General features: G+C 61.7%; 111 protein-coding genes (2 of these 111 cut by a window edge). 56 read left to right on the plus strand and 55 right to left on the minus strand.

What is annotated here, in order from left to right; all coding sequences use genetic code 11:
- The 5 genes from KIO76_RS21870 to KIO76_RS21890 all read right to left on the minus strand — a co-directional run.
- Positions 1-230, minus strand: the 5' portion of a protein-coding gene (locus KIO76_RS21870; RefSeq protein WP_213325708.1) for a carbohydrate ABC transporter permease. Its footprint begins 622 nt before the window's first position; 230 of the gene's 852 nt are visible here — the first part of the coding sequence; it begins with the start codon at positions 228-230; its stop codon lies beyond the left edge, outside the window.
- An 8-nt stretch (positions 231-238) separates the two neighbouring features.
- Positions 239-1,141 carry a carbohydrate ABC transporter permease gene (locus tag KIO76_RS21875; protein ID WP_249729999.1) on the minus strand — a complete coding sequence of 301 codons (903 nt, stop codon included), beginning with the start codon at positions 1,139-1,141 and terminating at the stop codon, positions 239-241.
- 3 nt (positions 1,142-1,144) lie between these two features.
- Positions 1,145-2,479: an ABC transporter substrate-binding protein gene (locus KIO76_RS21880; RefSeq protein ID WP_213325709.1), complete on the minus strand. Its 1,335-nt coding sequence runs from the start codon at positions 2,477-2,479 to the stop codon at positions 1,145-1,147.
- Between the two features lie 628 nt (positions 2,480-3,107).
- Complete coding sequence (locus KIO76_RS21885; protein ID WP_213325710.1) at positions 3,108-3,311, minus strand: CsbD family protein; 204 nt, start codon at positions 3,309-3,311, stop codon at positions 3,108-3,110.
- 72 nt (positions 3,312-3,383) lie between these two features.
- Entirely contained in the window at positions 3,384-3,638 is a 255-nt protein-coding gene (locus KIO76_RS21890) for a GlsB/YeaQ/YmgE family stress response membrane protein (protein WP_213325711.1), read from the minus strand.
- Positions 3,639-4,128: 490 nt separating this feature from the next.
- Between KIO76_RS21890 and KIO76_RS21895 the strand changes: the two genes are divergently transcribed.
- The 9 genes from KIO76_RS21895 (at position 4,129) to KIO76_RS21935 (ending at position 8,151) form a co-directional block, all read left to right on the plus strand.
- Entirely contained in the window at positions 4,129-4,638 is a 510-nt protein-coding gene (locus tag KIO76_RS21895) for a ferritin-like domain-containing protein (RefSeq protein WP_213325712.1), read from the plus strand.
- Positions 4,639-4,820: 182 nt separating this feature from the next.
- The gene (locus KIO76_RS21900; RefSeq protein ID WP_213325713.1) at positions 4,821-5,147 is read left to right on the plus strand and encodes a hypothetical protein; all 327 of its coding nucleotides are present in this window, start codon (positions 4,821-4,823) and stop codon (positions 5,145-5,147) included.
- Between the two features lie 100 nt (positions 5,148-5,247).
- Positions 5,248-5,466 (plus strand): con-10 family general stress protein, encoded by a 219-nt coding sequence (locus tag KIO76_RS31450; RefSeq protein WP_213325714.1) that lies wholly within the window; start codon positions 5,248-5,250, stop codon positions 5,464-5,466.
- 157 nt (positions 5,467-5,623) lie between these two features.
- Positions 5,624-5,956, plus strand: a complete 333-nt coding sequence (locus KIO76_RS21910) for a hypothetical protein (RefSeq protein WP_213325715.1) — start codon at positions 5,624-5,626, stop codon at positions 5,954-5,956.
- A 290-nt stretch (positions 5,957-6,246) separates the two neighbouring features.
- Positions 6,247-6,456 carry a hypothetical protein gene (locus KIO76_RS21915; RefSeq protein WP_213325716.1) on the plus strand — a complete coding sequence of 70 codons (210 nt, stop codon included), beginning with the start codon at positions 6,247-6,249 and terminating at the stop codon, positions 6,454-6,456.
- Positions 6,457-6,615: 159 nt separating this feature from the next.
- Complete coding sequence (locus KIO76_RS31790; RefSeq protein ID WP_363316870.1) at positions 6,616-6,861, plus strand: DUF982 domain-containing protein; 246 nt, start codon at positions 6,616-6,618, stop codon at positions 6,859-6,861.
- Positions 6,862-7,048: 187 nt separating this feature from the next.
- Positions 7,049-7,213, plus strand: coding sequence for a hypothetical protein (locus KIO76_RS21925; RefSeq protein ID WP_213325718.1), 165 nt, complete (start codon positions 7,049-7,051; stop codon positions 7,211-7,213).
- Between the two features lie 473 nt (positions 7,214-7,686).
- Complete coding sequence (locus KIO76_RS21930) at positions 7,687-7,902, plus strand: hypothetical protein (protein WP_213325719.1); 216 nt, start codon at positions 7,687-7,689, stop codon at positions 7,900-7,902.
- 48 nt (positions 7,903-7,950) lie between these two features.
- Positions 7,951-8,151, plus strand: a complete 201-nt coding sequence (locus tag KIO76_RS21935) for a hypothetical protein (protein WP_213325720.1) — start codon at positions 7,951-7,953, stop codon at positions 8,149-8,151.
- Positions 8,152-8,235: 84 nt separating this feature from the next.
- On the opposite strand, the gene KIO76_RS21940 is transcribed toward KIO76_RS21935, so the two are convergent.
- Positions 8,236-10,029 carry a thiamine pyrophosphate-requiring protein gene (locus KIO76_RS21940; protein WP_213325721.1) on the minus strand — a complete coding sequence of 598 codons (1,794 nt, stop codon included), beginning with the start codon at positions 10,027-10,029 and terminating at the stop codon, positions 8,236-8,238.
- A 394-nt stretch (positions 10,030-10,423) separates the two neighbouring features.
- Here KIO76_RS21940 and KIO76_RS21945 point away from each other — a divergent pair, with 394 nt between their 5' ends.
- Positions 10,424-10,612 carry a DUF3008 family protein gene (locus KIO76_RS21945; protein ID WP_213325722.1) on the plus strand — a complete coding sequence of 63 codons (189 nt, stop codon included), beginning with the start codon at positions 10,424-10,426 and terminating at the stop codon, positions 10,610-10,612.
- A gap of 18 nt (positions 10,613-10,630) precedes the next feature.
- A complete protein-coding gene (locus KIO76_RS21950) occupies positions 10,631-11,488 on the plus strand; it encodes an SDR family oxidoreductase (protein ID WP_213325723.1) in 858 nt (285 codons plus the stop codon).
- Positions 11,489-11,610: 122 nt separating this feature from the next.
- Here the strand turns inward: KIO76_RS21950 and KIO76_RS21955 are convergent, their stop codons facing one another.
- From KIO76_RS21955 to KIO76_RS21975, 5 genes are read right to left on the minus strand one after another with little or no spacing between them, the layout of a single operon-like run.
- The gene (locus KIO76_RS21955; RefSeq protein ID WP_213325724.1) at positions 11,611-11,913 is read right to left on the minus strand and encodes a hypothetical protein; all 303 of its coding nucleotides are present in this window, start codon (positions 11,911-11,913) and stop codon (positions 11,611-11,613) included.
- Positions 11,914-11,927: 14 nt separating this feature from the next.
- On the minus strand, positions 11,928-14,474 hold the full coding sequence (ctaD, locus tag KIO76_RS21960; protein ID WP_213325725.1) for a cytochrome c oxidase subunit I: 2,547 nt from the start codon (positions 14,472-14,474) through the stop codon (positions 11,928-11,930).
- On the minus strand, positions 14,471-15,451 hold the full coding sequence (gene coxB / locus KIO76_RS21965) for a cytochrome c oxidase subunit II (protein ID WP_213325726.1): 981 nt from the start codon (positions 15,449-15,451) through the stop codon (positions 14,471-14,473). Before coxB (KIO76_RS21965) ends, ctaD (KIO76_RS21960) begins: the two co-directional genes overlap by 4 nt.
- Complete coding sequence (locus KIO76_RS21970) at positions 15,448-16,596, minus strand: c-type cytochrome (protein WP_213325727.1); 1,149 nt, start codon at positions 16,594-16,596, stop codon at positions 15,448-15,450. The genes coxB (KIO76_RS21965) and KIO76_RS21970 overlap by 4 nt, the downstream gene beginning before the upstream one ends.
- On the minus strand, positions 16,574-17,239 hold the full coding sequence (locus KIO76_RS21975; protein ID WP_213325728.1) for a cytochrome c oxidase assembly protein: 666 nt from the start codon (positions 17,237-17,239) through the stop codon (positions 16,574-16,576). Before KIO76_RS21975 ends, KIO76_RS21970 begins: the two co-directional genes overlap by 23 nt.
- Before the next feature lie 134 nt (positions 17,240-17,373).
- On the opposite strand from KIO76_RS21975, the gene KIO76_RS21980 reads away from it, so the two are divergent.
- Together KIO76_RS21980 and KIO76_RS31795 are read left to right on the plus strand one after the other, a co-directional pair.
- The gene (locus KIO76_RS21980) at positions 17,374-18,699 is read left to right on the plus strand and encodes a PQQ-dependent sugar dehydrogenase (protein ID WP_213325729.1); all 1,326 of its coding nucleotides are present in this window, start codon (positions 17,374-17,376) and stop codon (positions 18,697-18,699) included.
- A 235-nt stretch (positions 18,700-18,934) separates the two neighbouring features.
- Entirely contained in the window at positions 18,935-19,081 is a 147-nt protein-coding gene (locus KIO76_RS31795; RefSeq protein WP_502761901.1) for a glycine zipper domain-containing protein, read from the plus strand.
- Positions 19,082-19,415: 334 nt separating this feature from the next.
- Here KIO76_RS31795 and KIO76_RS21985 read toward each other — a convergent pair whose 3' ends face one another.
- From KIO76_RS21985 to KIO76_RS21995, 3 genes are all read right to left on the minus strand, one after another.
- On the minus strand, positions 19,416-20,594 hold the full coding sequence (locus KIO76_RS21985) for a GGDEF domain-containing protein (RefSeq protein ID WP_213325730.1): 1,179 nt from the start codon (positions 20,592-20,594) through the stop codon (positions 19,416-19,418).
- 627 nt (positions 20,595-21,221) lie between these two features.
- The gene (locus KIO76_RS21990) at positions 21,222-22,175 is read right to left on the minus strand and encodes an SDR family NAD(P)-dependent oxidoreductase (RefSeq protein ID WP_213325731.1); all 954 of its coding nucleotides are present in this window, start codon (positions 22,173-22,175) and stop codon (positions 21,222-21,224) included.
- Positions 22,176-22,253: 78 nt separating this feature from the next.
- Positions 22,254-23,264: an aminopeptidase gene (locus tag KIO76_RS21995; protein WP_213325732.1), complete on the minus strand. Its 1,011-nt coding sequence runs from the start codon at positions 23,262-23,264 to the stop codon at positions 22,254-22,256.
- A 195-nt stretch (positions 23,265-23,459) separates the two neighbouring features.
- On the opposite strand from KIO76_RS21995, the gene KIO76_RS22000 reads away from it, so the two are divergent.
- Positions 23,460-24,275, plus strand: coding sequence for a cyclase family protein (locus KIO76_RS22000; RefSeq protein WP_213325733.1), 816 nt, complete (start codon positions 23,460-23,462; stop codon positions 24,273-24,275).
- A 148-nt stretch (positions 24,276-24,423) separates the two neighbouring features.
- Here KIO76_RS22000 and KIO76_RS22005 read toward each other — a convergent pair whose 3' ends face one another.
- The 16 genes from KIO76_RS22005 to KIO76_RS22080 form a co-directional block, all read right to left on the minus strand.
- Positions 24,424-25,989 carry a long-chain-fatty-acid--CoA ligase gene (locus tag KIO76_RS22005; RefSeq protein ID WP_213325734.1) on the minus strand — a complete coding sequence of 522 codons (1,566 nt, stop codon included), beginning with the start codon at positions 25,987-25,989 and terminating at the stop codon, positions 24,424-24,426.
- 88 nt (positions 25,990-26,077) lie between these two features.
- Positions 26,078-28,546 carry a CaiB/BaiF CoA transferase family protein gene (locus KIO76_RS22010; protein WP_213325735.1) on the minus strand — a complete coding sequence of 823 codons (2,469 nt, stop codon included), beginning with the start codon at positions 28,544-28,546 and terminating at the stop codon, positions 26,078-26,080.
- Positions 28,547-28,565: 19 nt separating this feature from the next.
- On the minus strand, positions 28,566-29,705 hold the full coding sequence (locus KIO76_RS22015) for an acyl-CoA dehydrogenase family protein (protein ID WP_249730000.1): 1,140 nt from the start codon (positions 29,703-29,705) through the stop codon (positions 28,566-28,568).
- A gap of 28 nt (positions 29,706-29,733) precedes the next feature.
- A complete protein-coding gene (locus KIO76_RS22020) occupies positions 29,734-30,663 on the minus strand; it encodes an SDR family NAD(P)-dependent oxidoreductase (RefSeq protein ID WP_213325736.1) in 930 nt (309 codons plus the stop codon).
- A 31-nt stretch (positions 30,664-30,694) separates the two neighbouring features.
- Positions 30,695-32,143: an NAD-dependent succinate-semialdehyde dehydrogenase gene (locus tag KIO76_RS22025; protein WP_213325737.1), complete on the minus strand. Its 1,449-nt coding sequence runs from the start codon at positions 32,141-32,143 to the stop codon at positions 30,695-30,697.
- Positions 32,136-33,317, minus strand: coding sequence for a thiolase C-terminal domain-containing protein (locus tag KIO76_RS22030; RefSeq protein WP_213325738.1), 1,182 nt, complete (start codon positions 33,315-33,317; stop codon positions 32,136-32,138). The genes KIO76_RS22025 and KIO76_RS22030 overlap by 8 nt, the downstream gene beginning before the upstream one ends.
- Complete coding sequence (locus KIO76_RS22035; protein WP_213325739.1) at positions 33,314-33,739, minus strand: Zn-ribbon domain-containing OB-fold protein; 426 nt, start codon at positions 33,737-33,739, stop codon at positions 33,314-33,316. Before KIO76_RS22035 ends, KIO76_RS22030 begins: the two co-directional genes overlap by 4 nt.
- Complete coding sequence (locus tag KIO76_RS22040) at positions 33,736-34,596, minus strand: MaoC/PaaZ C-terminal domain-containing protein (protein WP_249730001.1); 861 nt, start codon at positions 34,594-34,596, stop codon at positions 33,736-33,738. The genes KIO76_RS22035 and KIO76_RS22040 overlap by 4 nt, the downstream gene beginning before the upstream one ends.
- A 438-nt stretch (positions 34,597-35,034) precedes the next feature.
- The gene (locus KIO76_RS22045) at positions 35,035-36,225 is read right to left on the minus strand and encodes a CaiB/BaiF CoA transferase family protein (protein ID WP_213325740.1); all 1,191 of its coding nucleotides are present in this window, start codon (positions 36,223-36,225) and stop codon (positions 35,035-35,037) included.
- Positions 36,226-36,480: 255 nt separating this feature from the next.
- On the minus strand, positions 36,481-37,284 hold the full coding sequence (locus KIO76_RS22050; RefSeq protein WP_349629420.1) for an IclR family transcriptional regulator: 804 nt from the start codon (positions 37,282-37,284) through the stop codon (positions 36,481-36,483).
- Positions 37,285-37,508: 224 nt separating this feature from the next.
- Positions 37,509-39,011 (minus strand): tripartite tricarboxylate transporter permease, encoded by a 1,503-nt coding sequence (locus KIO76_RS22055; RefSeq protein WP_213325742.1) that lies wholly within the window; start codon positions 39,009-39,011, stop codon positions 37,509-37,511.
- The gene (locus tag KIO76_RS22060; RefSeq protein ID WP_213325743.1) at positions 39,011-39,454 is read right to left on the minus strand and encodes a tripartite tricarboxylate transporter TctB family protein; all 444 of its coding nucleotides are present in this window, start codon (positions 39,452-39,454) and stop codon (positions 39,011-39,013) included. The genes KIO76_RS22055 and KIO76_RS22060 overlap by 1 nt, the downstream gene beginning before the upstream one ends.
- Before the next feature lie 141 nt (positions 39,455-39,595).
- Positions 39,596-40,951, minus strand: coding sequence for an MmgE/PrpD family protein (locus tag KIO76_RS22065; RefSeq protein ID WP_213325744.1), 1,356 nt, complete (start codon positions 40,949-40,951; stop codon positions 39,596-39,598).
- A 122-nt stretch (positions 40,952-41,073) separates the two neighbouring features.
- Positions 41,074-42,075, minus strand: a complete 1,002-nt coding sequence (locus KIO76_RS22070) for an NADPH:quinone oxidoreductase family protein (RefSeq protein ID WP_502761902.1) — start codon at positions 42,073-42,075, stop codon at positions 41,074-41,076.
- Between the two features lie 5 nt (positions 42,076-42,080).
- Entirely contained in the window at positions 42,081-43,064 is a 984-nt protein-coding gene (locus KIO76_RS22075; RefSeq protein ID WP_213325746.1) for a Bug family tripartite tricarboxylate transporter substrate binding protein, read from the minus strand.
- Positions 43,065-43,248: 184 nt separating this feature from the next.
- Positions 43,249-44,226 (minus strand): Bug family tripartite tricarboxylate transporter substrate binding protein, encoded by a 978-nt coding sequence (locus tag KIO76_RS22080; protein WP_213325747.1) that lies wholly within the window; start codon positions 44,224-44,226, stop codon positions 43,249-43,251.
- 186 nt (positions 44,227-44,412) lie between these two features.
- On the opposite strand from KIO76_RS22080, the gene KIO76_RS22085 reads away from it, so the two are divergent.
- Both KIO76_RS22085 and KIO76_RS22090 read left to right on the plus strand, forming a co-directional pair.
- Positions 44,413-45,822 (plus strand): CoA-binding protein, encoded by a 1,410-nt coding sequence (locus tag KIO76_RS22085; protein WP_213325748.1) that lies wholly within the window; start codon positions 44,413-44,415, stop codon positions 45,820-45,822.
- A 41-nt stretch (positions 45,823-45,863) separates the two neighbouring features.
- Entirely contained in the window at positions 45,864-46,493 is a 630-nt protein-coding gene (locus KIO76_RS22090) for a TetR/AcrR family transcriptional regulator (protein ID WP_213325749.1), read from the plus strand.
- 90 nt (positions 46,494-46,583) lie between these two features.
- Here KIO76_RS22090 and KIO76_RS22095 read toward each other — a convergent pair whose 3' ends face one another.
- From KIO76_RS22095 to KIO76_RS22105, 3 genes are all read right to left on the minus strand, one after another.
- Positions 46,584-47,888, minus strand: a complete 1,305-nt coding sequence (locus KIO76_RS22095; RefSeq protein WP_213325750.1) for a DUF4214 domain-containing protein — start codon at positions 47,886-47,888, stop codon at positions 46,584-46,586.
- A gap of 270 nt (positions 47,889-48,158) precedes the next feature.
- Complete coding sequence (locus tag KIO76_RS22100; protein ID WP_213325751.1) at positions 48,159-48,941, minus strand: SDR family oxidoreductase; 783 nt, start codon at positions 48,939-48,941, stop codon at positions 48,159-48,161.
- Complete coding sequence (locus KIO76_RS22105; RefSeq protein ID WP_213325752.1) at positions 48,938-49,264, minus strand: nuclear transport factor 2-like protein; 327 nt, start codon at positions 49,262-49,264, stop codon at positions 48,938-48,940. The genes KIO76_RS22100 and KIO76_RS22105 overlap by 4 nt, the downstream gene beginning before the upstream one ends.
- Before the next feature lie 57 nt (positions 49,265-49,321).
- On the opposite strand from KIO76_RS22105, the gene KIO76_RS22110 reads away from it, so the two are divergent.
- On the plus strand, positions 49,322-49,717 hold the full coding sequence (locus tag KIO76_RS22110; RefSeq protein ID WP_213325753.1) for a winged helix-turn-helix transcriptional regulator: 396 nt from the start codon (positions 49,322-49,324) through the stop codon (positions 49,715-49,717).
- Between the two features lie 107 nt (positions 49,718-49,824).
- On the opposite strand, the gene KIO76_RS22115 is transcribed toward KIO76_RS22110, so the two are convergent.
- Complete coding sequence (locus KIO76_RS22115) at positions 49,825-50,268, minus strand: cupin domain-containing protein (protein ID WP_213325754.1); 444 nt, start codon at positions 50,266-50,268, stop codon at positions 49,825-49,827.
- Between the two features lie 44 nt (positions 50,269-50,312).
- Between KIO76_RS22115 and KIO76_RS22120 the strand changes: the two genes are divergently transcribed.
- Entirely contained in the window at positions 50,313-50,933 is a 621-nt protein-coding gene (locus KIO76_RS22120; RefSeq protein WP_213325755.1) for a TetR/AcrR family transcriptional regulator, read from the plus strand.
- Between the two features lie 439 nt (positions 50,934-51,372).
- A complete protein-coding gene (locus KIO76_RS22125) occupies positions 51,373-53,223 on the plus strand; it encodes an ABC transporter ATP-binding protein (RefSeq protein WP_213325756.1) in 1,851 nt (616 codons plus the stop codon).
- Between the two features lie 143 nt (positions 53,224-53,366).
- Here the strand turns inward: KIO76_RS22125 and KIO76_RS22130 are convergent, their stop codons facing one another.
- Both KIO76_RS22130 and KIO76_RS22135 read right to left on the minus strand, forming a co-directional pair.
- Positions 53,367-53,693: an antibiotic biosynthesis monooxygenase family protein gene (locus KIO76_RS22130; protein WP_213325757.1), complete on the minus strand. Its 327-nt coding sequence runs from the start codon at positions 53,691-53,693 to the stop codon at positions 53,367-53,369.
- 23 nt (positions 53,694-53,716) lie between these two features.
- Entirely contained in the window at positions 53,717-54,595 is an 879-nt protein-coding gene (locus tag KIO76_RS22135) for an alpha/beta fold hydrolase (RefSeq protein WP_213325758.1), read from the minus strand.
- 401 nt (positions 54,596-54,996) lie between these two features.
- On the opposite strand from KIO76_RS22135, the gene KIO76_RS22140 reads away from it, so the two are divergent.
- The 14 genes from KIO76_RS22140 to KIO76_RS22205 all read left to right on the plus strand — a co-directional run bounded on the left by KIO76_RS22140 (position 54,997) and on the right by KIO76_RS22205 (position 72,612).
- The gene (locus KIO76_RS22140) at positions 54,997-55,602 is read left to right on the plus strand and encodes an ANTAR domain-containing response regulator (protein WP_213325759.1); all 606 of its coding nucleotides are present in this window, start codon (positions 54,997-54,999) and stop codon (positions 55,600-55,602) included.
- A complete protein-coding gene (locus tag KIO76_RS22145; RefSeq protein ID WP_213325760.1) occupies positions 55,599-56,828 on the plus strand; it encodes a CmpA/NrtA family ABC transporter substrate-binding protein in 1,230 nt (409 codons plus the stop codon). The genes KIO76_RS22140 and KIO76_RS22145 overlap by 4 nt, the downstream gene beginning before the upstream one ends.
- A 308-nt stretch (positions 56,829-57,136) precedes the next feature.
- Positions 57,137-58,450, plus strand: a complete 1,314-nt coding sequence (locus tag KIO76_RS22150; RefSeq protein ID WP_502761903.1) for an MFS transporter — start codon at positions 57,137-57,139, stop codon at positions 58,448-58,450.
- Between the two features lie 17 nt (positions 58,451-58,467).
- Positions 58,468-60,918: a nitrite reductase large subunit NirB gene (gene nirB / locus KIO76_RS22155; RefSeq protein WP_213325762.1), complete on the plus strand. Its 2,451-nt coding sequence runs from the start codon at positions 58,468-58,470 to the stop codon at positions 60,916-60,918.
- A gap of 4 nt (positions 60,919-60,922) precedes the next feature.
- Complete coding sequence (gene nirD, locus KIO76_RS22160) at positions 60,923-61,252, plus strand: nitrite reductase small subunit NirD (protein ID WP_213325763.1); 330 nt, start codon at positions 60,923-60,925, stop codon at positions 61,250-61,252.
- 3 nt (positions 61,253-61,255) lie between these two features.
- Positions 61,256-63,928 carry a nitrate reductase gene (locus KIO76_RS22165; protein WP_213325764.1) on the plus strand — a complete coding sequence of 891 codons (2,673 nt, stop codon included), beginning with the start codon at positions 61,256-61,258 and terminating at the stop codon, positions 63,926-63,928.
- Positions 63,900-65,360 (plus strand): siroheme synthase CysG, encoded by a 1,461-nt coding sequence (gene cysG, locus KIO76_RS22170; protein WP_213325765.1) that lies wholly within the window; start codon positions 63,900-63,902, stop codon positions 65,358-65,360. Before KIO76_RS22165 ends, cysG begins: the two co-directional genes overlap by 29 nt.
- 378 nt (positions 65,361-65,738) lie before the next feature.
- On the plus strand, positions 65,739-66,542 hold the full coding sequence (locus KIO76_RS22175; RefSeq protein ID WP_213325766.1) for an IclR family transcriptional regulator: 804 nt from the start codon (positions 65,739-65,741) through the stop codon (positions 66,540-66,542).
- 24 nt (positions 66,543-66,566) lie between these two features.
- On the plus strand, positions 66,567-67,538 hold the full coding sequence (locus KIO76_RS22180; protein ID WP_213325767.1) for a dihydrodipicolinate synthase family protein: 972 nt from the start codon (positions 66,567-66,569) through the stop codon (positions 67,536-67,538).
- 44 nt (positions 67,539-67,582) lie between these two features.
- Positions 67,583-68,911: an ABC transporter substrate-binding protein gene (locus KIO76_RS22185; RefSeq protein WP_213325768.1), complete on the plus strand. Its 1,329-nt coding sequence runs from the start codon at positions 67,583-67,585 to the stop codon at positions 68,909-68,911.
- A gap of 6 nt (positions 68,912-68,917) precedes the next feature.
- Positions 68,918-69,862: a carbohydrate ABC transporter permease gene (locus KIO76_RS22190; RefSeq protein ID WP_213325769.1), complete on the plus strand. Its 945-nt coding sequence runs from the start codon at positions 68,918-68,920 to the stop codon at positions 69,860-69,862.
- Complete coding sequence (locus KIO76_RS22195) at positions 69,859-70,692, plus strand: carbohydrate ABC transporter permease (RefSeq protein ID WP_213325770.1); 834 nt, start codon at positions 69,859-69,861, stop codon at positions 70,690-70,692. Before KIO76_RS22190 ends, KIO76_RS22195 begins: the two co-directional genes overlap by 4 nt.
- Positions 70,693-70,695: 3 nt before the next feature.
- Complete coding sequence (locus KIO76_RS22200; protein ID WP_213325771.1) at positions 70,696-71,709, plus strand: hydroxyacid dehydrogenase; 1,014 nt, start codon at positions 70,696-70,698, stop codon at positions 71,707-71,709.
- Positions 71,710-71,712: 3 nt separating this feature from the next.
- A complete protein-coding gene (locus KIO76_RS22205; protein ID WP_213325772.1) occupies positions 71,713-72,612 on the plus strand; it encodes a sugar phosphate isomerase/epimerase family protein in 900 nt (299 codons plus the stop codon).
- Positions 72,613-72,666: 54 nt separating this feature from the next.
- Here KIO76_RS22205 and KIO76_RS22210 read toward each other — a convergent pair whose 3' ends face one another.
- The 9 genes from KIO76_RS22210 to KIO76_RS22250 form a co-directional block, all read right to left on the minus strand.
- Positions 72,667-74,490 carry a DEAD/DEAH box helicase gene (locus KIO76_RS22210; protein ID WP_213327068.1) on the minus strand — a complete coding sequence of 608 codons (1,824 nt, stop codon included), beginning with the start codon at positions 74,488-74,490 and terminating at the stop codon, positions 72,667-72,669.
- Positions 74,491-74,714: 224 nt separating this feature from the next.
- A complete protein-coding gene (locus KIO76_RS22215) occupies positions 74,715-75,503 on the minus strand; it encodes a phytanoyl-CoA dioxygenase family protein (RefSeq protein WP_213325773.1) in 789 nt (262 codons plus the stop codon).
- Between the two features lie 532 nt (positions 75,504-76,035).
- A complete protein-coding gene (locus tag KIO76_RS22220) occupies positions 76,036-77,541 on the minus strand; it encodes a tripartite tricarboxylate transporter permease (RefSeq protein ID WP_213325774.1) in 1,506 nt (501 codons plus the stop codon).
- Positions 77,542-77,647: 106 nt separating this feature from the next.
- Positions 77,648-78,106 carry a tripartite tricarboxylate transporter TctB family protein gene (locus tag KIO76_RS22225; protein ID WP_213325775.1) on the minus strand — a complete coding sequence of 153 codons (459 nt, stop codon included), beginning with the start codon at positions 78,104-78,106 and terminating at the stop codon, positions 77,648-77,650.
- Positions 78,107-78,127: 21 nt separating this feature from the next.
- Entirely contained in the window at positions 78,128-79,021 is an 894-nt protein-coding gene (locus tag KIO76_RS22230; protein ID WP_213325776.1) for an NAD(P)-dependent oxidoreductase, read from the minus strand.
- A gap of 31 nt (positions 79,022-79,052) precedes the next feature.
- The gene (locus KIO76_RS22235) at positions 79,053-79,862 is read right to left on the minus strand and encodes an N-acyl homoserine lactonase family protein (RefSeq protein WP_213325777.1); all 810 of its coding nucleotides are present in this window, start codon (positions 79,860-79,862) and stop codon (positions 79,053-79,055) included.
- A gap of 20 nt (positions 79,863-79,882) precedes the next feature.
- On the minus strand, positions 79,883-80,266 hold the full coding sequence (locus KIO76_RS22240) for a carboxymuconolactone decarboxylase family protein (RefSeq protein WP_213325778.1): 384 nt from the start codon (positions 80,264-80,266) through the stop codon (positions 79,883-79,885).
- 12 nt (positions 80,267-80,278) lie between these two features.
- Entirely contained in the window at positions 80,279-81,646 is a 1,368-nt protein-coding gene (locus KIO76_RS22245) for an MmgE/PrpD family protein (protein WP_213325779.1), read from the minus strand.
- The gene (locus tag KIO76_RS22250) at positions 81,643-82,383 is read right to left on the minus strand and encodes an SDR family NAD(P)-dependent oxidoreductase (protein ID WP_213325780.1); all 741 of its coding nucleotides are present in this window, start codon (positions 82,381-82,383) and stop codon (positions 81,643-81,645) included. Before KIO76_RS22250 ends, KIO76_RS22245 begins: the two co-directional genes overlap by 4 nt.
- Before the next feature lie 170 nt (positions 82,384-82,553).
- On the opposite strand from KIO76_RS22250, the gene KIO76_RS22255 reads away from it, so the two are divergent.
- The 4 genes from KIO76_RS22255 to KIO76_RS22270 all read left to right on the plus strand — a co-directional run bounded on the left by KIO76_RS22255 (position 82,554) and on the right by KIO76_RS22270 (position 86,270).
- Positions 82,554-83,330 carry an HpcH/HpaI aldolase family protein gene (locus KIO76_RS22255; RefSeq protein WP_213325781.1) on the plus strand — a complete coding sequence of 259 codons (777 nt, stop codon included), beginning with the start codon at positions 82,554-82,556 and terminating at the stop codon, positions 83,328-83,330.
- A 27-nt stretch (positions 83,331-83,357) separates the two neighbouring features.
- Positions 83,358-84,254 carry a cupin domain-containing protein gene (locus tag KIO76_RS22260; protein WP_213325782.1) on the plus strand — a complete coding sequence of 299 codons (897 nt, stop codon included), beginning with the start codon at positions 83,358-83,360 and terminating at the stop codon, positions 84,252-84,254.
- 21 nt (positions 84,255-84,275) lie between these two features.
- The gene (locus tag KIO76_RS22265) at positions 84,276-85,220 is read left to right on the plus strand and encodes a DUF6282 family protein (protein ID WP_213325783.1); all 945 of its coding nucleotides are present in this window, start codon (positions 84,276-84,278) and stop codon (positions 85,218-85,220) included.
- A 72-nt stretch (positions 85,221-85,292) separates the two neighbouring features.
- Positions 85,293-86,270: a Bug family tripartite tricarboxylate transporter substrate binding protein gene (locus KIO76_RS22270; RefSeq protein WP_213325784.1), complete on the plus strand. Its 978-nt coding sequence runs from the start codon at positions 85,293-85,295 to the stop codon at positions 86,268-86,270.
- 68 nt (positions 86,271-86,338) lie between these two features.
- On the opposite strand, the gene KIO76_RS22275 is transcribed toward KIO76_RS22270, so the two are convergent.
- On the minus strand, positions 86,339-87,286 hold the full coding sequence (locus KIO76_RS22275; protein WP_213325785.1) for a DUF6282 family protein: 948 nt from the start codon (positions 87,284-87,286) through the stop codon (positions 86,339-86,341).
- Positions 87,287-87,448: 162 nt separating this feature from the next.
- On the opposite strand from KIO76_RS22275, the gene KIO76_RS22280 reads away from it, so the two are divergent.
- The 6 genes from KIO76_RS22280 to KIO76_RS22305 all read left to right on the plus strand — a co-directional run bounded on the left by KIO76_RS22280 (position 87,449) and on the right by KIO76_RS22305 (position 93,719).
- The gene (locus KIO76_RS22280) at positions 87,449-89,386 is read left to right on the plus strand and encodes a flavin-containing monooxygenase (RefSeq protein ID WP_213325786.1); all 1,938 of its coding nucleotides are present in this window, start codon (positions 87,449-87,451) and stop codon (positions 89,384-89,386) included.
- Complete coding sequence (locus KIO76_RS22285) at positions 89,379-89,774, plus strand: lipocalin-like domain-containing protein (RefSeq protein WP_213325787.1); 396 nt, start codon at positions 89,379-89,381, stop codon at positions 89,772-89,774. The genes KIO76_RS22280 and KIO76_RS22285 overlap by 8 nt, the downstream gene beginning before the upstream one ends.
- A gap of 69 nt (positions 89,775-89,843) precedes the next feature.
- Entirely contained in the window at positions 89,844-90,656 is an 813-nt protein-coding gene (locus KIO76_RS22290; RefSeq protein WP_213325788.1) for a DNA-binding transcriptional regulator, read from the plus strand.
- Between the two features lie 246 nt (positions 90,657-90,902).
- Complete coding sequence (locus KIO76_RS22295) at positions 90,903-91,895, plus strand: alpha/beta hydrolase (RefSeq protein WP_213325789.1); 993 nt, start codon at positions 90,903-90,905, stop codon at positions 91,893-91,895.
- A gap of 100 nt (positions 91,896-91,995) precedes the next feature.
- Positions 91,996-92,916 carry a DUF6282 family protein gene (locus KIO76_RS22300; RefSeq protein ID WP_213325790.1) on the plus strand — a complete coding sequence of 307 codons (921 nt, stop codon included), beginning with the start codon at positions 91,996-91,998 and terminating at the stop codon, positions 92,914-92,916.
- Positions 92,913-93,719 carry an amidohydrolase family protein gene (locus tag KIO76_RS22305; protein WP_213325791.1) on the plus strand — a complete coding sequence of 269 codons (807 nt, stop codon included), beginning with the start codon at positions 92,913-92,915 and terminating at the stop codon, positions 93,717-93,719. Before KIO76_RS22300 ends, KIO76_RS22305 begins: the two co-directional genes overlap by 4 nt.
- A gap of 69 nt (positions 93,720-93,788) precedes the next feature.
- Here KIO76_RS22305 and KIO76_RS22310 read toward each other — a convergent pair whose 3' ends face one another.
- Positions 93,789-95,294, minus strand: a complete 1,506-nt coding sequence (locus KIO76_RS22310; RefSeq protein WP_213325792.1) for a tripartite tricarboxylate transporter permease — start codon at positions 95,292-95,294, stop codon at positions 93,789-93,791.
- 3 nt (positions 95,295-95,297) lie between these two features.
- Complete coding sequence (locus tag KIO76_RS22315) at positions 95,298-95,792, minus strand: tripartite tricarboxylate transporter TctB family protein (RefSeq protein ID WP_213325793.1); 495 nt, start codon at positions 95,790-95,792, stop codon at positions 95,298-95,300.
- A 273-nt stretch (positions 95,793-96,065) separates the two neighbouring features.
- On the opposite strand from KIO76_RS22315, the gene KIO76_RS22320 reads away from it, so the two are divergent.
- A complete protein-coding gene (locus tag KIO76_RS22320; protein ID WP_213325794.1) occupies positions 96,066-97,040 on the plus strand; it encodes a tripartite tricarboxylate transporter substrate binding protein in 975 nt (324 codons plus the stop codon).
- A gap of 57 nt (positions 97,041-97,097) precedes the next feature.
- Here KIO76_RS22320 and KIO76_RS22325 read toward each other — a convergent pair whose 3' ends face one another.
- The 3 genes from KIO76_RS22325 to KIO76_RS22335 form a co-directional block, all read right to left on the minus strand.
- Complete coding sequence (locus tag KIO76_RS22325) at positions 97,098-97,826, minus strand: SDR family NAD(P)-dependent oxidoreductase (RefSeq protein ID WP_213325795.1); 729 nt, start codon at positions 97,824-97,826, stop codon at positions 97,098-97,100.
- A 112-nt stretch (positions 97,827-97,938) separates the two neighbouring features.
- Positions 97,939-98,454 carry a YybH family protein gene (locus KIO76_RS22330; protein WP_213325796.1) on the minus strand — a complete coding sequence of 172 codons (516 nt, stop codon included), beginning with the start codon at positions 98,452-98,454 and terminating at the stop codon, positions 97,939-97,941.
- Positions 98,451-99,272, minus strand: a complete 822-nt coding sequence (locus KIO76_RS22335) for a sugar phosphate isomerase/epimerase family protein (RefSeq protein ID WP_213325797.1) — start codon at positions 99,270-99,272, stop codon at positions 98,451-98,453. Before KIO76_RS22335 ends, KIO76_RS22330 begins: the two co-directional genes overlap by 4 nt.
- A gap of 20 nt (positions 99,273-99,292) precedes the next feature.
- Between KIO76_RS22335 and KIO76_RS22340 the strand changes: the two genes are divergently transcribed.
- Positions 99,293-99,460, plus strand: a complete 168-nt coding sequence (locus KIO76_RS22340) for a hypothetical protein (protein ID WP_213325798.1) — start codon at positions 99,293-99,295, stop codon at positions 99,458-99,460.
- Positions 99,433-100,299: an MBL fold metallo-hydrolase gene (locus tag KIO76_RS22345; protein WP_213325799.1), complete on the plus strand. Its 867-nt coding sequence runs from the start codon at positions 99,433-99,435 to the stop codon at positions 100,297-100,299. The genes KIO76_RS22340 and KIO76_RS22345 overlap by 28 nt, the downstream gene beginning before the upstream one ends.
- A 49-nt stretch (positions 100,300-100,348) precedes the next feature.
- On the opposite strand, the gene KIO76_RS22350 is transcribed toward KIO76_RS22345, so the two are convergent.
- On the minus strand, positions 100,349-101,086 hold the full coding sequence (locus KIO76_RS22350) for an NAD-dependent epimerase/dehydratase family protein (protein WP_213325800.1): 738 nt from the start codon (positions 101,084-101,086) through the stop codon (positions 100,349-100,351).
- Between the two features lie 63 nt (positions 101,087-101,149).
- Between KIO76_RS22350 and KIO76_RS22355 the strand changes: the two genes are divergently transcribed.
- Positions 101,150-101,632, plus strand: a complete 483-nt coding sequence (locus tag KIO76_RS22355) for a MarR family winged helix-turn-helix transcriptional regulator (RefSeq protein WP_213325801.1) — start codon at positions 101,150-101,152, stop codon at positions 101,630-101,632.
- Positions 101,633-101,768: 136 nt separating this feature from the next.
- Here the strand turns inward: KIO76_RS22355 and KIO76_RS22360 are convergent, their stop codons facing one another.
- The 3 genes from KIO76_RS22360 to KIO76_RS31465 all read right to left on the minus strand — a co-directional run bounded on the left by KIO76_RS22360 (position 101,769) and on the right by KIO76_RS31465 (position 102,955).
- The gene (locus tag KIO76_RS22360; RefSeq protein ID WP_213325802.1) at positions 101,769-102,017 is read right to left on the minus strand and encodes a DUF982 domain-containing protein; all 249 of its coding nucleotides are present in this window, start codon (positions 102,015-102,017) and stop codon (positions 101,769-101,771) included.
- Positions 102,018-102,273: 256 nt separating this feature from the next.
- Positions 102,274-102,579 (minus strand): hypothetical protein, encoded by a 306-nt coding sequence (locus KIO76_RS22365; RefSeq protein WP_213325803.1) that lies wholly within the window; start codon positions 102,577-102,579, stop codon positions 102,274-102,276.
- 157 nt (positions 102,580-102,736) lie between these two features.
- Complete coding sequence (locus tag KIO76_RS31465; RefSeq protein WP_213325714.1) at positions 102,737-102,955, minus strand: con-10 family general stress protein; 219 nt, start codon at positions 102,953-102,955, stop codon at positions 102,737-102,739.
- Positions 102,956-103,619: 664 nt separating this feature from the next.
- On the opposite strand from KIO76_RS31465, the gene KIO76_RS22375 reads away from it, so the two are divergent.
- The 9 genes in view from KIO76_RS22375 to KIO76_RS22415 are tightly spaced (at most 46 nt apart) and all read left to right on the plus strand, a layout consistent with a single transcriptional unit that may run on beyond the window.
- The gene (locus KIO76_RS22375; RefSeq protein WP_349629422.1) at positions 103,620-104,276 is read left to right on the plus strand and encodes a heme-binding protein; all 657 of its coding nucleotides are present in this window, start codon (positions 103,620-103,622) and stop codon (positions 104,274-104,276) included.
- Complete coding sequence (locus KIO76_RS22380; RefSeq protein ID WP_213325805.1) at positions 104,273-106,135, plus strand: methanol/ethanol family PQQ-dependent dehydrogenase; 1,863 nt, start codon at positions 104,273-104,275, stop codon at positions 106,133-106,135. The genes KIO76_RS22375 and KIO76_RS22380 overlap by 4 nt, the downstream gene beginning before the upstream one ends.
- Positions 106,136-106,181: 46 nt before the next feature.
- On the plus strand, positions 106,182-106,988 hold the full coding sequence (locus KIO76_RS22385; RefSeq protein ID WP_213325806.1) for a substrate-binding domain-containing protein: 807 nt from the start codon (positions 106,182-106,184) through the stop codon (positions 106,986-106,988).
- Positions 106,985-107,518: a c-type cytochrome gene (locus tag KIO76_RS22390; protein WP_213325807.1), complete on the plus strand. Its 534-nt coding sequence runs from the start codon at positions 106,985-106,987 to the stop codon at positions 107,516-107,518. Before KIO76_RS22385 ends, KIO76_RS22390 begins: the two co-directional genes overlap by 4 nt.
- Positions 107,515-108,522 (plus strand): cytochrome c oxidase subunit II, encoded by a 1,008-nt coding sequence (gene coxB / locus KIO76_RS22395; RefSeq protein ID WP_213325808.1) that lies wholly within the window; start codon positions 107,515-107,517, stop codon positions 108,520-108,522. Before KIO76_RS22390 ends, coxB (KIO76_RS22395) begins: the two co-directional genes overlap by 4 nt.
- A complete protein-coding gene (gene ctaD / locus KIO76_RS22400; protein WP_213325809.1) occupies positions 108,519-110,444 on the plus strand; it encodes a cytochrome c oxidase subunit I in 1,926 nt (641 codons plus the stop codon). The genes coxB (KIO76_RS22395) and ctaD (KIO76_RS22400) overlap by 4 nt, the downstream gene beginning before the upstream one ends.
- A complete protein-coding gene (locus KIO76_RS22405) occupies positions 110,441-111,043 on the plus strand; it encodes a cytochrome c oxidase subunit 3 (RefSeq protein WP_213325810.1) in 603 nt (200 codons plus the stop codon). Before ctaD (KIO76_RS22400) ends, KIO76_RS22405 begins: the two co-directional genes overlap by 4 nt.
- 1 nt (position 111,044) lies before the next feature.
- Entirely contained in the window at positions 111,045-111,386 is a 342-nt protein-coding gene (locus KIO76_RS22410; RefSeq protein ID WP_213325811.1) for a hypothetical protein, read from the plus strand.
- On the plus strand, positions 111,383-112,186 hold the 5' portion of the coding sequence (locus tag KIO76_RS22415) for a cytochrome c oxidase assembly protein (protein WP_213325812.1). 105 nt of this gene lie beyond the right edge of the window; the window shows 804 of its 909 coding nt (coding positions 1-804); the start codon lies at positions 111,383-111,385; the stop codon falls past the right edge of the window. The genes KIO76_RS22410 and KIO76_RS22415 overlap by 4 nt, the downstream gene beginning before the upstream one ends.

Raw genomic sequence — 112,186 nt, forward strand, 5'->3', positions numbered from 1 at the left:
AGTTGCAGCCAGAAACGTGACAGGTAGTAATTATCCTGGGTCAGCACGATGCGATAGTTGTCGAGCGTCGGCGCGTCGGGCCAAAGCTTGCCAGCAAACCCCTCCCCTACCGGCGTCAGTGACAGGATGAGCATGTGGTAGAGCGGCAGCAGTGTCCACAGCAGGACGAGCGCGCCGAGGACAATCAAGCCGGCCCTTCGGAGAAGCGGTTTGAAGGTGAGTTCATGCATGGGCGATCTCACGCATCGGCGTTCCTGCGCAGGCGGCGCGTCAGCACGATCACCAGCGGCACGAGGATCGGCAATGCCGACATCAGCGTGACAATGCCCGCTTGGAAATCGGCATGGCGGAAAGCATAGCGGATGCCCATGGTGGCGAGCGTATTGGTACGCTCCATGGGCCCGCCCCCGGTCAGGAGATAGATGCTGTTGAAGTCGCCCAGTGACCAGATCGTGGTCAGCATCGTGCTGGTCAGGAAGACATTGGCGATGGCCGGAAAGGTGACGTAACGAAACTGCTGCATGCTTCCCGCGCCATCGATACGGGCGGATTCATACAGTTCCTTCGGGATCCCGAGCCGTGCCGCGACCAGGATCATGGTCCAGAAGGGCAAATACTTCCAGATATGGACCGTAATGATCGAGGCCATCCCGAAGCTCGGGTTGGTCAGCCAGGCAGGACCATCCACGCCGAACATCTGAAACAGGAGATTGTTGATCATCCCCCATTCGGAGTTCAGCATCCAGCGGATGGACAAGATCGAGGGGATATGCGGCACCGCCCAGGGCAGGATAAACAGAGCGGCGATGACACGAATAGCGCGGCCCGGCAACACGAAGAAGCTGGATAGGCCAAGCGCCAGCACCATTTTCAGCATCACGCCGATAACGATGAAAATGAAGGTATTCCAAAGCGTGCGTACATAGATCGGGTCAGCGATGACGCGAGAATAGGCTGAACTGTCTGTTGCGAGAAACAGCGCGTAGAGAATGGGGTAGCTGACGAAAGCCACGAACATCGCGGCGAAGGGCATCAGGAAGAAAAGGGCCCACTTCTCCTTGAAGCTGAGAAGTGGTCGCCCGCTTCCCAGCCATTGGTGCGATGGATTGGCTCGCGGCAAGGCCGCACCACTCAATGTCATCGTTCAGCTCCCGAGCAGAACCTTCATGCGCTCGCTGAGCTCATCTACCGCCTTGTCGGTCGTCCAGCCGTCGATGACGATACGACCGATCGCCTTTTGCCACAGTTGCTCCTGCATGACCTTCGCATAGAGCCGGTTGTAGGCCTGGGGATAAGGGACGTTCTGCGCCTGGGTGAACTGGCGCACCATGGCAGCACGGTGGGGATCATCCGTCTGCATATAGAACGGGTCCTCGATCAGCTTCGGCATGACCGGCATCCAGCGCCCGCCGGTCGCCTTGAGCATGGGACCGATGTTTTCCGGCTGCAGCAGAAGCTTGAGGAAGGACTTCGCATTGTCGATATGCGGAGAATCCCGGAAGACCAGTACCTGCTTCACGGAGATCATCGCCGGCGTCGGCTTGCCATCCGGACCATCCGGCCACGGCACGGTGCGGATGTCATTACGATAGACGTCGGGGCTTTTGGCCTGCAGCGACAAGGGTATAGACAGCGTCGGGTTCATGACGACGACGTTCTTCTTGTTCAGGAAGGACACGTTGTCGTCAACGCCGTTCCAATTCACGGCATCTGGCGGCGAACACTTGGATAAAATCGGCTTGGCGTAGCTGTCGAGCGCCGCGATCACCCGCTTGCGCACCTCCGGATCGCTGATCTGCAACTGCCCGTCGGGATTGACCACCTGTGCGCCAAACGCGTTCAAAGCCAGGTGAATATTGAAGAACGGGTCGTTGGAACTGGTCGAGGATCCCTGCCCAACGCCATAGATGCGATCACCCTTGGTCCTCAGAGCCGGTTGAACCTTTTCGCACCAGAAGTCGAAGAACGGCTGCCACTGCTTGGGCACATCGGCCTCAGTATATCCCGCCTTTTCCAGAAGATCCTTCCAGTAATGGACATGGGGCGTCATCTGTACCCAGGGCACAGCATAATAAGCACGCTTGTTGGTCTTGCCATTCAGGAGGTAGGCAGATTGCAACGGCCCCTTCTGGAACTGGTCCGCGATCGGCTCCAGCACGTCGCTCATGTCGGCCAGCATGCCATCATAGGCCCAGGTCGGCGTGTAGGCGAGGTCATAGCCGAAATCGAAAGTCAGATCAGGCGGGCTTCCGGCCTTGAGCGCGGTTACCACCTTCGCTTCCGTATCTCCCGTTGTATAGAAACTGACCTCGGCGGTTTTGCCGGTTTGCTTCTCCCACAAGGCAACCACGCTTTTCAGCGCGTCGTCTTCCTGCGGATTTGTGCCTTTCGTCCACCAGATGGTCAAATCGGCCGCAGCGACGGCGCTTGTCGTCGCGACGAACGCGGCCACAGCCAGCCAAGCCCTGAAACGACGCATGTCAATGATCCCCTCATTCCAATTATGAGCGCGACGAGACATTGCGGACGATCTCGTCACGGTGCTGCCATTCTGCTGGGCAGCGCGGATATGCTAGAACCACTTGTCTATTTGTCAAACAAAAAGGCGGCGCAAATATCATGCTTTGAAGCCTTCGATGGCACACTCAGTGCTCCGGTTTGCACGGCCTATCAGACAAGTCGACAACCGAGCCCGAGAGGATCTTTTGCCTTGTCCCCGGGCAATGACAGGCTCGGCCCAGCTTATGTTCCGCGGGCGCCCAATGGTATGATCCGCGGTCGTGTCATTCCGACCAGCCGTCGACATTCGATCCGCTCAATCAGGGTAATCACGGCGCGGCGATCGTGGGGCCAGGTCTTCGAGATCTCGTCGAGGTCGACGTGGACGGTAACCTGTGCCGATGCTGGCTAAGGCTTTGCCCGGATATCTCAGCCGACAGGATGACCTACGACGACCTCACGTTCAGGACGGCGGAAGTTCGCGGCCGCCAACGTCAAATACAGCAACTCGGCGGCATCCCTACCGAAGAGAATCCAAAAAAATTGAACCCTGCCTCCTAGGAGACAGGGTTCCAAATCACTCAGGCCTTAACGCCAGACCCTAAAACTCACCATTTCCGGCTGTTATACCAAGTGTCGATATCCGACTTGGCCTTATCTTTCTCGATGCCGTAGCGTTCCTGGATCTTACCTTCGAGTTGATCACGCTTTCCGGCGATGACATCGAGATCATCGTCAGTGAGCTTTCCCCACTGCTCTTTCACCTGACCCTTGACCTGCTTCCAGTTACCTTCAACGCGATTCCAGTCCATTAAGACTTCTCCTTTTTTATGCTTTCGGAAAACCTTGCCCAACCGAAAAGGTTCCGCTCGGAACCGCCGAGCTTATCGTCGGATAGCGCGAGCAATCGCAATCAGAATACAGGCACCGATAAAGCCAGCGATCAGGTAGCCAATCCATCCACCGAAGCTGATGCCGATGATTCCGAACAGAAAGCTGGCGACAGCGGCGCCGATGATGCCCAGGATAATATTCGCGAACAGACCGGTGTCGCTTTTCATAAAGTTCGATGCGATCCAACCAGCGAGGCCACCGATGATAATCGCTGCGATCCATCCTACCGTAGCATCGTTTTCCATGAGCGTGCTCCTTCCATCCGAAGCTTGGCGGTGTCGACGAATGTGGAACGCGCTGTTTCGCTCATGGTTCCGAAAACCGGATCACAACCACCTTCCGCCGCGACCGCTCACCCGCCCGATGCGGTTTCGCCAAATTTAGCCATGGCGACAAGGCATGCCTCACGACTTGGATAGGGACCGTGTATCGGGGTCTCAATGCGATCGGTGATCCACCAACCCGGCGCAACGCCCTTCTGGGAGGCCTGCTCTTCTCGCCAGTGCGCCACGCAGTACTCCGGCTCTTCAGGCTGTCGTATCTTCGCTTCTCGATCTCTTTCCATCGCTCTCTCTCCCGGAACCTTAAGGAAAAATCAGACAGTCCTCTCTTCGTTCCGATGGCTTGGGAGCTCTGGCGCTTTCTTTTCGCCTCCATCAATGTTCCTGCGGCTCAGCTTGGAACTCTGGTGTGGCCCGCTTGTTGGCCTAGGACCCAGACATCCGGAGCACAACGATGGCTACAGCCGAGGAACGCCTCATGGAATGGTTGCGAGATGCGCACGCCATGGAGCAGCAAGCCGAGACCATGCTGAGCGGGCTTTCGAGCCGGATCGAGAATTACCCCGAGGTCAAGGCCCGCATTGACGCTCACCTTAAAGAAACCCGCGTGCAAGCGCAGCTGTTGAACGAGTGCATTGAGCGGCGGGGTGGCGACACATCCTCTCTCAAAGATCTCGCCGGCAAATTCATGGCAATGGGACAGAGCTTGAGTGGTGTCTTCGTCGGTGACGAGATCATCAAGGGTGCGATGGCGGGTTACACCTTCGAGCACATGGAAATTGCGGCCTATGAAGTCCTCATAGCAGCCGCAGAGGCAGTCGGTGATACGCAGACGGCTCAAGTTTGCACACGCATCCTCCAGGAGGAGGAAGCCATGGCCGAGTGGGCCCGTAATAATTTCAACCACCTCACGATCACGTATCTCCGCCGCGAAGAATCCCCGGGCATCGTCGCCAAACATTGAAGCTGACATGATGTACTATCAGCGTATAGCCCGTATACCCAAGCGCGGGCTCTGTAGACCTGATCAAGTGCTTGCGCGCGGTATTGCACGCGCCTTGGCAATCCAGTACGCGCCACTCCCCGAACGCGACGCGGCGTTACGTGAGGTGCTGAGCGTGACCATCCTTGAAACGGGAGGCGAAGATGAAAACGACCGCCCAACTGCGCGAGGGCATCGACAGGGGCCGCGCTAAGGACAAGGTCGACTTTCCCGATCCGGCAGCCGCGCCATTGGGCACCGACGACGAGGCTGCCGGGACCCCTCCTACCCAGGCGGAAATAGAGCTCGCGGCAACGGGGGAGCTTGATCGCTCCGGTGGAAGCTCACCGCACGATACCCGAGAGCGCATGCGCGGACCGTCTGGAACCAGCAACGTGGAGCGAGGCTGGACTGTTACCGCGAAGATTTTGACGGTGATCGCGATCGTCGCCCTCGCCGCCACGGTTCTCGTTGTCCGATTAAGCCTCTAGCGTATGCTTATCATTCACAGTAATGCCACAATGGAATTCGGAACATCATATCACCGGGACTGTTTCTCTTATGTCCGAAACGATGTGAGGAGAATGATCAATGGCCAACCAGACATCGAACCGCGGTTTTGGTGCTATGGACAACGACAAGCAGCGCGAGATCGCGGCGAAGGGCGGACACGCCTCCGGCGGCAACTTCAAGAATGATCCCGAGCGTGCGTCCGAAGCCGGAAAGAAGGGTGGACAGCAATCGGGCGGCAATTTCGCTCATGATCGGGAGAAGGCCTCCGAGGCCGGCCGCAAAGGTGGCCAGCACTGACCCGATGATCCATGTCGTGGCGAGGGACCGTCCTCAGGGCGGTCCCTTTGCTTTTGGGGCGGAGGAACGCATCTTCAGCCGAGATCCCTGTTAAGACGAGTCAATTTGGAACGGCTCGGCCCGCGCTCGCACGAGAGAAAGAAACACCGTACTATCCATGATCGCTGGCAAAGTGTTCGGCAGTTGGCGCTGGAAGAAAAAGATTCTTTCGCCCGACCGGGAACAAAAGATGACTGAGATCGATAAGACAGCTCACTCAGCAGAACTCGCGGCGATGATACGTGAGCGGATCAACACCTGCCTTTCGGCTAATCGACCGCTGCAGGTTCTTCCCCTTGAAAACGATCTGCTGCGAACCTTCCCTGACTTCCGGGATCGCCGGGTGATCCGCGACAAGATCACCGCCCTCGCCATCGCCCGAGGCGTGCCGCTGCTCATGGAAGATTCGTATGAAAAAGGCAGGCGCAAGACGATGATCCGCTCCTCCTGACAGAACACAGCGACACGCCTCGCCACCGCGCGCCACCCTGCTCGCGCGCCAGGCCACGGCGCGGAAGAGTGGCGCCCATTCTAACACCGGCTGGGGCTGCTGCCCGGATACAGCGCCCTTCGCTGTGGAAGAGGCAGCATTGTAAGGAGCAATCCAGCACCCTCTCTGGCGGGCGACAGGCAGAGAATGGCTTGCCGAGAGTTGGAACAGGCGTGCTGGTCGGCTTGTTACCCACTTGAGGTCTGAGGCGCATTTCGATCCGGAGCCTCGATGCAATCGGAGAGCTGAACATGTCGACATCGACGAAAACGCCTGCCAGCATTCGCCACGGCGGCCCCGGCGCCTCTCACGAGAATGCGAAGGACAAGCCTGCCGTGCGAAAAACGCCCGCCGATAACGAACGCGACCATCAAAGCCGCGTCTCAGGCGGTGGTGGAGAGGCTGACAGGCATCACACCCACGACCCGGAAATGAAGGGTGGAGGCAGCCATAAGGTTTGAGGCGGTGCGATTTAATGCAGCGTGGCGGCTCTTCCGCCCCCGGCGACCCGGCCTTAGCCCCCCGGGCCGGCGTGCGGTCTTGCGCGGTTTTGAAGCGCGCGGCATAGCGACGTGCTTATAAATGCGGTCAAGAGCGCAATATTTGTGCTATTCTACAGCATGCCTCGTCTGTGGTTTGATCCGGTTGAAGTCTGGATAACCGATAGCACGCGACGAACAGTCACGAGCGTGGAGGAAGCAGCGCGGCTCCTCATTGATGAATGGCCCGATCCCGATGACACCTGCGACGCCCGGCTGTTCGCTATGGAAACCTGTCACGCGGCACTCAAAGCCAGGACACCTAAAACGATAGATATCGCCCGCTCCGCTTTCATCGAAGCGGCAAGGGAAGCACGAATGATCTAAGCCTCGTCTCCGCATCATCTGGATATCGTGCAGGTACTGCCCGGCGGTCTCGGTGCCTTGGACAACGCGCGCACCTGCCTCGGAGGCATGGCGGAACGCGCTCTCCATTGGAGCAAGCAGGACTCTGTGGTCCGTCGCCCGCTTGTCGCCGCAGTCCTTCCGGGTGAAGCCAAAGGATGATGTCTTCGTGGTCGACCGCACCGCCGCCGCTCCACTCGATCCCTCAACCGATGGCGGCCTCTCTTCCTCCGTTGGCATTGATGCCACGCGGCCCTTCGGCGTCGAGTTCCCCGAGGTCTCGGAAGTACTCGGGTGGCGCGATTTCGATTTATCGGAAATCATCAAGAGGTAACCGGATGTTTCGAGCCACGACGATGTAAGCGAACTTCGTTTCGTTGCCGGCTAAGGAGATTGGCCGATCTCGCGGTCATGATGTCTCCGCAGCACCGGACATGACGCCGGCTCGGCTCATCATGAGACAACCCAGAGGGCATCACCCCGGCCCACAGCGGCGCTTGCCCGGACGGGGTGTGCAAAGTTGCCAAACATTCGGGTTTAAGCAAAAAAGAACCCCGGCCAAAGAGTGGCCGGGGTACTGCGTCCCAGGATCTACACACAAGCACTGGGCTGATCAGCGCCTCTGCCTCCAGTCTGAGCATCCACCAGCGAACGGCAAATGCGTCGTTCACGAAAAAGTTCCGCAGATCCGCTTTTTTTTCGGTGCGGACGAACTTTCTCGACTGCCAAGCAAATCAGCGTGAACCATCGTCGATCAACTGCGTTCAATGGATCACTACAGCAACTCCGCAACCTGAGGAGCGCCCCATGAACGTAGGAACAATCATCGGCATCGGCGTGGTACTGGTAAGCTTGGGAGCTTGTACCACCAACGAGCAACGCGCCTCCGGTGCCGGAGTCGGGGCGGTGGCGGGCGCGGCTGTGGGCGGCCCGGTCGGTGCAGTGGCAGGTGGTGTGGGCGGAGCCGTAGCAGGCCCGACAGTATCCCGCGCCACCGGCGTGCCGCAGAGCCGCCGGCGCTAATCGTCTCGCCCCCAAGCGGGGAACCATTACGGAAGCCAGGATACTTTAATGAAGCTCTCCAAAGAGGACCATGCTCAAATGGAAGCTTTCCTGGAGACGATCCTGAACGGCGTAAGAGACCGAACGTGTAGCGTCGCTACTGCCAAGACCCACCTCATGGAAGCTATTCACGCGATCGATGAAGGCCGGTCCCAGGATTTCATGTCCTGGGCAAAGATGGCCATGAAAGACTGGAGCAGCCGACATTGAGGTGATGCCTCTTCCGCAAGGCCCGCCCCTCAGGGGAGCGCCGGATCCGGGTACTACGGTCCAGTCTCAGATGTCGGGGTCCTATTAGCTATCGCGACGGGTGGGCAGCAGGGTACTGAGGAGAGAGCGCGCCGTGCTCGCAACGATGCTCCCCGACTCCGGATCGCCTCCTGCCAAGGCGCCCACGAACCCGCGTGCTTGTTCAAACGTGATATGCGGCGGAAGCGGCGGCACGTTGGGGTCGGTCACCATGTCGAGGATAAAGGGCCGGTCGGCCGCCAGCGCCTCTTCCCAAGCCGGACCGACCTCATCGGGGTCTTCGACCCGCCGTCCGCCCAACCCCATCAGTTTCGCAATATCAGCATAAGGTAGATCCGGCAGATCCTGACTTGCCGGCCATTTAGGATCGCCAGCCTGGATCCGCTCTTCCCAGGTAACATAGGCGAGCTCACGATTGTTCAACACCATGATGACGAGCCGTGGATCGTCCCACCGCTTCCAATACTTTGCGATTGTGACGAGTTCGGTGATGCCGTTCATCTGCATGGCGCCATCGCCCACAAGGGCGATCGCCGGCCGATCCGGATGCGCGAACTTCGCAGCAATCGCATAGGGAACAGCGCAGCCCATGGTGGCCAGCGTGCCGGAGACCGATCCCATCATTCGGCGGCGGAACCGAAGATGCCGCGCGTACCAGACCGTTGTGGTGCCGCTATCGGCCGTAATGATGCTACGGTCCGGCAGACGATCCGACAGTTCGGAGGCCACCCGCTGCGGATTGATCGGAGACGCTTCGATCAACGCGCTGTCACGGACCTCCTGCCAAGTCTCCCGGACATTCGCCTCGATCGTCATCCGCCACTCGTCGCCTGCCTTGGGCTCCAAGAGGGGGAGGAGCGCCTCAAGTGTGGCGGCGGCGTCGCCGATGAGATTGACCTCCATCGGATATCTCAGGCCGAGCATTCCTGGGTCGATATCGATCTGCACGCCGCGCGCTTGCCCTGGCTTCGGTAGAAACTCAGTATAGGGGAAACCCGATCCGATCATCAGGAGCGTGTCACAGCCCTGCATCATCTCCCAGCTCGCCTTGGTGCCGAGCAGCCCGATTGAGCCGGTGCAGAACGATACGTCGTCAGGCACCGCTGCCTTGCCGAGCAACGCCTTCGCCACCCCCGCCTTCAGCTTCTCCGCAGTCGCGAGCACGGCATCGGTCGCGTTCACAGCGCCCGCTCCGACCAAGATTGCAACCTTCTCACCTGCGTTGATCACATCGGCCGCGCGCTGGAGTGCCGCTGTCGCCGGTACGACGGGCGACAGCTCGACGCCCACGCCCGAATGCGTCATGCCGTGCTCCCGGGACGGCTCCGCCATGGGCTCAAGCTGGAGGTCGTTGGGCAAGATCACGCAAGTGACGCGCCGCTCGGCGATGGCGATCCGGAACGCGCGATCGATTAGATGAGACACCTGCGCGGGTACCGACGCCGTCTCGATATAAGCACCGGCTACATCTTTGAAGAGCGATTGAAGGTCGAGATCTTGCTGGTAATGCGATCCCATAGCGGAGCGTGCCTGCTGTCCTACAAGGGCGACCACCGGTCGGTGATCAAGCCTTGCGTCGTAGAGGCCGTTGAGAAGGTGAACCGCTCCCGGTCCGGACGTCGCAATGCACATCCCGACCTGTCCGGTGAAGCGCGTTTCGCCGGAGGCCATCAGGCTCGCGGCCTCCTCATGTCGGACCTGCACAAATTCAATGTCGCCCTCCCGCGTCTGTAAAGCGGCGATGAGGCCTCCTATGCCATCACCGGGATAGCCATAAACCCGTCTCACGCCCCACTCATGAACACGGGTCCAGATGTAGTCCGAGACGGTGCTAGCCATGATGATCTCCAGAAACAATAGCGGCAGGCAAGTCGCCGAGGTGCGTCGCCCGTCCGGCCCCGATCAGCGATCGTGCCAATGCGTCCTCGATATCAGCGCGCAATTGAGAAGGGATGAGGGCCGATGCGAACCGGTCTTCTTTAGGTTCAGAAGATCGCGTGAAGTCAGGCGTCAGATGGCCCTGCCGGAGGCGCGCAAAGCATTTCCGCGGTCTCGACCTCGAATACGTCACTCCATTCTCTCGTGTTCTCCGCCGGTATCGAGGGGGCAACGGCTGCTTCCTGGATATGTTCCGCCCAAAGCCCTTGAGGGCGCTCTGGCGAAAATTCCCTTGGGAAGGGAACGCGGCCCCCTTTCGGCCGTTGGCTCTGTGTCCATCAGCGGAGTTATCGTCATGCCGGCGAAGTCCAAAGCCCAGCAGAAAGCGGCTGGAGCCGCTCTCGCAGCGAAGCGCGGGGAGAAGGGCGCAAGCAAGTTGAAAGGCGCCTCGAAGGAAATGGCGAAATCCATGACCGAAAAGGAGCTCAGCGAGATGGCGTCGACGAAGCGCAAGGGCAAGCCTGAACACGCTTCCAAATCCTGACCGCTCCCGGAGCCCGATATGACCGAGTATCCCAAGCCTCCATTTCCGCAGCAGCAGCAGCCTATGCCCGGTTCGACCGAGAAAATGACTCCGCGGCCGGACCACGGTGAGGACTCCTACCGCGGCTCTGGTCGTCTCGCAGGCAAGCGCGCGATCATCACGGGCGGGGACAGCGGCATCGGGCGGGCCGTCGCGATTGCCTTCGCCAGAGAAGGGGCTGATCTCCTCATCTCATATCTCGATGAAGACGAGGATGCGGCAGAGACAAAGCGGTGGGTGGAAAAGGAAGGCCGCAAAGCCGTGCTGATGCCGGGCGATATCCAATCGCCAGCCCATTGCCGGGAGATCGTCGCGAGAGCAAAGGCTGAGCTCGGCGGGATCGATATTCTCGTCAACAACGCCGCCCACCAGGCGTCGTTCACGAATATGGACGAGATTTCGGACGAGGAATGGGAACTTACCTTCAAGGTCAACATACATGCGATGTTTTACCTGACGAAGGCGGCCGTTCCTCTCATGCCGCCGGGCAGTGCGATCATCAACACCGCATCCGTGAACGCAGACATGCCGAACCCGACGTTGCTCGCTTACGCGACTACAAAGGGTGCTATTCAGAATTTCACGGCCGGCCTCGCACAACTTCTTGCAGAGAAGAACATCCGGGCAAATGCGGTCGCTCCCGGACCCATTTGGACGCCGCTCATTCCCTCGACCATGGATGCGGAGAAAGTCGCCAGTTTCGGCAAACAGGTGCCCATGAAGCGTCCCGGACAGCCGGCTGAGCTGGCAACCGCTTACGTCATGCTCGCCGACCCGCTTTCCAGCTACGTCTCCGGTGCGACTGTCGCAGTCACGGGCGGCAAGCCGATCCTTTAGGACCTGCGGGCGCATGACCTGTGTCATCTGCCGACGTTCTGAGCCCCCGAGGCGGTCTGGATCGCACCTGCGTCTCCCTATGGCTCCCGCGCTCGCGGCTACATGGTCTCCGCGGGCGGATGCTAACTGCAGGCAGGCAAAGCCGCCGCCATCGCTGCAAAGACGATTGCCAGCGCCGAGAGCGCATCGAGGCCGATTGCTATGGGGGCAAGGCCCCTTTGGACGTCGTGGCTCGTGCGCCATCGCCGCAGAGCTACGCCATGCCAGGCGAGGACCAGAAGCGCCGCGAACGTCGCCGCCGTGACCAGGGCATCGTGGGCGCCCGGGAGACCGGCTCGGCAAAGCAATGATTCCGACGTGTAAATGGCAAGGAAATGGCAGGCCCACAGCGCGGGGCCAGCCAAGACATGACCTACGGAGCTCAAAGGAAGAGCGCTCTTCATCCTGCCACCAGCCGCGGAAAGCCGTGGGTCAGCACGAGACCAAAAGTGGCTTGGCCAAGCGAATAAGCCCAGAGTAGAGCGAGGTTGTCGAAAACAACGCGGCGGATCCGGTCAACCCGCCCGGCGAGCAACCGCGCCGCCGCGAAGCCGGCAATGAGCAGAACCGCGCCTGCGATCTGCGCCTGCAACGCCGCGTTAGCGTAGACCATAGCGGCGTATCCGCTCGCCTGAGGCCGCAAGCCCGCTTGCCAATGCTGCAGGATGTCCGCGCCGATGGCACCTGCCAGGGCGATCGCTCCGAAAAGAAGAAGGACTGCGACAATGCCATTGCGTCGACGCGTCTCGCCGAGCAGACGTCTTGCGATCTCCAACAACCCGCCGCTTAGGACTACGAGCGCAAGTGGGCCCAGGAGGGCAAAGGCCTCGGGCAGTTGCTCGACTCCGGGCCAGAACTGCGGCGCCACGGTCCAGAGATAAACATAACCGAAAAGGTAGGAGAGATAGAGAGCAGCAGCGACAAGCAGCAGAACCACCATCGCCCACCAGCTGTGAGAAAGCGCCCCCGAAGCATAACTCGGCAGCGTGATACCCCCGCCGATATCGATGTCTCCCGCCCGTGCCGGATCGCACTCCCACATCCAGACCATGATTGCAACGATCGCTCCGAGCCCGCAAATTCCCGCAAGCACCACGGCCTTGACCGTCAACAGAAGGAAAAATCCAGCGGTGAACACCGCAGCCGCGAAATGCGAATAGCTAGGTCCGGTCAAGCGCATGACATATTGAGGCTCCGCTTCAATCGGTGAGGTCACGATTGTCTCACGGGCCCCAGTTGCGCTGCGCGGCAGGTAGTGCTCTCCCGCCTCGACCTCGCGGGCGAGATCAGGATGATCCCAAAGCGGCTCCCGGCCTTCGACCCGCGGAATGCTGCGCGTGCCGAACTCCTGGTTAGGCAGCCATTCCAATGTGCCCCCCAACCAGAGGTCACCAGCTGGCTCGGACTTCGTCAGCCGAATATTGCGGGCTCCATCGCAAAGGAAGATCAGGATGCCCATGGCAAGCATGAGGGCGCCGAACGTCGAGATCAGGTTAGGCGTCTCCCAGCCCAGTCCGGCAGGATAGGTATAGACGCGTCGCGGCATGCCGATCAAGCCAGTCACATGCATCGGCAGGAAGGCGACGTTGAAGCCGAGGAAGATCAGAGCAAAGGCCCAACGGCCGAGCCGCTCCGAGAGCGGCCGCCTGCTGAAAGCCGGCGCCCAGTAGTAAATTGCCGCAAAGAGCGGGAAGACCATACCGCCGAACAGCACGTAATGCAGATGAGCCACGACGAAGTAGCTGTCATGCGCCTGCCGGTCGAACGGTACCATCGCCACCATCACGCCCGTGAGACCACCGAGGGTGAAGATGACCAGAAAGCCGATCACGAAGAGCGACGGCACGGTCAGTCTCAGCCGGCCCGCTGCGATGGTTGCGATCCAGGCAAAGACCTGGATTCCGCTCGGGATCGCCACCGCCATGCTCGCGGCCGAGAAGAAGCCGAGCGAACGCGACGGGATGCCGGTGGTGAACATGTGGTGGACCCACAGTCCAAAGGAGAAGAAGCCGACTGCGATCAGCGCAACGACGATCAGGTGATAACCGACGAGCGGCACCCGCGCCATGGTCGGGACAATCATTGAGACCATTCCGGCGGCCGGGAGGAAGATGATGTAGACCTCGGGATGGCCGAAGAACCAGAACAGGTGCTGCCAGAGCAGCGGATCGCCTCCCTTTTCGGCGATGAAGAAGGGCCAGCCGAAGGCGCGCTCCAGTTCCAGTAGAATTGTCGCAAGGATCACCGCTGGGAAGGCGAAAACGATCATCCCTGCGAAGATCAGGAGCGTCCAGGCAAAAATCGGCATCCTGGTCAGCGTCATGCCCGGCGCCCGGGTGCGCAAGACGCCGACGATGATCTCGATTGCGCCTGCTATCGCCGAGATCTCAATGAAGCCGATACCGAGCAGCCACCAGTCCGCCCCGATGCCGGGTGAGAAACGCTCTCCTGTCAATGGTGGATACATGAACCAGCCGCCATCCGGAGCGGTGCCGAAAAACAGGGTGCAAAAGAACACCAGCCCGCCGACGAAATAGGCCCAGAAAGCAAAGGCGCCGAGACGCGGGAAAGGCAGATCGCGGGCACCAAGCATCTGCGGCAGCAGCAAGATGCCTGCCGCCTCGACCGCTGGCACTGCAAAGAGGAACATCATCACCGTGCCGTGCATGGTGAAGATCTGGTTATAGGTGTCCGGCGAGAGGAAGTCGTTGCCTGGCACCGCAAGTTGCAACCGGATGAGGAGCGCCAGTATTCCGGCGAGAAGGAAGAACAGGAACGCCGTTGCGATGTAAAAGTAGCCGATGACGGTGTTATTGACTTCGGTAATCACGCGCCAGCCGCGGGGGGAGCGCCAAATCGCCTCGAGGCGCTGACGCTCAACTTCAAGCGGCTCGGCCTCGGAGAGCGAACGCGCGCGATCATGCGTGCGAGGTGCAGCGGCAGTCATTTCAGGCTCCCAAGGTAGGCGGTGAGGGCCTGCTGCTCGTCAGCGGAAAAAATCGCGAAGGGCGGCATCCGACTGCCCGGCTTGACCATTCCCGGGTTAGCGATGAAGCGGATACGGTTCTCGGCGGTGTTCGGGAGGGTTGCGGCTGCGAGAGAGCGCCGTTCGCCGATACGGGAGAGATCCGGCGCAATGGTCCCGGCCGCACTGGTGCCGCGTACCGCATGGCAGGCACCGCAGCCGGAAGCAATGAAGAGGGCAGCGCCCCGCCGTGCCAGATCACCGGCGGGCGCGGGTGGAGCATCCGCGGCAGCGAGCCAGGCGTCGAACTCAGCCTGGGATACCGCTACGATCTCCAGTGACATCTGCGCATGGGCGGTGCCGCAATACTCCGCACACTGCCCCCGATAGATCCCAGGCCGTTCCGCCCTGAGCCGGAGCCTGTTGGTTCGGCCCGGAACCATGTCCAGCTTGCCGCCGAGGCTCGGCACCCAATAAGAATGGATGACATCAGCGGTACGCAGCACAAACTCGATGTCGACGCCGACCGGCACCCGAATCTCGTTGGCTTCCGCGACTTTGCTGCCGCCCTCGCCTTCATAGGCGATGCGCCACCAGAACTGCTCTCCTGTGATCTCAATTCTCACCATGGAGGCGCTTGGCGAAGCGATCGTCTCGCGCATCAGCCAAACGCCGTATCCCAGGAGAACAGCTAGCGTGACCGAGGGAAAGACGATGCCCCAGATCCGGATCGAGCCCTCGGTTCGCAGAAGGCGCCGGACTCGTTCTGGCCCTGCGATTGCGAGCACGAGCGCGACAAGCACGATCAGGAGAACCAACGCCGCCCCCACGAAGAGGATCCAGCTGAGCAAAGCGACGCGCACCGCTTCCTCGCCCGCAGGCGCCATCGCCGACTGTCGCTGACACGCCGGTAGCGCGAGCAGGCCAACGCCGAGAGCGGGGAAGCGGAAGTCCTTCATCGATGGACCTGCCCCGCTGGCGTCTGGCCGGCAAAATAGGCGGCGAGGTCTTTGGCCTGTTCGGCGGTGAGGCGACGTCCAATCGGCGCCATGATACGGCCGGTTGGGCTGCGCGCGTTAAGACCCGCCCGCCACGCGGCGAGTTGGCCTTCGAGATAGCGCGAGGACTGGCCCGCCAGGCGCGGAAAGGTCGGGGAGGCGTCCTCATTGTGGCAGCTCACACAAGCCGGCACGCCATGGGAGGGATCACCTTCCCGCGCCAGCTTTTCGCCCCGCGCGACGGCCTGTGGGTCGAGCCGCTCGGGCGAGGTTACGGGCCGGGGCATGCCTGCGTAATGAGACGCCAACGCCCTGATCGCCGCGTCGCTGAGATCGGCAGCGATCGTCTGCATCACGCCACTATCCCGTCGACCGGCGGCATATTCTCGCAACGCGTTTTCGAGCATTTCGCGGGGCTGGCCATGCAGGATGGGAACCAGCCCGCTGGCCGGCGCCCTGACGTTACCGTGGCAGCGCGCGCAGGCGCCGATCGCCTCCCGGTCACCACCGGTCGCCGCGATCTCCGCGCCGCTCGGCGGCGCCAGATCAACCTCACCCAACGCCAGCTTCCGATACGCGGTGCGATCGAGTTCGGGGAAACGCCGGAGAAAGGCGACCACGGCCCAGATCTCGTCGTCACGCTCGACGGAGGGAAAGGCAGGCATTCCAGCATATTTCAGCCCGTGCTTGACGATCCAGAACAGCTCACCGTCTGTCCAGGTGCCCACTTTGTCCTCAAGCGCCGGCGGCGGCGGTAGCATCTGCGCGGCTACCAGCGGGACTGAACTACCCGGAGTGCCATGGCAATAGGCGCAACCCGCGTGGAAATGTCCGGCGCCAAGTCGAACGCGATCTGCATCGAAACCAGGCGGCAGTTCTCCATCGGGAGCGCGCGCCTTCACGGAATTCTCCATGCCAAAGCGCAGCAGCCATTCGGTTATCGCGAGGTGGCCGCGACTGGCAGCGATGTTATAGGCACCCGTCCAGGCGAAGAACAGCCCCGCCATGGCGGCGGCAACAACGGCCGCGGCGATGGTCAGGCCCAGTCGGCCAGGCGTCGCCAGCGCCCAGGCCGCCGTTCGCCTAGCTCGAGCGAGCGGCGACATGGGAACGCGTCTGGGCTCCATCGAGCCAGGACAGCATGCGGGCCGCCAGCGCGACGCCAACGACGAGATAGCTCAGCGGACAAGCCGTCACCATCAGGAGACCGGCGAGTTGCTGGTCTTCGAGGCTGGAGGGCCCAGTCGTGCATAGTGCGAGCGCTAAGCCGGGCAAGGAAAAGAGGTCGCGCGGGGCGAAGATCAGCAGAGCGCCGAGCAGGCAAGCAAGCTTGCCCGTGACGAGCAGCGCCGCCAGTGCACTCCAGTTGCCCCAGCGCGCCGCTCCGATCACTCCCTGCCAGAACCAGAGTGCGGCTACGCCCAACAGCCCCATGAGACCGACCTGTGCAAGCGCCGAACTCGCCGCAAGCTGCTGAAAGAAAGGCGTATGCCATGCCCATAGAAGGAGGAGCTGACACGAAGCGGGAACAGCAAGCGCCGATATCCTCAAGGTCGTCAGAGGCAGGGCAAGCGCAAGCGCGGGTGCCAGAATATTCATCAGCACAAGATGCTGCAGCATCTGAACCGAGAGTGGACCGAACTCCATCAACGGGACAACGGCAGCACCTGCAAGGGCCAGCACGCCGACGCCCGCCAACACGGGCCCGGTCACAGACAGCGACCTTTCGGTGATCTGCAGCTGCTGCAAACGCTTGCTCCCCTCCAGCAATAACCGGATATCCCCGCAGGGGTTCCCTCAAAAAATCCAAGCCATCGCCGAACCTCGGAGCGCCCGTCACGTTCACCCTCCAACACCCGCCCGATACGCACCAGGAGGCCGCAATGGCGCGCTCCCGCAAGCTTCTCCTCCATGCCAGCGCTGCGGCTGCAGTCCTCGCCCTCGCTGCTTGCAGCGAACAGCCGCTGCCGGAGGAGGCCGGATATGGCCCGAACCCGACATTGCCGGAGCCGAAATCCTCATGGCTACCAACCATCAAGGTTGCGAAGGCCATTGGCTGGAAGGGCGATGAAAAGCCCACACCGCTCGCTGGCGGACAGGTGACCGCCTTCGCCACGGGACTCCAACATCCCCGCTGGCTCTATGCACTGCCCAATGGCGATATCCTGGTCGCCGAGAGCGATGCCCCACCAAAGCCCGATGACAAGCGGGGCGGCCTTCGCGCCTGGGTGCAGGGCCTGTTCATGGAGCGGGCCGGATCTCGGACACCGAGCGCAAACCGTATCAGCCTGCTGCGCGACGCGGACGGCGATGGGGTCGCCGAGACGAAGAGCATCTATCTCGACAACCTGAACTCACCTTTCGGAATGGCGTTGATTAAGGATCAGCTCTACGTCGCCAACGCGGACTCGGTGGTGCGCGTGCCTTATGTCGCGGGCGAGACAAAGAATGCTGAGAAGCCGGTCAAGGTTGCGGACCTCCCAGCGGGGCGGAACCATCACTGGACAAAGAGCCTGGTTGCCAGTGCCGACGGCTCGCGCCTCTACGTCGGGGTCGGCTCTAATTCCAATGTGGCCGAAAATGGCATGGCTGAAGAGGAAAACCGCGCCGCTGTCCTGGAGATCGAGCCGCAGAACGGGACCACCCGGGTCTTTGCAAGCGGTTTGCGCAACCCCGTTGGCATCGACTGGAATCCGACAACCGGCGAGTTGTGGGTCGCTGTCAACGAGCGCGACGAGATCGGCGACGACTTGGTGCCTGACTACATGACGTCGGTAAAGCGCGACGGCTTCTATGGCTGGCCTTACAGCTATTATGGCCAGATCGTCGACGAGCGCGTGGAGCCGCAGCGACCCGACCTTGTCGCGAAGGCGATCAAGCCGGACTACGCCCTCGGTTCCCATACGGCTTCGTTGGGACTGACCTTCGTCAAGGAAGGTCAGATCAGTCCAAGCTATGCTGGCGGCGCCTTCATCGGCCAGCATGGCTCCTGGAACAGGGCGAGCCCGGTCGGCTACCGCGTGATATTCGTGCCTTTCGTTGAGGGCAAGCCATCTGGCCCGCCGCGCCCAGTTCTTACAGGGTTCCTGAACAACGACGGGGAGGCGCGCGGTCGCCCCGTTGGCGTGCTGGTTGACGGACGGAATGGGCTATTGGTCGCCGACGACGTTGGTAATGCTGTCTGGCGCGTGGTTCTGCCTCCGAGCTGACGTCGGGATCGCTGGCTAGCCTCGAGAAGGCGGGTCGAGTCGACCCATCGCGGGCGCCTCCTCATAGGTCGTCCCTCCAATATGATCACCCCAGAGCGGGCCGGCGACGTTCCGGGGGTGAGCCACGGCCCAGTACTCATAGGGAGCCGAGGCCCTGATCATGTGCAGCTGACATCACGTCTTTTCGTACATCAGCCAAGCTCGAACCAACCGCATCCATGGGCGTTCTTCCCGTATGGGAACGTGGATTTCAGCTGGCGTCGGAATAGGGGCAGTCCTCGGCACCCTCCTCGATAATTTGGCAGTCGGCATCGCGTTGGGCATAGCAGTTGGAGCTGCGGCGGGCCATGCGCTGAAGGAGCGGGGGCCACCATCGAATTGAGCCCACCGCCAACCTTCAGATCAGTGGCCTCATCCGGTCATTCGAAGTATACTCAGCGATAAATCGACAGTTTTCGATATCCACGCCGGTGGATTTCATGATCTGGAAACAGGGTCACGCTGATTCGCACCTGACCTTGCAGCCCGATCACAAGGGAGCTCCGTTCAACATCGGCCACATGCTCGCCCGCAATGTTTATGCTTTGGACGACGGGCTGAGGCAAGGGCCGGGTCATATCGCACGGTCATTCTGCTCCTTGCGGACAGCTTGCGTCACCAGCCGGAACTCCTCGCCAGCCCGGAATAGCCACGGCGATCCGCCACCGCGCTCGGCACTAGGGCGCTGACGATGTCGAACCTTGGGCAAATTCTCGCGGGCGTGCCATGCCCACGCGGTTTCTTCCATCTTGCTTGGCCATATAGAGGGCGAGGTCGGCGCGATTGACGGTGTCGTCCAGGTCCTCGCTAGGTTCGGCCTGCGCAACACCAAAACTTGCGGTCAGCTGCCATGAACGCGGGAGCGACACGAAGTGCGTGCTGCGAACAGCCTCTCTGATCCGCTCTGCGTACTGGCTGGCGGCTAGGAAATCCGTGGCCGGCAAGAGGACGAGGAATTCTTCTCCTCCTAGACGTACACACAGATTGTGCGCACCCGACTCTTTCATCAAGAGCCGCCCAAACTCGCGAAGCAGACGGTCACCGGTGGCGTGACCCAGCGTATCATTGACACTCTTGAAATGATCGATGTCGCCTATGACAACGCTCAGGGGTGCGGATCGGTCCTTGCGTACTCTGGCATGCGCTTCCTCGAGGCCACGTCTGTTAAAAAGGCCTGTCAAGGGATCGGTGACACGTTCTCGGCGGAGGTCTTCGACAACGTCGCTGACCGCAACGGCCAGCAGTGACAATGCCAGAATCACCCCCAGCGCCGCGAGGGAAAATTGCAACGCCAGCCAGAAAGTCGAACTCGCAAATTCACGGGCCGCCGGCATCTGTGGCTGTACGGTCAAGATGGTCCGCGGGAAGAAATGGAAGCCAAAAGCCACCAGAACCCAAAGAAGCACACGCTCCGGTAGCCGGCCGGAACGTAGATGTCTGATCTTCCATGCCGTTGCTAAAAAGATAAGTCCAAATCCGTAATTCAGGATGTAGATTCGAATGACAACATTCCGGTCCACATAGAAAAAATATGCAATCCCCGTAACAATAGATATGAGAAGAATGAGATGAGTACGCCATCCGACCCCAGCACCCGAGCGTATGAGGAGGCCCTGACACGCAAGTAAGACGCTACTGGTGTAGATGAATGCCGAAACGACGGCATTGAATCCTACGTTGCGTGGAACAGCCAAAATTTGCGAAAGCGATCCGAGGCAAAAGAAAAGCGCAGATACACCAAAATATAAAAGGTAATTCCGATGCTGGTCGATTCTCCAGGTCAAAGTGAACGCAACAGCAAAGATCAGAAGGATCGTCGGGCCAATCAGGACGAGAGGGTTTGCCGGCATGATCATGATTGACTATCGCTGGGCACAAATCACTGTCTTCGCCATCGATAACCGGAGTTCACATATTCATCAAGCATCGCCGGACCATCCGTCTAGCGGGCAGACGAGCTGACAAGACCAGCCAACCCGCGCCCGTGCTCGCTCGCTATGCGGCGGCGACCTCGGAGCCGAGCGGAAGAGCGCGCCCGAGCCGCCCCGAAAGGAAACAACGAGAGGTCCCTAAGCGGTGGGAACTGCTCCGCCGCGGATGAGCGTTGAGGCGCAGCAACAAGCCCTCCTGGAGAGGCTCGCACAGCATGCGGGACGCGCTCATATCGGTACGAGGGAGCGATCCGGCTTGCCAATATTGTGTCGGGCGGATCCGACACGCCGGGCTAAGGTCGGCTCTCTCGCGGAAGGAAGATGTCACGCATCTTCACGCCGCAACGTGAAAGGTGATGCAACCCAGGCAATTTCGTCAGCCTCTTCTCTGAATCCCTGTCGTTGCGACGTCATGGTGAAGATCCAGGTGAGGCGCGCAGGATGCTTCCGAGGATCCACGCGCCGCCAAATCGCGCTCCCTGCGACACTGCGTCGATCTAGAAGAGCGATATCGGGTGGGGTTCTTGTCACAACTGGACAAGAGCGACGCGCTCAGCCGACCAACTGCTCGGCAAGCCGCCACAAACGCCGGGCGCTGTCGATGGAGAGCGCATACGGCTTCACGCCGACATTGGGGTTATCTTCCGACCATGGTCCGGATTCGTTGCAGAATTCGAAGTAGCGGCCGCCTCTACCCTCGACCTCCGGCGCGGTGGCAAGCCAGACGGGAGTTGCAGCGCACTGCTGAGGGCTGCGCCAGCGCGAGAGTACGTTGCCGTCCTCGTCGATCCAGCCGAGTTCCTGCATTTCCTCCCGGGTCAGGTGACGCTGCAGGCCCGTCATCGAGCCGCCGGGATTCATCGTGTTGACTGTCACGCCGTACGGGGAAAGCCGCTCGTTCAACGCCACGGCGAGCAGCGCGCAGGCCGTCTTGGATTGACCGTAAGCCTTCCAGCGATCATAGGAGGTCGTCTTGAAGTCCGGGTCCTCGAAATCAACATCCGCCCGCCGGTGCCCGATCGAGCTGACGCAGACCACACGGGCCTTTCCCGAATTTATCAATGCGGGCTCCAGGCAGCGCGCCAGCTCGAAATGGCCTAGAAAATTGATCCCGAACTGAAGTTCGTGGCCTTCCTTGGTCCGGCCGAGCGGCGGCGCCATGACACCGGCGTTCTCGATGAGAATATCGAGCGGCAGATTACGCGCGAGGAGCCCATCCGCGGTCTCGCGAACAGAGGCGATCGAGCCGAGGTCCAGGCGCACGGTCTCAACGCCGGAACCGGGGTGGGACGCTCCTATCGAACGGACTGCGTCCAACGATTTCGCATCGTCGACATCGGCGATAATGACCGTGGCGCCGGCTGCCGCCAGCGCACGCGAGATCTCGAGGCCAATGCCGGACGCGCCACCGGTGACCATGGCGACACGTCCCTTGAGATCGATTCCCTTGACGACTTCGAGCGCCGTTGTTTCCGAATTGAATCGCGAGATAATGCGGTCAGTCATGGCTTGCTGCACTTCGATCCTGGCTAAGAACTGCACGGTCACGCGCGCCTTGTACGCAATGAGCGGGCGCGCGAAACGTTAGTCCCGTTCATCTTGAGTGGACACACCGTCCCTGACGATGACCTTTCCATCGATCTCGACGGTTGGCTTGTGCATCACCAGATCAATGTGAATATTGGAATTGACATCCTGATTGTAGACAAGCCCGTTGCCGACGGCGATATGCAAGCGCCCGAGCCCCTTCTTGTAAGTGTTGCAGCTGTGGTCATTGGCTTTCGCGTTGATGCCAAGCGCGATCTCGGCAATGTTGGCGCCGTTCTCATTCTCCGTAATCAATTTCCACAACGCCTTCGAGGTCTCGGGATCCCCGGTGACGCCAGTCGCAAGTCCATTCTCGATCGTCACCACAACCGGCTCCTTCGGCCAGTCAAAGCCGAGCACCGGCCCGTCGCAGACAAAGCGGCCGTTGGTCGAGCCGACGACCGGCCCTTGGTAGACCTCGCCCCAGTTGCAGGGCGACATCTTGCCGGGTACATGGGCGAAGTCGGAGCGATGGGAAGGCTGCCCCTTGATGCTGGCCGTCAGGTCGGTGCCCGCAGCCGAGGTGACGCGCACAGTATCTCCGCGCTGGAAGGCGGCTTGCCAGAAGTTCGCAACCTTCGCCATGGCCGCATAGTCCGCTTCCATGACCGATTCATGGAATAGGTCCCGTCGGCTCCGCTTCACCATAAACACACCGCGCAGCTTGTTTGCGCGCAAAAGGCCAATCGGCACCTGATGGTGCGGAAGCGGTGCCGACGTGGTGCGCGTCAAGCTGATGATGATGTCCTGTCCGGGCATCATCGCCTGGACCGCTGCCGGCAGGTATTCGCCCCCGGCCATCGGGTTGTCATTCATCTCTATGAGGAGCGTTTCGGCGCCGATCGCGCGGCTGAGCTCGGTAATGGCGTTCACCACGTCGCCATTTTCCTTCATGCCCGCCACGTCGGTCACGATCAGAACCTTCTCGCTCGGCCTGGTTGCCAGAAGGGTATTGACGACGATATCGGCCAGTCGCGCGACCTTATCGGCCTCGTTGTCAACGCTCATCGCTCTCTCCCAACTGAGACACGCCCTTGAAATATACCGATCGGTAGGATTGTGCAATTGAAAATGAAACTTGTTTCATATACTCAATTTGGTCGAGGCGCGTGGCACGCAGCTAGCTCCATGGCATGCCGTTCCAGGAGACGCTTAGCGAGCCAGACGGCTTCGGTAGCGCGGCGCTTGTATCGAGGGAAAACCATGGTGGATCCGAACGACCTGACCCTCGAAGCCTGGAGTGCAGGCGCCGCGACGGTCACGCAGGGCAGGATCGTTGAGCTGGGGCGCGTCTTCTATGCCGGAATGCCCCATTACCCCACGCATCCGGACTTCGATATCTCCTTGTTTCGCAGACACGGAGACCGGGTTCGTGGCGACGGCGCGAGTTCGGCGAGTTGCCTTTGGTCATTCGGCGGACACACCGGCACCCATATCGATGCGCTTTGCCATGTCTCGCATTGCGGATTGATGTACGACGGATCGGCGGTCGACAACAACGCCATCGAGCGCGGTGACGGACCGGGTGACGCCGCCGCTTTCCCCTCCTATGTCCGACGCGGCGTTCTGTTCGACATAGCTGGGCTGGACGGTGTCGATCGCCTGCAGGGCGAGCGGGTAATCACCGCGGACGACTTTGAGAATGCCTGCCGGGCCAACAGCTTTGATCTGCAAAAGGGCGATGTCGCTCTCGTCCGTACGGGATGGGCGCAGCACTGGGGCACCGACGACTATATCGGGCACGAAACCCCGGGGCCGGATCTCGAGGGGGCCCGATGGCTCGCTGGCAAAGGCGTCACCCTCGTCGGCAGCGATACTGCCGTATTCGAGAAGGGCCCGATCGCGGAAGCCGCGCCCGTGCATCATCTCCTGCTGATGGAGCACAGGATTCACATCATGGAGAACCTGGACCTCGAGGCGCTGGCTGCTGCGAGAATCTACACGTTCTTCTTTCTGGCACTGCCATTGCGGGTCAGGGGTGGAACGGCCTCCCCGCTTCGTCCCATAGCCATTTACTGACGTTGCGGCCGCATCGCATTCGGCCGCGTGGCCCCTCCGCCGTATGTTCGCGCGCCGGTTGGGCAGCAAGAGTTAAACCCGGGTTGACGCAATAGCACCGACTTGCCGCAAGCCACCCGCTGCCCGGATGGCCCCTTACCGCCGACGCTCAAGCAATCGCGCGCGATTGGTCCTTCCAATAGGGCTCACGCAGCACGCGCTTCAGCACTTTACCGCTCGCATTACGCGGAAGTTCTTCGATGAAGTCGTAATAACGCGGGATCTTGTAGCCGCCGAGCTTGTCGCGGCAAAATTCGATGAGGGTTTCAGCCGGAATGCGGTTGCCCGAGCGCGTGACGCAGATGGCAAGTGCCGCCTCTCCCCACTTCTCGTCGGGAATGGCAATCACGGCGACATCGCGGATGTCGTCGTGCTCCATCAGCGCGCTCTCGATCTCATTTGGATAGATGTTCGTGCCGCCCGAGACGATCATGTCCTTGATGCGATCCTGCAGGAAGACATAGCCTTCCTCGTCCATATAGGCAGCATCACCGGAATAGAGCCAGCCGTCCCGGATTGTCTCGGCCGTTTTTTCAGGATTGCGCCAATAGCCTTTCATGACATTCGGGCCGCGGATGGCGATTTCGCCGACCGTGCCCGGCGGCACCGGATTTCCCTCGCCGTCGACCACCCTGACCTCCGCCAGAACAACCGAGCGCCCGGTCGAGCGCAACAGCTCCGGCCGTCCGTTCAAGGCTTTCAGGTGATCAACTTCATTGAGATATGCAATGCCGCCGCAGGATTCGGTGAGACCATATCCCTGGATCAAGGGGCATTTGAACGTGGCTAGCGCCCGCCGCAACACGGACTCGCTGATCGGCGCGGCGCCATAATGGATAACCTGAAGGTGACTGAAATCCATCTCGCTGATCTGCGGCATATCGAGCAAAGTCTGGATGATCGCTGGAACCATATTGGCGGTTGCAATGCGCTGCTCGGTCAGCGTCCGCAAGAAGAGGTCCGGATCGAAATGCTCCATCAGCACCACGGTGCCGCCGTTGATGGCCACCGTCATGATGCGCAGCACGCCCGCAGCGTGATAGAGCGGAGTGACCACGAGGTGGCGCTCCCCGGGTGAGCGGGACAGGACCGAGGCGGACATGACCTGCTCGACATGAGCGATCACGTTCTGATGGCTGATCATGATGCCCTTGGGGTGCCCGGTGGTCCCGCTCGTATAGATCAGGTAGAGCATGTCGTCCTTCGTCAGCTCCAGCCGAGGCGCGTCGGGCGGGGCGCTGCCGATGAAGTCCTCCAGTCTTTGCCAATTGTCGAAAGCGGCCGGACCCACACTGACAAATGCGACCGAAGGATCGATATCAGCGCGAATGCTGTCGATCGCGGCGACATAATCCTCCCCGCGTACGAAACACATGCTGACATCCGCATCCTTGAGGATCCAGAGCCATTCGCGCGGGACAAGACGGTAGTTGAGCATGACAGGTGCCACGCCAGCCTTTGCGCAGGCCATAAACATCACGCCCATGTCGAGATCGTTTGTCGATAGATAAGCGATGCGGTCGCCACGCCCGAGCCCTGCCGCGATCATGGCATTCGCCCATCTATTGGCGCGAATTTCCGCATCCCGATAGCTGACGACAACCCCGTCCTGGATCAGAAACGGTGTGTCCGGCCGCGCCTTCGCATGGTATTCGAACCAGTCGTGCACTCTCATTGTCGTCGCTTTCCCCGTCGTTCTCGAAGCCCCGTGCGCTCGGGCCGATGGTTTCTGTGCCCTGATCGATCTGGGCACCTCCTCCCCTTTAGACCACACTTGGCCGGTCATAGCGGGGTCCTTCGTCGGACCACCATATCGCTTTGCTCTCGCGCAACGGCTTCAGATCGCCTGGAGCGATTCCGACGATCTGAGTGAGCAACTCCACCGTGTCCTCCCCCAGCGCCGGTGCGTGGCGAAAGCCGCGGAATTCATGAGCCGAAAGCTTTAAAGGCGATCCGGCTACTTTCAGTCGGCCTCCCAAGGGATGGTCAAAGCTGACGAGCATTTTGCGCAGCTCGACATGCGGATGCGCATAGGCCTCCTTGATCGTGTTCACCGTGGCGCCGGGGATTCCAAGCTCCACGAAGCGGCGCTGCCATACGTCCGCACTTTCCCTCGCCATGACGGCTGCAACGAGATCGTTCAGCTCGCCCTCGTTGTCCTGCCGTAACTGTTCCGTGGCAAAGCGCGAATCGTCGATCCACTCGGCATGGCCGAACAATCGCGCAGCCGCCGGCCAGAACTGACCGGTGATGCCGAGCACGAACCATTTCCCGTCAGCACATTGGAACGGCCCGTAGGGTACTGCGCCGCTGCCACCCCGTCGCTGCAGCGCGGGATATTCGCGGCCCGAAAGCGCAGGGGCGACCCGGTAGGCGTGCATGGCGAGTTGCGTATCGAGCAGGGCAATATCGATCATTGCACCAGAGCCGCTGGCTCGCCTGCGGCGAAGCGCAGACAGAACCGCGATAACGGCGTAGAACGCGCCCGCGATGCCGCCGATCGGGTTGCCGCAACGCACCGGCATAGGGCCGGGTTCGCCGGTGCCGGTAATGCTCATACCACCGCCGAGCGCCTGAATGGTCGCATCATAGGCCGGAAGGTGCGACCAAGGACCTGTCTTGCCAAACCCCGAAACCGAGCAGGTAATGATGTCGGGCTTGACCGCCTTCAAAGCATCGGGATCGAGCCCGAGGCGATCCATGACCCCGCCCTTGTAGTTGTCGTATACAACATCCGCGTGACGCGCGAGTTTCAGGAAGATCTCGCGACCCGAGGCGGACTTCAGGTCGAGGCAAATCGATCTTTTATTGCGATTGAGCCCGAAATAATACGCGATTTCCGGTGAGATCCGAAGATCGCGGATATCTTCACAGTTCGCCCCCTCGCCAGGCGGCCGTTCGACCTTGACGACCGTTGCGCCAAGGTCAGCGAGCAATTGCGTGCCGAAGGTACCGCTCGGCTCATCTCCGCAAAGCTCCAGAACGAGAAGGCCGCGCAGCGGCCCGTCGATCGCGGCCAGGCCCGCAATCCGCGCGTCGACTTCACCGAGGCCGACCATGACAGCCGGCAGCGGTTCCAGCGCAATGCCGTCATCACTTCCCTCCGACACGGGCGCCGTGAAGCGGCCCTTCGGCTCGCCGACGAAGCGGATCGGATTGGCGGCCGTGCGAACGCCTTCGCCCCCCGGGCCATCAAGTGTCGCGATCATCTCGCGTGCTTGCGCTTGGGGTTGCTCGAAGGCCTCGCGGATCGAATTGACTTTGCCCACCGGAACATGGGCCTCGATCAGCTTCTCCTGCCAGTGATCCGAGGACGCCGTCAGGAGCTTTTCCTCGATTATCGGCTCAAGGACGCCCTGGTTATCCTGGCGCTTCGCAAGGGAAACGAAACGCGGATCCTCGATCAGGTCTTCAAGACCAACGGCTTCGCAGAAGCGCTTCCAGAAATTGGACGCAATACCAATCACGATCCACTTGCCGTCCCCACAGAGGAATGGGCCATAGGGAACGGTGCCAGCCCCTCCGCGGCGGGGTTCCGGCGCGCCGAATTCGACGCCTGCGCCAAAGGCCTGCGGCACGCGATAGGTGTTGAGCGCCAGCTGTCCATCGAAGAGAGAAATATCGATGGCTTGCCCCCTGCCGGTACGCGCTCGCTCATCCAGCGCCGCAAGGATGCCGATCACCGCATAGAAGGCGCCCGTGATATCGCCAATCGGGACACCCCAGCGGCAGGGCATGCCCTGCGAGTCGTTCGAGCCGGTAATGCTCATACCGCCGCTCAGCGCCTGCACGGTGACATCATAGGCACCGACGCCCGCCCAAGGACCTGTCGAGCCGTAGCCACTGATCGAGCAGGCGATGATGCGCGGATTGACCTTGGCGAGCGCCGGATGATCAATGCCGAGACGTGCCATGACGCCAGGCCGGAAATTGTCGTAAACGACGTCGGATACTTCGACCAAGCGAAGAAATTTTTCTTGATCCGCCGCGCTCTTGAGATTGAGGTTGATGCTCTTCTTGCCGCGCTGCAGGCCAAACAGGAAGCCATCGGCGTCGCTGACCATCTCGTCCGGATCCCTCGGCGCGACCGGCATTCCTCCGCCTGGCGGTGACACTCGGATGACCTCCGCGCCAAGCGCTGTGAGAATGTCGGTACCAAATGGCCCCGCCACCACGGTGGAGAGATCGAGAACCCTGAGACCGGCGAGCGGTTGAGTATCGGAACGGGTCAAGCGTCTCATCCTTGTACCTTCAGAGCGTCCGCGCGATCAGCACTTTCATGATCTCCGAGCTTCCGCCTGCGATGCGGCGGACACGCGCGTCGACATACATGCGCGAGATCGGCGTTTCCGACATGTACCCCCAGCCGCCATGCAGCTGCAGGCACTCGTCCACCACGCGGCACTGGAGCTCGGTGTTGAACAGCTTGGCGATCGCGGCCTCATCGCTGGTCAGCTCATGCTTCAGATGCTTGGTAATGCAGTGGTCGAGATGCGCCCAGCCGACGGTGAGATGGGTCTTCAGCTCGGCGAGCTTGAACTGAGTATTCTGGAACTCGATCAGCGGTTTGCCGAAGACCATGCGCTCCTTGACGTAGGCTACCGTCGTGTCGAAGGCCTTCTGCGCCGACGCCATGGCGATGGTGGCGATCGATAGTCGCTCCTTCGGAATCTCGTGCATGACCTGCGTGAAACCGGAATTTTCGCTCCCGAGCAGGTTGCTCACTGGCACACGCACGTTGTCAAAGAACAGCTCGGCCGTATCGGAGGCCTTCATGCCCATCTTTTTGAGCCGCTTGCCTCGCTTGAAGCCCTCACGCTCACCATCGACGACGATGAGGCTGACGCCCTTGCGGCCGAGTTCCGGCGCCGTTTTGCACACAACAATGACGAAATCGGCATTGATGCCATTGGTGATGAACGTCTTCGAGCCGTTAATGACGAACTCGTCGCCATCACGCACCGCCGAGGTCGTAATCGCTTTCAAGTCCGAGCCGGCCTGCGGCTCGGTCATAGCAACCGCGCCGATCATCTCGCCCGTCACCATGCGCGGAAGCCAACGTTGCTTCTGCTCCTCCGTGCCGAGAGCCTCGAGATAGGCGGCGACAATATCCGTGTGCGTCTGAATGGTGAAGCTCGACTGGCCAGTGTAGCCGAGCTCTTCATCGATAATGCAAAGGTGAAGGAAATCACCGCCGATGCCGCCGTATTCGGGACCAACAGTCGGGCAGAGGATGCCCATCTCGCCGGCCTTGCGCCACAGCTCCTTCGGAATGATACCGTCTTCCTCGTATGCATCGATGTGCGGCAACAATTCCCTTTCGAAAAACTTGCGGACCGAGCGCCTGAGCTCTTCATGCTCCGCCCCGTAGATTGAACGACCTTCCATCATGGCGATGATCTCCCCTCCGCCTGAGAAGCTACTCGGCCGCTTCCGCCGGCGCGGGGTTGATATAGCCTTGCAGGAGGGCGGAAGGCACAAGCTTGCGGATTTCTTCTGGCGTGAAGGGTTCGCTGCCCGCCTTCACGACGCTGGCCTTGAGTTCGGGATCGTTGTAGATGCCGATCTTGCGATCCTCGACGCGGAACGCCTGACCATTGATATCAGCGGCTTCATCGGAACAGAGATAAGCGGCAAAGGGAGCCACGTGCTCCGGCCCGCCCATGTTGACCACGGCATCATACCGCTCCTGTGTGACAAGGCCGGCCTCCAGCCGTTTGCGAAAGCCCTCCCTGACGGACTCGTCGAGCGTCAAGCGGGTAGCCGCGGCCGGGCAGACCGTATTGGCGGTCACGCCGTATTTGCCGAGTTCACGAGCCATGGCGCGGGTTAGCGAGAATACGCCGCCCTTCGCCGCACCGTAATTGGCGCCGCCGACCGTTCCGCGCCACGCTTCCGACCCCATATTGATGATGCGTCCCCATTTCTGCTCGCGCATGTGCGGAGCAGCGTGGTGAATCATCGAATACTGGCCACGCAGGTGGATATTTACGACGATATCCCAGGATTCCACCGGCATATTCCAGATCATCTTGGGACGCAGCACACCAGCATTATTGATAAGAATGTCAACCGAGCCGAATTCTGATTTGCACATCGCCACGGTGCGGCCGCAGGCCTCATGATCGTCAACACTCTCGGCCGCAACGATCGCCGTACCGCCGGCCGCCCGGATAGCGGCAGCTGCTTCCTCTGCCGGGCTTGCGCCTTCCGCTCCTCCGCCGTCCTTGGTGGTACCCGGATCCATGATCACAACGCTTGCACCGTCGCGCGCCAGTTCTTCAGCGATGGCACGGCCGATTCCGCGCGCGCCACCAGTGACGATCGCCGCTCTATTTTTCAATCGCATCTTGTCTTCTCCCCGAATGAGGAGGCGCTCATCACGCCGAAATCTTGTGGGAAATGGATTTGTAGGTGAGATAGCCATCGAAGCACTGGGCGCCACCTTCACGACCATACCCGCTGTCCTTCACCCCGCCGAACGGCATTTCGGGCGAAGAGCCGGTGAACTGGTTGATCGAAAGCCCCCCTGCCTCGACCCTGTCACTGATCATGGCGATCGCCGCGGCGGAGTCGGTAAAGGCGTAGCTGGCAAGACCGAACGAGGTGGCGTTCGCCCGGTCACAGACCTCTCGAAGGTCCGTGAATGTCTGAAACACCGCGACCGGACCGAAGGGCTCCTCGCTCATGATGCGCGCGGAGTCGGGAACGTCGGTCAGCACGGTCGGAGCATAGAAGGCTCCCGTGTTGCCGATCCTCCGTCCACCCGTGCGCAGTGTCGCACCGCGCGCGATCGCGTCCTGTATCAACGCGTCCACCGCCGACAGGCGGCGGCTGTGGATCATCGGGCCCATCTGCGTGTCCTTCGCCAGGGGATCGCCGACGACGAGCGCTTCTGTCGCAGCCACAAAGCTGTCGACGAAGCGATCGTGAATATCGCCATGCACGTAAAACCGCGTCGGCGAGATGCAGATCTGGCCGGCGTTGCGGAATTTGGCACCGGCCGAGATCTGTGCGGTGACGATCGGGTCTGCGTCGCCGCAGACAATCACCGGGGCATGCCCGCCCAGTTCGAGGATCATGGGCTTCAGATAGTGTCCAGCCTTTGCAGCCAAGGACCGCCCTACCGGCACGGAACCGGTGAACGTCAACATCCGGATGTCCGGCGACGCGATCAGTTGATCGGAGATCTGCCTCGGATCGCCGAATATCACGTTGAGGACGCCCGCCGGTACGCCAGCTTCCAGAAGGCATTGGGCAATCAACAGCGCCGTTGCCGGCGTCTCCTCGGCGGGCTTGATGACAAGGGTGCAGCCGGCGGCGAGCGCCGCGGCCATTTTGCGGGCCGGCGAGGCGCCCGGCCCGTTCCAGGGACTGAAGGCGGCCACGGGCCCGACTGGCACGCGCAGCGCCATCTGAGCGACGCCTGGAGCACCTGGGATGACCTCCCCGAGGAGGCGCAGGCTCATTTCCGCGTGCCATTCGAAATGGTCCGCAGCGCGGTTCGCTTCCGCCGGACCGTCGCGCAGCGGTTTGCCCTGTTCAAGCGCCATCAGTGTCGCCATCTCGTCCGTTCGGCTGCGGATGAGACTGGCCGCTTTGCGCAGGATGGCCACTCGCTTCTGTGGATGGGTCGTCCGCCAGGCATCAAAGGAGCGGCGGGCCGCGGCAACGGCTCGGGTTACATCGCTTTCCGTGGCAACCGGTAAGGCGCCGAGCGTTTCACCGGTTGATGGGTTCTCGACCAGGATCGTGGCGCGCCCGTCACTGTTGATCCAATGACCGTCGATGAGAAGTTTCAGGGGCGGATAATGGAACGGGTCAGACATTGGAGAGGATCACCGTGCTTGCGGCCGCAAACTGGCGACCCGGGCCATGAACGAGGCTGGTGGCGAGACCCTGGACCTGACGCTCTCCAGCCGTACCGCGCAGCTGGGCGACAGCCTCAAGCATGGCAAACATGCCGTAGCGGCCAGAGTGGCAGTAGGAGAGACCGCCACCATTGGTGTTGACAGGCAGGTCGCCGCCAGGGCCGGTCTTGTAGATTGTGGTTCCGTCCGGGGCTCTGCGCGTTTCAGAGAAGAAGCTTCCAGATTCGCCCTTGGCTACAAAGCCGAGATCTTCAAGGAACATCATCGGCGTGAAGCTGAAAGCATCGTAGAGCATCAGATGGTCGATGTCGGCAGGACTGAGGCCGGCCTCGGCAAAAGCTTGCCTGCCGGAAAGTACCGTCGCATCCGAGGTGGTGAAGTCGCGCATCATGGCGATCTGCCGGTGGGCCGTCGCCTCACCCGTGCCAAGAATATGGATCGGCCTGGTGGGAAGGTCTCGGGCACGTTCCGCCGACGTGATGACGAGTGCACCGCCCCCGTCGGCGACGAGGCAGCAATCCAGCTTGTTGAAAGGATAACAGACCATCGGCGAGGCCTCGACATCCTCCGGCGTAATGCGACCGGCTGAATGCATGAGGGCGCGCGGGTTGAGCAGAGCCCATTCGCGTGTAGCGGCGGGGACGTGGCTCATCTGACGCTTGGTGGTTCCGTACTGGTGGAAGTGACGGAGGACCGGGATCGAATAGGTCGTGGGCGCAGCCGCGACGCCGAAGGGCAGTTCAAACTGGCCGGCGGGGCTCGCGGCCGTGCCCTGAGGTTCCATGTCGATCCAGCTGCGACCGCTTTCGCCATGGACGACGAGCGCAACGTCACAGTAGCCGGCCGCAATGGCAGCGACAGCATGGCGAACAAAGATCATGTAGGAGCAGCCGCCAACGCTGGTGCCGTCCACATAACGCGGTACGAAATTGAGATATTCGGAGAGTTCGTTGGGTCCGGCGACGCAGGTGAAGAGGCCGTCCACATCAGACAGCTTAAGACCTGCATCCGCGAGCGCATTCTTGGCGGCTTCCGCGTGGAGGGCCAGGCGCGACATGTCGGGCAGCTTGCCGATCCGGTCGGTTTCAGCGGCGCCCACGATCGCCGCCGTTCTGCTGAGCGGCCCAGTCATGGTTGCACCAGCCTGAATTTTGCAAGCGTCACCGCCTCGGTCACATCGTCGAAGACGACCTCGACAGCGGCGTCAATCGGAAGCTTCTCAGGTGTCGGGTCGTCGATGACGATGTTGGTCATCATGCGCGGACCTTCATCCAGCTCAACCACCGCGATAACATACGGCACCGTCGTAAAACCCTTGGCAGCCTTGCTGTTGATCACGTAGGTGTGGAGCTTGCCGCGACCACTCGCTTCGCGCCATTCAAGCTCGCGCGACAGGCAAAAGGGACAGATGGAGCGGGGATAGAAATGTGGCTTGCCGCATTCGGTGCACCAGGGCAGCATCAGCTTGTGAGCCATTGTGCCGTCCCAGAATGCTTGGGTTTCCGGTGTCGGCTTTGGCAGAGCCCCTCCATAGGGCGGCTTCGTTTCGTTCATGCGGCGATCTCCGCCCGTCCGTTGTTGAAGACGAGCTGGTCGCGTTCCGGGACCCGCGCCTGAAATGCGAAGCGGCCCTTGCCCTCGTCCCACAGGTCAACCTTGATCGAATCGCCGGGATAGACCGGTGCACTGAAGCGTCCGCCGAATTCTCTAAGACGCGTGACATCATGGCCGCAGACGGTGGCGATCAGCGCTCGCCCGATCATGCCGTACGTGCAGAGCCCGTGCAGGATGGGCCGTTCGAAGCCGGCTTTGGCGGCCTTCTCCGGAAACGCGTGGATCGGGTTCCAATCTCCGGACAGACGATAGATCAGGGCCGCTTCGGGGCGCGTGCCCATTGTGAAGCTGACATCCGCGGGGCGTTCGGGAATCGGATAAGGTGCCGGCTGCTTCTGGGCCGCCCCCCCGCAACCGCCGTCGCCGCGCAGGAATGAGGTAGAGGTCCGCGTGGCGAGTATCTCGCCTGTCGCTTCATCGATAATGTCGCGCTCCATCATCAGCAGCGCACCGCGACCCTCACCCTTATCGACGATATTGGTGACGCGGTTTCTTCCTATGACCGTGCCTCGGACCGGAAGCGGCTTATAGATCCTCAGGCCCTGCTCACCGTGCAGGCTCTTGACCCAGTCGATGCCGGTGCGGGGATCCGCCATCCAGGGGCCCGGTCCCCCGAGCACCACCGCCATGGTCGGCATGGCAACGAGCCGATCCTCAAGCACGAACTGCAGTTCCTCGAGGTCGGTGGGATTGTGGCCATAGCCCAGGCCCAGCGCATAGAGAATCGTATCCCGCTCGGAATAAGTCTGCCGGACGTCCTCAAACCTCCAGTTCATCACCGCGTCGTAGTTCAGCAATGCCGCCTCCAATCTGCGGTTCTTCAGCCGGGTCCCGCCTTGCTCTCAAAACTACCTATGAGTAGGAAAATGTCAATGCGGATACGCGATTCCACCATCAAAGACTTGGAATACGCGCCAGTTCCTCGCGCCCTCCCCGTTCTTTCACTGTGATTTTCTACTATTAGGTAGGTTCTTCGGCCGACAGGGGCATCTCGTTCATCCTTGGCGCGGCTGCGGCTGTGCGCTGCTGTCGGCTCAGTCCAGGTGCCGCGGTGCGATGGCGCGAAGCTGCAAAAAACAGCTATCGCCCGGGCCCGCGTGTCGATGAGGCGCCTCCCCTCTTGGCGCGCCGCGGACTGGTTCTTCCTGGCGGCCATTCTCTCGGCCGCAGTGTTGCCGTGAAGGCGACACGACTGATCGAGACGTGCGGAACCACGGCCCTTGCATGTTCTCCGGCTAGCCGAGCGGTCCTTTATCGTGGACGATCGAGCCCACCTGCAGCCCCGCCGTTATTCCGGCCTGCTCCAGACGATCGATTTCCGCAGCGGAGAAACCGATTTCAGACAGAATTTCCCTGCTGTGCTCGCCGACCATGGTGGGCGGGGACGCAACCGCGCCGGCGGTCCGCGAAAAACGCGGCGCAGGTGCCGGTTGGGGCATTCCCTCCACTTCGACGAACATTCCTCGCGCGACGGCATGACTTTCACGTAACGCCTCGTCAAAATCCAACACCGGAGTCAGGCACGAATCCGTGTCTGCAGTCATGGCGGCCCATTCGTCGCGGTCACGTGTCAGGAAGATCTCTGTCAAACGCTCGCGTAGCTGGGGCCAGAGCGCCTTGTTCCGCTGATTATCGCGCAGGAGCTGGTCGTCAATCCTGCAACGCTCGAGAAAGACATGCCAAAACTCCGGTTCGATAGCCGCCAGCGCCACCCACCCGCCATCCTTGCACCGGTAGCAGCGATAAAAGGGCGCGCCGCCGTCGAAGAGATTGGCCTCGCGCGCGCGGTTCCAGAGGCCCTTGCCATGATAGGCCCAGATCATGCTGGCAAGCATTGTGGCGCCTTCAGCCATGGCAGCGTCAACCACTTGACCCTTGCCCGAAGTGCTCCGCTCGACCAGCGCCGCCAACACGCCGGCGATGAGGAGCATGCCGCCGCCACCGAAGTCGCCGATCAGATTGAGCGGCGGGACCGGCCCCCCAGTCTCGGTGCCGATCGTCGAGAGAATTCCGCCTGTCGCGATATAGTTGAGGTCATGCCCGGCCTCGTTGGCCCGGGGACCGGTCTGTCCCCAACCGGTCACGCGGCCATAGACAAGTCGCGGATTGCGCGACAAGCAGATCTGTGGCCCGAGCCCAAGCCGTTCCATCACCCCGGGTCGGTAACCCTCAAGGAGAACGTCCGCGGTTTCGATCAGTTGCAGGGCAACGGCAAGTCCCTCCGGCCTTTTGAGGTCGAGCGCGATGGAGCGCCGGGAGCGGTTGAGGACGTCTTTGCGCGTCTGGTTCCAGCGTTGTCCCGGCCGGTCGATGCGAATGACGTCTGCACCCATGTCCGCCAACCACATGGCCGCGAACGGCCCGGGGCCCACCCCGACCATCTCGACCACCCGAATTTGCGCAAGAGGACCACTTCTGACCGACATTAACCCTCCAGATCTGCAACACGCGTCTCTCAAGGCGGCGCGGCCTGCAACGACTTCACCGGCCGTCGGCTCCCCATCTATTCTTATGAAGACGACTCCGGCTTGTCTACCCTCGGGTAGGACAACGTGAAGAGAAGTGGGAGTCGCGGCCACGACCTCGAGCTTGGTCGAAAGCCGCCCTTCCTATCGGCTCTTGGCTGCGGCTTTCAAAGAGGTATAACCATGACGGTTTCGCGAGCGTCCCCGGCCAGCATCTTAACGACGCGGGCGCCGCCGCTGGGAACCGGCGGCATCCTCCGTAGGGCCCACGCCGGGATAGGGAAAGCTTTCTCCGCCGAGCTTTGACGAGATCCGGTTGCCCGCCTCCTGCATGAGGTGGGATAGCTCCGGGATCCGGCTGTCGACGCGGACTGCTGGACCGCTGAGCGTCAACGAATATTGCACAATGTTGCCCTGCTCAAATAGCGGAACGGCAATGGCCGTCAGGCCCGGAACCCGCGTGCCGCTGGTCACCGCGATGCCCGCGATGCGAATGGCGTTGAGATCGGCCCGCAATTCGCTCAGTTTGACAAGCCTCGCGGCGCCGATGGCGTCCAAGAGGTCGCCGCGTTCGCGCTCTGCCATGAAAGCCAGAAGCACACGGCCGGCCGCGCCAAACAGAATGGGGACACGTTCTCCCGAACGGGAGATTGCCATGAGGGGCGAAGGCGTATCGACAACCTCGATCACCATTCTCTCGTGATGCGCGCGAGCGTTGAGCGTGATGGTCTCGCCGGAGAGCTTGCTGAGCTCGATCATTGTCGAGCGCGCCGCCTCGCGCGCGGTCAGCGTACCCTGCACCAAACCCGCCAACCGCACGAGCTTCATCGAAAGCACGTATTGACCGTTTTGGAGGCGCACGAGATAGCCTTCGTTCTCGAGGGTGTTCACAAGCCTGAATGCCGTCGCCTTCGCTATCGGCGTGCGCTCGGCGATGTCCTGGAGAGACAGGCTCACATGATCGGAGTCGAAAGCGTCAAAAATCGATAACGCACGCGTAACAGATCTGGCCAAAGTCACTCCATCCCGACACAGGTTCGCCTATAAGAAAGTTATAATCCGCCGGAGCGCTCACGCGTGGGCCGGAGAGGCGGGAGGTCGCTCCGCATAAGCGGCGGCATCTTATCAGATTTCGCGCTTTGAAATCCATTTCATTGAGCCAGGCGCGGGCCTCCGACAGAGCTCTTGGACCACTGCTGCGTGGTCGCGCTGCCGCTCTTCGCCCGCAAATACAATTGCTCGCCTCATTCTTCCTGAAAGGCCTCCTCACGCTTCGCGCGGATCATCGGAGAGATGATCATGGCCAGAAGGAGGGCTGCGAGAATAAGGAAAACGAGGCTGGTCGGGCGGGTGACGAAGACGCTCCAGTCGCCGCGCGAGAGAAGCAGTGTACGGCGCAAATTTTCCTCGAATAGCGGGCCGAGGATGAACCCGAGGATTAGCGGCGCCGGTTCGCAGTTGATCTTCGTGAGGATGTAACCGACCACCCCGAAAAATGCCATCACCAGCACTTCGAAGGAGGCGTTGTTCACGCCATAGACCCCGATCACGCAGAACATCAGGATAGCGGGAAACATCAGGCGATAGGGCACCTTCAACAGGCGGACCCAGATGCCGATGAGCGGAAGGTTGATGACCAGCAGCATCAGATTGCCGAGCCACATCGAAGCGATCAGCCCCCAGAAGAGCTGAGGCTGATTCCGAACCACTTCCGGCCCCGGTTGTATGCCATGGATCATGAGCGCGCCGGCCATCATCGCGATCAGGGCGTTGCCCGGAATACCGAGCGTCAGGAGAGGGATGAAGGACGTCTGAGCACCCGCGTTGTTCGCAGCCTCCGGGCCCGCAACCCCCTCGACGGCACCCCGGCCAAAGCGGCGCGGCGTCTTGGAGAGCTTTTTCTCGATGGTGTAGGACGCGAAGGACGACAGAAGGGCACCGCCGCCCGGCAGAACGCCGAGCAAGGAACCAAGTGCCGTGCCGCGCAGGGCCGGTTTCCATGATCGTTTGAAATCATCACGGGTCGGCCAAAGCGTACCGATCGCTTCCGTCCGAACGACCGCGGACTTCGATTCCAGGTTCACCATGACCTCGCGGATGCCAAAGAGGCCCATGGCGAGCGCAACGAACTCGATACCATCCGCAAGATCGATGAGATTGAAAGTGAAACGGCGCTCCCCAGAGTTGATGTCGGTTCCGACGATCCCGAGCAGCAGCCCCATGACGACCATCGCGATCGCCTTCAGGAGCGATCCCTGGGCCAGGACCACGGCGGCGATGAGGCCGAAGAGCATCAGAGAACAGTATTCGGCGGGCTGGAAGCTCTCGGCGATGGCCGTCAGCGGCGGCGTGAACGCGACGATAACGAAGGTGGCGATGGTGCCGGCCACCATTGAGGCGAGCGCCGCCACGGCCAGTGCAGCGCCTGCGCGGCCTTGCCTCGCCATCTGGTAGCCGTCGAGGCAGGTGACGACGGATGAGGATTCCCCCGGCATGTTCACGAGGATCGATGTCGTGGAGCCTCCATATTGGGCGCCGTAGTAGATGCCCGCCAGCATGATGAGGGCCGTGGTCGGATCGAGATAGAACGTGATGGGCAAGAGCATCGCGACCGTTGCCAACGGACCGATCCCAGGCAGGACGCCGATAAGCGTTCCAAGCAGTGCCCCAAGGAAGCAGAAGCCAATGTTGACGGGCGTCAAGGCGATCGAAAAGCCGAGCGCGAGGTTACTGAGGATATCGCTCATCAGGGCCACACCTTCATAGGCAGACCGACGCCGTAGATGAAGACGACGTAGCAGAACACGATTGCACACAGAATGAGGATGGGAATTTCTCTGTAGCGCGTCTCGCGACTGGCCAGCATGCTGATGCCGAGAAGCATCGCCAGCGAAATAACGAGGCCCGCCCTTTCCAGCAACAGGGCGAACACAACGATCCCGAGCGTCGGCAGCACCAGGACACGCCACTGGATCGGATCGATCTCCTCACGCTCCGTCTCGCGCATCGCGCCGATAATCTGAACCAATCCAAGCACGACCAGGATGATGGATAGGATCAGCGGAAAATAGCCCGGCCCCATCTCGCTGGGCGTGCCGGTCTCATAATTTCGCCCGATGGCCAGCCCGAGCGCGCCCACCGCTAGGATGAAAAGCCCGGCGAGGAAATCCTTCGATCGTAAGAGTAGCATCGCTATCCTCCCTAGAAGTCTGTGCACGGCTGGTCATCAGGTCGTTCTGATCCTGCCGGGCGTGCGTCATGGCCTTGGACGCGGCGGCAGCACAGGACGATCCGGACCATCCCATCGTCTTTGTGACTGGCGCCCGCCTCTTCATCCCGGCTTCAGCGTCTCGACCAGTCCGTCGAAGTCCTGAACATCCTCAAGAGCAGTAAGCCGGCCAAATGCATCGCGTGCACGCTGGCGGCCAAGGGTACGTTCGGCACAGGACAAGAATTTCTCTTCCAGCTCCGATTGCCCGAGCGGGTGGGCAGGGTGCCCGATGGCTTCCTCCACATGGCGGGAGAATACGCGGCCGCCCTTCAGCGTCACCGTCACGGTGCTCGGATAGACGCCGTTGCGGTAGATGAGCGCCGGATCGACGGAAGTAGCAACCCTGCCCATGAGCGCCTGCACATCAGGGGCCGTCACCCGATCGGGCTCGAACTGATCGAGACCGCAGGCTCCGTCAAGCGCGGCAACAGCGAGGCAATATTCCATGCTGAACTTCGCCTGCAACGGCGTGGTCGGTTGGCGATACGTCAGGATGTCGGCTACGAGAGCGATCGTCGTGCAGCGGATCGACTCGATCTCAGTTGCTGTGAAACGATGATCTTGCAGAAGCGCCAGCAGAGCGTCGAGGGCGGAGTGGGTGCAGCCACAGCACGGGAAGCGCTTGATGCTGACCCCAGACGATTCGATCTCCAGAGTGCCTCCAAAGGAAAAGCCCTCCACCTGTCCCTCGCCGCGGAAAACGTCGATGAAGCCGTGCGTCCCGTCGAGGGCTGCAGGATCTGTCGCAAGGCCTGCTTTCGCCAGATGAACTGCAACGACACCATTGCGCGCCGCCATGCCCGCATGGAGCGGCTTCACCATCGAACCGAAGTTCTTCCGGATACCCGCGCTACTGGACGCCGCAACACCGATCACCGCGATGATCTCCCGTTCCGACAGCCCTGCGACCCGTGCGCCGGCGAGCGCAGCCGATAGCGTGCCTAAGGTGGAGGTCGCGTGCCATCCCGCCTCGTAATGTGACGGGTTCATGCGACGGCCAAGGCCAGCTGCGATTTCCAGTCCAAGCGCGTAGGCTACGATGATATCGCGGCCACAGATCTGCCGTCCGGTTCCCAGTGCGGCTGCCGCCGCCACCATCGGTACAGAGGGATGGCCAATCATCGCAAGTGATGAATCATCGAAGTCAAAGGCATGCCCAGCGGTGCCGTTTGCGAAGGCCGCGGCAGTTGGCGAGGCAAGCGTATTCGTTCCCAGAATGACGGCCGGGCCGTCCTTTCCGTCGAGAGCAACGGCTTTCCGGACGATGGCCGCCTCCGCGCTGCCCGCGCCCGCCAGGATGCAGCCGAAAGCGTCGATGATCGACAGCTTCGCGCGCTCTCCGGCAAGCGCCGAGAGATCCTCGTAGCAGAGTTCAGATGCAAGGCGTGCAAAACCGTCTGTTACGGTACCCGTCATCGAAATTCCATTTGATGGAACTGATTTCAATATTGATACATGAGTTGGACTCGGGATTAAAGCGATCCTTTTGACCGCACCGAGTGGAAACCGTGCAGGTGCTGCCTTTCCGGCGCCCGACTTCAGGTCCCGGACGTCAGTACAACATGGCCGATCGTTTCCCGATCGAGCACTGTCCGGAAAGCATCGGCAACGTGTTCCAGCGGATAGCTCGCCGCCACGATAGGCTTGATCTCGCCGCGGCCGTGCATCTCGCCAAGGCGCGTGAAGATCGCCCGGATGTCCGGCTCGAATCTGTTGCGCTCATCAATCTTATAATAACCCATGTAGAGACCGACGATGCTGATGTTCTTCACGAGCACAAGGTTCGCCGGTATTGTCGGGATCGTTCCGGAAGCAAAACCGATCGGCAGGATGCGTCCCCCCGGTTTCAGGCACCGCAGGGCCTCGCCGAAGATCACGCCGCCCACCGGGTCAAGCGCACAATCGACGCCCACACCCTCGGTGACCCGCATCACCGCTGATTTCAGCGAGGCAGGATCCGCACTAAGGACGACGTCAGCCCCGCGCTGGCGCAAACATGCGCGCTTGGCTTCCGAGGAGGCGCTTGCAATAACCCTCGCTCCGAGTGCTTTCGCCATTTCCAGAGCAGCGATGCCGACGCCGCCCGCCGCGCCGGTAACAAGCAGTGTCTCGCCTCCCTGGATATTCAGAAGACGCGGCCACGTGAGGGCTGCGAGTGCGGAGTTATACGACGTATTGAGCGTGGCCGCCTCGGCGTAGCTCATCGCATCCGGGATGGGGTAGACATTCGCCGCGTGGGCGCATGCTTCTTCGGCGAGCCCCCCATATTCCAACGAGGCCAGAACCCGCTGGCCCACTGCAAGCCCACGATCCGCACGGCCACCGATTTCCACAATGTCTCCGGCGATCGTATTGCCGGGAACGAAGGGCAAGGTCGGGCGCCGCTGGTATCGCCCTGCCACCAGAAGTGACAAGGCAAATGTCACCGGCGCCGCACGCATGCGGATCCGGACCTGGTCAGGCGAGCATATCGGTCGGGCAACTGCCGAAACAAACAAGGCAGCCGGTTCGCACCATTCCGAGATCTCGACCGCCCGCATCGATCCTATTTCACTTCGATCTTTGCCGCTTCGATGATTGTCTTCGTTGTCGCTGTTTCCTCGTCGACGACCTTCCGAAAGTATTCGCGATCGCCGCCTTCGGCGAGGAAGCCGAGGTCGACGAGTTGCTTCTTGATGGTTTCGTTCTCCAGCATCTTGTTAACGTCAGCGTTGATCTTCTCGAGGATGTCAATTGGCGTTTTTGCCGGCGCCAGAAGCCCGAACCATGAATTGTAGGTGAGCTCGACCCCATTCTCCTTGAACGTCGGCAACTGGGGCAGCGAGGGGATGCGTTCGCTCGATAGCGCGCCGAGCGCAACGGCCTTGCCTGCCTCGACCTGCGGCATGACGGTTGAGGGAGCGCCGATATACATCTGCACCGTATTGGCGATAATCGCCTGCATGACCGGCGCAGCACCATTGAACGGAATATGCTTGAGGTCAACGCCGGCGGCGAGCTTGAACATCTCGGCTGCCAAATGAGGAGCGCTGCCGATCGCGGAGGTGCCGTAGTTCAGCTGACCTGGCCGGCTTTTCGCAAGCGCAATGAAGGACTTAATATCCTTGACGCCGACACCCGTGCTGACCACCATGACCTGGGGCGCAATGCCAACGAGCGCCACAGGCGCGAAATCGCGTGCCGTGATATAGGGCGTGGTGCTCGGATTGAGCAACTCGTATGTGCCATGCGAGGCGTTGTTGCCAAGGATCAGCGTGTAACCGTCGGGCTTGGCGCGGGCGACATAGTCGGAACCGATCGTGCCCGATGCACCAGCCCGGTTTTCAGCGACGACCGGCTGGCCCCAGCTTTCCGATAAACTCTGTGCGACGAGGCGCCCGAGAAGGTCGGTTGGACCACCAGGTGGATAGGGTATGATCAGTTTGACCGGCTTGTCAGGGTAGGCCGGCTGCGCCGTCGCGCCACCGCCGGTCACAACCGCCGCGACCGCGATCACGGCCGCGCCCCGTATGATCGTTCTTCTTTTCATCGGCTTTCCTCCCTGCGGACGGCGAGCGGACCTTCATTGGAGGCAACGGACGTGTAGCGATCCGGCTCCGGGCTGTCGCGCCGGATGGGTGCCCGATCGGTTGCTACCCCAGCATCACCCTCCATCGCGCCCAACGCATTGCACGCCATCGATGGGCGGGCGCCGGCCCTGCACACCAGGATTCCTATTTCACCGCGATTTTAGCGTCTTGAAGAAGCTTCTTGGTGCGATCCACCTCGCCTTCAAGCATGGTCGTGAACTCGGCGCGCGTACCAAGCTTGCGCTCGAAACCGAGCTTGGCCATCTCTGTCTTGACATCGTCGCCGGCTAACACCTTCGAGACATCAGCATTGATCTTGTCGAGAACGGCAGGTGGCACCTTGGCCGGAGCGAGGAGGCCATACCAGGAGTCGTAGGCGACATCGACGCCTTCCTCGCGAATGGTCTTGACGTCCGGAAGGGCCGAGATGCGCTCGGAAGCGACGGCGCCGATCAGCGTCGCCTTGCCCGCCTGAACATGAGGCATGACGCTCGAGACACCGCCCATGTAGACTTGGACCGAATCTGAAAGAAGTGCCTGAATGGCCGGTGCGGTGCCGTTGAAAGGAATATGCTTCATATCGATGCCGGCAGCGATATTGAGCATTTCCGAAGCGAAATGCGGCGCGCTGCCAATTGCCGCCGAAGCATAGTTCACCTTGCCCGGATTGGCCTTCACATAGGCCACGAACTCCTTGATATCCTTCGCGGGAACGTTCTTGTTGATGATCATGACGAGGGGCGCGACGCCGACGAGGGACACTGGAGCGAAGTCCTTCATCGTATGGTATGGCGTCACGGATGGATTGAGCAATTCGTATGCGCCATGGGAGGCATTGTTCCCAAGCACCAGCGTATAGCCATCGGGCTCAGCACGCGCGACCGCGTCGGAGCCGATTGTCCCCGACGCGCCAGCCTTGTTGTCGACGACGACCGGCTGCTTCCACAGGTCGGAGAGCCGCTGTGCCACAAGCCGGCCAACAAGGTCCGTGGGACCGCCCGGTGGATAAGGGATGACGAGCTTGACAGGCTTTGTCGGAAAATCCGCAGCTGATGCGCCAGCAATACTTCCCACCAGCGCGAGCGTCGCCCCAGCCACCAGCAGTGCGCGTCTCTTGATCATGCTCCGTCCCTCCCTGTTATGCAGCCGCTTTCGCGGAGATTGACAAGAGAATATCTACTCGTGAGTATAACGCAAGGGGGCGATTGACAGGCGGAAGAAGTCAATATTCCCGGCTGGGGCGGACATTGCCGCCTTTCCTAAGCATCCGGCCTCACTGAAATTTACCCGCTGGTACGGAGCCTGCCTATGTCAGACGCAGCCCGGGAACTCTATTCGAAGGAGGCTCTCACCCCTCTCATTAGCCCGCGCTCGATCGCGGTGATCGGTGCGTCCGACCGCGCCGGTTCGCTCGGCGCGCGCGTCATGGCCAACCTTGGCGACTACAGCGGGGCGGTGTTCCTGATCAGCGAGAGATTGAAGGAAATTGGCGGTCAGCGATGCCATGCGAGCATTCGGGAAATATCCGAACCGGTCGATTGTGCCGTGCTCGCGGTGCCAGCTTCGGCGATCGAGGCGGTCCTTGAGGATTGTGCGGCCGCCAAGGTTCGCTCAAGCATCATCTTCGCCTCCGGATATGCTGAGCTCGGCACCGAAGAAGGCCTCGCCGCGCAGGAGCGATTAAAGATGATCGCCCATGCCGCAGGCATGAGGCTGGTCGGGCCCAATACGACCGGCATCGCCAACCTTGTCAGCGGCGCTCATTGCGGCTTTGCCGAGTTCCCGCACGGCTACAGCCCGCGCAACGGAACCATCGCTCTCGTTTCCCAATCCGGCGCAATCGCGCTTGGTCTGTCCCAGGCGGCCGAACGTGGCTCGTCGCTGAGCCACGTATTGACCGCGGGCAATTCAGTCGATGTCGATATCGCCGACTATGTCAGCGCGCTCGCTGATAATGAAACCGTCGACGGCATCGCGCTCGTGTTTGAAGGCCTGACCTCGGGGGATCGACTGGAAAGGGCGGCAGCAGCGGCTGCGAGGGCCGGCAAACCCATCGCCGTCACAAAGCTTGGATCGTCACGTCTTGGCGCTGAAGCGGTCGCCTATCACACCGCGTCAAAGGTGGGTTGTCCACGTGAGTGGTCGGCGCTCTTCGCCCGGTGCGGAATGGTCGAAGTCGAAGACCTCGCCCGCCTTATCGAAACCGCGACGTTCCTCGCCAAGTTCAGGAACCTGCCCAAGCCAGCCGTGGCACCAGCTGTCGCGATCCTTGCCAGTTCCGGAGGTATGGGGATCCTGGCAGCTGACGCTGCGGAACGGAACGGCGTGGCGACACCCCAGCCATCCGAGCGCACGAGGATGCGCCTGGCCGAGGTCATTCCACCCTTCGGGTCGCCCCGCAACCCGTGCGATGCCACCGCCCAGGCGACCTCCAATCCGCGATCCATCCTGGCTTCCGCGGCCGCGCTTCTTTCGGACAACCGTTTCGACGCGTTGGTTCTCGTTTGGGCAAAAGCATGGGCGTCGCCCTATTTCCATGACCTTTCGGATGTTGCAAAAACCTGCGGCAAGCCGCTTTGCTTGGTCTGGATGAGCCAATGGGGCGACGGCCCCGGATCTGGAGAAGCAGAACGCCTGCCAAACGTCGCCTTGTTCCGATCGCTCGATTCGTGCATGGCTGCAATAAGAGGCTGGGCGGGTGCGCGGGGTGATGTGTGACGGACGGACCACGGGTGAGAATTCCGAAGCGAGGGAAGCGTATGACGGACGCAACGACGGTGCGGGAGATCTCCCCAGATGCGCGGGAGGCGAAGCGCTACGCCATTCTGACCGCCGCCGCACGGATCTTCAACGAGCGCGGCTATCACTCGACGTCGATGTCGGACGTCGCCGATGCCCTCGGGGTCAGCAAGCCGTTCCTTTATTACTATATAAAGGACAAGGAGGACCTGCTCTTCCAATGTTCCAATATCGCAACGATCGAGCTTGCTGCCCTGCTCGACGATGTCCGTAACGCGGACGTCAGCGGCTGGGAGCGGCTGGAAATGCTCTTCCGCCGCTATATCAATGTCATGACGACCGATTTCGGCATGTGCCTCATCCGTAACACGGCCCCCGGCAACATGGCTGAAGACAGGCGGGAGAAGCTCTGGACGGGGCGGCGGCGCCTGAACCGTGAAGTCGAGCGCATCATCGCGCAGGGTATCGCCGACGGTTCGATCCGCAGTTGTGATCCGCAAAAGCTCTCCTTCGCTATGTTCGGAGCATTCAACTGGATCACCTTCTGGTATCGCACCACAGGCCCCCAGAAGCCCGAGGCCATAGCGGATTATTTCCTCGACATATTCGCACGCGGCGTCATGGCCTCCGCGGAGGCTGAAGAGCACTGATGCGCGGATATCTTCAGGCGTAGAGGTCAGCGTGGGCGCGAGGGCGGGCGGATCGTGAGTTACAGCCAGCGGGAGCGATAGCTGAACGCATCACGCCATTTGGACATCCAGCCAAATGCCGTTCGAGATTGCCCCAATGGAATTAGCCTTGCTTTCCGCGCTCTCCGAAAAACCGATAAGGAGATCTGTCATCGTTGCGCCATCCTCCATGGCGCCGCTCCAGAATGCATAGCCTGCTTCGTCCGGCTGACGGCCGAACACGTTCTCATAGAGAAGCTGAATAACCTGATGGCTGGTTGGGCTTTGGCCGTACAGGCCAACGAACTCGGACGACGAAGCAAATGACTGAGCCAGATCTCTTAGGCCCACCCCACGGTCCATCGCGATGGTCCAGAAACTCAGGCCACTTTGGTCAGGTAATCGGTCCAACGCGGCCTTGTACATTCGATACGCTTGGCCTGCATTGCCGTCTAGGTCGAGCGCCAGAATGCGATCCGTAAAAGCAATCCGCTCTGCTGTGTTGATGAATGCGTTATAGGAATTATCTGCATTACTGACGGATAGAACTTCGTCATCATAAGAGAACTGATAGGCGACACTATCGGTTCCGAACGTGACGATATCAAATCCTGCTCCGGCGTCCAGCGTCTGTCCAGACAAAGGAGCATCAAGAATATCGGAGTTGCGGGTCCCGATTCCGAGGTCAGCCAAGATCGCAAGATCAAGATCACTGATTGGATACTCGGTCGCAAACTTGAAGACGATGCCGTTCATCAGGTCGTCTGCCAGTTCCACGCCAGGATGCGGCGCGGAGTTTCCGAGGTGAAAAATGTTTCCATATGTCAGGGGCACAGGGCCTCCATAAATTTTTGCGGCATTCACGCCTTCAAAATATGGAAGGCCATCCCTCATGAGCACATGCGAGTCGAAGGGAGATTGATAGTCGCCGGGAAGCACCCCGGTCGTGTAATCACGCCATCCGGCGAAACCTATGCCGTGAGCCAGCTCATGGACAATGGTGGATATGGCGCTCACCTTGTCGGGCTCGACGTTGCCACCAAAATACAGGCCGTTGCGGAGATGGTTTATGTCAGCTTGCACAAGAATATCGTATTCCATGCCGGAACTGACCCCGGTTCTCAGCTCATACGCAGCGGCGCTTTCCCAGACCGCCAACCCGCCTTTTGTGCCGATATTCAGTGTAGATGCTGGTCCGCCTTGAAATCTTCCACTAATTGTCTGGTCACGAATCTCCAATCGAACATTGAGCGTAACATTGGCCGTCAACGCGGACGACCAAGCCCGGAAAGCCGTCGCAAAATCAGCGAGGACAAGGTCAAGCAGGCCCTGCTCTGCTCCGGCATCATTCATCACATCGATCGTGTAATCGATCATGTTTACGCCCTCGCGTGAGAAGACCTTGTTTTTATTCATTCATACAAGCCGGGGGCGCGGACTTCAATATTGGGCAATATCGGGGGCTTAGCCGAATTCGTTGGCCGGCTGGCATCCCGGCCCGATTATCTGAAACTGTCGCCGCTCCCCGTCACGCGCTCCCTGCGGTGCCACAGAGCGGAAGCGTCGCGCCGGCGCTACGGAGGCGTTACCCTCCATTGTTTCGCGGGAACCGGCCGCTTGCTCGAAGCCAGAGCGCATTCACTCTTATCACGACGTTGGTATTGTGCCGCCGTCGATCACGAGTTCCGTGCCGGTCACCGCGCCGGCGCGCGGGGAGACAACAAACGCAATGAGATCGGCGACCTCTGCCGGCTTCGCAGGCCGGCCGAGCGGAATTCCTCCCAGCGAATCCATGATGATCCGCTTCCCTCCTTCGTAGTCGGTGCCCGCCTCCAAGGCCAATCGCTCAGCCATTGCAACCGCTGCCTTGGTTTCCACCCATCCCGGTGAAACCCGCACCACACGAATGCCCTTCGCCGCAACCTCCTTCGACAGGCTCTTGCTGTAGGTGGACAGCGCGGCCTTCGCCGCCGCATAGGCTGTCGTTGATTCAGGAAGCGGCAGGCGGCTTTGGATCGAGGTGACATGCACAATCACGCCGCGTCCTTGCGCGATCATCCCCGGCAAAAGCGCGCGATCGAGCCGGACAGCCGGCATCAGGTTCCAATTCCATTCCCTCGACCATTCCGCATCGTCCAGCGCGGCGAACCCGCCGCCGGATGCGGAGGAGCCGCCGACCACATGGACGACGATGTCCACCCCGCCGAGATGATCGAGAGCACCCGCCGCAACCCGGGCACAGCCTTCAGCCGTCGCAATGTCGGCGGTGATGAAGTGGACCCCTTGCCCGGAACCCGCTGGCACAGTGCGAGCGGTCGTCACGACGCGCGCTCCGGCCTCACGCAGCACATCGACCACAGCCGCACCGATACCCTTGGTTCCGCCCGTTACCAGGGCACGTGCGCCCTCCAGGCCGAGATCGAAGCTCATGCCGTGATCTCCAGCCGCGCTATCAGGTCGTGTTGCAGAACAAACGCATAGCGGAGATCGACCGGACTGCCGGGGAAGTTGCCGGCGACACGGGCGGTGACCACAGTTTGGGCGTTTTGCTCGCTCACTTCAAACGGGGTGGCGGTATAGCTGTATTTGGCGGAAGCTTCCGTTTTCCACTTACGGATGGCGTCGCGGCCCTTATGGGTCCGGTGCTCGTCGATGACCACAGCGTTTTCGCTGAAGCACATCGCAATCGCGCCGCCATCGTCCTGATCGGCCGCAAAATAGGCAGCGATAGGCCTCGGAAGGGAAATTGGCATGGCAGCTCTTCTCCGATTTGAGTTGTTTCGGAGCTTAGATCACCCTAGCCTTCCCATATGACAAGAACAGACGAAAAAGTAAGGTACTTACCGGAAGGTAACCCTTCTCACGGTTATACACGCGAAACGGCGGCCGAAGGGGTTGAGAACGCCTTGAAGCTGCTCGAAGGGCGATGGAAGCTGATCATCCTGTTCCACCTCTTCGGTGGCGCGGTCATGCGGTTTTCCGACCTCGAGCGGGCAATTCCCGCCGTATCGCAAAAAATGCTGATTCAGCAGCTTCGCCAGATGGAGAGCGACGGCATCATCAAGCGCATCGTTCACCATCAGGTGCCGCCAAAGGTCGAATACTGCCTGACCGAATGGGGGCAGGCCCTCTGCCCGGCCCTTGATGCGCTGTTATCATGGGCCGCGCAGCGCGGGGTGGTGGGCTCACCCCCCGCTGCCGACTGAAGAGCTATCCTGCATAAAGGCCCAAGGGAGAAGGTTCTCGTGGGGAATTCGGGACATGTGAGTGCCCCGGGGCCGTACAATACTGCCACGGAACGCCCGCGTGCTCATCATTGTTGAATTATAACGCCCAGGCCCCTGGCCTGCGCGATAAGCCGGGGGATGTCTGGGGGGTTGTCAGCCGGCGGGGGGAAATCACGCGCTCCCACGGGCATGGGCTCGCCCAACGTTGCGAAGAATTCCGCATGGATCCTGCCAGGGATGTTGAAGATAAACATCCGAGCGGGGCTATCGCCGATATTCTTCAACGCGTGCACAGCGCCATTCGGGATCTGCACCACGTCGCCCGCCTTCGCGATGCGCTCCTGGCCATCGACATCGAAGGCATAGGTGCCTTCCAAAATGCAGAAGACCTCATTGTCCCCTGGATGGGTATTGGGTGGCACGCCGGCGCCTGGCGCAGTGAGCACGTCCACAAGGCAGTAGCCCATTTCGCCCCGTGCATGAAAGCGGATCAGATTGCCGAACAGATGGTAGGTGTCAGTTTCGCTCATAGTAGCCCCTTGCAGTGCAACATTCTTTATGAGACATTTTTCTCATGATGAGATCAGATAATCAAGATGGAATCGAGGGCACCAGGGAGCGGGAGCGCCTCGGCCAGAAGTTGCGCACCCGCCGCGATCTGCTGGCTGCTGCGCGCGCGCTGATCGACAGGGGCGCCGAAGTCAATTTGGCAGCGGTGGCAGACGAGGCTGGCATTTCGCGCGCCACGGCCTATCGTTACTTTTCCGATGCCGCCGCTCTCGCTCTTGAGGCTGTGCTGGACGGGATTGTGTCCGTGCCGGAGAATATCATCCCGGAGGGGTCGCCCGTCCGGGACCGCGTGCACGCGGTGCGGCGCTACTGGCTCGCGTTCTGTCGCACCTCGGAGAACCGCCTGCGCATCTTTGCGGCCCGCGCCATGGAATCAGGCGCAGAGGGTGCTCCCCGCTATCAGCGTTATGCCCGTCGACTACCGATGTTCATCGAAGCCCTTTCGCCCGTCTCCGCAACGCTGGGGGAGAAGAGGACCAACGAACTCGCGCTGCTTCTCGCCGCCACCTCAGGCTTCGAGAACTATATCACCATGAAGGATATTCTGCGGCTCAACGAAGAGCAGATCGAGACCTATTCTGAAACAATTCTGGACGCACTCTTGGAGAAATATGGCGTTTCGTGAGCCCGCTTCTAGGGCAGAGTGCTCTGGCAACGCTCCTCGGAAAATTGGCTCCGCGGCCCGGCTGCTTGATCATTTCTGTATCAATTCAGGTTAGACTTTCTGTCAGTGGCCAGCGCGAAGGGGCCAGATAATGCCACTCGGGCCTGAAGCCGGCGGTTGACACAGGGGTAACTGACCACGCATTCTCCGCGCTGCACATCTTATCGCCAAATGCTTGTCCCTGCGGCGAGACCTACGACAGAGCGGTGGGATCCTGGCCTAGTTCAGGAATGTCAATCTCCGTCCCCTGCCATAACGCCTCGCTCCGCGGAGCGCGGTCGTCGGAAACGTCGACCCCAACTAGCTCCCTCCATCTGTTCGCGTTTAGTACCAGGAGGTGCCTGACCAACTCTCGGGCGATTCTCTCCCCGCGTATCATCGCGACCGCTGCTGAGATGCCATGTCCTTTTCAGATTTCATCTATCGGCCCTTCGAGACGCTCATTCATCCGCTCGGGTTTCCTGTAAAGCCGCTGCCCACAAGCGGTCCATTCGCCCTCCTCAAGCACTTCGCCTCGCTGTTCCGGACCGTGCTCGTCGCCGTCGCTCTCCTCATGATCGCCGTGGAGGGCATTAATCTCGCGACCATCTGGACCATCTCCTTCGTCGTCGACGGCGTGACCGCGAGCGGCGCGAGGGCTTTCCTCGGAGAGGAATGGCCGACGCTGGTCCTCCTGGGCGTCTTGATCTTCCCCGTCCTGCCGCTGCTGATCTTTCTCGGCAACGCACTGAACTCGCAGGCTGTGGCGGTGTGCATGCCGGCCACCATCCAGTGGCAAGGCCATAAGGCTGTGGAGCGTCAGGATCTCGCCTTCTTCCAAGACCTGTTCGCGGGGCAGGTCGCGGCGCGCATTTCCCAAGTCGCTTCAGCGGTGCAGCAGCAAATTGTGGTGGCGTTCTATCAGGTCCCGCTCTTCCTGGTGCAGTTTGTCGGGTCACTGGCTCTGCTCGGGGCACTATGCTGGCCGTTGGCACTGCCAGTGTTCGTCTGGATCGTGGCCAACATCTTCCTCGCCGTTGTTGCCGTGCCCCATTTTTCCGAGCGGTCGCGCCGAACGGCCCGGGCGCGCGGCCTCATATTCGGCGCGATGACCGACGTCTACAGCAACATCCAGATGGTGAAGCTGTTCGCAGCCGAGGACAGCGAAGCGGGCGCGATGCGGACGTTCATGACGAACGCGATCGAGACCCAGCAACGCGAGAGACGGATTCATCTGACCACGGATACGACCGTGATCCTCCTCAACACCTTGCTTGTGCTCGCTAATTTTGCCATCGGCTTCTGGGGCCTGGCCGCTGGTTTCGTCACGATCGGCCAGTTCGTCGCGTCCATCGCCATTGTGCAGCGCCTGAGCGCTAATTCCCGTGCCTTCCTCCAGATGGGGCAACAGATCTTCCAGGCCGTGGGCACGATCCGTGACGCCATGCCCGTCATGACGACCCCGCCCACCATCATCGACTCGCCCGATGCCCAGCCGCTCAAGGTGGACGCAGGCCAGGTCGAATTCAGAAATGTCCATTTTGCCTACCGAGAGGGAAAAACCGTCATCGAAGATCTCTCGCTGACGGTGCGAGCCGGCGAGCGCGTCGGCTTGGTCGGCCTCTCGGGAGCTGGCAAGTCGACGCTGGTCAGCCTGTTGTTGCGTTTCTTTGAACTCAAGGACGGCACCATCCGGATAGACGGGCAGGACATCCGCTCCGTTACACAGGCAAGTCTGAGAGAGAGCATCGGCGTGGTGACCCAGGACGTTTCATTATTGCATCGCTCCGTAGGTGATAATATTCGCTACGGCCGCCCGGATGCGTCCCCGGCAGAGGTCAGGCAGGCTGCCATGCTCGCCGAAGCCGACGGATTCATCACATCCTTGAAGGACGGCGAGGGTCGCACCGGCTACGACGCCTTTGTGGGAGACAGAGGCGTCAAGCTTTCGGGCGGTCAGCGCCAACGGGTAGCGATTGCCCGCGTGCTGCTCAAGGATGCGCCCATCCTCGTTCTGGACGAGGCGACTTCGGCGCTCGACAGTGAAGCCGAGGCGGCAGTTCAGGACAAGCTCGCCCTCCTCATGCAAGGCAAGACGGTGATCGCCATAGCCCACCGTCTGTCGACGATTGCCAGCATGGATCGCATCGTTGTCCTCGACCAGGGTCGCATCGTCGAGGAAGGCACACCGCAGGCCCTGCTTGAGCGCGACGGCCTTTACGCCCGTCTCTGGAAACGACAGACCGGCGGTTATATCGCCGATAAGATCTAGTATCTGAACCAAAGTGATCCGGGGCAGGATAGGGGCTCACGCCTGCGCCCTCGAAAGAACGGGCTCGGTGCCGGAGGGGATCGTTCTGGCCACTGCTCTTCCAATCGTCGGGGCGCCGGTATGGCGCATCCCCAGCAGACACATCATCGCAACTCCCGCTCATCAACGAGGATGCGATGAATTTCAATACGTTCGGGCAGTTCAATCAGGAGTTCTTCGTCACGGGGGAGATGGTGCACCGCCTCCGGATCCCCCTTCGTGAAGGCAACCATCGCGTCCATGTCTGCCCAGTATGAAATGGTCGTGAACCAGGTCTCGCCCTCGCGATCCTCCCGAAAGAGCTGGACGCCCAGCGCGGTCTTCTCCAGCGGAGGGACGCCTTCGGCTCGGTTGTAAGCCTCGTATTCGTCGGCCATCTGAGGCTTGGTTCGGCCGCGCCAAATCCGCGCGATTGTGGGCGTGGTGGGCATGCTGGTTCTCCTGCGTTTGTGCTTCAGCGAAGGGTACGCGAGAGGAAGCTGCGCACGAGCGGCAGCGCTTGATCGAAATGGGTCTCAAGCAGCCAGTGTCCTGCATCCGGCAAAAGATGAAGTTCGGCGTGCGGGATATCGCGGAGATACGCTCGCGCGGATTCTTCGGGCATGTAGCCGTCCTGCGGACCCCATACGATCAACGTCGGGGGATGGTGCTCACGAAGATAAGCCTGATAGCGGGGAAACCAAGCAAGATTGCCCTCCAGCTTCTCCATCAATCCGACCGCAACCTGGCGGCGCACGGGCGTATCCATCAGCGGCCAATGCAGTTTCCAGAGGTCCGGCGGCACCCGCGCAGCCACCGCCTCGGACACTTCACCGATGAACTCCGCCCGGAAGCCTTCTTCGCTCACCGCCTCCCCAAGCGGCCGGTGCGTCTCGTCGTTCTTGTTCTCCCACCACGCTTTGATGGTTGCGTATTTGGGGCCTAGCACATCCTCGTAAATATCACCGTTCTGGATAATGAGCGCGGCGATCCGATCCGGACGGGCGATGGCGTGGCGAAGACCGATCTGCGAGCCGTAGTCATGCAGCCACAGCGCGTAATGGTCGAGGCTCAAATGATCCGCGACCTCGCTCAGCACGTCCGTATACGCATCGAAGTCATAGCCGAATTCCGAGGGGTCGGGCGTACTGCTGTAGCCGAAGCCCGGCCAGTCGAACGCAATAGTGCGCCAATGGTCGGCCAGCGCGGGCATGAGTTGGCGGAACTGGAAGGATGAGCACGGATACCCATGAGGGAGAAGCAGCACGGGTCCGCCCGCCGGGCCGGCCTCGCGGACAAAGATCCGATGCCTCCCGACTGCCACAGTTCGATGTCGCACGAAGCTGTTGGGCATGATGAACCTCCAATAGCGATGCATCGCCGGGTTTGTTTGAGGGTGACGGCTGAAGTCCCGCCTACTCGGCGCTACACCTATCCCTGCGAGCCGCCCACGTTCAGCAACCGTTAGTCACGTTCACATCGCAAGGCCGCCCGATCGGTCGCCAGCCGAGCCATAACGCAGGCCCGCCAACGGATCTTCCAGGAGCGGGCCCTTGCAAACCTTGTTGTGAAATCGCGGCTTGCGCGACTTGTTCCCTGAACGCGGCCTCCTGCGTCAGGCAGCGATCGAGGCCGACGGCCATTCATGATCCCTCCTCCGCCTGCTTCAACGCCTTCGCGCCGGACCCTTGCAAAAGCATCCTTCTGCGCCTTTGCCGCATTGCACAAAAACTATCTCGCGGCATGATGGGTCACATGAATTCCGCCTCGGCCCTCAAGATCCTCGTGATCGACGACAACCGCGTCCGCGTCTCCATCATTGAGGCGGGCTTGCGCGATGCTGGCTATGATCAGGTGACCCTCGTCAACGACGTGGCGGGCATTGCGCGGCGTATCCAAGAGCTCGAGCCGGATGTCATCATCATAGATTTGGAAAATCCCAACCGCGATATGCTGGAGGACATGTTTCAACTTTCGCGCGCGGTGAAGCGCCCAATCGCGATGTTCGTGGATCGGTCGGACAGTGCCTCCATCGAAGCGGCGGTCGATGCGGGAGTATCGGCTTACGTTGTTGATGGACTGCGGAAGGAGCGGGTGAAGCCCATCCTCGATATGGCGATCAGCCGCTTCAATGCGTTTTCGCGTATGGAGCGGGAGCTGGAAGAAGCACGCAGCGAACTCGAAAACCGCAAGTTGATCGAAAGGGCCAAAGGCATCCTGATGAAGTCGCGCGGCCTGTCGGAAGACGGAGCCTATGCGTTGTTGCGGAAGACTGCGATGAACCAGAACCGGAAGATCGCCGAGATCGCCCAAAGCCTGATCACGGCAGCCGGACTTCTCGGCCCAGGAGGCGAGGAATGAGCGTCGTTGAACGCGTGACAGCAGGGTTCCTCCCGCTCCTCGACAGCGCGGTGCTCGTGACTGCTCGGGAAAAGGGCTTCGCCGCAAGTGAGGGCATCGAGCTTGTTCTGATCCGTGAGAATTCGTGGGCGAGTATCCGGGACCGGCTCGCAGTGGGTCACTTCGATGTCGCCCATGTCCTGGCGCCGATGCCGATTGCCTTCAACCTCGGACTTGCGCCGCTTGCCGCGCGCACCGTGGTTCCCATGGCTCTGGGCCTCGGCGGAAATGCGATCACGGTCTCCCTCGATCTGTGGCGATCCATGCGCGAGCGTGGAGCTTCCGAAAGCTTCGAACCGGCCTCTACCGGCGCAGCGTTGCATGACGTCATCGAAGACAGAGCACGAGGAGATGGCGAGCGTCTTCGCTTTGCAGTCGTTCATCCCCATTCGGGGCACAATTACGAACTGCGCTACTGGCTTGCCGCCTGCGGGATAAATCCCGATACGGATGTCAATATCGTCATCGTTCCTCCGCCGCTGATGGCCGACGCGCTGACGTCGGGCCGCATTGACGGCTATTGCGTCGGCGAGCCCTGGAACACCGCTGCGATCGCCAAGGGCGGCGGCCGTATCGCGACAATCAAGGCTGCAATCTGGAAATCAAGCCCTGAAAAGGTTCTTGGCGTATCAGCTGCTTGGGCCGAACTCCATCCGCAGACACTTTCCGCGCTGCTGCGTGCAGTCTATCGCGCCGCGCAATGGTGCGCGGACACGGCCAATCGCGAGGAGCTGAGCGCTCTTCTCGCGCAACCGGCCTATATTGGAGCGCCTGCCGAATGGCTACTGCCCGCACTCTCGGGCCGGATCGCTACCGGAGACGGGAGCGTGATCTCGGCTCCCGATTTCTTCCTCACTTACGCGAAGGCGGCAACATTCCCCTGGAAGAGCCACGCGCTCTGGTTCTACAGCCAGATGGTACGGTGGGGGCAGGTCAACCCAAGCCGGGCAAATGACGCGATAGCCCACGAGACCTATCGGCCGGATCTGTACCGGGCCGCCCTGAAATCCCTCGGCGCTGCATTGCCCACCGCTAATTCAAAGGTCGAGGGCGCGTTGACGAGGGAGACGCCGGTGGGCTCCGCTGGCGCCAGTCTCATTCTCGGCCCGGATGGCTTTTTTGATGGCAGGGTTTTCGACCCGGACAAACTTGCCGATTACCTCGTTGCGCAAACGGCGGCTAGATGACCTCAAGCGAACGCTGCAGCGCACAAATTTTATGCGCCAGACGGTCCCCGTGATCGCGATTTCATCGCAACCGGGTCGCGGTTGGTCGCGCTTCATATCTCAAGCTATTGATACTTCTACCTTCTCATCGCCGTAGTCGGACTGGCACGGCTCGTGCTTAGCACCATACAGGCCCACTGACGGGCCAACATATTCGCGTCCAATGGCGGGCGCGCCGAGGCAAAGCCGCCGAGCAGAGGTCCCTTCGCGTCTGACGCGACAAGGATCCGTGCTCGGCGGCTTTTTTTTCAGCCACAGCACGGTCCTACATGTCGCCCATGGAGCCCAAAATGACCGAAACCGCAGGAGCCCACCCCGATCCCTTCGCCGGCAAAGCTCTTTCAGTGTCGACCATCGCCTTCACCGTATGCTTCGCCGTCTGGACGATCTTCTCGATCATCGGGGTGCGGATCAAACAGGATCTTGGTCTTAGCGACACCGAGTTCGGTCTCCTTATCGGCATGCCCGTCCTCACCGGCTCGCTTGTACGCATCCTGCTCGGCATCTGGACAGACCGTTATGGCGGACGTCTGGTTTACACAGCCACAATGCTCGCGGCTGCTTTAGCCACCTTCCTCCTGGCCTTCGCAACCACATATGCATCAATGCTCGCCGCCGCGCTTGGCGTCGGTCTCGCGGGCGGCTCCTTTGCTGTCGGCGTCGCCTATGTCTCTCGCTTCTATCCGGCCGCGAAGCAAGGAACGGCACTCGGGATCTTCGGCGTCGGCAACGTCGGGGCGGCGGTCACCAAATTTGCCGCACCCTTCGTGCTGATCGCCTGGGGCTGGCAGAGCGTCGCGCTCATCTGGGCCACAGCGCTGGCAGCGATGGCCATCATCTTCTGGTTTTCGACCGAAGATGATCCGGTGATCCGCAAGCGCCGCACCACAGGCGCCGGCCCGGCGCGTTCATTCGCGGCCGAATTCGCACCCCTGGCCGACATTCGTGTGTGGCGCTTCTCGCTCTATTATTTCTTCGCATTCGGCGGCTTCGTTGCTCTATCGCTTTGGCTGCCGCGCTATCTCATCGGCGTCTATGGTTTCGATCTCGCCACCGCCGGCATGGTAGGCGCCGCATATTCCATCCCCGCGTCTGTTTTTCGCGCCTATGGAGGTGTGCTCTCTGACCGGATCGGCGCCCGCAGCGTGCTTTACTGGACCTTTGGCGTCAGCGCCATTGCCGCCGCTGTTCTTTCTTTACCTGCTGCTGACTATAGCGTCCGAGGTATAGAGGGGCCGATTACATTTCATTTCGAGATTGGACCAATAACCTTCATCGCTGTGGCTTCCATTCTCGGCTTCTTCATGAGCCTCGGCAAGGCCGCCGTCTACAAGCATATTCCCGTCTATTATCCCGGCAATGTTGGCGCCGTCGGTGGCCTGGTCGGCATGATCGGCGGCCTGGGCGGCTTCATCCTGCCCATCGCCTTCGGCGCTCTCAACGACCTGACTGGCATCTGGTCGAGCTGCTTCATGCTTCTCTTGATCATCGTGGCCGCGTGCTTCGGCTGGATGCATGTCGCCATACGGCGGATGGAGCGTGCGGCAGACGGCACGGTGGTGCTTGCGGCAGCTGCCGAATGAACCGGAGGAATCAAGACATGGCTGAGAAACTCGTCATCATCGGCAATGGCATGGCTCCGGGAAGAATGCTCGAGCATCTTCTTGAAGCCGCCCCCGCCCGTTATCAGATCACGATCTTCAACGCCGAGCCGCGCGTGAATTACGACCGGATTATGCTGTCACCGGTCCTTTCAGGCGAGAAGGCGTATGACGAAATCGTCATTCACGGCGACGGCTGGTACATCAAGCACGGCATCACCCTCTACAAGGGGCACCGGGTCGTTGCGATCGACCGGGCAAAAAAGACGATCACCTCGGACCGTGGGGTGACCGAAAGCTACGACAAGCTGGTCGTCGCGACCGGTTCCATGCCGTTCATCATACCCGTCCCCGGCAAAGACCTGCCGGGCGTGCTCTCCTACCGAGATCTCGACGACGTGAACGCCATGCTTCTTGCCGCGCAATCCCGCGACAAGGCTGTGGTGATTGGCGGCGGACTGCTCGGTCTTGAAGCAGCCGCGGGCCTGAGAGAACGCGGTATGGACGTCACGGTGCTCCATGTCATGCCAACGCTGATGGAACGCCAGCTCGATCCCGCGGCCGGCTATCTGCTGCAGAAAGCCGTCGAGCAGCGCGGCATCACGGTTCGCACAAAGGCCAACACCCGGGCAATCATCGGCAACAGCAAAGTCGAGGGCGTTGAGCTCGACACCGGCGAGATCATCCCCGCGACACTGGTGGTCATGGCCGTTGGCATTCGGCCGAATGTGGACCTTGCCAGGGAGGCCGGCCTCACGGTCAACCGCGGCATCGTCACCGACGATCGCATGCAGACATCAGATCCCGACATCCTGGCCATCGGCGAATGCGCGGAAGTCGGAGGCCATGTCTACGGCCTCGTCGCGCCGCTTTACGAGATGGCCAAGGTCGCGGCCGAAAAGCTGGCCGGCGGGGAAGGCAAACGGTTCGTCCACACCGACACGCCGACCAAGCTCAAGGTCACTGGCATTGATCTCTATTCGATCGGCGACTTCGCTGATGGCGATGATCGCGAGGAGATCATCCTGCGCGACGCGTCGGCCGGCATCTACAAGCGCGTCATCCTGCAGGACAACAAGATTATCGGCACCGTGCTGTTCGGTGAAACGGGCGATGGTGCCTGGTTCAACGACCTGAAGAAGAAGGGCTCCGACATCTCGGAGATTCGCGACACCCTGATCTTCGGACAGGCATTCCAGGGAGGCGCTTCCCCGGACCCTTTGGTGGCCGTTGCAGCTTTGGCGGATGACGCGGAAATCTGCGGCTGCAACGGCGTCTGCAAGGGCACGATCACCAATACGATTACGGCAAAGGGTTTGACCTCGCTGGACGACGTGCGGGCTCACACCAAGGCATCAGCCTCCTGCGGCTCCTGTACCGGACTGGTCGAGAAGCTGATGACGTTGACGCTCGGCGACACCTACAATCCAGCAGCGGTGCAGGCGATGTGCCCGTGCACCGAATTCGGCCACGACGAGATCCGCCGGCTGATCAAGGCAAAGGAACTGAAGACTATCCCTGCAGTCATGCAGGAATTGAACTGGAAGACCTCCTGCGGCTGTGCGAAATGCCGGCCGGCCCTGAACTATTACCTGGTCTGTGACTGGCCGGATGAATATGCCGATGACTACCAGTCGCGCTTCATCAACGAGCGTGTCCACGCCAATATCCAGAAGGATGGCACCTATTCCGTGGTCCCGCGGATGTGGGGCGGAATCACCTCGGCCAGCGAATTGCGGGCCATTGCCGATGTCGTCGACAAGTTCGCGATCCCGACAGTCAAGGTCACCGGCGGCCAGCGCATCGATATGCTCGGCATCAAAAAGGAAGATCTGCCGGCGGTATGGGCGGATCTCGGCAAGGCTGGATTCGTTTCCGGGCACGCCTATGCCAAGGGCCTGCGCACCGTGAAGACGTGCGTCGGAACTGACTGGTGTCGCTTTGGCACGCAGGATTCCACCGGCCTCGGTATCCGAATTGAGCGATTCATGTGGGGTTCATGGACGCCGGCCAAGGTGAAAATGGCGGTATCGGGTTGTCCTCGCAATTGCGCGGAATCGACGTGCAAGGATATTGGCGTCATCTGCGTGGACTCCGGCTACGAGATCCATTTCGCCGGCGCTGCCGGTCTCGAAATCAAGGGCACGGAGGTGCTCGGCCTCGTGAAGAGCGAGGACGAAGCACTGGAGGTCGTCGTCGCGCTGACCCAGATGTACCGCGAGCAGGCGCGCTACCTCGAGCGTATCTACAAATGGGCGAAGCGCGTCGGCGTTGCCGAGATCAAGCGGCAGGTCCTCGACGATGCGAGCCGCCGCCGCCAATTCTACGACCGCTTCGTGTTTTCCCAAAAATTCGCGCAGGTCGATCCGTGGTCGGAACGTGTATCCGGCAAGGACAAGCATGAATTCCAGCCCATGGCGACGCTTTCCTACCAGCAGGCCGCAGAGTGATATCATGAACTGGTTCGAAATCGGATCGATCGACGACATTCCCCTGCGTGGCGCACGCTGCGTAACCACCCCCCAAGGCCGCATCGCCGTCGTCCGGACGGCCGATGACAGGATCTTCGCCATCGACGACCACTGCCCGCACCGCCGCGGTCCGCTGAGCGAAGGGATCGTTCACGGCACATCCATCACCTGTCCGCTGCACAACTGGGTGTTCTCACTCGAAACCGGCAAGGCGCAAGGCGCCGATGAGGGCGCTGTCAGGACGCTACCCGTTCAAGTAGCCGAAGGTCGCATCCTGCTTGGCCTCGACCTCGCGCTGATCGCGGCGGAGTGACGGATGGAGGATTCGACGATCGAGACGAGGACAACCTGTCCCTATTGCGGCGTGGGCTGCGGCGTGCTGGCGCGCGTCGCCGGGAACAGAGAGGTTTCCGTTCGCGGCGATCCTGACCACCCCGCCAACTTCGGCAAGCTTTGCTCGAAGGGCTCTGCGCTCGGTGCGACGACGGGGCTCGACGGGCGCCTCTTGAAGCCCGCGGTCAACGGACGCGAGACGTCTTGGGACGAGGCGCTGGATCTCGTCGCTCGCCGGCTCACACGGACCATCATGGACCACGGACCAGACGCCGTTGCGTTCTACGTGTCCGGCCAGATGCTGACCGAAGACTATTACGTCGCCAACAAACTGATGAAAGGCTTCATCGGCTCCGCCAATATCGACACCAACTCGCGGCTGTGCATGGCATCGTCCGTCGCGGGCCACCGCCGGGCCTTCGGTGAGGACATCGTGCCTGGGGTCTATGAGGACCTGGAGCAAGCCGACCTCGTTGTCCTCACTGGGTCCAACGCGGCGTGGTGCCACCCGATCCTCTATCAGCGCGTGCTCGCCGCACGGAGCGAACGTGCGATGAAGATCGTCGTGATCGACCCGCGCCAAACGGCCACCGCGGTCGAGAGCGACCTGCACCTTGCACTTGATCCGGGCACGGACGTGTTGCTGTTCAACGGGCTCCTGGCGCATCTGACGCGGGAGAACGCGATTGACCAAGACTTCGTGGCGAGCCGGACCTCGGGCTTCGCCGCAACCCGCGACGTGGCACAGGCCGATGCTCCGTCGATCGAGGCTGTGGCCGAGGGCTGTGGACTGGCCGCGAGGGATATCCGCCATTTCTACGAAATGTTCGCGACGACGGAGAAAGTCGTTACGGTGTATAGCCAAGGCGTCAACCAGTCGGCACATGGCACCGACAAGGTCAACGCGATCATCAACTGCCATCTTGCTACCGGGCGCATAGCAAAGCCCGGGATGGGGCCATTCTCCGTCACCGGTCAGCCCAACGCCATGGGCGGCCGCGAGGTCGGGGGCCTGGCCAACCAGCTTGCTGCCCATATGAGTTTTGAGGATCCCGCCGACGTCGATCGCGTAGCGCGTTTCTGGAAAGCTTCGGGCATCGCCAGGACTAGCGGCCCGAAAGCCGTGGACATGTTTCGCGCGGCCGGGGACGGGCGGATCAAGGCGCTCTGGATCATGGGCACCAATCCAGCGGTCAGCATGCCCGATGCAACGCGGGTACGGGAAGCATTGAAGGTTTGTGATTTCGTCATCGTCTCGGATGTCACCCGCACCGACACGACGCGCTACGCCGATGTGCTGCTGCCGGCTGCCGCCTGGGGCGAAAAGAGCGGTACGGTCACCAACTCCGAACGACGGCTCTCCCGCCAGCGTCCATTCCTGCCGCTGCCGGGCGAGGCGCGCGAAGATTGGCGGATCATCTGCGAGGTCGCAAGGCGCATGGGTTTTGCCGACGCCTTCGCATTTGACGGAACGGCCGCCATCTTTCGCGAGCATGCGGCGCTCTCAGCCTTTGAGAACCGGGGCGAGAGATTGTTTGATATCGGCGCCTTTGCGGCCATCCCGGATGACGACTACGAGCGGTTCCCGCCGCGCCTTTGGCCGCAATCCGGAAACGGGCCAACCCACGCGCGCCTGGTTACAAGTGGACGCTTCCCGACGCCGGACGGGCGCGCGCGCTTTGTTCCCGTGCGGCAGGAGGGGGGGGCAAAAGCAGTGAGCTCGGCTTTCCCTCTCCGGCTTAACACCGGCCGCTCGCGGGACCAGTGGCATACGATGACACGCACAGGGCTGGTACCTCGGCTTATGGCCAACGCGCCTCAGCCGATGGTCGATCTCCATCCGCACGATGCAGCCACAAACGGTCTCGCCGAGGGTGACCTCGCTTTGCTGAAAACCCCGTACGGCTTCGCGCGTGCCAAGGCCCACCTCACAGAAAGTCAAAAGCCCGGCGATGCCTTTCTGCCGATCCACTGGAGCGGACAGTTTGCGTCGAGCGCCGGCGCCGGCGCTCTCGCATGCCCGGCAACAGACGCGTTCTCCGGACAGCCCGAGTTGAAGTCCGTGCCGCTGCGGATCGAGCGCGAGGTCGTTGCCTGGGAGGGAGTACTGATCACGCGGCGCGATCTGCGCCCGACCGGTTTCGTCCACTGGAGCAGGCAACGTGTCGAGGGTGGCTGGGTGTACGAATTCTGCGGCGGGGAACCCCCCGACCAAGGAATTCTGCTCACCCGGAAATTCATCGAGGCTTTTCCCGCGGATCGCCTTCAGGAGTACCGCGACCGAAAGGGTCTCTCTTACCGGGCGGCTGTCGTCGACGACGAGGGGCATATGGCCGAAGCGCTTCTCGTCGCGCAAGTCGGACTGCTACCGGCGCACGACTGGCTGGTCTCGCTACTGGGCGCAAGGCGGGCCCTGACAATGCAGGACCGCCAAGTCCTCCTGTCGGGCCGCTCGCCGTCCCCAGCTCCATCCATCGGGCGAATTGTCTGCTCATGCTTCAACGTCGGAGCCAACCAGATCGCCTCCGCCGTCGCTGCCGGCTGCCAGAGCCTGCTGTCCATCGGCGAAACCCTCAACGCGGGGACCAATTGCGGCTCGTGCCGCTCCGAAATCAGGAGCATCATCGATGCAGGTCGTATCCAGGCGGCCGAATGATGCGGGCCCCGCCCGTATCCGGCCCTTGTCCGTACTACCCGTCTTCCTCGACCTCGGCGGAAGGCGGGCCGTCGTCGCCGGCGGCAGCGACGCCGCGGCTTGGAAGGCGGAACTGCTGGCAGCAGCCGGCGCGCAGCTCGATGTCTATGCGCGGGACGGTGAACTGTCGGAAGATATGGCTCGGGTGGTCGGAAGCAGCGCGGCCATCACGTATCACGCCCGCCAATGGACACCCGCTGATCTGAGTGGCGCTCACGTGGCACTCGCGGATCTTGATGCAGAGGCCGCGTTCGATTTCGAGCGCGCCGCACGCAACGCCGGGGCCGCCTGCAATGTGATCGACAAGCCAGCTTTCTGCCATTTCCAGTTCGGCGCGATCGTCAATCGCTCGCCCGTCGTCATCGGTATTTCCACCTCAGGTGCCTCGCCCATCCTGGGTCAAGCCATCCGTCGCCGGATCGAGACGTTGCTTCCGCCATCGCTGGCACGATGGGCTGCCCTCGCCCGCGATATGCGCGATCGTGTCACGGGGGAGCTCATAGGGAGCAAGCGCCGACGATTGTTCTGGGAGAGACTTGCTGAGCGCGCCTTCGGGCCAGCGCCTGGTGCCAGAACAGAGGCGGATCTCCACGAAGCCATCGCGTTCGGGCAGACCTTATCGACCACCGGTCATGTGAGTTTCGTGGGAGCTGGTCCAGGGGACGCCGAATACCTGACGCTGAAAGCAGTGCGGGCCTTGCAGGCAGCCGACGTCATCCTGTTCGACGACCTCGTCTCCGAAGAGGTTTTGGAACTTGCCCGGCGCGAAGCGAAGCGCGTCCTTGTCGGTAAACGGGCCGGGCGGCCAAGTTGCAAGCAGGACGAGATCAACGCGATGATGGTGGCGCTCGCAAAGGGCGGGCGCCGGATCGTGCGTCTGAAATCCGGCGACCCGATGATCTTCGGTCGTGCCGGCGAGGAGATCGCCGCTCTTGAGAAGCACGGGATAAGCTATGACGTCGTACCCGGCATCACCGCCGGCCTCGCTTTAGCGGCGTTTCTCGGCGTGTCGCTGACCCACCGCGACCATGCCCGTTCTGTGCGCTTCGTAACAGGGCACTCCAAACATGGAGGCCTTCCGGAGGATCTCGATTGGCGTGCCATTGCCGATCCCACGGCGACGACGATCTTTTACATGGGCGGACGGACAGCAGCCCCAATTTGCGAACGGCTGACACGGGAGGGGCTTTCCCCGCTAACGCCGATTACCGTTGCTGCCTCGATCGGCCGCGCGCGGCAGGTCGTCAAATCTGGAATGCTGAAAGATCTTCCGGCCTTGTCGGCGACGTTGGATGCTGCTGAGCCCATTCTGATCGGCATTGGGACAGTTTTTCAGGGGCACGCGGCCGAAGACGCGAGTGTTGCAAAGGCGCGCTACGGCCGAGCCTCCTGAACAGCGCTCGATCAAGCATCCGAATTCTGGCCGACGCGAACAAGGTTCGACGAGCGAAGGATGGAAGGCGAGGCATCCAGCTTCCATGCCTTGGCGCAACACAGACGATCCCCGGAATTTTTTTTGGCGTCGGCCACCCTCGGCGCGAAATCTCGTGCTGCTGATCTAACGCCGAACCGAAGTCCCGCGCACACGCGGCTGTGCCTCCTTATTCACAAGCTCAAACGTCCTCGTCGACCTCAGCGACATGCCATTGTCGGGCGTTCGATGGCCAAGCTCAATCGGCGTACAGGCCGTTACGGCAGCCGCGCGAATTCATGGTTGACTCAAAACCTGAACCGTGTTCAAAAAATGAACGTTGTTCAGAAAGACGATGTCATGGCCGCTTCGCTCCTCGATCGCGCGTTAAACACGCTGGAACTGATGTCCACGAGACTTGGCGGCGTCAGCGTCACACAGGTGGCCGACGAGATCGGGCTGCCGAAGAGCGGCGCGCACCGCCTGCTCACCGAGCTCATCCGCCTCGGCTACGTCCGCCAGGACACCGAAACCGAGCGCTATCATCTCACCACGCGGCTGATCTCTATCGGCCTCGCCTATCTCTCAGCGAGCGGCATTACCGACATATCCCAGCCGATCCTCGACCGCCTCGCTGAGGAAAGCGGAGAGCTCGTCCGCATGACCGTGGTCGACGGCGACCATTTGACGTGGGTTGCGAAGGCGCAAGGCGCTCGGTCCGGCCTCCGTTATGACCCCGAAATGGGGGGGCATCCTGTCCTGTTTTGCACCGCAACCGGACAGGCCTGGCTCGCAAGCTTCAGTGACGACGAGGCGATCGCCCGCGTCGCCAGGCAGGGTTTCGGCAAGCTCGACGAGCACGGGCCGAACGCACCGCGCACGATCTCCGCCTTGGTCGAGGCCCTCGTCCGCACTCGCAGCAAGGGATACGCTTATGTTGACCAGGCCGCCGAGGCGGGCACCTCGGCGCTCTCGGCTGCCGTTCTGCACCCGCGCACAGGCGTCGCGATCGGCACCGTCAGCATCGCCGGTCCTTCCGCCCGGTTGACACCGGACCACGCCGTGCGGCTCGCGCCTCTTCTGCTCGCGGCCGCCAAAGAACTGTCTGCGACAAGCGCCGGCTCCGAGCTCTTCACTGACAAGGCCCTCGCCCGCGCAGGCTGAACGAAGTCACAAGAGGACAAACCAATGACCGCTCCGACGGCGCTCACGCGAGCGCCCGCGCCGTTGCGCAAAGCTGTGCTGGCGCGCCCCTTCAAGGGCGTAATTTCCGCCCCGTTCATGCCGATGCAGGGAGATGGGGAGATCGACTGGATCTCGCTGCGACATTATATGCGCTGGATCGCTGACCAAAATCCAAGCGCAATAGCTGTCAACATGGACGCCGCGGAAGCGCCGGCGCTCAGCAATGCCGAACGCGTCGAGGTGATGCGAGTCTGCGCGGAAGTCGTCGCGGGCCGGGTGCCGCTGGTCTGCGGCCTGATAGGCGGGGCGACGGACCAGATGATCGCGCACGGCCGCGACCTCGTCGCGGCCGGTGCCGAAGGCTTCTGCGTCTTCCCACCCTTCCCGGTCTTCATGGGGGCGCCTATCCCACCCGAGATGATCCGGCGCTTCCACGCCGACATCGCCGACGCGCTCGGTCTACCACTCATTGCCTTCCAGTTCCCGCGTGGCTGGGGTCCCGACTATTCCGGCGAGATGCTCGACGCGCTGGCCTCAATCCCGCAGGTCATTGCGATCAAGGAATCATCCTTCGACGCCAATCAGACCATCCAGTCGGTCCAGAGCGTGAAAGCGCTGCCTGACCCCATCGGGATTCTCACCGGCAGCGACACATTCATTTACGAAGCGATCCTCATGGGGTGCGACGGCGCGCTGATCGGCTTCGCGGGAACCGCGGTGGCCGAGCTCGTGGCGATGAACGAGGCCGTCCAGAATGGCGACGCCCAGAAAGGCCGCGAGATCTGGGAGCGACTGGCGCCGGTCGCCCGCTACTGCTGGCGCGCACCCATCCGCGATTTTCGCCCGCGCATGAAGGAGATCCTACGCCTGCAGGGCTTGATCGCCGACGGGGCCGTCCGTCGGCCCCAGCTCGGTATCTCGGCCAACGAAAAGGGCGCGCTTGCCCATTTGGCACGAACCGCCGGGTTGATCTGAACGATAAACGTCCGGACGGCGATCCGGACCGGAGGAGGAAAATCATGTTCGAGACATCCATCAGCCGTCGCGGTCTGGTGCGGAGCGCAGCAACGCTCGCGGCCACCGCCACTTTGCCGGCCCCATTCCTGCGCGCGCAGACGCAGCGCCGCATCGTCTTTTGGCACAGCTATTCCCAGAAGGAGCGCTCGGATGCGATGCGGCAGATCGCCGACCGTTTCGAGAAGGCGAACCCGGGGGTCAAGGTCGATATCGAGATCGTACCCTGGCCGGCCTTTCCGCAGAAATGGCCTGCAGCAATGGCGGCAGGGACCCTGCCGGACGTGACGATCCTGCTGGCCGAGAATGCGGTGCCGATGGCGCTTGCCGGCGCGCTCAACCCGATGGACGACGTGGTCAAGGCATTGGGCGGGGCAGAGGCGTTCAAGGGTAACCTCGTCAAGACAACGGGCCTATTCCGCGGTCAGTACGTCTCCGTCCCACATTACGTCCATAGCCGGCTGCTGGTCTATCGGAAGGACCGCTTGGCCGAGGCTGGCATGCAGCCACCGGTGACCTGGGACGATGCGCTGAAGGTCGCAATCGCGACGACGAAGGCCCCGGAGTATTTCGGCTGGATCCTCAAGCTCGCCAAGGGCGACACTGGTGGTGGCTTCCTCCTGTGGATGATGACACGTTCGGCCGATGGCTCGTTCTTCGACAAGGACGGCAAGGTGTCATTCGACAGCGCGCCGGTGAAGGACGCCACCGCCTTCATCGTCGAACTCGCGCGCAAAGCGGGCGGGCCGGGCGTCACCGATTACAAGATCAACGACAATTTCAGCCTCGTTAACAGCGGCAAGACGAGCTTGGCGGAGGATTCCGCCGCGATCGTCGCTGGTGCCGCCAAGGATGCGCCCGCCGTCGCCGAGCAGCTCGATGCGACCTTCATGCCGCGGCGTGAGCGCGTCGGTAATCTGCTGGGCGGCATCTCCGTTGCTCTGCCGAAGGGCAGGAACCCCGCAGACGGCAAGGAATTCGCCAAATTCCTCTTTGCCGAGGAGAATTACACGCCCTTCCTCCTGACGATCCCGCTGTTCATGTTCCCGAGCCTGAAGCGCGCCGAAGGTTCTGCGTTCTTCGACAATCCAACGATCAAGCGCTTCCGCAACGTCGTCGATGTGACGCTTCAGGGGCTCGAGGACACCAGCCTCGCCGGCATGGAACATGGGCTCAATCCCTATGCGGGGCCGGTAATGAACAGCTATGCGGTCGAAGATATGTTCCAGCGCATCCTGCTTCGCAACGAACCCATCGATCAGGCCGTCGGCGCGACCGCAAAGCAGATCGAAAAGGTCGTCGGCGACGTGCGAACCCGTTTTGACCGGGGCTGATCGCGCATGTCAGTCCTTGCGGCCAAGGTCGATACGCTTCAACCGGCGCGCCCGGGCCGCGGGCTCGCCGCCTGGCTCGACGAGCGCCTCGCGATCCTTTTCCTCATACCAGGCTTGGCCTGCCTCGCGGCAGTCATCCTGTATCCCGTCGCCTATAACGCTGTCGTCGGCTTTACGAACGCCAGCCTCATGTTTCCGGGCTGGCGCTTCGTCGGCACCGCCAATTTCGAGGTGACCCTCGCGGATCCCCTGTTCTGGCGCGCGACGCTTAACACGCTGATCTGGACCGCATTCTCCGTGACCGGACAGCTGCTGCTCGGCCTTGTCGCCGCGCTGGCGCTGGAGAAGGTTACGATCGGACGCACGACGCTGCGGCTCGCCCTCATCGTGCCCTGGGCTTTTCCTTCGATCGTCATGGCCTTCGCGTGGCGCTATATGCTGGACCCACTCTACGGCGTGCTGAACTTCCTGCTGATGTCGGCCGGCCTGATCGACGCGCCGCAGCAATGGCTGGGCTCTCCCGATCTGGCGATGCCGACGGTGATTGTCATGAATATCTGGTTCGGTTTCCCGTTCATGATGGTAGCAATCGTCGCGGGCCTACAAACAATCCCGCAGGAACTCTACGAGGCCGCCGATATCGATGGTGCCGGCCCGTGGCAGAAATTCTGGTATGTCACTCTGCCGGCGCTCTGGCAGGTGATCGCCACGGTCGTGATCCTGCGCACGATCTGGATCTTCAATAATTTCGACTTCGTCTTCCTGACCACCGGCGGCGGGCCTATCGACGCGACCACGACGCTGCCGGTCTACGCCTACAATGTGGGCTGGCAGCAATATGATATCGGCCGGATGGCAGCCGTTGCCTTGGTCATGATGGTCATCCTCGGCTTCATTCTCGCCGTCTATTTCCGCCTTCTCAGCCTCCAGGCAAAGACTGGAGAGCAATGAGCATGTGCAACCGTGGGTGGTATCTCATCGCTTATGCTATCGGCGCGATCTTTGCCGTCTTCGCACTGACGCCGCTCATTTGGATGATCTTCTCGTCCTTGAAGCCTTACGAGGAACTCTACAACTTCCCGCCATCCTTCAGCCTGTCGAGCCTTGGGCTGCATTATTACGATAAGGTGCTGCTCTCCTCTCCATTCCCGCAATTCCTCGCAAACAGCCTCATCGTCTCGGTGGTCTCGACGCTGATCAGTGTCCTCTTGGCGGCGATGGCGGGGTGGTCGCTGGCGCGGGCCCGCTTCCGCGGGCAATGGCTGATCCTCAATGCGGTGTTGCTGGCCTATCTTTTCCCCCAGGCCTTGATCGTGCTTCCGCTGTTTACAGCCATCGCGAAGATCGGCCTCGCCAACACCTATCTCGGGCTCATCCTGGCCTATATCACCTTCACCTTCCCGTTCTCGACCTGGATGCTGACCGCCTATTTCGCAAAGGTGCCGATCGAGATCGAGGAAGCCGGACGCATGGACGGCGCGAGCAATCTGACGATCTTCTGCCGGCTCGTTTTGCCGCTGGCGGCGCCCGGCATTGTCACAGTCGCAATCTTCTCCTTCATCAACGCCTGGAATGAATTTCTCTATGGCCTCGTCATCTTGGGCGGCGGCGAGAAGCGCACGCTGCCCGTCGGCCTCTACAATTTCGTGGGCGGTGAGTTTGCCCAATGGGGGGAGATGATGGCCGCAACCAGCCTCACCATGTTGCCAACACTCCTCCTGTTCCTGTTCATCCAACGTCGGTTGGTCGGCGGGCTCACCGCCGGCGCCGTCAAGAGCTGAGCCATGGCAGACAAACCCAACCTCGTCTTCGCCCTGGATCCGCATCTGACGCAGGATCTCCTCACACCGGCATTATTGGAGCGCCTTGCCCGCACGTGCACAATCCACCATGGAGCGCCGCTGCGCGACTACGCGACCGCGCAGGCGCGGCGGCAGCTCGAGCAGGCGGACATCCTGTTCACCGGCTGGGGTGCGCCGCGGGTCGATGCCGGGACCTTGGCGATCGCGCGCCGATTGCGCCTGATCGCCCATGCGGGAAGCGCCGTGAAGCCGATCGCCGCTCCCGAGGTCTGGACGGCAGGTGTTGCGGTCACGGTGGCCGCGGCGGCCAACGCCGTGCCGGTCGCCGAATACGCATTGGCGATGGTTCTGCTCGCCAACAAGCAAGCACTGCCGGTTCGGGAGCGGCTTCGCGCGGAGCGCAAGCCATGGCAACCGCAATGGCTTGCGCATGGCGAGCCCGGCAACTACGGCGCGGTCATCGGCATCATCGGCGCGTCGCGTACCGGGCGGCAACTGCTCCAGTTGCTGAAGCCATTCGACCTCACCGTCCTGGTGTACGACCCGTTCATGTCGGAGGACGAGGCGCGCGCGCTCGGCTGCGAGAAGGTCGGATTGCCCGAGTTGATGGCCCGCTCCAACGTCGTCAGCCTGCACGCACCCTCGCTGCCCGAAACCGAGGGCATGATCGGTCGTGACCAGCTCGCTGCGATGCGCGACGGCGCCACGCTGATCAACACCGCGCGCGGCGCGCTGGTCGACCATCTCGCGCTGTCCGAGGAGCTCGTCTCGGGGCGCCTCAACGCAGTGCTCGACGTCACCGAGCCCGAGCCGCTGCCACCGGGGTCGCGGCTGTTCGATCTGCCTAACGTCGTCATTACGCCCCATATCGCGGGCGCGGCCGGCCATGAGACTCGGCGGATGGCCGAGTTGCTCGCCGACGAGATCGAACGTTTCGTCACTGGCGAACCATTGTTGCACGCGGTGACGCCTGAGATGCTGAGGAGGATCGCCTGAACGATGCGCCTGTTGCTCCACACCATGGCAACCCCTGAGCTCGATCCCATCGCAGCGCTCGACCTTGCTGCTGAGCTGCAACTTGATGGATTGGATCTGATCTGCCAGGCGGACTATCGTTGCGCGCTCCCGCCCGACGCTCCCATCGAGACCGCGCGATCGCTCCGCGCCGAAGCCCAGCGCCGCGGCCTCGTCATCGGCGCGCTGACGCCATACGAGAAGCGCGTCAACCACCCGCTCGCACGTGAGCGCGACGAGGCCGTCGCGAGCCTCGTCCACGCCATCGACCTTGCCGAGGCTCTCGGGGCGACCAGCGTCCGCGTTTTCGGCGGCGCAGAAGTTCGCGACGATGACTGGACCATCGCGGCCGGCCGCCTCGTCGAGAGTTTGCATCGCATTGCTCCCCACGCCGCCGCGCGCGGGATCGGCCTCAATATCGAGAACCATGATGGCACCATGGCCGATAGCGCGGCCCGAACCCATGAGCTCTGGCGGCGCACCGGCAAGGAGATCGTCGGGATCGTCTACGATCCTGCGAACCTGATCCGAGATGGGAAGGAGGACTTCCCGGCGAGCCTCGATCTCCAGGCCGAAGCGATCCGGCTCGTCCACGTGAAGGATTACAGCTTCATACCCGGCGCGGAGCGAAGAGGCGCCGTCGAGCAGAGCCGCCGATCCGTGCCACTAGGGGACGGCGACGTGCCTTGGACCGATATCATCGCTGCGCTCGCGGCGCTTGGCTACGATGGTGATCTAACCTTCGAGTACGAGATGCGCTGGGTGCCGGACCAACTGCCCCCGACACGGATCGGCGTTGCCAGGTCGCGCGACTTTGTGCGCCGAGCTCTTGCGCAAGCCGCCACGGCGGAGCGCACGGCGACAGCGCTTGCCAAGTTGGGCTAGGCGGCATCCGCAGGACTGGAACGTATGGTCAGCGGCGCCAAGCGTGTGGCCGCGTCACTCTTGACGCTGGGCTTTGCCCTTGTGCGTGCGGACACGATCGCGATGCTTTGATGTGGCTTTGCCCCGCTGCACCGGCTTCTTTGCTGCCCTGCCCTTGCCTGCCTTGCCCTCCTGGCCGAAGTCTTGATTGGCTTTCCGCGTGCTTCTCTTCAGGTTTCCGGCGGTCTGGATGACGATCCCTTTTTCGACACTGCCGGGCCGCGCAATCTGCGCGGCGAATGCCGCAGCCTTGTCCAGGGAGATCTGGAAACGGGTTTCCGTGTCTTCGATCCTGATCGACCCCACGTCACGCTTCGAAACGCCGCCGGCATTGCAGATCATCGGCAACAGCCACTTGGGATCGGCCCGATGCTTGCGGCCGAGCGACAGCGTGAACCACACGCCGCCCTCCATGTCCGGTCCGCGCGGCGCCCCCCTAGGCGCAGCGCCTTGCTTGTCCTCGCTCCCTCTTTCGCGCCGGGGCTTCCGTGCCTGCATGTCGGAGACCGGCAACGGAGAGAGGTCCTCCGGCACCGGGCGAGCGGCGAGCTGCTGCCGCAGGAAGGCAGCCGCGATGCGTTCGGGGGGCACCTTCGCGAGCAATTCGGTCACGAATGCTGCGTCGGCTCCGTCAGGCACAGCGGCGGACAGTGCCGTGTCGAGGATCTGCCTGCGGTAGCGGGCCTCAATTTCTGTGATACCGGGGGCGGCACGCGTCGTGGCGGTTAACCTCGCCAGCGCGAGCACACGCTGCGCCGCGCCGCGCCTGTTCTCCGGTACGATGAGCACGCAGACGCCCTTGCGTCCGGCGCGGCCCGTCCTACCGGAGCGGTGAAGCAAGGTTGCAGGGTTGCTCGGCACATCCGCATGGATCACGAGATCGAGGTTCGGCAGGTCGATGCCGCGCGCCGCGACATCGGTCGCGACGCAGACATGGGCACGCCCATCTCGCATCGCCTGTAGGGCGCTCGAACGCTCCGACTGCGCCATGTCGCCCGAGAGCGAAACGACTGAGAAGCCGCGGTTGGCCAGCCGCGCGGTCAGATGGCGCACCGCCTCACGCGTGTGGCAGAAGACCAGCGCGCTCGCACTGTCCGAATCAAGCAGTGTGTTGATGACGGCATGCTCGCGCTCGTCGCGGCGCACCAGCACCACTTGGTAGTCGATGTCGGAATGCTGCTCCGTGGAGGCTGTCGCCGCTACCCGCACCGCATTTTTCTGAAAGGTCTTGGCCAACTCGGCAATGCCGCGTGGCACCGTTGCCGAGAATAGCAGCGTCCGGCGCTGTTCTGGTGCCGCACCCAGGATAAACTCGAGGTCGTCGCGAAAACCGAGGTCCAGCATTTCATCGGCCTCGTCGAGAACGACCACGCGAAGCGCGCCGAGGTCCAGCACTCCTTTTGTGATGTGGTCGCGCAGCCGTCCCGGCGTACCGACGACAAGATGCGCACCGCGCTCCAATGCGCGGCGTTCGATGCGCATGTCCATGCCGCCGACACATGTCGCAGTCTGGATCCGGGTCGCCCCGTACAGCCAGTCGAGTTCACGCTGGACCTGGATCGCAAGCTCACGCGTCGGCGCGATGATCAGGCCGAGCGGCCTGCCAGCGGGTCCGAAATGGCGATCGTTTCCAAGCACTGTCGAGGCGATCGCGATGCCGAAGGCGACCGTCTTGCCGGATCCGGTCTGGGCCGAAACCAGGAGGTCCGCATCGCCATGCCCCCCGGTCGCCATCACCATTTGTACTGGCGTCAGCTGACTATAGCCTCTCGTCTCGAGCGCGGACGCCAGCGCGGGGTGGATGGTCGTGGGCAAGGCATTGTCGTCGTTCGTCGGCATGATGGCGGCCTCTATCTCGAAGTCGCCATAGCACAGCAACTTCCAAGGCACCTAATGGTAGGTCCTCCACGCAGCCGAACCTCCGGGCGGCCAGATAGACCTCCCATTCGACCGCAGGCAGACGCAAGCACGATATCGCCGGCCACCGCAGGGATGTGGCGTCGTGCAGATCAAGCCTCCTGCGCCGCTGGATCCGGGACCCAAGGGACCCGGATCCTTCACCATCAGAGGCTAAGTCCGCAAGCTCGGCGGATGGCGATCTGAACCGGCGATGGCGGCAGCGCCGGATCGAACTCACCCTTGGGGAACAGAGGCGGCTGCGCCATGAAGCGTGGCTCCTTCCCCCCGTGAGGTTGCGCAGCGTGGACGAGAAACGGATGGCACAAATAGACCGTGCCCGCCTCACCGGTTGCCAGCTCAACGTCACACCCGTCTGTGGAAGCGTAACCATCAGCGGAGAGTTGTCTGAGCGTTGCTCCCGCGGTCCCGTATGGCAGCAACTCACGCGCGATGGTCGCATGCGAGCCTTTCCGGATCCGCGTCGGCGCATCCTTGCGACCTACGTCCGAGAGCAGGAAAAGCATTAATAATGCTCGCCCGCTGCTCTTCACATTCGCCCTCCACTCCATGAAGTCTGGGCTATCGCCGAAACTCACGTCCACGTGCCAGCCGTCGTCGCCCGGGGCTGCTGAAGAGGGAAATCGGATCGGGAAGGTTCCCAACCCTTGCGGGGCGCGCCAACGATCCTTTCCCACAAGCTGGTCGTAAGCGCGATGCAGTTGCGGTGTATTGGCGGCTTCAATGAAGGCAGGCGAGGATTTCGCGCCGATCCGGATGACCGGTTCAGTCCATTTCCAGGGCTCGTCAGGCGACAAACCGATGTCCGCCCACAACTCATCCCTGCATTGCTTCGCAAGATCGACGCTGAAGGCATTTTCGATTTTGACAAAGCCAACATCAATGAAGCTCTCGACCTGATCGGGACTCAGGTCAACATGCTCGGCTTTGGGCATGCAACATTCTCCCTTCGGCCTCCACTTCAGCGGGGCCGTCTTGATCTGACTGGCGCTAACGCGCCTGAACAACTTCAGCTGTTCAGATCAGGGGAAAGAATGTCGACGTAAACATCATGGCAAAAAAGCCTACAGGCTCGTTGCAAGAAAAACAAGGTTCGCCCTAGAAACGGCAAGGGTATATCATCCGAACGAGCGGTTCCGGATCATCTCCAGCGACGACGACAAGGGCCGTACTCCGACATGATGCGGGCGAGAGCTACTGTTAAAGGCTGCTCTCGGCTTGGCTCGACGGCGCGTGCTCCTGCCGACGCCAACAAGTATCCTGATCTCAGAAACCCTCGCCACGGAGAATGTTTATCCCGCTCCGCCCCAGAACGAGCGTTTCGACCTAACCGCCTGGTCGACCTTGGGATGCCAAGCTCGCGTTAGCGAATATTATCAACTTGCCATCTCAGGACGAGCGCTGGAACAAGGAAACGCAGGCTTGATAGCGGAACCTCATCGCAATCACCCTGCCAGAAACCTCAGATCAGTTCTCTTCTATGAAAACCTCGTCGCGCTTGCGCGTGACAGCGGGGACCATCACAACGACGAGGATGATCGCGGCCAAGAGGAGCAGAACTGCGCTGACCGGCCGAGAAAAGAACACCGTGGCATCGCCGCCCGAAATCAGCATGGCGCGGCGAAAGTTCTCCTCGATCATCGGCCCGAGAATGAATCCGAGAATGAAAGGCGCGAGCTCGCATTCGAGCTTGATCAGCACGTAGCCCAACAGTCCGGCCGCGGTGATCTGGTATACGCCGAAAGACGCGTTGTTGACGCTGTAGACACCGATGCAGCAGAACGCGACAATGATCGGGAATAAGATCGTATAGGGGATTTGCAGCAGTTTGACCCACAGGCCGACAAGGGGCAGGTTGAGGATGAGCAGCATGGCATTGCCCACCCACATCGAGACCACAAGGCCCCAGAACAAAGCCGGATTGTTGTTGATCACACCCGGACCGGGCACGACGCCCTGAATAATGAGGGCGCCAATCATGAGCGCCATGATGACATTGGAAGGGATGCCCAGCGCGAGCATGGGGATGAAGGACGTCTGCGCGCCCGCGTTATTCGCCGATTCAGGCGCCACGACACCCTCGATTGCGCCACGTCCCATTTCCGCGCCGTGGGGAGAAACTTTCTTTTCAACAGTATAGGCCACGAAGGAGGACAGGAGTGCGCCGCCACCCGGCAGCACGCCAAGGAAGGAGCCGATGGCAGTGCCGCGGACCATGGGCGCGATCATCCGCCTGAAATCCTCACGCGTCGGCATCAGCTTGCCGACCATCGCCACCCTGCCCTGTGCGCCCCCGTCCTGTTCGAGATTTCGCATGATTTCGCTGATGCCGAAGAGTCCGACCGCGATGGCGACGAATTCAAGGCCGTCGAGCATCTCATGGATGCCGAAAGTAAAGCGTGCGGCCCCCGTATAGACGTCTGTGCCCGTCAGGCCGAGCATCAGACCGAGAAAGATCATGCCAAGTGCCTTGATAATAGACCCCGACGCCAGCGCAATGGAAGAGACGAGCCCCACCACCATGAGTGAGAAGTATTCCGCAGGGCTGAAATTGAAGGCCAGCAGGGTCAGTGGCTTGGCGAGGAGCGCGATGAGCAGCGTCGCAACGGAGCCGGCGAAGAACGAACCGATCGCCGCGGCGGCCAGCGCAGGGCCGCCCCTGCCCTTCTGGGCCATCTCGTAGCCGTCGATCGTGGTCACGGCAGAGGATGTCTCGCCCGGCAATTTGAGCAGGATGGCCGTGGTTGAGCCGCCATATTGAGACCCGTAATAGATCCCCGCGAGCATGATCAGTGATCCCTCGGACGATAAGCCGAAGGTGATCGGCAAAAGCATCGCGATCGTCGCCAACGGCCCGATTCCGGGCAGCACGCCGACCACTGTGCCGAGCAAGGTGCCAACAAAACAATAGAACAGGTTGATCGGCTGGAAGCTGACTGAAAAGCCGAGTGCAAGATTGGTGAAGACGTCCATGATCGGCTCCCGGAGAAAGCTCGCCTGTTGCCGGTGCGCTCTGCCCGCGATTTGAAGCACACCTACCGTCGAAGGCTGCCTGCCAATGCAAAGTCACTCACTTTCTTCAGGAACGGAATATACCGCCAATAATCGGCAAAGGTACATTGAGCCCAATACTAAAGACGAGACTACAGAACACCGCCAAGCAAATGCTGATCAGAAGGTTCTGCCTGAGCGAAATGCGCGGGCTGGCAAGGCACGACGTGAACGTGGTGACAAAGGTGCCGGGCAACATGCCCAGTTGATCGGCAAAGGCCGCGAAGACCACCGTGGCAAGAGAGAGGAAAGTGATGGCCCGCCAGGGAACCACCCCGAACGGGCGTTCGCACCCCGAGGAGAACGCGCGGACGATGACAGCAACGCCTGTTACCGCAAGGCAGGCCGCGAGCATGGCCGGAAAGAACCCTGGCCCCATCTGCGTTGCCGTCCCGACTGACATCGTGTTGAGCGACATGTAGCCATAGGTGGCGGCAAAGGCGATGAAGATCAGTCCCGCCGTCAGGTCCTTGCGGTTGATATCCATGGCCTCTCCTCCCCGATACAATCAGGCGCGAACCTCAACGCCGCCCCATTCTTCGACGACCCGGCAAATCGAGGTGAAGTCGGAACCAGGGCCAAACTTGGCGTTGGTAACGGCCAGCATCTGCCTGACGACCGCCCCGGCCACCATGGGAACTCCCATGGCTTCGGCTTCGTCGATGCACATGCGCACGTCCTTGTAGGATAAGCCCGTAGCAAAACCGAAGTCGAAACTGCCCGGCAGGACGGATTTGGGAAACTTGTCTTGCGTTGCGCTGTTACGTCCGCTTCCAGCGTTGATGATGTCGAGAAGAACCTGGGGATCGATGCCAGCTTTGGCGCCCATCACCATGGCCTCGGAGGAGACCACCATGGCGGCTGCGGCCAGTAGATTGTTGGCCAGTTTGGCGACCTGCGCCAGACCTGCCTTTTCCCCAACGTAGAAGATGCGGCCGAATTTGGCGATGATGTCTTCGGCCTGGTCGAAAGCGGCTCTGGGACCGGAAACCATCACCGCCAACGTGCCATTCGTCGCGCCGGCGATTCCGCCACTGACAGGACAGTCAAGCCAGCTACGGCCCGTCTCCGCCAGGCCGGCGCTGATATGTGCCGCAGCGCTCGGTCCGGATGTGGACAGGTCGATGACGGTCTTGACGCGTTCCCCTCCGGCCACGCCATCGGCGCCCAGAACGACGGCTCGGACGATGTCGGGCGTGGGGAGACTGACCAGCACGATGTCAGCGTTGTCTCCAACTCCTTTTGGAGAGGCCGCGGCAATCGCCCCGCGCTCCTCGGCCCGCCGGACCGCTTCGGCGCTCGTATCGAAAACTGTAACCTTATGACCGGCGGCAAGCAGGCGAGCCACCATCGGCCCACCCATGCGACCGAGGCCGACAAAGCCAATCTGGCGCGAATCCATGAAAAACCCCTCGTGTTTCCTCAAGCCGTCGTTAGAGAGCCGGCAAAGGTTTGGGTGCCGCGTCCAGCCGGCTGATCCAACCGGCGGTGGCGCTGCTGTGGGATGGGTAGAGCTCTGTGACGAGCGGGTCGTGGCCGGGAATGATGTGATCGAGCCCGGGCGCCAACCGCTCCAGCCTTTGATAGCCGGCGAAAACATCGGCGACGCTGTCCACCGTCGGGAAGACCTTCCGGCGGCGCAGATGCGCGTAGTGATGCGCGGTATCGGAGGCAATGATCACCGGGCCGCGCAGGGTCTCGACGCGCAATGCCTGCAGGCCGCGCGCATGCCCGCCGAGATGGTGGAGGGTGATGCCGGGGAAAAGCTCGCTGTCGCCATCATGGAAACAGACGCGCCCGGCATAGACGCGGCGGACCATCGCCACCACGTCCTCCAGCTCATAGGGATGGTTCATGCCCGGATGGCACATGCAGCGCCCGGTGGCGAAACCCATCTCGCTGTCCTGGAGGTGGAAGCGCGCCCGCGGAAAAAGCCCGTCATTGCCCGCATGATCATAATGCATGTGGGTGATGACCACATCCTCGACGGTTTCAGGATCGACCCCGAGCGCGATCAAGCCCTCGCGCACGGGATGCACGATCGTCCTGCCGCGCAGCTGCGCGCCGCGCTGATCGAAGCCGGTGTCGACCACGACCGTGCGCGCGGCATTGCGCAGGACCCAGACATAATAATTCAACGGCATCGGCCCATTGTGCGGGTCGCCGCCGATGAAGTTCTCGGCCGCGCCGCGCTCATGCCGCGCATAGGCAATGGCATAGGCTTCGTAGAGGTGATCGTTCACAGCGGCGCTCCGACAGGTCGTTATTTGCCCGCGTCCAGTTCAGCAAAGGCCTCGCGCGCAATGCGGAAGGAATCGACGCCCGCGGGGATGCCGCAATAAATCGCCACCTGCAGGAAGACTTCGCGGATTTCCTCCTTGGAAACGCCGTTCCTCAGCGCCCCCTTGACGTGCATCTTCAGTTCGTGCGGCCGGTTCAGCGCGCTGATCATCGCGAGGTTGAGCAGGCTGCGCGTGCGGCGATCGAGCGTGTCCCGGCCCCAGACCGCGCCCCAGCAATACTCGGTGGTCAGTTCCTGCATCGGTCGATTGAAGTCGTCAGCCGACGCGAAGGACTTTTCGACGAATTCAGCGCCGAGCACGGCCTTGCGGATTTCGAGGCCCGTATCAAAGGTTTTCTGATCCATTGTCTTGTCCTGTCAGTGATGGACGCGCGGCACTTGCAGCGCGTTGAGGGGAATAGCATCGTCAGCATCGGCGAGAGTGTCGATGAAGATGGCAAGGGCGCCAGCCTGCGCCTCGCCCAGCGCCTGCGCCGCGAATGCTCGAAAGCGCTCCTGAACCATGGCGGGCGTCGCGACGAGCACATCATCCAACGCCCGCTCGATCTGCCGGCCATCATCAAGCGTCAGCGTGACCCTGGCGGGCTGGCGTCGCGGATAGGCGGCGGTTAGATCGGGCGCAGCCACGAGCGTCGTCGCTGCAATCAGCCGTGAAATCTCGGGGTCGTCGAGGTCGGTGTAATTGGAGGCGTCGAGCTTTCCGCGGGCGACGGCAGCGGCGACCCCGAACTGGATGCTCATCTTCGCAGCAAGCATGGTGCCGAACGGGCCCGTGGCGTCGCATCCGGGATAGAGCAACGCGGCCTCTGTAGCATCGATGCGGATCGCCACCACCCGCGAACTGCCGTCGTCCATTTGCAGCCGGGCTGCGAGCGCGGCCTGGCTCGGCGTTTGCGCGAAGTTGCAGGCCGGGGCCTGCTTATGGAATACGTTGACAATCTCGTACTGGCCGTCGGCGAACAATGGCTTCGGCACGGCTGGATCGCGGCGGGCGAAGGCCCGGAACAGGCCGGCGTTGCCTTCGATGATATCGCGCGTCGCGAAAGCTCCAGCCCGCGCCAGATCGGCGCAGACCAGGGCGTTGCGGGCGGCAAAACCGGCGTGAAAGTACATGTCGCTGCCGCCTGGAACCGGCCATTGATTGAGGCCGGCGGCGCAGTTCACGGCCAGCGACAGCGCCGAGGCGGTCTGCTCGGTATCGAACCCCCGTAAATGGCAAAGCGCTGCCACGGCAGCGAAGGGCCCGACGAGCCCCGTCGGACGAAACAGCCGCGCCAGTTCGGCTGTCATCAGTGCGCTTCCCAGACACGCGCCGGCCTCGTAGCCGACAATGCCGGCGGCGAGCAATTCACGCCCGGCTACAGTTCGCCCAGCCTGCGCAAGATCGGCGAGCAAGGCTGGCCACACCACGATACCGAGGTGGGCGATCGCGCCGACGTGCATGTCCTCCCGCACCAGGCCATGCGCGGCGACGGCGTTGGCGAAGGCGGCATCGCCCGGGTTTGCAAGACCGGCCAGGGGTATGGAGGCAGCACCATTCCTCACGGGCTCGCTGCGCAACACGGCTTCGCGGCTCCAGGGCAGGTCGCGCGCCTCGTAGGCGGCTGAGAAATAGTCGCAAAGGCACAGTTTCGCCTTCGCGATGACATCGGCGGGCAACCCATCGGCACGCAAAGCCAACAGGTCCGTCGCCATGGTTTCGACGATGGTTTTCGAGGCGCTCATCGGGGGCCCGCGATGGTGATGCCGGCATCGATCTTGAGCGTGACGCCGGCTATGCTGACGCCTTCTTCGGACGCCAGGAAAACCGCGGCTGCCGCGACCTCGCGGTCCGTCACCAGGCGCCCGAGGGGTGTCATCGCGCGGCGCTTTTCCCAGCCTTCCGCATCGATCACCGAACTGGCGCCGGGGGTCTCCACCGCGCCGGGCGCCAGGGCATTGACCCGAATTCCATGAGCGCCGAGCTCGACCGCCTGCTGACGGGTGAAGGCATCCACCGCTCCCTTGATCGCGGTGTAGACGGCTGCATGTTTGATGGCGAAAGACACGGCCACGGACGACATGTTGATGATGCTGCCGCCCCCGCGCCTGACGAGATGCGGCGTCGCCGCCTGGGTTCCCCAGAATGTTCCCTTGATGCCGACATCGAGCATGCGATGGGTTATGTCCTCGGGCATTTCAGTCAGCGGCGCATAGTAGAACGCCACCGCATTGTTCACGAAGATATCCAGTCCATCCGCCGCGAAATCGTCGACTGCGGCATGCAGTGCAGACCGGTCGCGGACGTCAACGACATAGGCCCGGGCGCCAGCGATTTCGGCGGCGGTCTTTTCGACGAGCGGGCCATTGATGTCGGCCAAGCCGACATTGGCGCCCTCTTCGGCGAAGACCCTTGCGATCGCCGCACCGATGCCGCCACCAGCGCCGGTAATGAACGCGCGCTTGCCATCCAGCTTAGCCATTTTGCGTCTCCCTATGCCGCCGCGCTTTGCCCTGCTTCATCGAACGGTGCGGCTGAACTGTCGAACGCTTCGTCCTTGCGTTTCGCTATGCGAAACTCTCCGACTGAACAGTGCCTCCCCGCGCGACCAGCGCCTAGCTTGCTGCCAACAATCGGCGGAGAGGTGTCTGAATGTCCGTAACCCATGGCGGCTCGCGCAGCTTCACACAGCGCCTGAAGGCGCGCGAAACCCTGTTCGGCACCTTCATCAAGGTGCCCACCACGCATACGACGGAGCTTGTGGCATCGGTCGGCTACGACTTCGTGGTGATTGACCAGGAGCACGCGCCATTTGACCGCCACGCCATCGACACGATCATTCTGGCCGGCCGGGCGAACAACTTGCCCACCCTGGTTCGCGTCGGTGACGCCTCGGCCAGCAATATCCTGGGCGTCCTCGATTGTGGTGCAGCCGGGGTGCTGGTGCCGCATGTGGACAGCGTCGACAAGGCCATGCAGATCGCGGCCGCCTGCCGCTATCGCGCGGGGGGCAGAGGCTTCTCACGCACCGGGCGCGCCGGGGGCTACGGCGCCGCCGGTGTCCTGGAACACATCACCCGGCAAGATGACGAGGTGCTTTGCATCGCCATGATCGAGGACCCGGCCGCAATTGAACGCATTGAGGCCATCGCCTCCGTCGATGGGATCGACGCCATCTTCATCGGCCGGGCTGACCTTTCGATCGCCATGGGGGAAATCACGACGTCAGCGCCCCGGGTGGTCGAAGCGGTCGGGATCATCGCCGCAGGGACGCGCAAATCCGGCAAACTGCTGCTGACCGTCGCTGAAAGCGTCGCCGACCGCGAAACCATGAGCGCCATCGGCGCCTCGTCCTTCCTCATCGGGTCGGACCTCGCCTTTCTCCGGCGCGGGGCCAAGCAATCGCTGGCAGAGCATACCGGCCAATAATCTCCATTCCGTTTCCAGGACTTCTTCATGTATGTCTCTTCCGATCCCCGCTCCAAACTCACCGCTGGTGCCTCGACCAAGCCATCGCAGCACATGGCATCCGCCAACTACGCGCGCTTCTATGAGACCGAGCCGCAGGAGCAATTGAGCACGGCCCGCACCTGGTATGCTCGCGCGCAGAATTTCGTAATCGCCTATTCGGAAACGAAAGCCGGTGCTGCCTTCATGCGCGACAGCCAGCCGGACGAGTTCGTCCTCCTCTTGCCCGATCCTGAAAGCAAAGCGGCCATCACGTGGCAAGGCGAGCGGATCGAGGCTGCGGGGCATTCGATCGTCTTCGTGCCGCCGGGCGAGAGCCGCATCGAGATGACCACAGGAGGACGCCTTGTCCGCCTGTTCACCACGGCATCGGCCGACATCGTCGCGCTATGCCCTGACGGCTACGAGGACGATCCCAACGTGGCCCCGCTCGAACCGTGGCCCGAGCCAGCCGGCGGTTACAAGGTGAGGGTCTATTCGATGGACATCGCCCAGGAGCCCGGCCGCCTGGGTCGGCTGTTCCGCAGCCGCAATTTCATGGTCAACTACATCTATCCCCGCAGCGGGCCACGCGAACGCTCCAGCATGTCACCGCACAGCCACGCCGATTTCCAGCAGTGCTCCCTCAGCCTGGAAGGCAGCTATGTGCATCATCTGCGCTGGCCTTGGGGCAACGACGCCGATCTTTGGCGCGACGACGATCACGCCCTCTGCCATTCGCCGTCCGTCACTGTCATTCCGGCCCAGGTGATCCATACGTCCGAGGCGATCGGTACTGACACCAATTTTCTGATCGACATTTTCTGCCCGCCCCGCCACGACTTCTCACAGCAGCCTGGCTGGGTGCTCAACGCAGACGAGTATCCCGAAGCGGCATCGACCTGACCGGACAGCAAGGACTTTCCCATGGCCAACATTTCTCTTTCCGGACAAGAGCGCGACGTCGTCGTCAGTGCGCTGCTAGTTGGGGCTGTCGATCTGCATTGCCATAGTGGACCTGCCGTCATGCCCCGCATCCTTGATCATCATGATCAATTGCAGGAAGCATCGGCCGCCGGCTTCCGCGCCGTAGTCACCAAGGATCATTATTATCTCGGCACACCTCACGCGATACTTCTGGAAACGCTGTTTCCCGAAGTGAGAACGCGGATGTTTTCCGGCCTCGCGCTCAACAACGCCTCGGGCGGCATCAATCCGCATGCTGTCGATCACGCCGTCAAGCTCGGCGCCAAGATCGTATGGATGCCAACGCTGTCGGCGGCAAATCACATCGACAAAATGGCGACCGAAGCAAAAACCTTCCCGAAGGTGGAAGGCGCGCTGGATCCCATTCCGCTCTCGGTGCTCGACGCCAATGGCAGGCTGACCGACGAAACGCTCAAGGTCCTCGACCTCATCGCCGCTGCAGACGTCATCCTTGCCGGTGGGCATCTCAGCGCCAAGGAATTGTTGATCCTGTTCGAGGAAGGCAAGCGGCGCGGCCTCAAGAAGATGATGGTCAATCATCCGACCTACGTTATTGGCTGCGACGATGATGATATTCGTGCCCTCGTCAGCCTCGGCGCCAAGATGGAACATTCCATCTGCCAGTTCATCCCCGGCCGGGCGCAGAAGTTCGAGCCTGATTTCGCCTTACATCTCATTGAAGTCGCAGGTGTCGAGAACACCATTTTCGGTTCCGACCTCGGGCTGCGCGGCTCGGCCAAGCCTGTTGACGGCTACCGCACGTTCGTCGGGCAACTGCTGGATTTGGGCGTCGAACAGGATGACATCACCACGATGATCGCGCGAAACGGCGCCGCCATGCTCAACCTGGACGCCGCCGTTTCGCCTCCCGAAATCAACGCATAATTCAGTCCCGCCGCGCCTCTTCTGAGACACTATCAAACATCAGCAAGATCAAAAGAATTCGGGGAGGCCCCTATGAAATTGTTGCGTAAGGCCGCTCTTGCGGCCATGGCGGGCATACTGGCCCTGCCACTCTCCGCCGGCGCGGCGCTCGCGGCATATCCGGAGCGGCAGATTACGATCGTCATCGGTTTTCCGCCGGGTGGCGCCGATGTCTTCACCCGCATGATTGCCGAATACATGACGAAGAAACTCGGCGTGCCGGTGATCGTCGAAAACCGCCCTGGTGCTTCGGGCACGATTGGCGCCAAAGCCGTCGCCTCCGCAAAGCCTGATGGTTATACCATCCTGTTCGCGACCAATGGCAATGCTGCCAATGCGAAGCTGCTTTACCCGAACCTCCCCTACGATCCGCAGACCGATCTCCGACCGATCATGCGGTTGGGCACCTCGTCCATGGTCATCACCGCAGGCGCGCAGCAGCCCTATAAAAACCTCCGGGAATTCATCGACTATGCTCGTGCCAATCCCGGAAAGGTCTCGGTGGCCCATCCGGGCATCGGTGGTCTTGGACATGTGGCAATGGAATATATCAAGCGCGAAGCCAAGATCGACGTGAAGATCATTCCCTATACCGGTTCCGGCACCCTCATCCCCGACCTCTTGGCGGGCCATATCCAGGCGTCGAGCGATAGCATGCCGTCCTACCTGCCCTATGTGGAGCAAGGCAGCGTGCGCTATCTCGCTCAGCTCGGTCCCGAGCGAAATCCGCTGATGCCAGGCGATGTGCCAACACTGCGGGAAAGCGGCATCGCGTTCGAATCCTACATCTGGTATTCGCTGCTCGGACCAGCGCGCATGCCCGACGAGGCTGTCCGGGTCATCAACCAGACCGTAACCGAATATCTGTCATTGCCTGAAACGGCTAAGGCCCTCGCCAAACTGATGATTATCCCGGACCCGAGCGATCCACAGGGCCTCGCTGACACTATCTCCAAAGAGCTCAAAACCTGGGGTCCGATTATCACGGACGTGGGTGTCAAGCTTCAGTGACCTCAAGACCGGTTCATTGTCCGGGGCCTGAGAGACGAGCAGCGGGGGACCGTGCCCGTCCTTTGCCATCAGATCCCGGCGGTGGCTTTGTCATTGCGATAGGCAACATTGTCGGGCGGGTTGATTCCGACCAGCCGACAGGCGTTCTCGCATGTCATCCGACGAACCTCATGCGGTGTGAAGCCGAGGTCGAGGCAGAGCGCGATAGCCGCCCGAAACCCCGGAACCGGCCGCGGATTGAAGGTCTGCCCGAGATCGGAGCCGATAATGGTGCGCTCGATCCCGGCGGCCTCGACGTAGAGGCGCAGCGTCTCGAAATCGAATTTTCGCGACACACCCTCGATCAGCATGCAGGCGCAATGCTCGAGATACACGCCCATTCCGGAAAGTTCGGTCAAATCCTCAATCTTCGCCTCGATCCAGTAGGTGGGATGACTGACCACCATGCGGGTGACCCCGCGCGCCTTGGCCTCCCGAAACAAGGGGTACATCTCACTGACATGTAGATGGCCACCGCACAAAACAGCATCATATTCAGCGATCAGGTCGAGGATGGGCCTCACCTCGTCCTTCAGCCGCCCATAGTCGTCCAGCACGCCAAGGGCTTTTGGCGGCCGCATGCCGAGGCGCCCGTGAAGATTATAGCGGAACGCCGTCGTGAGGTGGTTGTGGGCGCATAGTGTGGGCATCCACACCATGCGCCCTCCTTGCGCCAGCCCCTGCTCCACGGCGAAAGGGTTGAGGCCGCCCAATTGATTGTTCAACGGCACGCCCGAGAGCAGCTGCAATGGGCGATTGCCCTGGCAATAATGCTGCAACACGGCCATCACAGGGGCATTTGAATAGAAATGATCCTTGAACAGTACGGCGTGCAGGCCCGCAGCTTCGGCATCCCTGATCTGTTCGATATGGTCGAGCTTGCGCTCCATCACCGATGGCCCGGAGTGGCAGTGCAGATCCACCGCACCCTCCAGCAGGGCATCGACCAGGGCGGTGCGCTCATCGGGCTCAAGCATCGTCGTCTCCTCGGCTTCCTGTGCTGAAGAGACCGCATCGCGGCGACCAAGGCAGCGCCGGGCGTCTTCGATTTCACTCAATGAAATGAACGGAGACAGGGGACGATCCGCCGACCGGGCTTGGCTAGGCATTGTACAGCTTCATACACGGCAGGGAATGCCATGACAGTCTGTGCAACATTACCCATCCGGCGCGATCCGGCGGAAATCCGCTCGGCCCTCGAGGATGCGGACATTTCCGTGCTGCTGATGGTGTTGGTCCAATTGACCGGAGACATGGCGCTTCTGGAACGCTACGCACCCTTGCTCGGCCGTCCCGGCGAATTTAGGCATTCCATTCCACGAGGCATGGTCGAGGAGCTGCTGGACAGGCTCACGGCCCGGCTGACCGAGGACCGGCGGGCGCCGGATCGCATTGAGCCTTCGGTGCTGAGCCGGATGATGGCGGCCTTCGTGGGCGAGGAAATCTCCGACCTCTATCTCACCATGCTTCTGGAGGATCTCGGCTTCTCCCCGGCCGTGGCACCGCTCCCGTATGCGGATGCAGGTGCCCGGGAGAGGCCCGACGCCTTCAAGGTGCTTGTCATCGGGGCCGGCGCCGCAGGCATTTGCGCGGGCATCCGCCTCAAGCAGGCGGGCATTGCCTTTGAGATCGTCGAGCGCAACCAAGACATCGGGGGCGTCTGGCATGAAAACACCTATCCCGGCTGCGGGGTGGACAGCGCCAATCATCTCTACTGCTACTCTTTCGCGCTTAATCACAACTGGTCGCGCTATTACGTCAGGCAACCGGAACTGCAAGCGTACTTGCGCGATTGCGCGATCAGATACGGCGTCATCGGCCATGTCCGCTTCCGCGAGGAAGTGCTGTCGCTCCACTACGATGAGCTCCGGGCGGTCTGGCAAGCGACGATTAGGCAGGCGGACGGCGGCGAGCGCCACGTCGTCTCTAACGCGGTGATCAGTTCCGTCGGACAGTTGAACCAGCCGGCCTATCCGCGTCTCAAAGGTATCGACAGCTTTGCGGGCGTCAGCATGCACACGGCGCGCTGGAAGCATGATGTCGAACTCGCCGGAAAATCGGTCGCGATGATCGGTACCGGGGCGAGCGGCATGCAGGTTGGACCGGCCATCGCGGATGAAGTGGGCCGGCTTACCATCTTCCAACGCTCCGCACCCTGGGTGCTGCCGCGGCACAATTACCACAATACAGTCACGGACAACGTCAAATGGGTGCTGGCCAATGTGCCGCACTACGCACGCTGGTATCGGTTCCTCCTGTTCTGGGCCTATGGCGATGGGGTTTATCCCCTGCTCAAGATCGATCCGGACTGGAAGGAGCCCGGCTCCATCTCCGCAAAAAACGCCGAAATCCGCAAGCTCTGGCTCAAGTATGTCGAGGCGGAGATGGGGGACCGACCCGACCTCTACCCCAAAGTGGTGCCGGACTATCCGCCCTACGGCAAACGCTCGCTGCGCGACAACGACTGGTACGGCACACTGCGCCGCGATCACGTGGAACTGGTCAACACACCGGTCGCCGAGATCGTCGCCGATGGCATCGTTGACCGCGATGGACGGCATTATCCGGCCGATGTCATCATCTACGCCACAGGCTTCGAGGCGAGCCGGATGCTCTACCCGATGGACGTCATCGGCAAGGGCGGCATCAAGCTCCGCGATATCTGGGGCGATGACGATCCGCGTGCCTATCTCGGCATCACCGTGCCCGGTTTTCCAAACCTGTTTCTGACCTATGGGCCGAATACCAATCTGGCCCACGGCGGCAGCATTATCTTCCAGATCGAATGTCAGGTTCACTACATCGCAGCCTGCCTATCGCTGATGATCAAGAGTGGCTTCGCTGCCATGGAGTGCACGCAAAAAGCGCACGACACCTACAACGAAAAAGCCGACGCAACATTGTCCGAAATGGTCTGGTCATTCCCGGGCGTAACCAACTGGTACAAGAACTCGAGCGGCCGGGTCACCACGAACTCGCCCTGGTCCCTCGTTGACTACTGGCACATGACCCGGCAGCCCGACCCCGCCGCCTATGACTTCACCCAAATCCCCGGAAGGGAACGCAACAATGCATGAACTCGTCGGCGTCTGGCGCCTTGTCGACATCACCAACACGGACAAGGACGGCAACGTCCTTCCTCCATCCTACGGCCCGCTGAAAATGGGTCTCATCACCTTCACTGAGCAGAACCGCATGATGGTGGTGATCTGCGACGGGCGCGAGCATCTGCCCGAGGGCGTGCGCCAGCGCGAATATACCTCCTATGCCGGCACCTACAGGTTCGACGGCAAGACGCTCATCACCGCGGTGGACTGCTCGACCCCGACCAACCCGCCCCGCATCGGCACCGACCAGGTCCGCCCGGCGCGGTTCGATGGCAATCGTGTCATCCTCACCGCGCCGCCTGTGGAGATCGACGGCATCATTCAGTATCGTGACCTTACCTGGGAGAAGATTGCCTGACAGCGGCGGTTTTACTTGCCGCGACAACAGGTAAGCGCCATCGTGACAATGATTTCTGGGAGGAAAATCATGGCATCCTACGAACCCGTCACGTCCGTCTTGCGCTCGCTCGAGCTGCTGGCCATCCTCAACCGCCAGCGCGTCTCGACGATCGAGCACATGCACAGGCTGACGAGCCTGCCCAAACCGACGATCGTCCGGCTGCTCGAAACCATGATGGCCGCGGGATATGTGGTGCGGGATACACGGGGCAAGGGATATCAGGTCACGTCGCAGGTGGGCGAGTTGAGCTGCGGCTTCCACGGTGCGCCACAGGTGGTCGAAGCCGGCCGTCCCTGGGCTCAGGAACTGACCCGCATGTTCAGCTGGCCAGCCGCGATCGCCGTGCTCGATCGCAATGCCATGCTGGTTTGCTACACGACAAGCGGCGACAGCCCCATCGCGCCCTACCACGGGCTGCTGCATAGGCATCTCGGCCTCATCACCAAGGCGCTCGGCCTCGCCTATCTCGCCTTCTGCCCGGCGGAAGAGCGCAAGCTCATTTACCGGCTGCTCGCCACCTCGCCCCACCCCGACGAGGATCAGATGGCTGCGCCCGAGGCCATCGAATGTATCATCAAAGTGACCAGGCGACAGCAATTCGCCGAGCGGCAACGGGCCATCAAGCCGGAGGCCTCCTCGAGCGTGGCTGTTCCCATCTATGAACATGGCAGCGACAGGGTGCTTGGCACCATCGGGCTGACCTATTACGCGAGCGCGGTGAAACGCGCCGACATCCTCGAACGCTACGTTCCAAACCTCAAAAACGCCGCGAACGGCATCAGCGAGAACGTCGCGCGCATGCAAGCCGCCATGAGCGCCGCGAGGGAATTGGTGCACTAGGGACGGAACTTCGTCTTATCGGTTGCATCCCGATCACCACACCAATCAATCGCCACCATCTTGGCTCGCCCCGGGACCCCGTGAATCACCTCTGGTGAATGAGAGCAGAGACATCCTGCCTGACCTGTCCGACCCGGGATCGAGACCTCCAGAGGGCCATCGTTTCACGCCGCGAAACGCGGCTGCTTCATCGTTCGCGGACAGGATCGGCCGGCGCAGGGTGATCCAAACATGGATGAGGACTTCATGACTATCAGCCGGCGCGACTTTCATCTCACCACCAGCGATGACGTCAGAATCTGGATACGGGAAGTTCGGTCGACAACCGCATCCGGCCGCACGCCGATGGTGCTGTTGCACGGAACGCGCATTCCCGGCATCAGCGAATATGACCTGCCCGTGGAGAACGGTTCCCTCGCAGCCGATCTCGCGGCCGCAGGACATGTCTGCTTCATCGTCGATGCCCGCGGCTTCGGACAATCGGAGCGCCCACCGGAAATGGACCAGCCCCCGGTGCCGACCCGTCCCCTGATCCGCACCATCGAGATCACCCGGGATCTCGATGCCGCCGTCGATCACCTGCGGGAGACCACCGGTCAGGACAAGGTCGGTCTCCTCGGTTGGGGGGTAGGCGCGACCTGCGTTGCCATGTATGCGGCCCTCAACCCCGAAAAGGTCAGCCATATCGTGCTCTACTGCATGATCTATGGCGGCACAGCTGATCATGCGTCGATGAAGATCGGCTCGATCTGGGACGATCCTGAGAATCCCGGCCATTTCAACCAGAAGCGATTTGGCAATTACACCTTCAACGGGGTCGACATGCTGGAGCATCATTGGGACCAGCAGATTCCGATCGCCGATAAGGAAGCGTGGCGCGATCCCGCCATGGTCGCCGCCTTTCGAGAAGCGCTGCTCAATGGCGATCCGACAGCCCGCGACCGCGATCCCCCGACCTATCGGAGCCCCAATGGGATGCTCGAAGATCTCTACTTGATGGGCGCCACGGGCCAAAAGCTGTTCCATGCCAGCCAGATCTACTGCCCCGTCTTCATCGTGAATCCCGAATATGACGGGCTGTGCCGCGACACCGACATGGCGGTGTTCTGCGAGGATCTCTATCACGCACCCCAAATTATCCACTGGCGTGCCAGCAACTCCACGCACTATCTGCTGCTGGATCGCCCCGAACGCGGCCGCAACGAGTTCCTCGCGCGCCTCGATCATTTTCTATCCTGATCGCATTTCGCTGCGCGAAATCGGGACGTCACGCTGCTGCGGCCTGTGATTGGATCATGCGAAGCTGGCCGTTCCCGCACGCCTCGCAGGACCGCCCGAGATGAGACCAGACACGCTTGACGACAAGATCGCCGCCCTCCTGCGCGGGGCGGTCGATCTGCATGGACGCGGCGCCCTGCCCGCGGGGCCATCCACGCTGGATCTGCTTGATCGTGCGCGGGAGGGCGTGGCGGCTGGCCTGCGGGCGATCGTCTTCACTGACCGTCATTTTTCTCCCGCCCCGCTGGTGCAGACGCTGAGGCGTCACGAATTCGCGGATAGCCCCACCGCCTTGCTGAGCGGGGTCGAGCTCAACCACGCCGTGGGCGGGCTCAACCCCTATGCGGTGGAGCATGAACTCATGCTGGGAGGCCGGCTAATCAGCATGCCAACGATCGCGGCGGCCAACCATATCCGGCAGGTCGCACGGTCGCGCGCCGCGCGACCGCCAAATGCGAGCTTGACCCACCCGGCGCTGGAAGTGCTGGACAGTTGGGGACAGCCGCGCGACGCGGTTAAGGAAATCCTCGATGTCATCGCCTCCCATGATGCCGTTCTGGCGAGCGGTCATCTGCACATCAGCGAGATCTGGCCCTTGTTCGAGGAAGCGCGCCGTCGCGGCGTTTCGCGGCTGCTGGTCACCCATGCGAGCTTCCTGACGGATATCGGCATGGCCGAAATGCGTGATCTCGCCGGCATGGGGGCCTTCGTCGAGCAATGCGCTGATCGGGACGTCGACTGTCTCGGCGGCCAGACCCGCTCCGCTACCCTGATGGCCTTTATCTCGGCAGCATCCGTGCGCCAAACCATCCTCGTGCCGAAGCTCGGCCGTATCGGCAACGAAAGCATCCACCAACGATTTGCCCCGGCGCTGCGATCCTGTCTGGACCTTGGCTACCAACCCGAGGAAATTCGGCAGATGATTTCTGATAACGCGATGCGGCTGCTCGGCCTGTCGCCAAGGGGAGACACCCAGGCATGATGAACCACGACGCACCGTTGGTGGACTCGCATTTTCATCTCTACACCACCGACATGCCCCTGGCTAAAACCGCCTGGCACCACCCCGATCACGATGCTTCGATCGAAAAATGCCTGGATACTCTGGATGCCCATGGGGTGACGTTCGGCGTGGTCTCGGCGGCCAGCCTCTATGGCACCTATAACGATTATGTCCGGCTGGCTCTCAAGACGCATAAGCGCCTGCGCGGCACGGCCATGGTGGATACGTCGTGGGATATTTACCAGCTTGAACACATGCGGGACGACGGCTTTGTCGGGCTACGCTTCCTCTGGCGCCCGCTCGAGGACATCCCCGATCTCGCGTCGGAGGACTATCGACGTCTGCTGCGTCGTTGCGCAGATCTTGGCTGGCATATCCATCTCACAGACCGGCCGCAGCGGATCGACGCCACCATCAAGGCCATCGAGGCGGCCGGTGTCCGCGTCGTGCTCGACCATATCGGGCTGATCGACACAGCAGCCGGCGTTGATGATCCGGGGTTCCGGGCCATATTGGACGCCATCGAGCGCGGCCGGACCTGGGTGAAGCTTTCGGCCGGATTCCGTTTCAAGCAGCCGGGGCTCGCGGACAGATGCGTTGCAGCGCTGGTCGCGGCCGGCGGGTGGGAGCGGCTGGTCTGGGCGAGCGATTGGCCCTTTGCGGGCTTTGAAGGCAGGGTGACCTATGCGGCTTCTGTCCAGGCGCTCAAGGCGTGGGTGCCCGATGACGACATGCGCCACGCCATCGGCGGCCGCACGCCGCTCAAGCTCTATTTCACCTGATCAGCGCACACCCATTTTCCCCGCCCGACACAGGAGGTGCCGATATCGCTCGGCACCTCTTTCGCGTTCCTATACCTCCTCGGTGAAGACTTCTTCGCGCCGCTTGTTGGCTGATGGCAGGCTGACCAAGACCAACAGACCCACGGCCAACAGCAGCAGAACGGCGCTGATCGGGCGGGTCACGAAGACGCTTGGATCACCCCCCGAAATCAGCATGGAGCGGCGCAGCTGGTGCTCCAGCATCGGACCCAGCACGAAGCCGAGCACGAACGGAGCCCATTCACAATCGAGCTTGCTAAGAAAATAGCCGACAAGACCGGCACCAATCAGGAAATAGACGCTGAAGACGCTGTTGGAAACGCTGTAAACGCCGATGCAGGAGAAGGCAATGATGGCAGGGAACAGTATCCGGTATGGCACTTTCAGCAGCGAGACCCAAAGACCAATCAGCGGCAGGTTGAGAATGATCAGCATGGCGTTGCCGATCCACATCGAGGCGATGAGGCCCCAGAACAGGGCCGGATTGCCGGTGATGACATTCGGGCCGGGTGTCACGCCCTGAATCGTCATGGCGCCGATCATCATCGCCATGGTGGCCGAGCCCGGTATGCCCAGCGTGAGCGTGGGAATGAAGGAGGTCTGCGCCGCCGCGTTATTGGCCGCTTCCGGAGCCGTCACCCCTTCAACCGCTCCGCGGCCGAATTCGGCGCTATTCGGCGACACGCGCTTTTCCACGTTGTAGGCAATGAACGAAGACAGCATGGCCCCGCCGCCCGGCAAGACACCGATTGCCGAGCCGATGGCGGTGCCGCGCAATGTCGGCGCGATCATGCGTCGCAGATCATCGAGACGGGGCCAGATGCGACCGACCGCGGCCAACTTGGGCGGTGCCCCGTCATTGCTTTGCAGATTGCGGATGATCTCGGCAATGCCGAACACACCCACCGCGATGGCAACGAAGCTCAACCCGTCCAACAGATCGACCGAACCGAACGTAAAGCGCTGCCGGTTGGTATAGACGTCCAAGCCGGTGAGGCCGAGCAGCAGCCCGAACACGATCATCCCCAAGGCCTTGAGCAGAGAGCCGGAGGCCAGCGCAATGGAAGAGACGAGGCCGATCACCATGAGCGAGAAATATTCCGGCGGCCCGAAGCTCAGCGCGACGGCCGTCAACGGTTTGGCCACGAGAGCGATCAGTACCGTCGCGACGCAGCCCGCGAAAAACGAGCCGAGGCCCGCCGCCGCCAGCGCCACGCCGGCTCTTCCCTGCAAGGCCATTTTGTAGCCGTCGAGCGTGGTCACGGTCGATGCCGCCTCCCCGGGAAGATTGACCAGGATGGCCGTCGTCGATCCACCGTATTGGGAGCCGTAGTAGATGCCAGCCAGCATGATGAGCGAGGTTGTCGGCTCCATGCCGAAGGTCAGCGGCAACAGCATGGATATGGTCGCGAGCGGACCTATGCCGGGCAGGATGCCGATCACCGTGCCCAGCAGCACACCGATAAAGCAGAACATCAGGTTGATGGGCTGGAAGGCTTCTGAGAAGCCGAGCGCAAGATTGCTGAAGAGCTCCACCCGCTAGCCTCCGAAAATCGAGCCGAAGACCGGCGCCTGCATCTGCGCGCCGAAAACGAACACGGCGACGCAGAAAACAGCGATTGCTGCAGCGGCGACGATGGACGCAAGGGGCTTGGCCTTCGGCGCAGCAAAGGACGCGATCAGCGTTGTGCAGAAAATCGAGAGGAGCAGTCCCAGCGGTTCGAGCAGGATGGCGAAGGCGGCAATGCTTGCCGAGATCAAGAGGATGGCAAGCCACGGGGCGCCGCCGACGCCTTCGGGTTCCGCACTGACGATGGCGCGCAGAATCAGCGCGAGACCGATCACCAGCAACAAGCCGCAAAGAACCACAGGGAAAAAGCCTGGCCCCATATTGAACACCCGCCCCATGGGCAGGTCGCGTAGCGCTATCGCCCCATAGAAGACGCCGATCGCACAGAAAAATACCCCCGCAAGAATGTCCTTGCTATTGATGACTCTCAAAAATCGGACGCCTGGCGAAACAGGTGACGCCATCCCTTCTCTCCTCCTCGATGATTCCCACGACGCCTGGTCAACGCCTTCTTTTTTGGCAAGTGCACGTTAGGTCTGGCACCGGCTCGGCTCAAGCACTGGGCAGTCCAGCTCACTATCCTCTTGGGCGTAGCAGATTTCCCATGATAGTCCGGCCACGCATCGCGCCTATTTCATCTGTTGAAATGCCCGCGATCGAATGTGGTGCATCCCGTGCCGGCATGGCCTGCTGGGCGGGAGGAGGCAAAAAGGCCCCTACCATCTGGGAGGAAGACCATGGGAACTAAACTTCGGCGTCGCACGGCCTGGCTCGTCCCGAGCGTGCTGGCAGCGAGCCTGACATGGGGCGTGTCGACGGCGGTAGCGGCGGTGGATTGTCCCGCGGGTTATCCGTCCAAGCCTATTACCTTCTATGTGGGCTTTGCGGCAGGCGGAGGCACCGACGCGATCGGCCGCAGCATTGCCAAATCCATAGAAAAAGCCCAGGGCTGGACCATCGTGGTGGAGAACAAGCCCGGCGCAGCCAGCGGCGTGATGAACCTGTCACTCAAGAACATGCGCCCCGACGGCTACCATATCGGTGTCGGCAGCAGTGAATCCATGGTCTGGAATCCGTCCACCGGCGATCTCGGTTACAGCTATACCGATTTCGATTTTCTCGGCTCGGCGATGGACAGCTGGAACAGCTTTGTCGCCCGCTCGAACGCTCCGTTCGACGATATTGCCAGCTTCGTGAAATACGCCCGCGAGAAGGGCATGGCCACAGTGTCGCTCGCGGGGTTCAACCAGCAACTCGTCGTCGAGCAACTCGCCAAGCAATACGGCGTGAACATCGTGCCCGTGCAGGGTGCAGGGGCGTCGGAATCCATGATGACCGCGCTCGGCGGACATGTGGACGCGACCATGCAGGCAACGCTCCACATTCCCGAACTCAAATCGGGCAACATGAAGCAGATTGCCTCCCTGACCAATCGCCGCCTGCCCTACGCGCCAGATTCGAAGACGCTGGAGGAGCAGGGCGCAACGGCCATTCCAATCGTCAGCGCCACCACTTTCATCGCGCCGGCAGGCCTTGATCCCAAGGTCAAGGCCTGTCTCCAGGCCGCCGTCGACCTCGCGGTCAAGTCGCCCGAATTCAAGGCGTTGGCCGACAAATACGACAACGAGGCGGTCAATCTCGGCGAAGCCGCGTTGATCGAGCAGATCAAGACACGCGATGCGCAATTCCGCGCCCTCGCCAAGAACCAGTAGCCCGCTCGCGGCATGATTAGGAGGCCGGCGCTCGCGCGCCGGTTTTCCATTCGGTTTTCAGCGCGGACCGGCTATGGTGGCACCGGCATCGACCTTCAACGTCACGCCGGTCATGCCGGAACCGGCCTCCGATGCCAGAAACGCAGCCGCGTTGGCGATGTCTTCGGCCGAAACCACCCGGCGCAGCGGCGAGCGATTGTGCCGCAATTCCCAACCATCGGCATCAATCCGACGATTGGTGGCCGGGGTCGGCACCGTTCCGGGTGCCAGCGCATTGACGCGTATGCCGAAAGGCCCCAGCTCCACCGCCTGTTGCCGCGTGAACGCGTCCAGCGCGCCTTTGATCGCGGTATAGATTGGCGTTTCCCGGATGGCGATGAACACTGCCATCGACGAGAGATTCAGGATGCAGCCGCCGCCGCGCGCCACCAGATGCGGCGTCGCCGCCTGCGTGCCCCATAAAGAGCCCTTGAGACCCACGTCGACCATCCTGTCGACGATCTCGGCGGGCGTATCCGTTAGCTTGGCATAGTGGAACAGCACTGCGTTATTGACGAGAACATCGAGGCCGCCCTGGGCGAAGCTGTCGATCTCGCGCTGCAGCGCCACGCGGTCTGACACATCGACGATCACAGGAACCGCACTGTCGACGCTCGCCGCAGTTGCCGCGACGTCTGGGTTCACATCCGCCATGGCGACGGCATAGCCGTCTCGCGCCAGACGGCGGGCGATGGCCTCGCCGATGCCGCCGGCAGCGCCAGTCACGAAGGCTCTTTTCTGGTCCATGGCTGAGATCCCCTGTCTTATCCCTCGGATGCTCGGCCCGCTGCACATCGCTGTCGAGTGGAGGACAGTGGGATTCCGCCTGATGGAACGACACGGATGCTGATCTCGGCGCCTACCCCGTCCTACGCGCCAACCGGTCCGCCATTTCGGCAGCCGACAGCGCCGTCGTCTTCGCACCGCCGCGGAAAAGCGTGTGCCAGACGCGCTCTCGGCACAGCCACTCGCCATCTGGCTGGCGCAGGAACACATCCTCCACCCGGGAGATGGCGATAGGGGGCGCGGAGGGTTGCGGCGCCGGTCCGTCCTGCGCGAACAATGTACAAATCCAATGCGCTTCAGCGCGATCCCCCTCCGCGGCACGCAGGTAAAAATTGCCTACGAGATGCACATTGACGCGCTCGCCGCGATCCTTCCGCCAAGCGTAGAATTCGGCGATCTGCTCCCGCCCCTCGTAGCGCGCGTTGGGGCTGAGGAACGTGCCGTCGGGCGTGTAATGACCGCTCGCCTTGCTACCCCAATGGAAATCGACGTCATGCCAATAGGCGATGATCTTTTCCTCCAGATGCCGCGATAGCGCGCTGTAGCCCGAGATATCCATATTCGTCCCGCCTTGTTCCGGAGGTCTCATGCGGATGGGGTCGCCATCCACGCGTTAAAGCAGTCGCGCATCAGTATGGTCTCGGTCATCACGTCATCCGCCCAGTCATTGGTGAAGACCTGGCGGATGAACTCGATAGCCAGCGCGCCGGAATAGCCAGCCTCGCGCAATGCGCCGAAAAGGGCGGGGAAATTCAGCGTCCCCTTGTCGAACGGCGCCTGAAGATGGCCTGGCCTCGCCTGCCGCAGGTGCACGTGAGCCGCGTATGGAACAAGGGGATCAATCTGCTGCTGGCTGTGGCCGAGGCAGATGAAATGCGAATAGTCGAGGGCAAGGGCCACACCGGTCCGGTCCAACAGTTCCCGCACCCCATCCGGTGTCTCCGCGCATGATCGGACGGCGGGCTCGATGCAGATCCTGGCCTTGAAATGGGAAGCCACCTGCGCCAGGGCTTTGAGGCTCTCGACCGAAGCAGCCATTGCCTGGCGCCGCGATTGGCCCGGATTGATCATGCCGGGAAGAAAGAACACGGTGGGAATGCCGGCCGCGTCGGCGAAGGTCAGCACCCGCTCCAAATCGCGAACGTTGGCATCCCGGCTTGCCGGAAGTGCCAGGTTGCGGTCAGAGACGTCGGCACCGAAGTGGTGGAAATAGTTGGACACCGGCAGGTCCAGCATCCGCACGCGCTCCGCGCTCGCCCTGGGATCATGGAGCAATTCTGGCTTATCGAGGCCTGTGCGGTAGCGCGTGCTGATATCGATCGCCGACATGCCGATGGCCTTGGCAACGGCAGCGGCTTCTCCAAGCAGCAACTGGGGAAACGACCATGTAGTGAGAGAGAGATGCATCCGGCGCTCTGGAATTCATGATGGCCAAGTTTATGAGCGCCACCAGCTATGGCAATGGCGCAATCTCCACCATTTCGCTGGGCGAAATTCACCGTCTGTCGGCCTTGCTGGCGCACAAGGATCGTGATCGACTTCAGCCCCTTGAAATAAGGGCTCCAGGATGGAAACAATCCGCATCGGCGACGTGACGATCTCTTCGATCCTTGAGCATGAGAAACTGTCGCGCAGACCCTGGGAATTCTTTGTCGACTGCGACGCCGATCTGGCCCGGGCCCATATGTCCGAGCTGCCCGATTTCCTCTATGACGCTGCCTCCGGACGCATGGTCTTCGCCTTCCAGAGCTTCGTCGTCAGGACACCCCGCAACATCGTCATGGTCGACACCTGCATGGGCGAGAACAAGTTCGATATCGCCTGGGACACGAAGCCTTGGCTGGACGGCCTGCACCGGCTCGGCCTGACCGTCGCCGATATCGACTACGTGCTGTGCACCCACCTGCATATCGACCATACCGGCTGGAACACCCGGCTGGAAAAAGGCCGATGGGTGCCGACCTTTCCCAAAGCGCGATATCTCTTCGAGCGCCGGGAATACGCTTATTGGCAGGACGTGGCTGCCAGTGGAATCGTCGCCCCGGGGGAGCGCGACGGTGTCTGGCAGCTCAATTGCCTGCCCATCGCTGAGGCCGGGCAGGCCGAGCTGGTGACTGGAGCACACCGGATCGACGATTACGTCTCGCTGATGCCCACCCCGGGGCATTCCCCGGGGCACTATTGCGTCCGCATCCATTCCGGCGGTCAGGAGGTCATCGCTTTGGGCGATCTCATGCATCACGCGTTGCAATGCCGCGAGCCGAAATGGTCCACCATCGCGTGTTGGAACCCCGGCAAAGCAGCTGAGGCGCGAGGTCGGCTGCTGGCAGAGGCGGCCGACAGCAGAGCGCTGCTTTTGCCCCACCACTTTCCCGCCCCGACGGCCGGCCGTGTCTCGGCCTGCGGTGACCACTTCCACTACCACTTCGAATGACCACGCCTCACCCCTCGCGAAAGCCGGAACAAGGTGAGGGGTACTCAGGTCAAAGGTCAGCAGGCTCGCGAAACACAGAACTCCAACCCAGTTCTGTAACGGCCTCGTGGGTTGCGACTGCTTCGTTGGGCTCAACGATATTGTAGGCGCCCGGCTGGCCGTGCTCGATCGCGAGGAAGGCAGCGTAGGCTGCCGCATCCACGTGAAGCGGAAGCGACGCAGGGGGCGCGTCAAAGCCGGTGCCCGGCCCATAGATCCTTCCATAGCGCAAGACAAGGCCATCTATCGCTGCTGCGTTCAGCACGCTCTCCTCCAGTGCGATGACACCACGTCTGGTGACATCGAGTTCCCCAACCGCGCTGTTGATAAGGGGGGACGCCTCGACAAACGGTTGCGGGCCGGCGGCATAGAGCCAGGCAATGCTCTGGGCGATCAGCCTGCGGCAACCCGCAGCCCGGGCTGCGGAAACGAGGTTCCTCGTGCCCTCCTCTCTCACCCGCGCATTCGCCCTCAACGCCTCCTTCATCCGAGTGGGGTCGAGGCCGGGGGGCAGAGCTGACAATTGATGTACGACAACGTCCGGCCGGGCCGCCACCACGGCGTCGTGCAACGCCTCAGCGTCAAAGACGTCGACGATAACCGGCTCGACGCCGCTCCTGGACAGCTCCTTCGCCTGACCCGGCGATCGGGTTGTGCCGATGACGTGGTGACCCGCCTCCGCTAACAGGAGCGTCAGCCGTTTGCCAATCGCACCGGTCGCGCCAGCGAGAAAAATCTTTTTGCCCATAAGCCTTTCCCCACTTACAACCATAATATCACAATTCGAACATCATATACGAGCATTGATATTATGGGCAAGGCGAGCGGCTACGCATCGATTCCCGAGCCTGGCATGGGCAAACGCGGAGAGCATGGACATCTCGGCTATCTGCTCCGCCAAGCAGCAGGCGCATTTCGTCTTCGACTTGAACGAGCGATGGCCGACCTCGAGGTCACGCAGCCGCAATTCGCCGTGCTGACCATGCTCGCCAATTATCCCGGTCTATCAAACGCGGATCTCGCCCGTCTGGCGCTGCTTACGCCGCAGACGGTTAGCGTGATCGTATCAAACCTGGAGCGTGGCGGTGCGATTTTCCGACAACCGCATTCAGTTCACGGCCGCATCCAGCACATCGAGCTCACTGAAAAGGGCAAGAAACTGCTGGCGTGCTGCAAGAAGCGTGTTCGAGCCATCGAGCAGGAGATCACCAGCGGCTTATCTGCGGATGAAGAAGCGACTGTTCGGCGCTGGCTCGCCAACATCGCTTTGCCCGAGTCCCGCAGAGGCTCGTAAACAGACCTATCTTGCTACATCCTGTCGTCAGGATGCAGGGGCAACGCGCGACGGCCCTCTGTCGAGAGGGCCGCAAATGCTCGGGGATGCTAGCACGCATTCAGCGAGGGAGATGGTTTCCAGCCGGGAACTCAGGCTATGTCGACGTGACTCGGAAGCCGGCCATACGCGCCGCGCGGACGAGCGCCTTGCGCGCGATGCGGCCGGGACGAAATCCATCAATGGCGTCCTGGCACGCATGGAGCGCGAGTTGATACCAACGATCACGCTGGCCGGGCCAATCTCGACGAAGAACTTCAATCGCTTCCCAAGCGTTCGTGACCGTCCTTTCCGAGGCCGGACCGAAGCAGAGCCTGACGGGAGCGGAGAAGTGCCAGTCGCTCATTCTATCCTCCAAGAACGCTTACCTTTCCATTTGGAGCCACCAAGGCTTCCAGCCAAATAATGCCAGGCTGCCGCCCTGGTTCCACGGCCATCACACCTCGCGGCCGACCGTGCAATGGCGGACGGAGCGGAGGCTCTCCAAGCCGTTACCCACGACAACGATGTACAATGGAGTCAAAACCTCGATGGCGAGGTTACCCCGCGCCGCACAGGACGACAGGGTCGAGCCCAGGCGAGCCATCGGCTCGCGAACGCGATCAACGTCTCGTGTCCCGATCTTCCATGAGCAGCGGCACGCCTCGGGCGATGGCGAGGGCGGTGATCTTGTCGCGGATCACCCGGCGATCCCGGAAGTCAGGGAAGGTTCGCAGCAGATCGTTTTCAAGGGGAAGAACCTGCAGCGGTCGATTAGCCGAAAGGCAGGTGTTGATCCGCTCACGTATCATCGCCGCGAGTTCTGCTGAGTGAGCTGTCTTATCGATCTCAGTCATCTTTTGTTCCCGGTCGGGCGAAAGAATCTTTTTCTTCCAGCGCCAACTGCCGAACACTTTGCCAGCGATCATGGATAGTACGGTGTTTCTTTCTCTCGTGCGAGCGCGGGCCGAGCCGTTCCAAATTGACTCGTCTTAACAGGGATCTCGGCTGAAGATGCGTTCCTCCGCCCCAAAAGCAAAGGGACCGCCCTGAGGACGGTCCCTCGCCACGACATGGATCATCGGGTCAGTGCTGGCCACCTTTGCGGCCGGCCTCGGAGGCCTTCTCCCGATCATGAGCGAAATTGCCGCCCGATTGCTGTCCACCCTTCTTTCCGGCTTCGGACGCACGCTCGGGATCATTCTTGAAGTTGCCGCCGGAGGCGTGTCCGCCCTTCGCCGCGATCTCGCGCTGCTTGTCGTTGTCCATAGCACCAAAACCGCGGTTCGATGTCTGGTTGGCCATTGATCATTCTCCTCACATCGTTTCGGACATAAGAGAAACAGTCCCGGTGATATGATGTTCCGAATTCCATTGTGGCATTACTGTGAATGATAAGCATACGCTAGAGGCTTAATCGGACAACGAGAACCGTGGCGGCGAGGGCGACTGTGATGACTATAAGCAAAACCTTTGCAGTTATACTCTCGGGCTTGCTGCTGCATGAGAGCGACGGGCTTTGCGACTTCACGGGTACGATGTCGATGGCGGGACGAGCCGCCGAACCAGCCTAGCGGGTGAACGCGACCACAAAAGCATCTTGCCTATCGACCTACCGTGGATGCGAACTGGTCCCGGTTAAAGGACCCGCAGATCCATCCCCCGAGTAGGCTGTGGAGGCGCGGCCACCCCCGTGCAATCCAGACCCGACGCATCCTCCGAATTCTGCTGCCCAGACAAAGTTCGGGGAGGGAAACTATTCGGGCTTTTCTCCCTGCACTGGAACCATTCCTCCAGCTAGCGCTTAATGTTCATCTGAAGGACAGCGAAGATGAATATCGCGCCTTATTCATTCCGGCCCACCCGCGAACATTTTTTATTCGGTATCTGCGCATTCGTAAGCGCCCTCTGCGGGGTGGCCAATGCCGGAGCGCCCTGTCCAGTCCAACATGATCAATTGCTCTCCGCCTTGAAAGCAAGCGTCAAGGCAAGTGGCGGGCCGGTTAATGGCGGCTTCGAAACCCACGAATGGGCGGCGGTCGTCGCGCGGGACGGGGCCTTATGCGCCATAGCCTTCAGTGGACCGACGGTCGACGCGCAGTGGCCCGGCAGCCGCCTCATAGCGGCGGAGAAAGCGAATACCGCCAACGGACTGAGCCTAGCCCAGATGGCGCTGTCAACGGCCAATCTCTACAGCGCTGCGCAGCCGGGTGGCCCCCTTTTTCGTCTCGAACTGACGAATCCTGTCAATGTCGCCGCCGCCTATAGCGGTGATCCCACCGCCTTTGGAACAGCCAATGACCCCCTGGTCGGGAAGCCGATCGGCGGGATTGTCGTCTTCGGAGGAGGCCTTGCGCTCTACGACGATAGGGGCATCGTCGGTGGATTAGGAGTAAGCGGGGATTCCTCCTGCGCCGACCATAACATCGGCTGGCGAATTCGGGCCGCGCTCGGCCTCGACAAAGTGCCCGCCGGAGTAAACCCGCAAAGAAAAGACGCGATCGTCTATGACATTGACCCCAACGGGAAGAGCGCCTCCGGATGGGGCCATCCGAAATGCGCCGGGCGTGAGGCCGATATCGCATCCGAGCTTGGAGCCGGCGTCGGAGGCTCGATGCGCCAATGAGACAAGGGCCGTTCGGCGCACCTCACGTGTCAGGGGCAAGGCCTGCTCGCCCTGGGAGGAGGATCTTGTCCCTGCTTGCGACTAGCGTGCTCTGCCTTGCGCCGCTTCCTGCTGGCCTTGCCCAGCCGCAAGCCCCCCCGATCGTACCGCCTGTTTCCGCGGCGGCACCGGACGATGGCCAATGGATCATGCCCGCGAAGAACTACGCCTCGACGCGCTACAGCGAGTTGAGTGAGATCAACCAAGAGAACGTCAAGGGCCTGCAGGTCGCTTTCACCTTTTCAACCGGCGTCAACAAGGGCCACGAGGCGGCTCCGCTCGTCGTCGGCAGCACGATGTATATCGTCACGCCCTATCCGAACATTCTCTACGCCCTCGATCTCGCAAAGCCGGGCGCGCCGTTGAAATGGAAGTTCGAGCCCAAGCCGGAGCCCGCCTCCCAGGGCGTGGCCTGCTGCGATGTCGTCAACAGGGGCGCCGCCTATTCCAACGGGCGGGTCGTCTTCAACACGTTGGACGGCCATACCATCGCCGTTGACGTCGAGACCGGCAGCCCCGCCTGGAACACCAAGGTCGGCGACATCAATATCGGCGAGACCATCACGATGGCGCCACTCGTGGTGAAGGACAAGGTCCTCGTCGGAAACTCGGGAGGCGAGCTCGGCGTTCGCGGCTGGGTGAAGGCGCTCGATATCAGCGATGGCCATATCGTATGGACGGCTTATAGCACCGGTCCCGACAAGGACGTCCTCATCGGCCCGGACTTCAAGCCGTTCTATGACAGCGACAAAGGTGCGGACCTCGGGGTGACGAGTTGGCCCCCGGGAGCATGGCAGATCGGTGGCGGCAACATGTGGGGCTGGATTTCCTATGATCCGGACCTTGATCTCATCTATCACGGCACAGGCAATCCTGGCCCTTGGAATCCGGACCTGCGGCCTGGCGACAACAAATGGACCGCCGGCATTTTTGCCCGCAGTCCCGACACCGGGGCGGCGCGCTGGTTTTACCAGTGGACGCCGCATGATCAGCACGACTACGACGGCATCAATGAGCAGGTGCTGCTCGACATGACCTGGAAGGGCGAGGCGCGCAAGGTGTTGGTGCGCCCCGAGCGAAACGGCTACCTCTACGTGCTCGATCGCACGAGTGGAGAAGTGCTGTCGGCCAAGCCCTTCGGAGCGGTCAATTCGAGCAACGGGGTCGATCTGAAGACAGGGCGCTTGATCGTCAATCCGGAGAAGGAAACCGGCACCGGAAAGGTGGTGCGCAACATCTGCCCTACCGCCTCGGGCGCCAAGGACTGGCAACCGTCGGCCTTTTCTCCGCGCACGGGGCTTCTCTACATCCCTCATAACAATCTGTGCATGGACGAACAGGGCGTGGAGGTGAACTACATCGCCGGCACGCCCTATGTCGGCATGAATGTGCGCATGATCCCGGGGCCGGGCGGCCATCGCGGCGAATTCACGGCTTGGGATATCGCCAACGAGCGGCCCGCTTGGAAGATCAAGGAAAACTTTCCAGTCTGGAGCGGGGCGCTGGTGACGGCCGGCGACGTCGTCTTTTACGGCACGATGGAAGGCTGGTTCAAGGCGGTAAGCGCCACGACCGGCGACCTGTTATGGCAGTTCAAAACCTCGTCAGGGATAATCGCCCAGCCGATCTCCTATCGCGGGCCCGACGGGCATCAATATATTGCAGTGCTGTCGGGCGTCGGCGGATGGGCCGGGGCGGTGGTCGCGGGCGACCTCGATCCCAATGACGCGACCGCCGCGCTCGGCTTCGCCAACGCGATGAAGGATCTGAAGGACGTTACGACAGCCGGGGGAGCACTTTATGTGTTCAGGCTTCCCTGAAGACAAGTCCAAGGTGAGACCTCCACTCAGCGGCCGTGGGGTCAGCATGCGGTCGCTTCTCACCGCCGTCCTGCTTCTTGCAGGCCTGAGCGCTACTGCAGCGGCGCGGGAATTGCGGGTTTGCGCGGACCCGAACAACTTGCCCTTCTCGAACGAGCGCCAAGAGGGTTTCGAAAACAAGATCGTCGACATCATCGCCGAGGAATTGGGAGCGAAGGTGTCCTATGTCTGGTGGGCCCAGCGGCGAGGCTTCATCCGCAACACCCTGAAGGCGGGACTTTGCGACCTCGTGCCGGGAACGCCCGCCAATCTGGAAATGCTGCGTACCACCGCGCCGTATTATCGGTCGAGCTATGTCTTTGTGACCCGCCAGGGCGGCCCCGACATCACGTCCTTCAACGATCCTCGCCTGAGAAACCTTACCATCGGCGTCCAGATGATCGGCGATGACGGGGCAAACTCGCCTCCGGTCGCCGCCTTGGCGCGCCGCGGCATCGTCGGCCACCTGCGCGGTTTTCCGGTCTATGGCGATTATTCCACACCAAATCCGCCGTCCGCCGTCATCGATGCGTTAGCTCGCAGTGAGATCGATCTTGCCATCGTCTGGGGTCCCCTGGCGGGCTACTTCGCGGCGCACGCGGCGACACCGCTCAGACTGACGCCGGTGTCGCCGCGCATCGATGGCCCGCTCTTGCCCATGGTCTACGACATATCAATGGGCGTGCGCCGCGAGGACGTCGCCTTCCGCGACGAAGTCGACGCGGCGCTGGCCAAGCACCGCTCAGAGATCGACGCGCTGCTCGCCGCCTATGGTGTCCCGCGCCTCGACCATGCCAAGGCCGCTTCGCGATGATCCGGCGCGCGGCCCTCGTTCTCGCCTGCGCGAGCATTCTGCTCGCCGGGTGCCAGCGTGAGGAACGCGAGACCCGCCCCGACCCTGCGTTGGGCAGTGGTGATGAGCCAACGCCCGTGACCGTCCTCGCCCCGGGGGGTGAGAGGCCCGCGACCTCCCATCCAAAGGCTGCGTTTGAAGCGAATGCCTTTCACCTCAGCGAAGGCAAGCGCTTGTTCGACTGGTTCAACTGCTCGGGCTGCCATGCCAACGGAGGCGGAGGCATGGGGCCGGCGCTGATGGACGACAAATGGATCTACGGCAGCTCGATCGAGAATATTCACGCCACCATTCGCGACGGCCGTCCCAACGGCATGCCGTCCTTCCGCGACCGGGTGCCGGATGACCAGATCTGGGAACTTGCCGCTTTCGTACGTTCCCTCTCTGGGCTTGCATCGAAGGCTGCAGCGCCCGGCCGAAACGACGCCATGATGCCGCATCCTTCAGAAAACCGGCTCCCCGATGCCGCGAGCTTGGGACGCTCGCCATGAAAAGGCCTGCGCTCGTGCTAGCGATGCTGGCGCTGGCGCTTGCCGGCTGCAACGACTTGCAATCAGCGCTCTCTCCCCACGGACCCGCAGCCGACGAGCTTACCCGGCTGATCTGGTTATTCACGGCCATCTGCGCCGTCGTGTGGGCGCTGGTGATGATCGTGCTCATGGTCGCCCTGTCGCGAACCCGGCCGGAGCGGGCCGATCCCCTCGCGCTCCCTGCCGGTCAGGAGCGCGCCGCCATGCGCGCCGTCATCGCCGCGGCCGGGGTCACGGCTGTCGTGATGGTCTCGCTCACCGTGCTCAGTTTCTTCGCTAACCGAACGCTGGCGAGCATTGGCGCGAACGCCATGCTCACGATCCGGGTGATCGGTCACCAGTGGTGGTGGGAAGTGCGTTACGAGAATGCGCAACCGAGCCAGACGATGACCACGGCCAACGAGATCCACATCCCGGCCGGCGAGCCGGTTAAACTCGTGCTGCAGTCCGATGATGTCATCCATTCGTTCTGGGTGCCTGCGCTGCACGGCAAGCTCGACCTCGTCCCCGGTATGATCAACACGCTGACGCTCAAGGCCGACAAGCCCGGTGTCTACCGCGGCCAATGCGCCGAATTCTGCGGCATGCAGCATGCGCATATGGCGCTTCTGGTGGTGGCCGAGCCGCGGCCGGCGTTCGAAGGATGGTATGCTGCCCAGCTTAAGGACGCTGCGGAGCCCATCTCGGCTGAGCAGCGTAGCGGTCGCACGCTCTTCCTGAGCAAGTCCTGCGTGATGTGTCATCGCATCCAGGGCACGCCGGCCGGGGCAACAAGCGGCCCTGATCTGACCCATCTCGGCAGCCGGACGACGCTTGCCGCGGGGACGCTGCCCCTCAGCCATGGAAATCTCGCGGCGTGGATCGCCGATCCGCAAGGCGTCAAGCCGGGCGCCAAGATGCCCGTCACGGATCTCAGCGGCGATGAGCTGAACGCCATCGTGGCTTATCTCGAGAGTCTCAAATGAGCAGCGCCGGCACAGTTCCAACCGAGCGGCAGCGCCTCCGTGATACCGATCTCGACCGCGCGAGCCTAGAGCGGTGGCTGGCGCGGACCTGGACGACGCCCCGGGGGCTTGTCGGCGCGCTCTCCGCCGTCGATCACAAGGTCATCGCGCGCCGCTATCTGTTGACGGCGTTCGCCTTTCTCTGCCTGGGCGGGCTCAGCGCCGTCGCAATGCGCATCCAGCTCTCGGGCCCGGAGCGTGGTTTGATTGGACCCGATCTCTACAATCAGCTTTTCACCATGCACGGGGTCACGATGATGTTCCTGTTCGCCGTGCCAATTGTGCAGGCGACGGGGGTCTATCTCGTGCCGCTGATGGTCGGCACCCGTAACATGGCGTTTCCACGCCTCACCGCCTTCAGCTTCTGGATCTATCTGTCGGGTGGACTATTTGCCTGGGTTTCCTTTGCGCTCAACATGGGGCCGGATATCGGCTGGTTCGGCTATGTCCCGCTTTCCGGCCCGGAATTTGGGCCGGGCAAGCGTGCCGATGTGTGGGCGCAGATGATTACCTATACGGAGGTGTCGTCGCTCGCAGTGGCGGTCGCCACCATCGTGACCATCTTCAAGCAGCGCGCGCCGGGCCTGTCGCTCGACCGGATTCCTCTTTACGTCTGGGCGATGCTGGTGACCTCCTTTGTCGTGGTCTTCGCCATGCCAGCGGTCATGATCGCGTCGACCTTCCTCATCCTCGACAGGCTGGTCGGCACCCATATCTTCAATCCCGCCGAAGGCGGGGACACACTGCTCTTCCAGCATCTGTTTTGGTTCTTTGGGCACCCCGAAGTCTACATCATCTTTCTTCCGGCAACCGGCATGGTATCGGCTATCATTCCGGCATTCGCACGCCGCCCCATGTTTGGCTATCTGGCTCTTGTCCTCTCGCTGATCGCCGTCGGCATTCTGTCGTTCGGCCTGTGGGTCCACCACATGTTCGCGACGGGGTTGCCGAAGCTCGGCGCGAGCTTCTTCACGGCGTCCAGCATGCTCATCGCCCTTCCCAACGGCCTGCAGATCTTTTGCTGGCTCGCGACCCTTTGGGAGGGGAGGCCGGTCATGAAGACCCCTCTTCTTTTTGTTTTCGGCTTCTTCTTCATCTTCGTGGCCGGCGGCCTGACCGGCGTGATGCTCGCCTCCGTGCCGCTCGATCTTCAAGTTCACGACACCTATTTCGTCGTGGCTCACTTCCATTATGTGCTGATCGGGGGCTCGGTCTTCCCGCTCTTGGGCGCGGCCTATTTCTGGTTCCCGAAGCTGACCGGACGCATGATGAGTGAACGGCTTGGCCGCTGGCATTTCTGGCTTGCCTTCATCGGCTTCAATGCAGCGTTCTTCCCCATGCACATCGTCGGGCTCCAGGGCATGCCGCGGCGCGTCTACACCTATCCTTCGGAATTGGGCTGGGGGAACATCAACCTGTTCATAACCGTCGGGGCGGTGGCGTTCTTCCTGAGTTTCGTGCTGTTTGCCGCCAATCTCCTGCGGAGCGCAAGCAAAGGCGAGCCTGCAGGAGACAACCCTTGGAGCGCCGGAACGCTGGAATGGGCGACGGCGTCGCCACCGCCGAGTTATAATTTCGCGAGAATTCCGGTCGTCACTCATAGGGAGCCGCTGTGGGCCGACCGTGAGACGCTCCCGGTTGCTTCAGGCCTGCGCGTAGACGTCCGAGAACTCCTGATTTCCACCATCGCCGAAGCAAAGCCCGACATCCGCGAAAAGTCGGCGACACCGTCCATCTGGCCGCTCTTTGCGGCGATCGCTGTCGGCGGGACGTTCCTCTATTCAATTTTCACGCCTTGGGCCGTGATCTGGGGAGCACTCCCCATTGCCGTGGCGCTGATCGGCTGGTTCTGGCCGAAGGGAAGCCCGGAGGACGAGGAATGAAGCAGCGCACGGTCATCGACCTGTCTGATCTGCCTTCATACGGCTTCGGCCCACGCAGCCCCACGTGGTGGGGCACGCTCGCCTTCATGGCTTTGGAAGGCACGGGTTTCGCCCTAGCCGCAGGCAGCTATCTCTACCTCGTCTATATCGCGCCATCCTGGCCGCTGAGCCGGCCAGCGCCCAACCATTGGCCCGGCACCATCATTACGCTGCTGCTTCTCGCAAGCCTCATCCCGAACCACCTTCTCGAGCGGCACGCGAAGCGATGCGAGATGCGGCAGGTGCGCCTTGGGCTCCTCGTCATGTGCGCTTTCGGCATACTCCCGCTCGTCGTGCGCTATTTCGAATTCCCGGCGCTGAACATCCTGTGGGACACCAATGCTTATGGCTCGATGCTCTGGGTGCTGCTTGGCCTGCATACCACGCATCTTCTAACCGATGTGGGCGACACCATCGTGCTCACGGCGCTGATGTTCACGCGCCATGGCCACAGCGGCCGACGCTTCAGCGATGTCGAGGACAATGTCTTCTACTGGGATTTCGTCGTCCTGACGTGGCTGCCGATCTACGTGCTGATCTACTGGGTGCCGAGGCTCTGAGATGCGCGCATTTCAGATGGGAACATCTTGGGGCGGGCTGCTCGCCGGGCCTTGCGCATGGGCCATTTCCACGCAGCTCAACTACGCGCTCGTCGAATGGCAATGCGCAACCCGCTTTCCAGTCATCCCCATCAATGCGCTGGGGCTGACCCTGATTGCTCTGGCGGGGGGAGCCCTCTCCTGGCGTGCCTGGCGAAAGGGCGGGGCGGCGTTCAAGCCGGAACGCGCGCTGAGCACGGAACGTTTCGTCTCCATGATCGGGATGCTGACCGCCGTGCTCTTCGCGGCCGTCATCCTCATGCAGGGAGTGGCGGCCCTCATTCTGGACGAGTGTACGCGATGACCGTCTATGCAGGACCATGGAGCTGGCTCTTCGACGCCTCGATCTGCTTTGGTGCGACCCCCGAGGCAACCTGGGCGGTCGGGCCGGCTATCGTTCTCCCGCTTCTCCTCGTGATCCTCGTTTATGGCAGCGGCGCCATGCGATTGTGGCGTCGCAGCGCCCGCGGCCGGCCCGAAAGGCTGCGTCAGGCCGGGCTCTTCGTCGCCGGCTGGGCGACCCTTGTCTTCGCCCTCGTCAGCCCGCTCCATTGGCTCAGCCAGCATTTGTTTACCGCTCATATGATCGAGCATGAACTGATGATGGCCGTGGCCGCGCCGCTGATCGCGGCCTCTGCACCCGGCGCCGCGCTGATGTGGGCCTTGCCCCGAGGCTGGCGATCGGCAGGCGGACATATGCTGCGGGTGAAATGGCTTGGCGCCATTTGGCGCTTCGTCTCGCGTGGTGGGATCGCCACTATTCTGCATGGCGTCGCGATCTGGATCTGGCATGTGCCGGGCCTGTTCGAGGCCGCACTGCGCGAAGGCCCACTTCACTATCTCCAGCACGCCAGTTTCCTGGGCACCGGCCTCCTGTTCTGGTGGGTCGTGCTGCCACACCGCGGCCATGACCAGCGCCTGGGCGCATCGGTGATGCATCTTTTCCTGACCTCGCTGCACACGACGCTTCTCGGTGTGCTCCTCGTTCTGTCACCGCGCCTGTGGTACCCGGCCAATACAACGCTGTCCGAACTCTGGTGGCTGACGCCGCTGGAGGATCAGCAGCTCGCGGGGCTGGTGATGTGGGTGCCGGCCGGGCTCGTC

It is taken from the genome of Chelatococcus sp. YT9 (assembly GCF_018398315.1).
Lineage (GTDB): Bacteria > Pseudomonadota > Alphaproteobacteria > Rhizobiales > Beijerinckiaceae > Chelatococcus.

What these genes read in the sequence shown, in the direction of transcription:
- KIO76_RS21895 (WP_213325712.1), top strand. Translation starts at nt 4,129, where the DNA reads ATGGCTACAGCCGAGGAACGCCTCATGGAATGGTTGCGAGATGCGCAC.
- KIO76_RS21970 (WP_213325727.1), bottom strand. Translation starts at nt 16,596, where the DNA reads ATGTCGCCGCTCGCTCGAGCTAGGCGAACGGCGGCCTGGGCGCTGGCG.
- KIO76_RS22080 (WP_213325747.1), bottom strand. Translation starts at nt 44,226, where the DNA reads ATGATCAAGAGACGCGCACTGCTGGTGGCTGGGGCGACGCTCGCGCTG.
- KIO76_RS22060 (WP_213325743.1), bottom strand. Translation starts at nt 39,454, where the DNA reads ATGCTACTCTTACGATCGAAGGATTTCCTCGCCGGGCTTTTCATCCTA.
- KIO76_RS22230 (WP_213325776.1), bottom strand. Translation starts at nt 79,021, where the DNA reads ATGGATTCGCGCCAGATTGGCTTTGTCGGCCTCGGTCGCATGGGTGGG.
- KIO76_RS22255 (WP_213325781.1), top strand. Translation starts at nt 82,554, where the DNA reads ATGTCCGTAACCCATGGCGGCTCGCGCAGCTTCACACAGCGCCTGAAG.
- KIO76_RS22270 (WP_213325784.1), top strand. Translation starts at nt 85,293, where the DNA reads ATGAAATTGTTGCGTAAGGCCGCTCTTGCGGCCATGGCGGGCATACTG.
- KIO76_RS21990 (WP_213325731.1), bottom strand. Translation starts at nt 22,175, where the DNA reads ATGACTGACCGCATTATCTCGCGATTCAATTCGGAAACAACGGCGCTC.
- KIO76_RS21875 (WP_249729999.1), bottom strand. Translation starts at nt 1,141, where the DNA reads ATGACATTGAGTGGTGCGGCCTTGCCGCGAGCCAATCCATCGCACCAA.
- KIO76_RS22220 (WP_213325774.1), bottom strand. Translation starts at nt 77,541, where the DNA reads ATGGACGTCTTCACCAATCTTGCACTCGGCTTTTCAGTCAGCTTCCAG.
- KIO76_RS22240 (WP_213325778.1), bottom strand. Translation starts at nt 80,266, where the DNA reads ATGGATCAGAAAACCTTTGATACGGGCCTCGAAATCCGCAAGGCCGTG.
- KIO76_RS21930 (WP_213325719.1), top strand. Translation starts at nt 7,687, where the DNA reads ATGAACGTAGGAACAATCATCGGCATCGGCGTGGTACTGGTAAGCTTG.
- KIO76_RS22000 (WP_213325733.1), top strand. Translation starts at nt 23,460, where the DNA reads ATGGTGGATCCGAACGACCTGACCCTCGAAGCCTGGAGTGCAGGCGCC.
- KIO76_RS22015 (WP_249730000.1), bottom strand. Translation starts at nt 29,705, where the DNA reads ATGATGGAAGGTCGTTCAATCTACGGGGCGGAGCATGAAGAGCTCAGG.
- KIO76_RS22275 (WP_213325785.1), bottom strand. Translation starts at nt 87,286, where the DNA reads ATGCTTGAGCCCGATGAGCGCACCGCCCTGGTCGATGCCCTGCTGGAG.
- KIO76_RS21985 (WP_213325730.1), bottom strand. Translation starts at nt 20,594, where the DNA reads ATGATCATGCCGGCAAACCCTCTCGTCCTGATTGGCCCGACGATCCTT.
- KIO76_RS22360 (WP_213325802.1), bottom strand. Translation starts at nt 102,017, where the DNA reads ATGAGCGACTGGCACTTCTCCGCTCCCGTCAGGCTCTGCTTCGGTCCG.
- KIO76_RS21980 (WP_213325729.1), top strand. Translation starts at nt 17,374, where the DNA reads ATGGCGCGCTCCCGCAAGCTTCTCCTCCATGCCAGCGCTGCGGCTGCA.
- KIO76_RS31465 (WP_213325714.1), bottom strand. Translation starts at nt 102,955, where the DNA reads ATGGCCAACCAGACATCGAACCGCGGTTTTGGTGCTATGGACAACGAC.
- KIO76_RS31450 (WP_213325714.1), top strand. Translation starts at nt 5,248, where the DNA reads ATGGCCAACCAGACATCGAACCGCGGTTTTGGTGCTATGGACAACGAC.
- KIO76_RS22075 (WP_213325746.1), bottom strand. Translation starts at nt 43,064, where the DNA reads ATGAAAAGAAGAACGATCATACGGGGCGCGGCCGTGATCGCGGTCGCG.
- KIO76_RS22250 (WP_213325780.1), bottom strand. Translation starts at nt 82,383, where the DNA reads ATGGCTAAGCTGGATGGCAAGCGCGCGTTCATTACCGGCGCTGGTGGC.
- KIO76_RS21880 (WP_213325709.1), bottom strand. Translation starts at nt 2,479, where the DNA reads ATGCGTCGTTTCAGGGCTTGGCTGGCTGTGGCCGCGTTCGTCGCGACG.
- KIO76_RS22390 (WP_213325807.1), top strand. Translation starts at nt 106,985, where the DNA reads ATGATCCGGCGCGCGGCCCTCGTTCTCGCCTGCGCGAGCATTCTGCTC.
- KIO76_RS22105 (WP_213325752.1), bottom strand. Translation starts at nt 49,264, where the DNA reads ATGCCAATTTCCCTTCCGAGGCCTATCGCTGCCTATTTTGCGGCCGAT.
- KIO76_RS22035 (WP_213325739.1), bottom strand. Translation starts at nt 33,739, where the DNA reads ATGAACGAAACGAAGCCGCCCTATGGAGGGGCTCTGCCAAAGCCGACA.
- KIO76_RS22030 (WP_213325738.1), bottom strand. Translation starts at nt 33,317, where the DNA reads ATGACTGGGCCGCTCAGCAGAACGGCGGCGATCGTGGGCGCCGCTGAA.
- KIO76_RS22045 (WP_213325740.1), bottom strand. Translation starts at nt 36,225, where the DNA reads ATGTCGGTCAGAAGTGGTCCTCTTGCGCAAATTCGGGTGGTCGAGATG.
- KIO76_RS22165 (WP_213325764.1), top strand. Translation starts at nt 61,256, where the DNA reads ATGGAGGATTCGACGATCGAGACGAGGACAACCTGTCCCTATTGCGGC.
- nirD (WP_213325763.1), top strand. Translation starts at nt 60,923, where the DNA reads ATGAACTGGTTCGAAATCGGATCGATCGACGACATTCCCCTGCGTGGC.
- KIO76_RS21910 (WP_213325715.1), top strand. Translation starts at nt 5,624, where the DNA reads ATGATCGCTGGCAAAGTGTTCGGCAGTTGGCGCTGGAAGAAAAAGATT.
- KIO76_RS22065 (WP_213325744.1), bottom strand. Translation starts at nt 40,951, where the DNA reads ATGACGGGTACCGTAACAGACGGTTTTGCACGCCTTGCATCTGAACTC.
- KIO76_RS21900 (WP_213325713.1), top strand. Translation starts at nt 4,821, where the DNA reads ATGAAAACGACCGCCCAACTGCGCGAGGGCATCGACAGGGGCCGCGCT.
- KIO76_RS22090 (WP_213325749.1), top strand. Translation starts at nt 45,864, where the DNA reads ATGACGGACGCAACGACGGTGCGGGAGATCTCCCCAGATGCGCGGGAG.
- KIO76_RS22290 (WP_213325788.1), top strand. Translation starts at nt 89,844, where the DNA reads ATGGCATCCTACGAACCCGTCACGTCCGTCTTGCGCTCGCTCGAGCTG.
- KIO76_RS22280 (WP_213325786.1), top strand. Translation starts at nt 87,449, where the DNA reads ATGACAGTCTGTGCAACATTACCCATCCGGCGCGATCCGGCGGAAATC.
- KIO76_RS22355 (WP_213325801.1), top strand. Translation starts at nt 101,150, where the DNA reads ATGGGCAAGGCGAGCGGCTACGCATCGATTCCCGAGCCTGGCATGGGC.
- KIO76_RS22225 (WP_213325775.1), bottom strand. Translation starts at nt 78,106, where the DNA reads ATGGATATCAACCGCAAGGACCTGACGGCGGGACTGATCTTCATCGCC.
- KIO76_RS31790 (WP_363316870.1), top strand. Translation starts at nt 6,616, where the DNA reads ATGCCTCGTCTGTGGTTTGATCCGGTTGAAGTCTGGATAACCGATAGC.
- KIO76_RS22055 (WP_213325742.1), bottom strand. Translation starts at nt 39,011, where the DNA reads ATGAGCGATATCCTCAGTAACCTCGCGCTCGGCTTTTCGATCGCCTTG.
- KIO76_RS22330 (WP_213325796.1), bottom strand. Translation starts at nt 98,454, where the DNA reads ATGAGACCTCCGGAACAAGGCGGGACGAATATGGATATCTCGGGCTAC.
- KIO76_RS31795 (WP_502761901.1), top strand. Translation starts at nt 18,935, where the DNA reads ATGGGAACGTGGATTTCAGCTGGCGTCGGAATAGGGGCAGTCCTCGGC.
- KIO76_RS22085 (WP_213325748.1), top strand. Translation starts at nt 44,413, where the DNA reads ATGTCAGACGCAGCCCGGGAACTCTATTCGAAGGAGGCTCTCACCCCT.
- KIO76_RS22210 (WP_213327068.1), bottom strand. Translation starts at nt 74,490, where the DNA reads ATGCCGACGAACGACGACAATGCCTTGCCCACGACCATCCACCCCGCG.
- KIO76_RS22380 (WP_213325805.1), top strand. Translation starts at nt 104,273, where the DNA reads ATGAGACAAGGGCCGTTCGGCGCACCTCACGTGTCAGGGGCAAGGCCT.
- KIO76_RS21885 (WP_213325710.1), bottom strand. Translation starts at nt 3,311, where the DNA reads ATGGACTGGAATCGCGTTGAAGGTAACTGGAAGCAGGTCAAGGGTCAG.
- ctaD (WP_213325809.1), top strand. Translation starts at nt 108,519, where the DNA reads ATGAGCAGCGCCGGCACAGTTCCAACCGAGCGGCAGCGCCTCCGTGAT.
- KIO76_RS22070 (WP_502761902.1), bottom strand. Translation starts at nt 42,075, where the DNA reads ATGCGGGCGGTCGAGATCTCGGAATGGTGCGAACCGGCTGCCTTGTTT.
- KIO76_RS22205 (WP_213325772.1), top strand. Translation starts at nt 71,713, where the DNA reads ATGCGCCTGTTGCTCCACACCATGGCAACCCCTGAGCTCGATCCCATC.
- KIO76_RS22200 (WP_213325771.1), top strand. Translation starts at nt 70,696, where the DNA reads ATGGCAGACAAACCCAACCTCGTCTTCGCCCTGGATCCGCATCTGACG.
- KIO76_RS22005 (WP_213325734.1), bottom strand. Translation starts at nt 25,989, where the DNA reads ATGAGAGTGCACGACTGGTTCGAATACCATGCGAAGGCGCGGCCGGAC.
- KIO76_RS22020 (WP_213325736.1), bottom strand. Translation starts at nt 30,663, where the DNA reads ATGCGATTGAAAAATAGAGCGGCGATCGTCACTGGTGGCGCGCGCGGA.
- KIO76_RS22305 (WP_213325791.1), top strand. Translation starts at nt 92,913, where the DNA reads ATGATGAACCACGACGCACCGTTGGTGGACTCGCATTTTCATCTCTAC.
- KIO76_RS22150 (WP_502761903.1), top strand. Translation starts at nt 57,137, where the DNA reads ATGTCGCCCATGGAGCCCAAAATGACCGAAACCGCAGGAGCCCACCCC.
- KIO76_RS22325 (WP_213325795.1), bottom strand. Translation starts at nt 97,826, where the DNA reads ATGGACCAGAAAAGAGCCTTCGTGACTGGCGCTGCCGGCGGCATCGGC.
- KIO76_RS22190 (WP_213325769.1), top strand. Translation starts at nt 68,918, where the DNA reads ATGTCAGTCCTTGCGGCCAAGGTCGATACGCTTCAACCGGCGCGCCCG.
- KIO76_RS22025 (WP_213325737.1), bottom strand. Translation starts at nt 32,143, where the DNA reads ATGTCTGACCCGTTCCATTATCCGCCCCTGAAACTTCTCATCGACGGT.
- KIO76_RS22385 (WP_213325806.1), top strand. Translation starts at nt 106,182, where the DNA reads ATGCGGTCGCTTCTCACCGCCGTCCTGCTTCTTGCAGGCCTGAGCGCT.
- KIO76_RS22285 (WP_213325787.1), top strand. Translation starts at nt 89,379, where the DNA reads ATGCATGAACTCGTCGGCGTCTGGCGCCTTGTCGACATCACCAACACG.
- KIO76_RS22320 (WP_213325794.1), top strand. Translation starts at nt 96,066, where the DNA reads ATGGGAACTAAACTTCGGCGTCGCACGGCCTGGCTCGTCCCGAGCGTG.
- KIO76_RS22195 (WP_213325770.1), top strand. Translation starts at nt 69,859, where the DNA reads ATGAGCATGTGCAACCGTGGGTGGTATCTCATCGCTTATGCTATCGGC.
- KIO76_RS21945 (WP_213325722.1), top strand. Translation starts at nt 10,424, where the DNA reads ATGCCGGCGAAGTCCAAAGCCCAGCAGAAAGCGGCTGGAGCCGCTCTC.
- KIO76_RS21915 (WP_213325716.1), top strand. Translation starts at nt 6,247, where the DNA reads ATGTCGACATCGACGAAAACGCCTGCCAGCATTCGCCACGGCGGCCCC.
- KIO76_RS22215 (WP_213325773.1), bottom strand. Translation starts at nt 75,503, where the DNA reads ATGCCCAAAGCCGAGCATGTTGACCTGAGTCCCGATCAGGTCGAGAGC.
- KIO76_RS22260 (WP_213325782.1), top strand. Translation starts at nt 83,358, where the DNA reads ATGTATGTCTCTTCCGATCCCCGCTCCAAACTCACCGCTGGTGCCTCG.
- KIO76_RS22405 (WP_213325810.1), top strand. Translation starts at nt 110,441, where the DNA reads ATGAAGCAGCGCACGGTCATCGACCTGTCTGATCTGCCTTCATACGGC.
- KIO76_RS21935 (WP_213325720.1), top strand. Translation starts at nt 7,951, where the DNA reads ATGAAGCTCTCCAAAGAGGACCATGCTCAAATGGAAGCTTTCCTGGAG.
- cysG (WP_213325765.1), top strand. Translation starts at nt 63,900, where the DNA reads ATGCAGGTCGTATCCAGGCGGCCGAATGATGCGGGCCCCGCCCGTATC.
- KIO76_RS22345 (WP_213325799.1), top strand. Translation starts at nt 99,433, where the DNA reads ATGGAAACAATCCGCATCGGCGACGTGACGATCTCTTCGATCCTTGAG.
- coxB (WP_213325726.1), bottom strand. Translation starts at nt 15,451, where the DNA reads ATGAAGGACTTCCGCTTCCCCGCTCTCGGCGTTGGCCTGCTCGCGCTA.
- KIO76_RS22350 (WP_213325800.1), bottom strand. Translation starts at nt 101,086, where the DNA reads ATGGGCAAAAAGATTTTTCTCGCTGGCGCGACCGGTGCGATTGGCAAA.
- KIO76_RS22140 (WP_213325759.1), top strand. Translation starts at nt 54,997, where the DNA reads ATGAATTCCGCCTCGGCCCTCAAGATCCTCGTGATCGACGACAACCGC.
- KIO76_RS22300 (WP_213325790.1), top strand. Translation starts at nt 91,996, where the DNA reads ATGAGACCAGACACGCTTGACGACAAGATCGCCGCCCTCCTGCGCGGG.
- KIO76_RS22135 (WP_213325758.1), bottom strand. Translation starts at nt 54,595, where the DNA reads ATGCCCAACAGCTTCGTGCGACATCGAACTGTGGCAGTCGGGAGGCAT.
- KIO76_RS22180 (WP_213325767.1), top strand. Translation starts at nt 66,567, where the DNA reads ATGACCGCTCCGACGGCGCTCACGCGAGCGCCCGCGCCGTTGCGCAAA.
- KIO76_RS22120 (WP_213325755.1), top strand. Translation starts at nt 50,313, where the DNA reads ATGATGAGATCAGATAATCAAGATGGAATCGAGGGCACCAGGGAGCGG.
- KIO76_RS22315 (WP_213325793.1), bottom strand. Translation starts at nt 95,792, where the DNA reads ATGGCGTCACCTGTTTCGCCAGGCGTCCGATTTTTGAGAGTCATCAAT.
- KIO76_RS22295 (WP_213325789.1), top strand. Translation starts at nt 90,903, where the DNA reads ATGACTATCAGCCGGCGCGACTTTCATCTCACCACCAGCGATGACGTC.
- KIO76_RS22125 (WP_213325756.1), top strand. Translation starts at nt 51,373, where the DNA reads ATGTCCTTTTCAGATTTCATCTATCGGCCCTTCGAGACGCTCATTCAT.
- KIO76_RS22265 (WP_213325783.1), top strand. Translation starts at nt 84,276, where the DNA reads ATGGCCAACATTTCTCTTTCCGGACAAGAGCGCGACGTCGTCGTCAGT.
- KIO76_RS22145 (WP_213325760.1), top strand. Translation starts at nt 55,599, where the DNA reads ATGAGCGTCGTTGAACGCGTGACAGCAGGGTTCCTCCCGCTCCTCGAC.
- KIO76_RS22340 (WP_213325798.1), top strand. Translation starts at nt 99,293, where the DNA reads ATGGCCAAGTTTATGAGCGCCACCAGCTATGGCAATGGCGCAATCTCC.
- KIO76_RS22175 (WP_213325766.1), top strand. Translation starts at nt 65,739, where the DNA reads ATGGCCGCTTCGCTCCTCGATCGCGCGTTAAACACGCTGGAACTGATG.
- KIO76_RS21940 (WP_213325721.1), bottom strand. Translation starts at nt 10,029, where the DNA reads ATGGCTAGCACCGTCTCGGACTACATCTGGACCCGTGTTCATGAGTGG.
- KIO76_RS22100 (WP_213325751.1), bottom strand. Translation starts at nt 48,941, where the DNA reads ATGAGCTTCGATCTCGGCCTGGAGGGCGCACGTGCCCTGGTAACGGGC.
- KIO76_RS22185 (WP_213325768.1), top strand. Translation starts at nt 67,583, where the DNA reads ATGTTCGAGACATCCATCAGCCGTCGCGGTCTGGTGCGGAGCGCAGCA.
- KIO76_RS22115 (WP_213325754.1), bottom strand. Translation starts at nt 50,268, where the DNA reads ATGAGCGAAACTGACACCTACCATCTGTTCGGCAATCTGATCCGCTTT.
- KIO76_RS22365 (WP_213325803.1), bottom strand. Translation starts at nt 102,579, where the DNA reads ATGATCGCTGGCAAAGTGTTCGGCAGTTGGCGCTGGAAGAAAAAGATT.
- KIO76_RS21950 (WP_213325723.1), top strand. Translation starts at nt 10,631, where the DNA reads ATGACCGAGTATCCCAAGCCTCCATTTCCGCAGCAGCAGCAGCCTATG.
- ctaD (WP_213325725.1), bottom strand. Translation starts at nt 14,474, where the DNA reads ATGACTGCCGCTGCACCTCGCACGCATGATCGCGCGCGTTCGCTCTCC.
- KIO76_RS22130 (WP_213325757.1), bottom strand. Translation starts at nt 53,693, where the DNA reads ATGCCCACCACGCCCACAATCGCGCGGATTTGGCGCGGCCGAACCAAG.
- coxB (WP_213325808.1), top strand. Translation starts at nt 107,515, where the DNA reads ATGAAAAGGCCTGCGCTCGTGCTAGCGATGCTGGCGCTGGCGCTTGCC.
- KIO76_RS22410 (WP_213325811.1), top strand. Translation starts at nt 111,045, where the DNA reads ATGCGCGCATTTCAGATGGGAACATCTTGGGGCGGGCTGCTCGCCGGG.
- KIO76_RS22110 (WP_213325753.1), top strand. Translation starts at nt 49,322, where the DNA reads ATGACAAGAACAGACGAAAAAGTAAGGTACTTACCGGAAGGTAACCCT.
- KIO76_RS22335 (WP_213325797.1), bottom strand. Translation starts at nt 99,272, where the DNA reads ATGCATCTCTCTCTCACTACATGGTCGTTTCCCCAGTTGCTGCTTGGA.
- KIO76_RS22095 (WP_213325750.1), bottom strand. Translation starts at nt 47,888, where the DNA reads ATGATCGATTACACGATCGATGTGATGAATGATGCCGGAGCAGAGCAG.
- nirB (WP_213325762.1), top strand. Translation starts at nt 58,468, where the DNA reads ATGGCTGAGAAACTCGTCATCATCGGCAATGGCATGGCTCCGGGAAGA.
- KIO76_RS22245 (WP_213325779.1), bottom strand. Translation starts at nt 81,646, where the DNA reads ATGAGCGCCTCGAAAACCATCGTCGAAACCATGGCGACGGACCTGTTG.
- KIO76_RS21995 (WP_213325732.1), bottom strand. Translation starts at nt 23,264, where the DNA reads ATGAGCGTTGACAACGAGGCCGATAAGGTCGCGCGACTGGCCGATATC.
- KIO76_RS21890 (WP_213325711.1), bottom strand. Translation starts at nt 3,638, where the DNA reads ATGGAAAACGATGCTACGGTAGGATGGATCGCAGCGATTATCATCGGT.